The 114992-nt window shown below is 39.4% G+C and carries 110 protein-coding genes, 1 tRNA gene and 1 other RNA gene (2 of these 112 only partly in view); 45 read left to right on the top strand and 67 right to left on the bottom strand.

Annotated features, from left to right (window positions below; genetic code table 11):
• The 3 genes from BMZ55_RS02270 to rsmG form a co-directional block, all read right to left on the bottom strand.
• On the bottom strand, window positions 1-2119 hold the 5' portion of the coding sequence (locus tag BMZ55_RS02270; protein WP_089818278.1) for a PD-(D/E)XK nuclease family protein. Its footprint begins 608 nt before the window's first position; only the first 2119 of its 2727 coding nucleotides appear in the window; its start codon is at window positions 2117-2119; its stop codon lies off the left edge, out of view.
• A 156-nt stretch (window positions 2120-2275) separates the two neighbouring features.
• Entirely contained in the window at window positions 2276-2692 is a 417-nt protein-coding gene (locus tag BMZ55_RS02265) for a hypothetical protein (protein ID WP_089818276.1), read from the bottom strand.
• A 49-nt stretch (window positions 2693-2741) separates the two neighbouring features.
• Window positions 2742-3377: a 16S rRNA (guanine(527)-N(7))-methyltransferase RsmG gene (rsmG, locus tag BMZ55_RS02260; RefSeq protein ID WP_089818274.1), complete on the bottom strand. Its 636-nt coding sequence runs from the start codon at window positions 3375-3377 to the stop codon at window positions 2742-2744.
• A 96-nt stretch (window positions 3378-3473) separates the two neighbouring features.
• Here rsmG and BMZ55_RS02255 point away from each other — a divergent pair, with 96 nt between their 5' ends.
• On the top strand, window positions 3474-4673 hold the full coding sequence (locus BMZ55_RS02255; RefSeq protein WP_089818272.1) for a pyridoxal phosphate-dependent aminotransferase: 1200 nt from the start codon (window positions 3474-3476) through the stop codon (window positions 4671-4673).
• Window positions 4674-4737: 64 nt separating this feature from the next.
• Here the strand turns inward: BMZ55_RS02255 and BMZ55_RS02250 are convergent, their stop codons facing one another.
• Together BMZ55_RS02250 and BMZ55_RS02245 are read right to left on the bottom strand one after the other, a co-directional pair.
• Window positions 4738-5517 (bottom strand): zinc ribbon domain-containing protein, encoded by a 780-nt coding sequence (locus BMZ55_RS02250; RefSeq protein WP_089818270.1) that lies wholly within the window; start codon window positions 5515-5517, stop codon window positions 4738-4740.
• Window positions 5518-5521: 4 nt separating this feature from the next.
• Window positions 5522-6619 carry a Nif3-like dinuclear metal center hexameric protein gene (locus BMZ55_RS02245; RefSeq protein ID WP_089818268.1) on the bottom strand — a complete coding sequence of 366 codons (1098 nt, stop codon included), beginning with the start codon at window positions 6617-6619 and terminating at the stop codon, window positions 5522-5524.
• 56 nt (window positions 6620-6675) lie between these two features.
• Here BMZ55_RS02245 and BMZ55_RS02240 point away from each other — a divergent pair, with 56 nt between their 5' ends.
• Entirely contained in the window at window positions 6676-7521 is an 846-nt protein-coding gene (locus BMZ55_RS02240; protein WP_089818266.1) for an ion transporter, read from the top strand.
• A 119-nt stretch (window positions 7522-7640) separates the two neighbouring features.
• Here the strand turns inward: BMZ55_RS02240 and BMZ55_RS02235 are convergent, their stop codons facing one another.
• From BMZ55_RS02235 to BMZ55_RS02220, 4 genes are all read right to left on the bottom strand, one after another.
• Window positions 7641-8498 carry a hypothetical protein gene (locus BMZ55_RS02235; RefSeq protein ID WP_233701869.1) on the bottom strand — a complete coding sequence of 286 codons (858 nt, stop codon included), beginning with the start codon at window positions 8496-8498 and terminating at the stop codon, window positions 7641-7643.
• A gap of 280 nt (window positions 8499-8778) precedes the next feature.
• Window positions 8779-9825, bottom strand: coding sequence for a peptidylprolyl isomerase (locus BMZ55_RS02230; RefSeq protein WP_089819372.1), 1047 nt, complete (start codon window positions 9823-9825; stop codon window positions 8779-8781).
• 72 nt (window positions 9826-9897) lie between these two features.
• Window positions 9898-10407 (bottom strand): FKBP-type peptidyl-prolyl cis-trans isomerase, encoded by a 510-nt coding sequence (locus BMZ55_RS02225; protein WP_089818264.1) that lies wholly within the window; start codon window positions 10405-10407, stop codon window positions 9898-9900.
• A gap of 100 nt (window positions 10408-10507) precedes the next feature.
• Window positions 10508-11569, bottom strand: a complete 1062-nt coding sequence (locus tag BMZ55_RS02220) for a branched-chain amino acid aminotransferase (protein WP_089818262.1) — start codon at window positions 11567-11569, stop codon at window positions 10508-10510.
• 84 nt (window positions 11570-11653) lie between these two features.
• Between BMZ55_RS02220 and mnmD the strand changes: the two genes are divergently transcribed.
• Both mnmD and BMZ55_RS02210 read left to right on the top strand, forming a co-directional pair.
• Window positions 11654-12340, top strand: coding sequence for a tRNA (5-methylaminomethyl-2-thiouridine)(34)-methyltransferase MnmC2 (mnmD, locus tag BMZ55_RS02215; protein ID WP_089819370.1), 687 nt, complete (start codon window positions 11654-11656; stop codon window positions 12338-12340).
• Window positions 12341-12381: 41 nt separating this feature from the next.
• A complete protein-coding gene (locus BMZ55_RS02210; protein WP_089818260.1) occupies window positions 12382-12795 on the top strand; it encodes an NUDIX hydrolase in 414 nt (137 codons plus the stop codon).
• Here BMZ55_RS02210 and BMZ55_RS02205 read toward each other — a convergent pair.
• Together BMZ55_RS02205 and BMZ55_RS02200 are read right to left on the bottom strand one after the other, a co-directional pair.
• Window positions 12790-13581 (bottom strand): S1/P1 nuclease, encoded by a 792-nt coding sequence (locus BMZ55_RS02205; RefSeq protein WP_089818258.1) that lies wholly within the window; start codon window positions 13579-13581, stop codon window positions 12790-12792. The two genes, BMZ55_RS02210 and BMZ55_RS02205, sit on opposite strands and share 6 nt — an antisense overlap.
• 1 nt (window position 13582) lies before the next feature.
• A complete protein-coding gene (locus tag BMZ55_RS02200) occupies window positions 13583-14284 on the bottom strand; it encodes a DUF4294 domain-containing protein (protein WP_039344656.1) in 702 nt (233 codons plus the stop codon).
• A gap of 54 nt (window positions 14285-14338) precedes the next feature.
• On the opposite strand from BMZ55_RS02200, the gene BMZ55_RS02195 reads away from it, so the two are divergent.
• Together BMZ55_RS02195 and rpe are read left to right on the top strand one after the other, a co-directional pair.
• Window positions 14339-15433: a M42 family metallopeptidase gene (locus tag BMZ55_RS02195; protein WP_089818256.1), complete on the top strand. Its 1095-nt coding sequence runs from the start codon at window positions 14339-14341 to the stop codon at window positions 15431-15433.
• Window positions 15434-15448: 15 nt separating this feature from the next.
• A complete protein-coding gene (gene rpe / locus BMZ55_RS02190) occupies window positions 15449-16099 on the top strand; it encodes a ribulose-phosphate 3-epimerase (protein ID WP_089818254.1) in 651 nt (216 codons plus the stop codon).
• Window positions 16100-16194: 95 nt separating this feature from the next.
• Here rpe and BMZ55_RS02185 read toward each other — a convergent pair whose 3' ends face one another.
• From BMZ55_RS02185 to cphA, 6 genes are all read right to left on the bottom strand, one after another.
• Window positions 16195-16614: a nucleoside-diphosphate kinase gene (locus BMZ55_RS02185; protein ID WP_089818253.1), complete on the bottom strand. Its 420-nt coding sequence runs from the start codon at window positions 16612-16614 to the stop codon at window positions 16195-16197.
• A 173-nt stretch (window positions 16615-16787) separates the two neighbouring features.
• Window positions 16788-17714 carry a ribosome small subunit-dependent GTPase A gene (rsgA, locus tag BMZ55_RS02180; protein ID WP_089818251.1) on the bottom strand — a complete coding sequence of 309 codons (927 nt, stop codon included), beginning with the start codon at window positions 17712-17714 and terminating at the stop codon, window positions 16788-16790.
• A gap of 15 nt (window positions 17715-17729) precedes the next feature.
• Window positions 17730-18797, bottom strand: coding sequence for a chorismate mutase (locus BMZ55_RS02175; RefSeq protein WP_089818248.1), 1068 nt, complete (start codon window positions 18795-18797; stop codon window positions 17730-17732).
• 18 nt (window positions 18798-18815) lie between these two features.
• Window positions 18816-19457 carry a hypothetical protein gene (locus tag BMZ55_RS11425; RefSeq protein ID WP_233701868.1) on the bottom strand — a complete coding sequence of 214 codons (642 nt, stop codon included), beginning with the start codon at window positions 19455-19457 and terminating at the stop codon, window positions 18816-18818.
• Window positions 19409-20494, bottom strand: coding sequence for a DNA polymerase III subunit gamma/tau (gene dnaX, locus BMZ55_RS02165; RefSeq protein WP_089818246.1), 1086 nt, complete (start codon window positions 20492-20494; stop codon window positions 19409-19411). The genes BMZ55_RS11425 and dnaX overlap by 49 nt, the downstream gene beginning before the upstream one ends.
• Before the next feature lie 156 nt (window positions 20495-20650).
• Window positions 20651-23272 carry a cyanophycin synthetase gene (gene cphA, locus BMZ55_RS02160; protein WP_089818244.1) on the bottom strand — a complete coding sequence of 874 codons (2622 nt, stop codon included), beginning with the start codon at window positions 23270-23272 and terminating at the stop codon, window positions 20651-20653.
• Window positions 23273-23470: 198 nt separating this feature from the next.
• Between cphA and BMZ55_RS02155 the strand changes: the two genes are divergently transcribed.
• The 4 genes from BMZ55_RS02155 to BMZ55_RS02140 all read left to right on the top strand — a co-directional run bounded on the left by BMZ55_RS02155 (window position 23471) and on the right by BMZ55_RS02140 (window position 26027).
• Entirely contained in the window at window positions 23471-24358 is an 888-nt protein-coding gene (locus tag BMZ55_RS02155) for a cyanophycinase (RefSeq protein ID WP_089819367.1), read from the top strand.
• 121 nt (window positions 24359-24479) lie between these two features.
• Window positions 24480-24830, top strand: a complete 351-nt coding sequence (locus tag BMZ55_RS02150; protein ID WP_089818243.1) for a hypothetical protein — start codon at window positions 24480-24482, stop codon at window positions 24828-24830.
• Window positions 24831-24900: 70 nt separating this feature from the next.
• Entirely contained in the window at window positions 24901-25743 is an 843-nt protein-coding gene (locus BMZ55_RS02145; protein ID WP_089818241.1) for an isoaspartyl peptidase/L-asparaginase, read from the top strand.
• Between the two features lie 101 nt (window positions 25744-25844).
• Window positions 25845-26027 (top strand): hypothetical protein, encoded by a 183-nt coding sequence (locus BMZ55_RS02140; RefSeq protein ID WP_089818239.1) that lies wholly within the window; start codon window positions 25845-25847, stop codon window positions 26025-26027.
• 263 nt (window positions 26028-26290) lie between these two features.
• Here BMZ55_RS02140 and BMZ55_RS02135 read toward each other — a convergent pair whose 3' ends face one another.
• Entirely contained in the window at window positions 26291-27313 is a 1023-nt protein-coding gene (locus BMZ55_RS02135; protein ID WP_089818237.1) for a 3-oxoacyl-ACP synthase III family protein, read from the bottom strand.
• An 86-nt stretch (window positions 27314-27399) separates the two neighbouring features.
• Here BMZ55_RS02135 and BMZ55_RS02130 point away from each other — a divergent pair, with 86 nt between their 5' ends.
• Window positions 27400-28302 carry a CorA family divalent cation transporter gene (locus BMZ55_RS02130; RefSeq protein ID WP_089818235.1) on the top strand — a complete coding sequence of 301 codons (903 nt, stop codon included), beginning with the start codon at window positions 27400-27402 and terminating at the stop codon, window positions 28300-28302.
• Window positions 28303-28364: 62 nt separating this feature from the next.
• On the opposite strand, the gene BMZ55_RS02125 is transcribed toward BMZ55_RS02130, so the two are convergent.
• From BMZ55_RS02125 to pdhA, 8 genes are all read right to left on the bottom strand, one after another.
• Window positions 28365-31097: a sodium-translocating pyrophosphatase gene (locus BMZ55_RS02125; RefSeq protein WP_089818233.1), complete on the bottom strand. Its 2733-nt coding sequence runs from the start codon at window positions 31095-31097 to the stop codon at window positions 28365-28367.
• A gap of 142 nt (window positions 31098-31239) precedes the next feature.
• Window positions 31240-31851, bottom strand: coding sequence for an inorganic pyrophosphatase (locus BMZ55_RS02120; RefSeq protein WP_089818232.1), 612 nt, complete (start codon window positions 31849-31851; stop codon window positions 31240-31242).
• Between the two features lie 9 nt (window positions 31852-31860).
• The gene (locus BMZ55_RS02115) at window positions 31861-32370 is read right to left on the bottom strand and encodes a DUF7935 family protein (protein WP_039344694.1); all 510 of its coding nucleotides are present in this window, start codon (window positions 32368-32370) and stop codon (window positions 31861-31863) included.
• Window positions 32371-32400: 30 nt separating this feature from the next.
• Window positions 32401-33279 carry a hypothetical protein gene (locus BMZ55_RS02110; RefSeq protein WP_089818230.1) on the bottom strand — a complete coding sequence of 293 codons (879 nt, stop codon included), beginning with the start codon at window positions 33277-33279 and terminating at the stop codon, window positions 32401-32403.
• Window positions 33276-33953 carry a RadC family protein gene (gene radC / locus BMZ55_RS02105; RefSeq protein ID WP_089818227.1) on the bottom strand — a complete coding sequence of 226 codons (678 nt, stop codon included), beginning with the start codon at window positions 33951-33953 and terminating at the stop codon, window positions 33276-33278. Before radC ends, BMZ55_RS02110 begins: the two co-directional genes overlap by 4 nt.
• Before the next feature lie 56 nt (window positions 33954-34009).
• Window positions 34010-34684: an ABC transporter ATP-binding protein gene (locus tag BMZ55_RS02100; protein ID WP_089818225.1), complete on the bottom strand. Its 675-nt coding sequence runs from the start codon at window positions 34682-34684 to the stop codon at window positions 34010-34012.
• A gap of 110 nt (window positions 34685-34794) precedes the next feature.
• Window positions 34795-36441, bottom strand: a complete 1647-nt coding sequence (locus BMZ55_RS02095) for a 2-oxo acid dehydrogenase subunit E2 (protein ID WP_089818223.1) — start codon at window positions 36439-36441, stop codon at window positions 34795-34797.
• Between the two features lie 92 nt (window positions 36442-36533).
• Complete coding sequence (pdhA, locus tag BMZ55_RS02090) at window positions 36534-37538, bottom strand: pyruvate dehydrogenase (acetyl-transferring) E1 component subunit alpha (RefSeq protein ID WP_089818221.1); 1005 nt, start codon at window positions 37536-37538, stop codon at window positions 36534-36536.
• A gap of 164 nt (window positions 37539-37702) precedes the next feature.
• Between pdhA and BMZ55_RS02085 the strand changes: the two genes are divergently transcribed.
• From BMZ55_RS02085 to BMZ55_RS02075, 3 genes are read left to right on the top strand one after another with little or no spacing between them, the layout of a single operon-like run.
• Window positions 37703-38302: a phosphatase PAP2 family protein gene (locus tag BMZ55_RS02085; protein ID WP_089818219.1), complete on the top strand. Its 600-nt coding sequence runs from the start codon at window positions 37703-37705 to the stop codon at window positions 38300-38302.
• Window positions 38303-38309: 7 nt separating this feature from the next.
• A complete protein-coding gene (locus BMZ55_RS02080) occupies window positions 38310-38822 on the top strand; it encodes a BlaI/MecI/CopY family transcriptional regulator (protein ID WP_089818217.1) in 513 nt (170 codons plus the stop codon).
• 25 nt (window positions 38823-38847) lie between these two features.
• Window positions 38848-40647 carry a DUF4153 domain-containing protein gene (locus BMZ55_RS02075; RefSeq protein WP_089818216.1) on the top strand — a complete coding sequence of 600 codons (1800 nt, stop codon included), beginning with the start codon at window positions 38848-38850 and terminating at the stop codon, window positions 40645-40647.
• Window positions 40648-40747: 100 nt separating this feature from the next.
• Here BMZ55_RS02075 and BMZ55_RS02070 read toward each other — a convergent pair whose 3' ends face one another.
• Together BMZ55_RS02070 and BMZ55_RS02065 are read right to left on the bottom strand one after the other, a co-directional pair.
• The gene (locus BMZ55_RS02070) at window positions 40748-41104 is read right to left on the bottom strand and encodes an RNA recognition motif domain-containing protein (RefSeq protein WP_039344707.1); all 357 of its coding nucleotides are present in this window, start codon (window positions 41102-41104) and stop codon (window positions 40748-40750) included.
• 140 nt (window positions 41105-41244) lie between these two features.
• Window positions 41245-42108 carry an aldo/keto reductase gene (locus BMZ55_RS02065; RefSeq protein ID WP_089818214.1) on the bottom strand — a complete coding sequence of 288 codons (864 nt, stop codon included), beginning with the start codon at window positions 42106-42108 and terminating at the stop codon, window positions 41245-41247.
• 456 nt (window positions 42109-42564) lie between these two features.
• Here BMZ55_RS02065 and BMZ55_RS02055 point away from each other — a divergent pair, with 456 nt between their 5' ends.
• Entirely contained in the window at window positions 42565-43431 is an 867-nt protein-coding gene (locus BMZ55_RS02055; protein WP_039344711.1) for a sigma-70 family RNA polymerase sigma factor, read from the top strand.
• A gap of 46 nt (window positions 43432-43477) precedes the next feature.
• On the opposite strand, the gene BMZ55_RS02050 is transcribed toward BMZ55_RS02055, so the two are convergent.
• From BMZ55_RS02050 to BMZ55_RS02040, 3 genes are read right to left on the bottom strand one after another with little or no spacing between them, the layout of a single operon-like run.
• The gene (locus tag BMZ55_RS02050) at window positions 43478-44068 is read right to left on the bottom strand and encodes a Crp/Fnr family transcriptional regulator (RefSeq protein WP_089818210.1); all 591 of its coding nucleotides are present in this window, start codon (window positions 44066-44068) and stop codon (window positions 43478-43480) included.
• A 3-nt stretch (window positions 44069-44071) separates the two neighbouring features.
• Window positions 44072-44446, bottom strand: a complete 375-nt coding sequence (gene ytxJ, locus BMZ55_RS02045) for a bacillithiol system redox-active protein YtxJ (protein ID WP_039344719.1) — start codon at window positions 44444-44446, stop codon at window positions 44072-44074.
• A gap of 37 nt (window positions 44447-44483) precedes the next feature.
• Entirely contained in the window at window positions 44484-45020 is a 537-nt protein-coding gene (locus tag BMZ55_RS02040) for a YfiT family bacillithiol transferase (RefSeq protein ID WP_089818208.1), read from the bottom strand.
• Window positions 45021-45140: 120 nt separating this feature from the next.
• On the opposite strand from BMZ55_RS02040, the gene pncA reads away from it, so the two are divergent.
• Together pncA and BMZ55_RS02030 are read left to right on the top strand one after the other, a co-directional pair.
• On the top strand, window positions 45141-45746 hold the full coding sequence (pncA, locus tag BMZ55_RS02035; protein WP_089818206.1) for a bifunctional nicotinamidase/pyrazinamidase: 606 nt from the start codon (window positions 45141-45143) through the stop codon (window positions 45744-45746).
• A gap of 82 nt (window positions 45747-45828) precedes the next feature.
• On the top strand, window positions 45829-47382 hold the full coding sequence (locus BMZ55_RS02030) for a S41 family peptidase (protein ID WP_089818205.1): 1554 nt from the start codon (window positions 45829-45831) through the stop codon (window positions 47380-47382).
• A gap of 17 nt (window positions 47383-47399) precedes the next feature.
• Here the strand turns inward: BMZ55_RS02030 and BMZ55_RS02025 are convergent, their stop codons facing one another.
• From BMZ55_RS02025 to BMZ55_RS02005, 5 genes are all read right to left on the bottom strand, one after another.
• Window positions 47400-47777 (bottom strand): GreA/GreB family elongation factor, encoded by a 378-nt coding sequence (locus BMZ55_RS02025; protein WP_089818203.1) that lies wholly within the window; start codon window positions 47775-47777, stop codon window positions 47400-47402.
• Window positions 47778-48155: 378 nt separating this feature from the next.
• On the bottom strand, window positions 48156-50540 hold the full coding sequence (locus tag BMZ55_RS02020; protein WP_089818201.1) for a TonB-dependent receptor: 2385 nt from the start codon (window positions 50538-50540) through the stop codon (window positions 48156-48158).
• Between the two features lie 330 nt (window positions 50541-50870).
• Entirely contained in the window at window positions 50871-52856 is a 1986-nt protein-coding gene (locus BMZ55_RS02015; RefSeq protein ID WP_089818200.1) for a urocanate hydratase, read from the bottom strand.
• 119 nt (window positions 52857-52975) lie between these two features.
• Window positions 52976-53269 carry a hypothetical protein gene (locus BMZ55_RS02010; protein WP_089818198.1) on the bottom strand — a complete coding sequence of 98 codons (294 nt, stop codon included), beginning with the start codon at window positions 53267-53269 and terminating at the stop codon, window positions 52976-52978.
• 72 nt (window positions 53270-53341) lie between these two features.
• Window positions 53342-53575 (bottom strand): hypothetical protein, encoded by a 234-nt coding sequence (locus BMZ55_RS02005; protein WP_039344743.1) that lies wholly within the window; start codon window positions 53573-53575, stop codon window positions 53342-53344.
• A 273-nt stretch (window positions 53576-53848) separates the two neighbouring features.
• On the opposite strand from BMZ55_RS02005, the gene BMZ55_RS02000 reads away from it, so the two are divergent.
• From BMZ55_RS02000 to BMZ55_RS01990, 3 genes are all read left to right on the top strand, one after another.
• Window positions 53849-56317 (top strand): FtsK/SpoIIIE family DNA translocase, encoded by a 2469-nt coding sequence (locus BMZ55_RS02000; protein ID WP_089818195.1) that lies wholly within the window; start codon window positions 53849-53851, stop codon window positions 56315-56317.
• Window positions 56318-56383: 66 nt separating this feature from the next.
• On the top strand, window positions 56384-57031 hold the full coding sequence (locus tag BMZ55_RS01995; protein ID WP_089818193.1) for an outer membrane lipoprotein periplasmic chaperone LolA1: 648 nt from the start codon (window positions 56384-56386) through the stop codon (window positions 57029-57031).
• Between the two features lie 71 nt (window positions 57032-57102).
• Window positions 57103-58557, top strand: coding sequence for an LptF/LptG family permease (locus tag BMZ55_RS01990; RefSeq protein ID WP_089818191.1), 1455 nt, complete (start codon window positions 57103-57105; stop codon window positions 58555-58557).
• Between the two features lie 618 nt (window positions 58558-59175).
• On the opposite strand, the gene BMZ55_RS01980 is transcribed toward BMZ55_RS01990, so the two are convergent.
• The 8 genes from BMZ55_RS01980 to BMZ55_RS01945 all read right to left on the bottom strand — a co-directional run bounded on the left by BMZ55_RS01980 (window position 59176) and on the right by BMZ55_RS01945 (window position 66719).
• Window positions 59176-59751: a glutathione peroxidase gene (locus BMZ55_RS01980; protein WP_089819365.1), complete on the bottom strand. Its 576-nt coding sequence runs from the start codon at window positions 59749-59751 to the stop codon at window positions 59176-59178.
• Between the two features lie 4 nt (window positions 59752-59755).
• Window positions 59756-60418: a LolA-like protein gene (locus BMZ55_RS01975; protein ID WP_177179771.1), complete on the bottom strand. Its 663-nt coding sequence runs from the start codon at window positions 60416-60418 to the stop codon at window positions 59756-59758.
• Between the two features lie 111 nt (window positions 60419-60529).
• Window positions 60530-61258 carry a 3-deoxy-manno-octulosonate cytidylyltransferase gene (gene kdsB, locus BMZ55_RS01970; RefSeq protein WP_089818187.1) on the bottom strand — a complete coding sequence of 243 codons (729 nt, stop codon included), beginning with the start codon at window positions 61256-61258 and terminating at the stop codon, window positions 60530-60532.
• Between the two features lie 41 nt (window positions 61259-61299).
• Window positions 61300-62553: a pyridoxal phosphate-dependent aminotransferase gene (locus BMZ55_RS01965; RefSeq protein ID WP_089818185.1), complete on the bottom strand. Its 1254-nt coding sequence runs from the start codon at window positions 62551-62553 to the stop codon at window positions 61300-61302.
• A 67-nt stretch (window positions 62554-62620) separates the two neighbouring features.
• A complete protein-coding gene (locus BMZ55_RS01960; RefSeq protein ID WP_089818184.1) occupies window positions 62621-64366 on the bottom strand; it encodes a phospho-sugar mutase in 1746 nt (581 codons plus the stop codon).
• Window positions 64367-64397: 31 nt separating this feature from the next.
• Window positions 64398-65102, bottom strand: a complete 705-nt coding sequence (locus BMZ55_RS01955; protein WP_089818182.1) for a GIN domain-containing protein — start codon at window positions 65100-65102, stop codon at window positions 64398-64400.
• A gap of 28 nt (window positions 65103-65130) precedes the next feature.
• Window positions 65131-66081, bottom strand: coding sequence for a glycosyltransferase family 2 protein (locus tag BMZ55_RS01950; protein WP_089818180.1), 951 nt, complete (start codon window positions 66079-66081; stop codon window positions 65131-65133).
• Window positions 66082-66140: 59 nt separating this feature from the next.
• Window positions 66141-66719 carry a DUF4199 family protein gene (locus BMZ55_RS01945; protein ID WP_089818178.1) on the bottom strand — a complete coding sequence of 193 codons (579 nt, stop codon included), beginning with the start codon at window positions 66717-66719 and terminating at the stop codon, window positions 66141-66143.
• A gap of 72 nt (window positions 66720-66791) precedes the next feature.
• Here BMZ55_RS01945 and ffs point away from each other — a divergent pair.
• Window positions 66792-66889: signal recognition particle sRNA small type (gene ffs, locus BMZ55_RS01940), an RNA gene on the top strand.
• A gap of 1 nt (window position 66890) precedes the next feature.
• Here the strand turns inward: ffs and BMZ55_RS01935 are convergent.
• The 6 genes from BMZ55_RS01935 to BMZ55_RS01910 form a co-directional block, all read right to left on the bottom strand.
• Window positions 66891-67688 (bottom strand): NUMOD4 domain-containing protein, encoded by a 798-nt coding sequence (locus tag BMZ55_RS01935; RefSeq protein ID WP_089818176.1) that lies wholly within the window; start codon window positions 67686-67688, stop codon window positions 66891-66893.
• 2 nt (window positions 67689-67690) lie between these two features.
• Window positions 67691-68371, bottom strand: a complete 681-nt coding sequence (locus BMZ55_RS01930; protein WP_089819360.1) for a metal-dependent hydrolase — start codon at window positions 68369-68371, stop codon at window positions 67691-67693.
• 26 nt (window positions 68372-68397) lie between these two features.
• A complete protein-coding gene (menA, locus tag BMZ55_RS01925) occupies window positions 68398-69330 on the bottom strand; it encodes a 1,4-dihydroxy-2-naphthoate octaprenyltransferase (RefSeq protein WP_089818174.1) in 933 nt (310 codons plus the stop codon).
• A gap of 213 nt (window positions 69331-69543) precedes the next feature.
• Window positions 69544-70380 carry a 1,4-dihydroxy-2-naphthoyl-CoA synthase gene (locus BMZ55_RS01920; RefSeq protein ID WP_089818172.1) on the bottom strand — a complete coding sequence of 279 codons (837 nt, stop codon included), beginning with the start codon at window positions 70378-70380 and terminating at the stop codon, window positions 69544-69546.
• Window positions 70381-70734: 354 nt separating this feature from the next.
• Entirely contained in the window at window positions 70735-70974 is a 240-nt protein-coding gene (locus BMZ55_RS01915; protein ID WP_039344776.1) for a putative signal transducing protein, read from the bottom strand.
• 208 nt (window positions 70975-71182) lie between these two features.
• Entirely contained in the window at window positions 71183-72613 is a 1431-nt protein-coding gene (locus BMZ55_RS01910; protein ID WP_089818170.1) for an APC family permease, read from the bottom strand.
• A gap of 249 nt (window positions 72614-72862) precedes the next feature.
• On the opposite strand from BMZ55_RS01910, the gene BMZ55_RS01905 reads away from it, so the two are divergent.
• A complete protein-coding gene (locus tag BMZ55_RS01905) occupies window positions 72863-73357 on the top strand; it encodes a DUF4920 domain-containing protein (RefSeq protein WP_089818167.1) in 495 nt (164 codons plus the stop codon).
• 31 nt (window positions 73358-73388) lie between these two features.
• On the opposite strand, the gene BMZ55_RS01900 is transcribed toward BMZ55_RS01905, so the two are convergent.
• Window positions 73389-74495, bottom strand: a complete 1107-nt coding sequence (locus tag BMZ55_RS01900) for a M14 family zinc carboxypeptidase (RefSeq protein WP_089818165.1) — start codon at window positions 74493-74495, stop codon at window positions 73389-73391.
• 351 nt (window positions 74496-74846) lie between these two features.
• On the opposite strand from BMZ55_RS01900, the gene BMZ55_RS01895 reads away from it, so the two are divergent.
• The 3 genes from BMZ55_RS01895 (at window position 74847) to BMZ55_RS01885 (ending at window position 77988) form a co-directional block, all read left to right on the top strand.
• Window positions 74847-75938 (top strand): TerC family protein, encoded by a 1092-nt coding sequence (locus tag BMZ55_RS01895; RefSeq protein WP_089818163.1) that lies wholly within the window; start codon window positions 74847-74849, stop codon window positions 75936-75938.
• A 133-nt stretch (window positions 75939-76071) separates the two neighbouring features.
• Window positions 76072-76596, top strand: coding sequence for a helix-turn-helix transcriptional regulator (locus tag BMZ55_RS01890; protein WP_089818162.1), 525 nt, complete (start codon window positions 76072-76074; stop codon window positions 76594-76596).
• Window positions 76597-76644: 48 nt separating this feature from the next.
• The gene (locus BMZ55_RS01885; protein ID WP_089818160.1) at window positions 76645-77988 is read left to right on the top strand and encodes an AAA family ATPase; all 1344 of its coding nucleotides are present in this window, start codon (window positions 76645-76647) and stop codon (window positions 77986-77988) included.
• Between the two features lie 32 nt (window positions 77989-78020).
• On the opposite strand, the gene BMZ55_RS01880 is transcribed toward BMZ55_RS01885, so the two are convergent.
• Both BMZ55_RS01880 and BMZ55_RS01875 read right to left on the bottom strand, forming a co-directional pair.
• A complete protein-coding gene (locus BMZ55_RS01880; protein WP_039344795.1) occupies window positions 78021-78206 on the bottom strand; it encodes a DUF6496 domain-containing protein in 186 nt (61 codons plus the stop codon).
• A gap of 11 nt (window positions 78207-78217) precedes the next feature.
• Window positions 78218-78691 carry a hypothetical protein gene (locus BMZ55_RS01875; protein WP_039344798.1) on the bottom strand — a complete coding sequence of 158 codons (474 nt, stop codon included), beginning with the start codon at window positions 78689-78691 and terminating at the stop codon, window positions 78218-78220.
• Window positions 78692-78805: 114 nt separating this feature from the next.
• On the opposite strand from BMZ55_RS01875, the gene BMZ55_RS01870 reads away from it, so the two are divergent.
• The 8 genes from BMZ55_RS01870 (at window position 78806) to BMZ55_RS01830 (ending at window position 91685) form a co-directional block, all read left to right on the top strand.
• Entirely contained in the window at window positions 78806-80932 is a 2127-nt protein-coding gene (locus BMZ55_RS01870) for a S9 family peptidase (protein WP_089818158.1), read from the top strand.
• A 245-nt stretch (window positions 80933-81177) separates the two neighbouring features.
• A complete protein-coding gene (locus tag BMZ55_RS01860) occupies window positions 81178-82857 on the top strand; it encodes a peptide MFS transporter (RefSeq protein WP_089818154.1) in 1680 nt (559 codons plus the stop codon).
• A 133-nt stretch (window positions 82858-82990) separates the two neighbouring features.
• On the top strand, window positions 82991-84496 hold the full coding sequence (locus tag BMZ55_RS01855) for a peptide MFS transporter (protein WP_039344805.1): 1506 nt from the start codon (window positions 82991-82993) through the stop codon (window positions 84494-84496).
• 136 nt (window positions 84497-84632) lie between these two features.
• Complete coding sequence (locus BMZ55_RS01850) at window positions 84633-86144, top strand: peptide MFS transporter (protein WP_089818153.1); 1512 nt, start codon at window positions 84633-84635, stop codon at window positions 86142-86144.
• Between the two features lie 29 nt (window positions 86145-86173).
• A complete protein-coding gene (locus BMZ55_RS01845) occupies window positions 86174-86707 on the top strand; it encodes a thioredoxin family protein (RefSeq protein WP_089818152.1) in 534 nt (177 codons plus the stop codon).
• Between the two features lie 95 nt (window positions 86708-86802).
• Complete coding sequence (gene recG / locus BMZ55_RS01840; protein ID WP_089818149.1) at window positions 86803-88893, top strand: ATP-dependent DNA helicase RecG; 2091 nt, start codon at window positions 86803-86805, stop codon at window positions 88891-88893.
• A 114-nt stretch (window positions 88894-89007) separates the two neighbouring features.
• Complete coding sequence (locus BMZ55_RS01835; RefSeq protein ID WP_089818147.1) at window positions 89008-91446, top strand: DUF5686 family protein; 2439 nt, start codon at window positions 89008-89010, stop codon at window positions 91444-91446.
• Window positions 91447-91448: 2 nt separating this feature from the next.
• Window positions 91449-91685: a BTB/POZ domain-containing protein gene (locus tag BMZ55_RS01830; RefSeq protein ID WP_039344817.1), complete on the top strand. Its 237-nt coding sequence runs from the start codon at window positions 91449-91451 to the stop codon at window positions 91683-91685.
• On the opposite strand, the gene folP is transcribed toward BMZ55_RS01830, so the two are convergent.
• Window positions 91682-92539, bottom strand: a complete 858-nt coding sequence (gene folP, locus BMZ55_RS01825; protein WP_233701867.1) for a dihydropteroate synthase — start codon at window positions 92537-92539, stop codon at window positions 91682-91684. The genes BMZ55_RS01830 and folP overlap by 4 nt on opposite strands.
• Window positions 92540-92620: 81 nt before the next feature.
• Here folP and BMZ55_RS01820 point away from each other — a divergent pair, with 81 nt between their 5' ends.
• The 4 genes from BMZ55_RS01820 to tpiA are packed head-to-tail and all read left to right on the top strand — an operon-like array spanning window position 92621 to window position 95420.
• Window positions 92621-93187: a DUF1599 domain-containing protein gene (locus tag BMZ55_RS01820; RefSeq protein WP_089818145.1), complete on the top strand. Its 567-nt coding sequence runs from the start codon at window positions 92621-92623 to the stop codon at window positions 93185-93187.
• Window position 93188: 1 nt separating this feature from the next.
• On the top strand, window positions 93189-94283 hold the full coding sequence (locus BMZ55_RS01815; RefSeq protein ID WP_089818143.1) for a BT_3928 family protein: 1095 nt from the start codon (window positions 93189-93191) through the stop codon (window positions 94281-94283).
• Between the two features lie 7 nt (window positions 94284-94290).
• Window positions 94291-94647 carry a tellurite resistance TerB family protein gene (locus BMZ55_RS01810; RefSeq protein WP_089818141.1) on the top strand — a complete coding sequence of 119 codons (357 nt, stop codon included), beginning with the start codon at window positions 94291-94293 and terminating at the stop codon, window positions 94645-94647.
• An 11-nt stretch (window positions 94648-94658) separates the two neighbouring features.
• Window positions 94659-95420, top strand: coding sequence for a triose-phosphate isomerase (gene tpiA / locus BMZ55_RS01805; RefSeq protein WP_089818139.1), 762 nt, complete (start codon window positions 94659-94661; stop codon window positions 95418-95420).
• A 69-nt stretch (window positions 95421-95489) separates the two neighbouring features.
• Here the strand turns inward: tpiA and clpP are convergent, their stop codons facing one another.
• Both clpP and dnaG read right to left on the bottom strand, forming a co-directional pair.
• Window positions 95490-96176 (bottom strand): ATP-dependent Clp endopeptidase proteolytic subunit ClpP, encoded by a 687-nt coding sequence (clpP, locus tag BMZ55_RS01800; RefSeq protein WP_039344830.1) that lies wholly within the window; start codon window positions 96174-96176, stop codon window positions 95490-95492.
• Window positions 96177-96200: 24 nt separating this feature from the next.
• Window positions 96201-98174, bottom strand: a complete 1974-nt coding sequence (dnaG, locus tag BMZ55_RS01795) for a DNA primase (RefSeq protein ID WP_089818137.1) — start codon at window positions 98172-98174, stop codon at window positions 96201-96203.
• A gap of 581 nt (window positions 98175-98755) precedes the next feature.
• Between dnaG and BMZ55_RS01785 the strand changes: the two genes are divergently transcribed.
• The 5 genes from BMZ55_RS01785 (at window position 98756) to BMZ55_RS01765 (ending at window position 102674) form a co-directional block, all read left to right on the top strand.
• Window positions 98756-99760, top strand: a complete 1005-nt coding sequence (locus tag BMZ55_RS01785) for an isoaspartyl peptidase/L-asparaginase family protein (protein ID WP_089818133.1) — start codon at window positions 98756-98758, stop codon at window positions 99758-99760.
• Complete coding sequence (tsaE, locus tag BMZ55_RS01780; RefSeq protein WP_089818131.1) at window positions 99761-100168, top strand: tRNA (adenosine(37)-N6)-threonylcarbamoyltransferase complex ATPase subunit type 1 TsaE; 408 nt, start codon at window positions 99761-99763, stop codon at window positions 100166-100168.
• 82 nt (window positions 100169-100250) lie between these two features.
• A complete protein-coding gene (locus BMZ55_RS01775) occupies window positions 100251-101444 on the top strand; it encodes an alanine dehydrogenase (protein WP_089818129.1) in 1194 nt (397 codons plus the stop codon).
• On the top strand, window positions 101445-101816 hold the full coding sequence (locus BMZ55_RS01770; RefSeq protein WP_089818127.1) for a hypothetical protein: 372 nt from the start codon (window positions 101445-101447) through the stop codon (window positions 101814-101816). It begins immediately after the preceding gene.
• Between the two features lie 15 nt (window positions 101817-101831).
• A complete protein-coding gene (locus tag BMZ55_RS01765) occupies window positions 101832-102674 on the top strand; it encodes a prephenate dehydrogenase (RefSeq protein WP_089818125.1) in 843 nt (280 codons plus the stop codon).
• Window positions 102675-103037: 363 nt separating this feature from the next.
• On the opposite strand, the gene BMZ55_RS01755 is transcribed toward BMZ55_RS01765, so the two are convergent.
• The 6 genes from BMZ55_RS01755 to BMZ55_RS01730 all read right to left on the bottom strand — a co-directional run bounded on the left by BMZ55_RS01755 (window position 103038) and on the right by BMZ55_RS01730 (window position 108258).
• The gene (locus BMZ55_RS01755) at window positions 103038-104456 is read right to left on the bottom strand and encodes an L-serine ammonia-lyase (RefSeq protein ID WP_089818121.1); all 1419 of its coding nucleotides are present in this window, start codon (window positions 104454-104456) and stop codon (window positions 103038-103040) included.
• Between the two features lie 150 nt (window positions 104457-104606).
• Window positions 104607-105272, bottom strand: coding sequence for an alpha/beta hydrolase (locus BMZ55_RS01750; protein ID WP_089818119.1), 666 nt, complete (start codon window positions 105270-105272; stop codon window positions 104607-104609).
• A 64-nt stretch (window positions 105273-105336) separates the two neighbouring features.
• Entirely contained in the window at window positions 105337-105903 is a 567-nt protein-coding gene (locus BMZ55_RS01745) for a YceI family protein (protein ID WP_089818117.1), read from the bottom strand.
• Window positions 105904-106036: 133 nt separating this feature from the next.
• Window positions 106037-107086 carry a glucokinase gene (locus BMZ55_RS01740; protein ID WP_089818115.1) on the bottom strand — a complete coding sequence of 350 codons (1050 nt, stop codon included), beginning with the start codon at window positions 107084-107086 and terminating at the stop codon, window positions 106037-106039.
• 99 nt (window positions 107087-107185) lie between these two features.
• A complete protein-coding gene (locus tag BMZ55_RS01735; RefSeq protein ID WP_089818114.1) occupies window positions 107186-107749 on the bottom strand; it encodes a hypothetical protein in 564 nt (187 codons plus the stop codon).
• 221 nt (window positions 107750-107970) lie between these two features.
• The gene (locus BMZ55_RS01730; protein WP_177179770.1) at window positions 107971-108258 is read right to left on the bottom strand and encodes a rhodanese-like domain-containing protein; all 288 of its coding nucleotides are present in this window, start codon (window positions 108256-108258) and stop codon (window positions 107971-107973) included.
• Between the two features lie 69 nt (window positions 108259-108327).
• Here BMZ55_RS01730 and queG point away from each other — a divergent pair, with 69 nt between their 5' ends.
• Both queG and BMZ55_RS01720 read left to right on the top strand, forming a co-directional pair.
• Window positions 108328-109329, top strand: a complete 1002-nt coding sequence (gene queG, locus BMZ55_RS01725; protein ID WP_089818110.1) for a tRNA epoxyqueuosine(34) reductase QueG — start codon at window positions 108328-108330, stop codon at window positions 109327-109329.
• Window positions 109330-109374: 45 nt separating this feature from the next.
• Entirely contained in the window at window positions 109375-110052 is a 678-nt protein-coding gene (locus BMZ55_RS01720) for a TIGR02117 family protein (RefSeq protein ID WP_089818108.1), read from the top strand.
• 90 nt (window positions 110053-110142) lie between these two features.
• Here the strand turns inward: BMZ55_RS01720 and BMZ55_RS01715 are convergent, their stop codons facing one another.
• The 5 genes from BMZ55_RS01715 to BMZ55_RS01695 all read right to left on the bottom strand — a co-directional run bounded on the left by BMZ55_RS01715 (window position 110143) and on the right by BMZ55_RS01695 (window position 113973).
• On the bottom strand, window positions 110143-110646 hold the full coding sequence (locus BMZ55_RS01715) for a YceI family protein (RefSeq protein ID WP_089818106.1): 504 nt from the start codon (window positions 110644-110646) through the stop codon (window positions 110143-110145).
• A 57-nt stretch (window positions 110647-110703) separates the two neighbouring features.
• Window positions 110704-112029: a hypothetical protein gene (locus BMZ55_RS01710; RefSeq protein WP_089818104.1), complete on the bottom strand. Its 1326-nt coding sequence runs from the start codon at window positions 112027-112029 to the stop codon at window positions 110704-110706.
• A gap of 31 nt (window positions 112030-112060) precedes the next feature.
• Window positions 112061-112594: a YceI family protein gene (locus tag BMZ55_RS01705; protein WP_089818102.1), complete on the bottom strand. Its 534-nt coding sequence runs from the start codon at window positions 112592-112594 to the stop codon at window positions 112061-112063.
• A gap of 463 nt (window positions 112595-113057) precedes the next feature.
• A tRNA-Leu gene (locus BMZ55_RS01700) sits at window positions 113058-113142 on the bottom strand.
• A gap of 66 nt (window positions 113143-113208) precedes the next feature.
• Window positions 113209-113973 carry an MBL fold metallo-hydrolase gene (locus BMZ55_RS01695; protein WP_089818100.1) on the bottom strand — a complete coding sequence of 255 codons (765 nt, stop codon included), beginning with the start codon at window positions 113971-113973 and terminating at the stop codon, window positions 113209-113211.
• A gap of 55 nt (window positions 113974-114028) precedes the next feature.
• Between BMZ55_RS01695 and BMZ55_RS01690 the strand changes: the two genes are divergently transcribed.
• Window positions 114029-114992: the 5' portion of a nicotinate-nucleotide adenylyltransferase gene (locus BMZ55_RS01690; RefSeq protein ID WP_089819356.1), read on the top strand. It continues 464 nt past the right edge of the window; 964 of the gene's 1428 nt are visible here — the first part of the coding sequence; the start codon lies at window positions 114029-114031; its stop codon lies off the right edge, out of view.

Raw genomic sequence — 114992 nt, 5'->3', positions numbered from 1 at the left:
TAATCGACGTATTAACGATGTCGCTGATTTGGGAAGCAGAAAATTCCAAATCGCCTGAAACCAGTTGTTTACCAACTAATTTTTCATAAATAATCTGCAGAGAATAATGCACCAGATTCCCGTAACTTCTCTGCGAAAGCTCTTCTTCTATTTCACTGGTTTCGCGCGTTCCCAGGATTTTTGTCAAATAAAAATCAATCGGATTGTAAATGTACGAGGTAAGATGCGAAGCTGAAACGCGGTTTTTCCAATCTTCCAGCTTTTCCAAAACCGAAGGTGTCTTTTCTATTTCTATGGTTTCTTTATTAATCGGTTCCGACGAATTTTCGATGATAATATTTTCAATTTGGTGGTGTTGGTCTTCAATTTCCAGTTGCGTTATAAAGCGACTTTTTTCGCCGGTATTTACACCGGAACTTAAAGCATTGAAAAGCAGGTGAACATTCGGTGAACATTGGATAAGCCGGTAAAAATGGTAGGCATAAATGCTGTCATTTTCTAGGAAAGTATGAAGATTAAATTGGCGCCGAACGTCGAAAGGCAGATACGTATTTTGCGAGTTGCCTAACGGAAGTTTCCCTTCATTAGCTGACAGCAAAATAACATTTTCAAAGCACAGCAAACGCGTTTCCAGCAAACCCATCACCTGTAAACCTTGCAGCGGTTCGCCTTCAAAATCTATGGCTTCGGAATTTACAAGCTGGTTGATGAGCACTTCCAGGGTGTCCATTCCCATCGCAAAAGTGTACGGTGAAAGCTGGTTTTTAATGATTTTAAAACTCTTTTCAAAGTGTGAAATACTTTCGTACAAAATATCGTCTATTTCGCGGAATTTCAGTTCGTAACAGAACGAAATCAGCTGGTTCAAAAACGAAATAATGCCAGAAGGTTTTTCGAATAAATTGAAATAGGAAAGCTCGTTTAACAGTTCTCTAAACTGGTTTTTTCCAATGTAAACGATGTTTCTTTCTTCGATATTTGCTTTAAAATTCAGGATAATCCGTTGGTCAACTTCGCCGTTCGGCAGTTCTTCCAAAACCGAAAGCACATCATTATAATAATACGATGAATCTTTTTTTTCCAGCTGCTTTTGAAGGTAAAAAAGCTGTTTTACCGCGTTGCTGAAATTCAGGTTTTTAAGCGGAAAACCCATTGTAATGTTCAGATAATTTACGCTGCTCAGCGCATCGAGGCAAGTTGGCAATAAATTTTCATCCAGAAGAACTACCGCGGTTTTCGAAAGATTTGGATCGTTGATTTCTTTAAAAATATCGGGCAAAACTTTCGCTTGGGTGATATTGCCGGAAACTTCATAAACTTTGATGTTTTTCGGTTGTGCAAAATCATCATCTATCCAGCGGAATTCGCGGCTGTCATTAAATTCTTTCCAATTTTTAATGTCGCGCAGAAATTTTCCTGCTTCCTGGCGCAAATCGTTCATATAATATTCGTCGGTATGGAAAAAACATTGCGCTTTATCCCATTGCAAAAGGTTCCGCACGAGTTTTTCCTCAACTTTGGTGAAGGCATTAAACCCGCAGAAAACAAATTTATTTGCCGTTGTTTGGGCAAATTTTTCGGTTTTACCTTTCACGGTTTCATGAATCATTCCGGAAGTTGCCCAGTTTTTCTCCGCCAATTTCTGTTTTAAGATCGGTAAAAAATGGTTCATTTTCTGCCAAAAATTCAAATATTTATGCCGCGGCAAATCCGTAGTATCACCAAGGTTTTCAGACCAGTTTTTAATGCGTTCTTCATCGAACATATATTCCAGAACGGCTTTGTCGGAATCCGAAAACTTCAGAATATCATCCCAATCTTTTAAAAGAGTCGGAAACCATTTTAAGAAGCCGGCGAAATCTTCACCGGGATAAATTTCGCGATAAACATCAAAAGCAAAAAGCCATAAGGCAATCCCTTTCACCGGCTGCTTCTCAGAAATCTGCACAATTAAATCTTCAATCGTATAAAAATTGGGCAGCAAACCTGAATATTGTCTTTCCTGCAGAATTCTTTTAATGAAAACAATGGGTCTTTTTCCCGGCAACACAATGGAATATTGTGAAAGATCTGTACTTTGATCCAGCAGTTCGGTTATAATTTTATTTAAAAATTGCATAAAAATTTCGGGGGTATTTGGGCAAAAAATTTCAATTCTGCTTTGCCGCAGAATTGCTTTTCTAAAAACCTAAAAATAAGGATTTTCTCAATAAGTAAGCATTTTTATAAGAAAGAAGTTTTGCAAAAAAAAGCCTTTATAGCAGCCAAAAAATGCTTATAGAACGGTAATTTTCTTCTCAATCCAAATTGCTTTTCCGGAGGAATTTAAACCATTAAAAAATTTAAAGAAATAAGTTCCGCGCTTTTGTGGCCGAAAATTTATCTGAGAAAAATGTACTTTTTTTTCACCGCACGCAGCTTCCGTCGTGAATTTGTATGAAGTTACATCGCGGTTGAATTCATCGGCATAAATATAATCGTAGCCGTAAAATCCTTCGCAGCTGGAATTAAATGTAGAAAAAGTCTGAATTGCCTGAATGCTGAAAAGTGCCATCGTGTCGTGCTCAATTCTCACACTGTCTATCTGCACCGCACCCGAGCTGTTCACATACGCGCGCTCATTACGGTCGTTACAGCGAAGCACGCATAACAGCAACAGAAAAATTGCAACATAGCGTAAAGAATTTTTCATAAGCTGGCATTTTGGAAAGGTCAGTTACAAAACGAACAAAGACAGGAAGTTAGGAAAGAAAATTTTCCTTTGATAAATATACTACTTTTTTAGTTTCAAAAAATTCACTTTCGAAATAATTTTCAAGTGGAAAAATTTCGGTTTTCAGACCGGCAAGTTCTTCGGAAAGGTCGCCACCTTTCAGGTATAAAACGCCGTTGGGTTTTGCATTCAGGTTTTGTTTTTCGAATTTTCCCTTTAACCAGGTTAAAAAAACGGGCATCTGCGTCACCGCGCGGCTTACCACAAAATGAAATTTTTCTTTCAGTTCTTCAGCTCTTGTATGAATTGCAGTCACATTTTGCAAACCTATTCCCTCGGAAACTTCTTTCACCACCGTAATTTTTTTACCGATAGAATCCACCAAAGTAAACTGCACTTCCGGAAAAAGAATCGCGAGCGGAATTCCTGGAAAACCGCCGCCAGTACCAATATCTAAAACTCTTGTACCGGGAACGAATTCCATCACTTTTGCGATGCCTAAAGAATGCAGAATATGTTTTTCGTACAGCGAATCCATATCTTTTCGGGAAATCACGTTAATTTTTTCATTCCATTCCGCATACAATTCTTCGAGCTGCGCGAACTGATTTTTTTGTTTTTCTGAAAGATCTGGAAAATACTTTTCTATTAATTCTACCGGCATTTAGCAATTTTTTACAAAAGTATGAAAGCTTTTTAGAAAAGTTTCTTTTTGCGGCGTCGAAGTAAAAATTTAACTTTGAAATACTTTAAAATAATTATGAATAAATATTCTGACCGACTGCAAAGGCTCAGTTTTTCGCAGACTTTTGTAATGAGCAATAAGGTCCGCGAAATGAAAGCCGCCGGAATTGATGTGATCAGCCTTACTTTGGGCGAACCGGACTTTGACGTTCCGGATGATATTAAAACAGCAGCTTTTGCCGCAATTGACCAAAATTTCAGCCACTACTCGCCGGTTCCCGGTTTTATGGATTTGCGCCAGGCTATTTGCGAAAAATTGCAGCGCGATAATAATTTACAGTATGAACCGTCGCAGATTTGCGTTTCAAATGGTGCAAAACAATCTATATTAAATGTTCTAGCAGCGATAATTAATGATGGTGATGAAGTTATTTTGCCGGCGCCCTTCTGGGTAAGCTACGAAGAAATGGTGAAAATGATGGGCGGCACGGGAATTATCGTGAATACCAGCATAGAAACTGAGTTTAAAATTACGGCACTGCAGCTAGAAAAAGCCATTACACCTCGAACAAAAGCCCTGCTCTACAGTTCGCCTTGTAATCCATCCGGAAGTTATTATACCTACGAAGAGCTTGAAGCGCTCGCAACTGTGATCGCAAAACATCCTCAGATTACAGTGATTTCGGATGAGATTTACGAATACATCAATTACGACGGAAAACATACTTCAATAGCAGAATTTCCGCAGGTTTATGAACAAACTGCAGTAATTAACGGCATGTCAAAAGCTTTTGCGATGACCGGTTGGCGGATTGGATATTCGGCGTGCCCGAAATGGCTGGCGCAGGCTTGTGAAAAAATCCAGGGACAGATGACGAGCGGTGCAAATACAATGGCGCAAAAAGCTTCGATAACCGCGCTTCAAACCGATCCGTCGAACTACGATTATATGATTAAAGAATTCAAAAAAAGACGCGAAATCGTGTATTCTTTAATGAAAGGAATTCCGGGTTTTAAGGTGAATTACCCAAAATCAGCCTTCTACTTCTTTCCGGACATTTCCTTTTATATCGGTAAAACCATTAACGGAAAACTTGTACAAAACGCTGATGATTTCGCGATGATTTTGCTTGAAAACGCTCACGTTGGTGCTGTTGGTGGCGTTTCATTCGGAAATTCGAATTGTATCCGTTTCTCGTATGCGGCGTCCGAAGTTGATTTGATGGAAGCAATGCGGCGCATCAAACATTTTCTGGAAAATGCAGAAATTTTCTGAGCTATTTGCACAAAAAAAACCGGTTTAAAATTTAAGCCGGTTTTTTTATATTTTTTTGAAGAAATTAAAACTTGATAATGTCTTTCATTTTTTCGTTTTCCTCGTTTACCATATCATCGTCAACCAAAATTTTACCGGAATGTTCATCGATAATAATTTTTTTACGTTGTGCGATTTCCATTTGCTTTTGCGGGGGAAGCGTAAAGAACGAACCTTTTGGCGCACCTCTTTCCAAACCTACAACTGCTAAACCGGTTGGCGAGCTGGTTCTGATTCTTTGGTAAGACGCCAACAAACGCTCATCGATATTTTTCGCAAATTCCTGTGATTTTGCAAGTAAAAAATCTTCTTCTTTCTGAGTTTCCGAAACCAAATTTTCAAGCTCCTCTTTTTTGTATTTCAAGTGGTTTTTTAATTCTTCGATTTTGTTGGTCAACTCCTCCAAAGTTTCATTTTTATGGCTGATTTTTGCACCAAATTCACCAATTCTTTTCTCCGCCAACTGAATTTCTAAATCCTGGAATTCAATTTCTTTTTCCAAAGATTCAAATTCTTTATTGTTGCGAACGTTATCTTGCTGCGTCTTGTATTTTTCAATCAAAGATTTTGCATGATTGATCACTTCATTTTTGGCATTGATTTCCTCATTTTGAAGTTTGATCTCGCTTTGAAACTTTTCAGCTCTTTTTTCCAGACCTTCAATTTCAATTTCCAGATCTTCTACTTCAATCGGCAATTCACCGCGTGTACTGCGGATTTCATCCAAACGGGAATCAATAATTTGAAGATCATATAATGCTCTAAGTTTATCTTCAACGGATATTTCTACAGTTTTTTTTGCCATATTTTTATAAAAAATAGTTTACAGGGTTGGTTTTCTCGGTAGATTTTGAGATCGCAAAGGTAGTGAATTTTTGTGATAAAATTTCAACTAAATGCTCAGTTACAAATTGTTCAGATTCAAAATGTCCGATGTCGCACAGCAATATTTTGCTTTCACTGCGAAAAAAATCATGATATTTTAAATCTCCGGTTAAATAGGCATCGCAACCTGCGGAAAGTGCGACTGATAAACCGCTTGCACCACTTCCACCCAAAACTCCGACGCGCTTAATTTTTTTACCGGTAAAATTTGAATGTCGAATGATTTTTAAATTAAAAGTTTTTTTAACGAATTCCAGAAAAGTTTTTTCATCCATTTCCGCATTTAATTCGCCAAATCTGCCTAAACCTAAATACTGGTTTTCATTTTCGATTTTAATAAGCTGATAAGCAACTTCCTCGTACGGATGCGCATTTTTCATGGCTTTAACGATGCTGTTTTTCTTATACTCTTCAAAAACCACCGAAATAACGACCTCATCTGTATGCTCACATTTGTTGATTTCACCTTCATACGGATCGGCACCCGGTTTTGGCTTAAAACTTCCTTTCCCCGGAATGGTAAAGCTGCATTCTTCGTAGAATCCGATATTTCCCGCGCCGGCTTTAAACAAGGCATTCTTCACTTCGCCTGCATTCTCTGGAGGAACATAAACTTCTAAGATCTGAAGTTTATGCGCAGAAGGAATCAAAATTTTCTGGCTTAAAAGACCTAATTTTTCACAAATTTTGTAATTGACACCAAAATAATCATTATCAAAAGCGGTATGAATCGCATAGATTGCAATTTTATTTTCAATCGCTTTCAGCACCGTTTTTTCAACATAATTTTTGCCGGTAATGCTTTTTAACCCTGAAAAAATAATCGGATGAAATGTGACAATTACATTTAAATTCTTTGTAATAGCTTCATCAACAACATTTTCCAAAACATCATGGCAAACCAAAATTCCCGTAACTTCGCGTGAAGGATTACCACAAAGCAGCCCAACATTGTCAAAATCTTCAGCTTGCGCTAAAGGAATGAGGTTTTGCAAGCCTTCAATTACTTCATTAACTGTCATTTTATTATGTTTGTAGCGAATTTAGCGATTAATTTTAAATTCTACCGATACGAGTGATGGAAAGAGAACACGATTTTATTCCCGAAAGAAAAAAGTGGAAGCGCCAGCTTTTCCGTATTATTTTCAAATCGGACACCCGGCTCGGAAAGCTGTTCGACCTATGTTTGCTTGTATTGATTTTCCTCAGCACTTTCATTGTGATGATGGAAAGCGTGGATATTTACGATGCAAAACTCCATAATCTCTTCGTAATTTTAGAAATCATCATCACCGCGTTTTTCACGGTGGAATATATTCTCCGCATTATCACTTTGAAGAACAAAAAAGCCTACATTTTCAGCTTTTTCGGGATTATTGATTTTCTTGCGATTTTACCTTTTTATTTAAGCCTCTTTTTCCCGATCACGAAGTATTTCCTTATCCTTCGGATGTTGCGCATGCTAAGGATTTTCCGCATTCTCAACCTGTTGGATTTTATGAACGATGGTTATTTCATCATTCGTGCCTTGAAGCACAGTTCGCGGAAGATTTATATTTTTCTGCTCTTTTTAATGATTTTTTCTGTAATTATCGGTTCGATGATGTTTATGGTTGAAGGTCACCGTGATGGTTTTGAAAGTATTCCGCAAAGTATTTACTGGGCGGTAGTAACGGTAACTACCGTTGGTTACGGCGATGTTTCGCCCGGAACTCCACTGGGAAAATTTCTTTCGATATTATTAATGTTAGCCGGTTATTCCATTATCGCAGTGCCTACCGGAATTGTCACCGCTGAAATGCGGAACAAGCGCCAAAACCTTGAGAAAGTTTGCCACCGTTGCGGTAATGATGATATTGACGACGACGCACGCTACTGCAAAATCTGCGGCGAAAAAGTCGTGAAAGATATCACTCCGGAATAAAATCTAAAACTTTTTTAGCTGCTTTTCGGGCATTTCTTTCAATTTTTAAAATCCCGGATAATTAAATATAAAAAAGTGCATCGTTTGATGCACTTTCTCATTTGTGTTTTTAGAAATATTTAGTCTTTAAAAAGTGAGACTCTTGTAAAGGAATCAATAGTGACGTTAACGTTAATATCTGCGGACAGTGTCAGCTGATAACCCTGACCGGGCGCCAGACTATCAGGATCGGCGATGGTATAAAAATAAAAGGTAACCACATTTCCCGGTGAAAAATTAGACGCCGCTGGTACCATTCCAATTGAATTTACGATAAAACCTGAAACCGTATTCTGGAATTTCGCATTAATTGACCCAGTTGCACCGCTGCCTGCATTCGCAAATACGACCAGTCGCCAAATATGAACCTGCCCTCCAATTTCATTTTCTCTAAATCGTCCACTAGGCGAATTCAAGTAGATATAAGGTGTTTTATCTGCAACGTCAGGGGTAGTTTCTGGCCAGCTCGTTGTTGGTGAAGGCGCAAAATTTAAAGGTATCTGATAAAGAACCTGTTGTTCAGGGCCATAAGTTCCGTGCGCCGCCTGCAGATTGAGAACAGGTTTAACCTGTCCTGTACCACCAGATAGAATTTTAACTACTCCATCATTGCCAGCTACGGAAGAGGTGGCTACAAAAAACTGTCTCCACAGTGTACCATCCCAGTATTGGAAAGCATTTGAAGTGGTATTAAAAATTAAAGTTCCTTCAGTTAAAGCAGCATTTGCAACACCGGCGGGCGGTACGGTTGCCGGATTGTTGTCGGCGAGGTTGGTGTCTCGCTGAACGTCTGTTAGTTTCGGGATTAAGATCCCTTTTTCGTTGGAATGGATGTCTAAAACCGTAGCGCCATTCGGTGTGGTAGTATTAATGCCGACCTGAGCATAGCTGAAAATGCTCATCGCAGTTAATACTGCAATAGTAAATTTCTTTTTCATCTTTGTGTGTTTTGTTTTACGAAGTTAAGGCCAAGGAACCCCAATGTATTACAGTATAAACACCCAATTATGAAAAATTTTGCCGCTCAAAACACCTTTTTTTTAAAACTTTCGGTGTGCTCCAATTATTATAAGACTTTAAACAAAGCAAACTTTAAAAATTAAAAGCCGGTGAAAATAAATCACCAACGGAAAATATTTTTAAACAAATCACAAATAAAAAAACACTCCAAGTAATTTGAAGTGTTTTTATAAAAATTCGGTTAAATAACCGGTAAAATTATTTTGCTGATTTAATGTCCACCAACTGAACATCGAATATCAACCAGGCATTTGGTGGAATTACACCACCGGCACCGCGTGCTCCGTAACCTAATTCAGATGGAATCAACAAAGTCGCAGATTCTCCTTCTTTCATCAAAAGAATACCTTCGTCCCAACCTTTAATTACCTGACCAACACCAATTGGTATAACGATCGGTTCGTTTCTTTTAAATGAAGAATCGAATTCAGTCCCGTCAATCAGTTTACCGGCGTAATGCACAGCTACTTCATCACCAACATTTGGTTTGGCACCGTCCGTAGATTCTGTAATTTTATAATACAATCCGGATGGTGTAACCTGCATTCCGGCTTTTAAATCATCAACCATTTTCTGCTGATTTGCAGCAAATTCTTCCTCTTTTTTCTTTTTTTCAGCTTCTAATTTTTCAAGAATGGCTTTATTATTTTCTTTGATTTTGCCTTTTCCTTCGCTGAAAATTTTTGCAGGATCATAGTTTTTGTACTCATCACCTTTAGTGAAAACAGAGACTTTTTCTAAAACCACATCGGTTTTTGGTTTATCCTGCGCACCTTTTTCTACGTTCGCGATGGAATCAATAACTTCAATACCATTGATCACTTTTCCGAAAACGGTGTGTTTTCCGTCTAACCAAGGCGTAGCAATTTCAGTAATGAAAAACTGAGAACCGCTCGTGTTCGGACCGGAATTCGCCATTGATAAAATACCTTTTCCGGTATGTTTAAGATCATTTTTTTCGTCATCAAATTTATAACCTGGATCACCCATTCCGGTTCCTTTCGGATCACCTCCCTGAATCATGAAATCCTTGATAACACGGTGAAAAATAGTACCGTCGTAAAACGGGACACCTTTGCCTTTCGCTTTATTATCAATTTTTCCTTCAGCTAATCCTACAAAATTCGCCACTGTAACGGGTGCTTTTTTGTCTTCAAATTGTACGATCATATTTCCTTTAGAAGTTTGGAAATTGGCGTACAGGCCATCTTTTAAGCCTTCGTAAGTTTCTTTGTCTACATTCATTTTTTTATAAATTGGGGTGCAACTTGTGAGTGATATCGCTGCAAAAGCGATGAATAATTTTTTTATCATTTTCTACAAAACTTTAAGTTTTACAATGAGCGGCATATCGTTGGAAATTTTGTCTCCATCGCCAACAGCGCCGTACGCAAGCGCGGACGGAATCAACAGCGTTACTTCTTCACCTTCATTCATATAACGAAGCGCGTCTTCAATAGGTTTTAATTCCTCAAAACGGCCAAAATTTACATTTAAATTTTCAACGGGTTTGTCATAAAGTTTCACCCAGCCGAAATCGTAAATTTCATATTGGTAAGAAATCAGATCACCATTATTTTTTCGCGGCCGGGACTGCAAATTTTCCATATTTACCCAATAGTTCAAGCTGGTGCTGTAATATTTTTCCGGCTGTGATTTTATCCAGTCTTCAATCTGACTTTTTTCCAGGTTATTCAGCACTTTTGTACGGTTTTTAGAAACCTGCATTTCCTGTTCGCTCAGCGATCGGCTCGCAGGCGAATATTCCGGCTGGTGCTGTACGCAGCTTGCTAAAAAAAAGAGGACAAAAAGAGGGAAATACTTCATAAAGCTTTTGCGAAATTACGCATTTCAGCGCAAATGTTAAAATCAAAAGCCGGGAACCTCAATTCCCGGCTTTTATTTTATTTAAAATTTCTGAAAAATCTTAGAATTTAGGCTCTACTTTTACTCTCCAACCGAAAGTATCTTCAGCATTATTGGTTTGGATATCAACCAAATCTTTCTGCAGCTGCAAAGCGAAGCTCTCTTCCAAAGTTAGTTTTGGTAATTCCAGTTTTTCACCTTTATAACCAATTGCTTTGAAAGCAGAAGTTACTACCGCAGTACCAACGCCCCAGATTTCTTTCAAAGTTCCGTTTTTATGAGCTTCAACAACAGTTTTTACAGATACAGGTTCAACTCTTAAATCAATTCCTTTCTTTTCTGCAAGTTTAATGAAACTGTCGCGTGTAATACCGTCCAGGATTTTTTCTGAAGTTGGAGGTGTATAAATAGTGTCGTTAATTCTCACGAAAACATTCATCGTTCCACTTTCTTCGAAATATTCGTGGGTGGAATCATCGGTCCAGATAATTTGCTCATAACCTTCTTCATTCGCCAATTGAGTTGGATAAAAAGCAGCGGCGTAATTACCGGCAGCCTTTGCAAATCCTACTCCACCATTTGCAGCTCTGGAATAATAATCTGAAATTTTCACAGCTACAGGCTCAGAATAATAGCTTTTTGCTGGTGTTGCAACAATTGCAAACATATATTTATTAGCAATTCTTGCTTTCAAAGCTTCTTCAGTAGCGAAAATAAGCGGTCTGATATATAATGAATTTCCTTCACCATACGGAATCCAGTCGCGGTCTACATCTACTAACGCCTTCAAACCTTCCAAAAACATTTCCTCAGTAACTTCCGGCATTGCCAAACGGCTTGCGGATTTATTGATACGCGCAAAATTCTTCTCCGGACGGAAAAGGAAAATGTCGCCATCCTTATCTTTATAAGCCTTCATTCCTTCAAAACATGCCTGACCATAATTTACACCCATCATAGCTGGTGAAAAAGGCAGCGGCCCGTAAGGAACCAATTTCACATCACCCCACTTCCCGTTTTCGTACTCACAGATAATCATGTGATCTATAAATGTATTTCCGAACGAAAAATTATTTGGATCAAAAGAAGAAATCCGTGGATTAGTAGATTTTTGAATTATCATTATTAAAATTATTTTTGATGTTCTACAAATTTAATATAATTTTTTACATTTCAAAATTTTAAATTAATTTTGGAAAAATTTGGCATGAAAAGGGAAATAAAAACCACTTCCGACGGCAGTAATACTTTATATATCAATGATTTAAATGAAAGCTACCACTCACACCACGGCGCGCTCCAGGAAGCCAAACACGTCTTTATTGAAAATGGATTAAAATTGGTAAATAATTGTGAAATAAATATTTTAGAACTTGGTTTCGGAACAGGACTGAATGTTTTAGTCACAATAAATGATTTTTTGCAAAATACGCAAATCCAAAAAATCCACTATTTTACCCTGGAAAAATATCCCGTAAATGCGGAGGAACTAAAACTGCTGGATTACAGCGAATTTTTTGCCGATTTAGCCGTTAAAAAATCTTATGCGAAAATCCACGAAGCGGAGTGGAATGTTGAAACCGAAATTCTGCCGAATTTTTTCCTGACCAAATTCAAAAGCGATTTTTTCGCCCTTCCAGAGCTGAATTTTCCCAAAATAGATTTGGTGTATTTCGACTGTTTCGGTGCCCGTGTACAGCCGGATTTGTGGGAAAAACCACTTTTCGAAATAGTCGCAGATAAAATGGCAGACGGTGCGGTGCTCACCACCTATTCATCGAAAGGAAGCGTGCGCAGAATTTTGCAGGATTTAAATTTTAAAGTTGAAAAAAAAGCCGGTCCGCCCGGAAAAAGAGAGATGATCAATGCGATAAAATTTTCCGAAAACAAATAATTTCTAAATTAGCTAACTTTGTTTAATTCAAAGATGATTTCATGATCGACAAAATAAATGTGCGCGTTTATGTGGCGCTGCTGAAAGATAAAAAAGTACTGGGTTTACACGAAGAATATGTAGGCCAACAGCTGCTGAAATTTCCCGGCGGCGGTTTGGAATTCGGCGAAAGCGTTCTGGAATGTCTGCAGCGCGAGCTTGAAGAAGAGCTGAACATCAAAGCTAAAAACATCACGCATCTTTATACGCAAGAAAATTTCATCGTATCAAAATTCCGGGACAACGAGCAGCTTTTAAGCATCTATTATGAAGCAGAAATCGCGGATGAAAAAGAGCTGCTGATTATGGACCCGTGCATTGAAAAATTAGAATGGATTTCCCTCAGCGAAGAAAATCCATTTTTATTACCTGTCGATAAAGTAGTTTTTGAACTGCTTAAAAAAAAATATCTATAAAATTTCGTTCAGCATTTTCGCAAGACGCAAACCTCCATACAGAAGCTGTCTTTCCAAAAGCGGCTCAAATTTATAATTATAATCGTAAGAATAAGCGGCATCCGGTTTTGTATTGGCATAAATGCGGTTCGCAGCTTTGTGGCTGTCATAAAGCCAGTCTTCCAATGTTCCGTATTGAATTGTTTTTACTTCCTGTTTAGATTTTTTATCTAAAACTTCCGCAAATTCGGTGTAGCTGTAATTTTGGAATTCTACAAGTTTGGTATCCCATAAGGAGTGAAGATTCGTGTTATCGCCAAAAAATTTCAGTTTTACTCTATTTCCGCCTAAATCTTCAGCGCGCCCTACATGCATCGGCTGCGCAGCGTCGCCCATCAAATGGATCAGAAAGCGCAACGCAATTTCTCGGTCCTTCGGAGCTGTTTTTTTGTCTTTTATCTGGTTTGCCAAAGTTTTAATTTGCGTGTACATATTCGGTCCGGTCTGACTTTCCAAGGAATCTTTAAACTGCTTGAGATTAGATTGTGGGCTGATATTTACATAATGCCACACTTCGGTAGGTTTCCAGACGCCTGTTGTATCAGATTTTATCTGATCCGGCCAGTTTGCCCAATACGCCAGTTTTTGGTCCCCGATAATTTTTTTCAGATTACGTTTGGCTTTTGCTGATAAATGATGCTCTGCAATTTCTGCAACAACACGGTGGCCTGTGGTTCCCCAACAATATGCGAGGTTAAAACTTAAAAGTGCTAAAAGAACGAAAGTGCTCTTTATTGATCTGTTCATACTATTTTTTTACTTTAAAACTTAAATACCCGGGATAAGGCTGCAAGTAACCACTATTCCAATTATGTTGCAAGAGCGATTCAATAAATTCGTCACTTCGGTCTTTGTGCGGATCATAAGGTTGTTTAATACTTACATCGGCAATATTACCTTTTACATTCCACCAGAAAGCACTCCAGCCGCCGCGAAGTTCTCTGATGATGTCATAAACAGTTTTGCCGGTAGCGCGGTTCATCAGCTTCGCAAAAACGCGGCCTTCCGTTGTAGTAAGGTCGCGGAGCTGCATTTCATATTCGTCAGCTAATTTTTGTTGGCGCTCATTGACGTATTTTTTTTGTGCATTTTTATCCATTTGGTTTAGTTCCGTCTGGATATCTTCGTATTGTTCTAAAGCTGTTAAAAAAAGTGGATAAACTCTGTTTAATTTTTTATTGAGAAAAAAGTAATAATTCTGGTCAAGCTGATTATTAAATTTCGGCTTATTCAGCAGAATTAATTCGTCCATAACAACTACATTTTCACCGTCAATTTCGTAGATTCTGGCTTTTTGGCTCGCGTCGTAGTAATATTTATTGCCGAACTGGTCGGTTTTCAGAAGTTCTGGAGGATACTCGCTGATGGGTTTTACTCTTTCTATGACCTGTGCGTTTAGACAAAGTCCGAAAAACAGGACAAAGAGTAAGACTATCTTGTTAAAATTCATTATTTTTACCTTCTTTTAAAACAAAATTTAGTCAAACAAAAGTCATTCCTTTCTATGAAATTTGCAAATAAATCTCTAAAGTTTTTAGAAGAATATTTAAACGTCGCATCGCCAACAGGTTACGAGCACAACGGCCAGAAAATCTGGATGGATTATCTTAAACCTTACGTTGATAAAATTGAGGTTGACCATTACGGAACCTGCTACGGAATCATAAATCCAGAAGCGAAATTTAAAGTTGTAATTGAAGCGCACGCGGACGAAATTTCCTGGTATGTGAATTATATTACCGATGAAGGTTTGATATACGTCATCCGGAACGGTGGTTCTGACCAAATGATTGCGCCGTCGAAAGTCGTGAATTTACATGGTGAAAAAGGCATTGTAAAAGGGGTGTTCGGCTGGCCCGCGATTCATACTCGCGGTGTAAATTCCGACGAGCCGGTACCGAAACTCGAAAATATATTTATCGATCTTGGTTGTTCAAATAAAAAAGAAGTGGAAGAATTGGGCGTTTTTGTCGGAACGATGATCACTTACCCAGATGAATTTTTCCAGCTTAATGACAAATATTTCGTTTCCCGCGCGCTTGATAACCGGATCGGAGGTTTTATGATTGCTGAAGTCGCCAGACTTTTAAGCGAAAATAAAAATACGTTGCCTTTCGGTCTTTATATCACCAATTCTGTACAGGAGGAAGTAGGTTTGTACGGTGCGGATATGATTGCGGACACCATAAAACCAAATATCGCGATTATCACCGACGTTACACACGACACTTCAACGCCGATGATCGAAAAAAAGAAAGAAGGCGACCAAAAATGCGGCAGCGGTCCGGTGATTACTTTTGCACCGAGCGTTCACCACAATATTCGTGAACTGATTGTACAGACCGCTAAAGAAAAAAATATTCCGTTCCAAAGAGCCGCTGCAAGCCGTGCAACCGGAACCGATACCGATGCTTTTGCACATTCCAACGGTGGAACGCCGTCCGCACTGATTTCTTTGCCACTGCGCTATATGCACACAACGGTGGAAATGGTTTCAAAAGAAGATGTAGCCCACGTAATCGACCTGATTTATGAATCTTTGCTCAAAATCGAGCCGAAAATGAATCTGAAATATCACCAGTTAGCGGAAACAAATTAAAACAGAAAAAATTGCATGAAAACAAGATTAATTGCTCCTTCCCTGCTTTCCGCAGATTTCGGGAATTTACAGAGAGATATCGATATGCTGAACCGTTCGCAAGCGGACTGGCTGCACGTCGATGTGATGGACGGCCTTTTTGTGCCGAATATTTCCTTTGGTTTTCCGGTGATGAAAACGGTTAAAGAACATTCCACCAAATTTATCGATGTACATTTGATGATCGTAGAACCGGAAAGATACGTGGAGGAATTTATCGACCTCGGAGCTGATCTCGTATCTGTACATTATGAAGCCAGCGTTCACCTGCACCGCACGATTAATTTAATTCAGCAAAAAGGCGCAAAAGCGGGCGTGGTTTTAAATCCTTCAAGTCCTGTTTTGCTTTTGGAAGATATTATTGCAGATGTGGATTTGGTTTTATTAATGAGCGTAAATCCCGGTTTCGGTGGCCAGAAATTTATTGAGAATACCTACAAAAAAATCGCAGAAACCAAAGATTTGATTTTATCGAATAATTCCACCGCGCTGATTGAAGTGGATGGCGGCGTTAATCTGGACAATGCTTCGAAACTTTTTGCGGCCGGCGCCGATGTTCTGGTGGCGGGAAATGCAGTTTTTTCCTCAGACAACCCGGAAAAAATCATCGAGCTGCTTAAGTTTTAATACCAAACAATCTTAAACAAAAAAAAAGCCCTTATTAGGGGCTTTTTTTTATAAATAGCTAAACAGCAAAAATTTGCCGTTAAAAGGCGATATTTTTAGAAAATTTCTTTTCCAGCAAAATGGAAACTTGCTTCGATTAAAGCATTTTCATCGGAATCAGAACCGTGAACAGCGTTTTCACCAATGCTTCTTGCAAACATTTTACGGATTGTACCTTCTGCAGCTTCCGCAGGATTTGTAGCACCAATTAAAGTTCTGAAATCTTCAACAGCGTTATCTTTTTCCAAAACAGCTGCAACGATCGGTCCTGAACTCATGAATTCGACCAATTCTCCGTAAAACGGTCTTTCAGCGTGAACTTCGTAGAATTTTTTCGCATCGGCAACGGTAAGTTGGGTTAATTTTAAAGCTTTGATTTTGAAACCTGCTTCAGCAATTTTCCCTAAAATAGCACCAATGTGACCATCTGCAACCGCATCTGGCTTAATCATGGTGAATGTAATTTTATGTGACATATCTCTTGTTTTAATTGGCTGCGAAAATACAAAAACTTTTAGAATTCTGCGCGGTAAATCTCATCAATACTGGGAAAATCCTTTGGCACGAAACTTGTAAATTTTACCACGATTCTCATGTTTAATTTGAGTTTTCATGGTTATTAGTTTTTACCCAGCTTCGGCTGGGTTTTTTATATCACGTTATTTTCGTCGGCTTCTTCCATAATTTTCACATACGTAAGGTAACGACTCTCCTGAATTTTTTCCTCTTCTACTGCAGATAAAACTGCGCATTTCGGTTCATTCAAATGCATGCAATTGTGGAATTTACACTCTCTGCCAATTGCAAAAATTTCAGGAAAATAATGCTGAATTTCTTCCTTTTCCACATCGATCATCGCAAATTCACGCACGCCCGGCGTATCGATAACACTTCCGCCGAAAGTCCAGAAATGCATCTGCGCAAAAGTCGTGGTGTGTTTTCCTTTTAAATGAGTTTCGGAAATTTCGGATGTTTTCAGATTTAAATCCGGCTGTAAAGCATTCACCAAAGTTGATTTTCCACTTCCGGAATGACCGAAAAAAACCGATACTTTATCTTTAATTGTTTGTTTTAAAACTTCTAAATTCAGTTGCGAATAAGAGGAAATTTCCAGAGAATCGTAACCAATTTCGTTATAAATTTCAGCGATAAAACGTGTTAATTCTTTTTCCTCGTCGGAAAGAACATCCATTTTATTGAACAAAATCAGCGGTGTGATGTTGTACGCTTCACAGCAAACCAAAAAACGGTCGAGAAAACCAAGTGAAGTTTCGGGATGTTTTAAGGTGAAAATAAAGCACGCCAAGTCGATATTTGAAGCAATGATATGCGCTTCTTTCGAAAGGTTTACGGATTTCCGGATGAGGTAATTTTTCCGCGCATCAATTTTAGTTATCCAGGCGACTTCGTCCTGCTCCAAAGAAAATTCCACATGATCACCCACAGCCAAAGGATTGGTCAACCGCGTTTTTATCAGCTTAAATTTCCCACGGATTCGGGCTTCAAAAAATTTCCCCGATTCTGCTTCTAAAACCTGGTACCAGCTTCCGGTGGATTTTGTGATGAGTCCCTTCAATGCGAATTTTTATTTTTAAATACTGTTTTGAACCTCGATGGATTCTTCGTGAATTGCCTTAAAAACCTTTTCAATGAATTCTGCGGACATGCCGGATTCGTCAGCTTTCTGGTTTGCGTATTCAGTAATCACTTTCCATCTTTCTGGCTGGAAAATGGCAATATTATTCTCTTTTTTCAAATTTCCGATTTTTTCGGAAATCTTCATTCTTTGACCCAAAAGTTCAATCAGCTGAAAATCCAAATCTGAAATCAAAGTACGGTGACGGCCCATTTCGCCTTCAAAAGCAGATATATCGGAAGTTCGGAGTTGTAAATTTCCTACCAATTCTGCTAAAACTTCCGGCGTAATCTGCTGCGAAGCGTCGCTCCATGCTTCATCAGGATTGCGGTGCGTTTCAATCATCATTCCTTCATAACCCACATTCAGCGCTTCCTGCGCAACACCAGCTAAACCTGTGCGGTTGCCACAAATATGCGATGGATCAACGATCACTGGAATATTCGGAAATTGGTTTTTAAAGTCTAATGCAATTTGCCAGTTCGGGACGTTACGGTATTTCGTTTTCTGATACGTAGAAAAACCGCGGTGAATTACTCCTAAATTGGTGATATTCTGACCTAATAATCTCTCCAGTGCGCCCACCCACAAAGCTAAATCCGGATTTACGGGATTTTTAACCAAAACCGGTTTGTTGGTACCTTTTAAAGCTTCAGCAATTTCCTGAACTGTGAATGGATTTACTGTGGAACGCGCGCCAATCCAAAGAATATCCACATCAGCTTCCAAAGCCGCAGCAACGTGATGCGCATTCGCAACTTCGGTTGCCGTTTTAAAACCGTATTCCTGCTTTACTTTTTTTAGCCAGTTTAAACCAATTACGCCTACCCCTTCAAAACCGTTTGGTTTCGTACGTGGTTTCCAGATTCCAGCACGAAAAACAGGAACCGGCGCGCCGGATTCTTTAATTCTTTTCGCCGTTTCCAGCATTTGTATTTCGCTTTCGGCACTACACGGGCCAGCTATAATCAAGGGTTTCGGAAATTCATCCACCCAGGTATTTTTTAAATCTTGTAAATTCATTTTTGAAATTGGGGTGCTTTAATTAAAATCCAGTTTAAAAAGATCGTCTAAATCTTTTAAAACCGGGTTAATCTCCGCAAATTTATTGAAAATCTTTCGTTTCGTGATGATTTCTTTTTTCATCGTAACGTCCAACTGATACTCAATTGAAATATTGAAGTGGTTTACTTTCCGCATAAAATGGTTAAAAAACTCCGTACGGATTTTTTCAAACTCGCTTTTTGCAGATTCTGAAGGATACGTAATCAGCACAATATCTTCACTTTTTTTATGAAATGAAAAGGAGTTGATGGCATTAAAAATAATGATGTCGCGCTGTTGTAATTCTTCCAGAAACTTTTGCCATTCGGTTTGCAGATCTGTTTCGCTGAAATGTTGGCTAGGTAAAACTTTTTTCGCTTCGGCGTTAAAAATTTCCGGCTGTTCGTCGGTTTTTTCCAGCGCTGCGCTGATGCTGAATTTCGAAGCTTTTTTTTGAATTCCAGTTGGAGCAGAAGTTTTTTCGAAAGTTTTCGGAACTTCAACTTGACTTTCTGTTGCACTTTTTATCGGATTTTCTGCTATTTCTTGCTCAATTTCTGTTTGAACATATTTAAGAAAAGGTGCTAAAATCAGGAATTTTTTTTTTTGGAATCTTGCTGATTTGCAGTGAGTGAGCATAATTGCATTAAAGCAATTTCTACTGTTAAACGAGGGTTTTTTGAGTTTTTATAATTGATGTCGGCGTGATTACAGATTTCCACCGCATCCACCAACTGTTGCGAAGACCATTTTCTGCTTTGCTCGGTGAACCTCTGTTTGGTTTTTTCGCCAACTTCAATTAAATCCACAGTTTGCGGCTGTTGCGACATCATTAAATCGCGGAAATGATTTCCGAGACCGGCAATAAAAATATGCGGATTAAAACCTTTTTTAATGATTTCATTTAACGCCAGCAAAGATTCCGCAATTTTGTTTTCGTGCGCAAGATCTACAATATTTAAATATTGTTCGTAATCAAGAACATTTAAAACCTCTGCAGCTTTTGCTAAAGTGATATTTTTCTGGGAAAAAGTTGAAAGCCGGTCGAAAATTGAAAGTGCGTCGCGCAGTGCACCGTCAGCTTTTTGCGCAATCAGATACAGCGCGTCGTCTTCGTAATTTATTCCCTCTTCTTCGGCTATTTTTTTTAAATGTAGCTGAATGTCTTCAATGGTAATTCTTTTGAAATCAAAAATCTGACACCGCGATAAAATCGTTGGAATAATTTTATGTTTTTCGGTGGTCGCTAAAATGAAAATGGCGTGCGCCGGCGGTTCTTCTAATGTTTTCAAAAACGCATTGAAAGCGGCTGATGAAAGCATGTGAACCTCATCGATAATATAAATTTTATATTTCCCGACCTGCGGACCGAAACGCACCTGATCGGTAAGTTCGCGGATATTGTCTACCGAGTTGTTGGAAGCCGCGTCTAATTCAAAAATATTGTAAGCAAAACCATCTTCGGAAGTTGAACCGTCGCGCTCATTTATTTTTCTTGCTAAAATTCGTGCGCAGGTGGTTTTTCCAACGCCGCGTGGACCGCAGAAAAGTAAGGCCTGCGCCAAATGGTTCGAAGCGATGGCATGTTCTAAAGTTTCTGTTATATGCACCTGCCCCACAACAGTATCAAACTCTTGCGGACGGTATTTGCGGGCAGAAACTACGAAATTTTCCATGGGGTCAAAAATAGACAAATAAATGAGAAATAAAAAATTGTACTGCTAATTATTAAGCAGCAAAAAGGAGAAAAAACATCAAAATAGCGGCAAATAAATTCCAAGAAAAACTCCCGAAAAAATTCCCGGGAGTTTTGGCATTTTTTTCTGAAATTCCTACCCTTCTTCAAGAAGTTCGCGGTTTTGATATTCCTGAACCAAATCAATCGCATTGGTCACTACATCGCTTAATGCGGTGATGAAAGTTCCTTCTTCCGCCATGCTCATTGCATGTTTCAGTGCTTCTATTTCTTTCGGAATGATTTCATAACTCACATTTTTTCCGGCTTGCTGCATTCCGGTGATGATGAGTTCGTTTATTTCATCTTCAGTGCGGCCGCGCAAATGTTTTTCGTTGCGGATGATGATATAATCGAACATTCTACCGGCAATTTTTCCGCACTGGCGGATGTCTTCGTCTCGTCGATCGCCAACACCGGAAATAATTCCGATTTTTTTCGTGGCTTCTACGTTTTTCAGATATTCTTCAATTGCTTCGTACCCCGCTGGATTGTGCGCGAAATCAATAAGCACCTGGAATTTTTTAAATTTAAATATATTCAGCCTTCCTGGAGTAAGCGCGGGACTTGGTATAAATGTCCGAAGTGAATTCGCGATATCATCGATAGCAAAACCGTGTAGATACGCGGATAAACTGGCGGCAAGCACATTAGCAATCATAAATTTTGCTTTAGCTTCCATCGTAATCGGAACGTGTGTCGCTTTAATAATACGGATTTTCCAGTCGCCTTTTTTAATGGTGATAAAACCTTCTTCATAAACACAGGAAATTTTGCCTTCTTTGGCGTATTTTTTCATGTGCGGATTTTCTTCGTCCAAACTGAAAAGTGCCACTCGGGATTCCAGTTCCGGCATCAAACGCATTGAATATTCGTCGTCGGCATTCATTACGCTCCAACCATCTTTTTTCACGGAATCCATCACCACCTGTTTAACTTTGGTCAAATCTCGCAGATTGTGAATATCATTCATTCCTAAATGATCTTCTTTAATATTGGTCAAAACGCCGATATCACAAGACTTAAAACCCAGACCGGAACGTAAAATTCCGCCTCTAGCAGTTTCTAAAACTGCAAATTCAACGGTTGGATCTTTCAGCACGAATTCTGCAGAAATCGGTCCGGTCGTATCGCCTTTCGTAAGCATCACATTCTGGATATAAATTCCGTCAGATGTCGTGAAGCCAACGCGATAACCATTATTTTTTACAATGTGCGCAATTAATCTGGTGGTCGTTGTTTTTCCGTTGGTTCCGGTAACGGCAATAATTGGGATTTTAGCGGGTTTTCCTGGTGGATAAAGCATGTCAACAACAGGCGCAGCGACATTTCGTGGTAAACCTTCGCTTGGCGCCAAATGCATTCTAAATCCTGGTGCAGCATTCACTTCCAAAATAGCTCCGCCACTTTCTTTCAGCGGTTGCGTAAGATTTTCTGCCATGATATCAATTCCGCAAACATCAAGACCGATTATTCGCGAAACGCGTTCTGCCATGGTGACATTTTCAGGGTGAACCATGTCCGTAACATCTATTGAAGTTCCGCCGGTGGAAAGATTTGCTGTAGATTTCAGATAAACAATTTCACCGTTTTTTGGAACAGATTTCAAAGTATAATGCAGTTTTTCCAGCAGTTCGTTGGTGTCTTTATCGACGGTAATTTCAGTTAAGACTTTTTCGTGACCGTAGCCGCGAAGCGGATTCAGATTTTCCTTGTCGATCAATTCCTGGATGTCGAGTTTTCCATCGCCTATAACATGTGCCGGTACGCGACGCGCCGCAGCAACCATTTTATGGTTGATGACTAAAATACGGAAATCATAACCCGTGATATAACGTTCTACAATTACATTTTGTGAAAAATTCTGCGCATGCTGGAGACCAATTAAAGCAGTTTCGAAGTCATTAACGTTAATTGATGAACCTTTGCCATGGTTTCCATCCAGCGGCTTTAAAACAATCGGATAACCTATTTTTTCAATAACGGTCCGTAAACCTTCTTCGTCGGAAACCAAATCTCCCGACGGAACCGGTATTGCAGCCTGGTCCAGCATTCTTTTCGTCAGTTCTTTATTGCAGGCAATTTCCACCGCAATGGAGCTGGTATTTCCGGTAATTGTAGCTTGAAATCTTTGCTGATTTACGCCATATCCGAGCTGAACAAGAGAATTCCTACCCAAACGAATCCATGGAATTCTTCTGCTCACCGCTTCTTCCACAATACTTCCGGTTGATGGTCCCAAACGGTGTCTTTCACGGATTTCTCTTAAATTCTGGATGCACGCATCAATGTCATAATCAATATTTTCAATAAGACATCTTGCAATTTCTACGGATTGCTCTGCCGCGTACACGCCGGAATTTTCTTCGAGATAACTGAAAACCACATTATAAACGCCCGGCGTTTTTGTTTCTCTGGTTCGCCCAAAACCAGTGTCCATGCCGGCAACGGTCTGAATTTCGAGCGCTATATGTTCAATCACGTGGCCCATCCAGGTTCCCATTTCTACGCGCTGAAAAAATCCACCTTCCACACCTTCGGAACAGCGATGCGTAATTAAGGACGGAATCAAACGTTCCAGTCGTTCACGAAAACCCGGTATTTTATTGGTTGGTAAATGTTCTATTTCTTCTAAATCCAAACGCATCTGAATAAGATTTGGACGCCTGATGCTCCAAATATTCGGACCGCGTAAAACTTGTATTTTTTCAATTTTCATAGAGAATAACTGTCTTTTTTTTAATGCTTTTATGTTTTTTCTACAATCAAAGATAATAGAAAAGCATAATAAATGGTGAAAAATTATTTTCAGCGCTGGTTGAAAACCTTTTTTCGGAGCTAAAAAGGCTCATTTTCAGACGGAACCAACTCCGAAAAATTAACGGCAGAAATGGTATTTTTTTCTACATTTGCAAATATGGAAGCAGTTGGAAAATTAATGATTATCGGTGGCGCAGTAAATAAAGGCAGCTTTTCGGAAACCGATTATGATCAAAATATAGAAAAAAACCTTAATTTCTTCGAACGCGGAATCCTCCGTAAAATCATCAACGAATCGCGGTTGAAAGAAGATTCCGTCATCGAGATTATTACCACCGCTTCACAGATTCCGCAAATCGTGGGACCGGAATACAAAAAAGCTTTTGAATTTCTGGGCGCTAAAAACGTAAATATTTTAGACATTACAACACGTGAGCAGGCAAACAGCGACGTCATTACAGAACGGGCAACTGCAGCGGACGTCGTAATGTTTACCGGTGGAGATCAGCTGCGCCTCACTTCTATTTTAGGTGGCAGCCGTTTTCACGATATTATTTTAATGAAATATCTAAAGGAAGATTTCATTTATGCCGGAACTTCTGCAGGTGCCGCAGCAGCTTCCGAAAATATGATTTATCAGGGCTCCAGCGGTGAAGCTTTGCTAAAAGGTGAAATAAAAACCACGCAAGGTTTGGGTTTTATAGAAAATGTAATTGTCGATACGCATTTTGTTCAGCGCGGCAGAATTGGACGTTTGTTCCAGGCTGTGGTAAACAATCCGCGGACTTTGGGGATTGGTCTCGGTGAAGACACCGGTTTGTACATTTATAAAGACAATATGACCGCGATTGGTTCCGGGCTGGTAATTTTGGTGGATGGCCGTTTTATTAAAGATACTAATTTGACTAACGTTGAGCTTGGCCAACCGATTTCAATAGACAATCTTGTGGTTCACGTTCTCTCACAAAACGATTTTTATGATTTGAAGACCAAAGACCTTACAATCGTTAATTCTCAGTACAACCCGATTCCGCAGGTGAATTAAAGTAGAAGTTATTTTATCATTATTTAAATATTAAACGAAATCTCAGGTTTCGTTTTTTTATTGTTTTTATTCCGAGTTTTTTAAATTAAATGTAACTTTACTTTAACCAAAAACACTCATTATGAAAACTTTAGCTTCAATTCTCGCACTTCTGTTCCTGGTAAATTGCTATTCTTACAAAGCGGTTTCTGATAATACTTCGACCGTTCCGGATATAGATAAAACCTACGAAATCTCACTGAAAAACAATGAAAAAATGCGTGTAACCGACCTGAGGAAAGACGGCGACCAATACACATACACCAACAAAGACGGGCAAACGGCATTGATTTCTACCGATTCCGTTCTGTTGCTTCGCGAAAAGAAATTTTCTTACGGTAAAACCATCGGTTTGGTCGCAGGAGCTGTAGGTGTCGTTGTAATTATTGCTGCAGGCATGGCGGTAGCCGAGTTTGGTGGTGCCATTCAATAAAAATCTGCCTCTTTTTAAAGCAAAAAAATATCTTTTTTGTTTAATTATATTTGGAGAAATAATACACGCTATGAAAATTATAATTCACGGTGGTTTTTTCTCGGAAAGCGACCAAAGTCACGAAGTAAAAGTTGCAAAACAGGATTCACTAAAATCTATAGTCAAAAAAGCTTTTCATTATCTGGAGACACACAGCGCGGCGGAAACTGCGGTTTTTGCCGTTAAACTTCTGGAAGACGACGAACTTTATAACGCCGGAACCGGATCGCAAATTCAGAGCGACGGAAAAATACGGATGAGCGCTTCGCTAATGAATGGCGATACGCAAAAATTTTCAGGTGTCATCAATATTCAAAATGTAAAAAATCCCGTGGAAATAGCCGAATTTTTGATGAAAGAAGACGACCGCGTTTTAGGAGATCAGGGAGCTAAAAACTATGCGACCAAAAACGGTTTTCCCGACTACTCTACCGAAACCGCGCAGCGCCGAAGAGAGTTCGAAGAAAAATCGAAAAACGGCGGCAAAGGAACGGTTGGTTGTGTAGCTTTCGACAAAAGGGGAAAAATTGCTGCTGCAACTTCTACGGGCGGAAAAGGTTTCGAGCTTGAAGGAAGAATTTCAGATTCCGCGACCGTTGCGGGTAATTTTGCAAATAAATTTTGCGGCGTAAGCTGCACTGGAGTTGGTGAAGATATCGTCAGTAATGCCACGGCAGCAAAAATTGTAATCCGCGTGACGGACGGAATGTCGCTTGCTGAAGCTTTCGACAAAACATTTGCCGAGCTGAAAGAAATTGATGGTTTTGCAGGCGCAATTGCGATTGATCATTTAGGAAATATTCAGCACCGGGATTCTCATCCGACCATGGTTTTTGCAAGCTTCGACGGACAGCAATTTGAAGTTTTTGAATAGTTTTCAAAAGAAAAAAATTTGCCGTTTTACCGCCGAAAATTTTTAATTCTTCAAAACTGCATAATGTTTGCTGAACACTTCGGAACATTAAAAATATCATTATGAAAAAGTTGATTTTATTTGCCGTTTTAGGCGGATTATTTTTCGGAAGCTGTGCCCAGAAAGAAGAGCAGCGGGAAGAATACAAAGAAGAGCACAGCGCGGAAGAAAAGCGAAATGCGGGCGTAGATTCTGCGGCTTTCGATGATGAAGATCAGGTGGAAGATTCGCTTGAAGCAAGATAAAAAATGCGTCGGTTGACGCATTTTTTTAGTTAAAAATTTGCCGCTTTAAAGGCGTTTTTTTTCAAATTTGAAAAGAGAAAAATTTGATGTTTTAACGGCAAATTTTTCTGATTTAGAAAACAAAATTCGCTGTTTAAAAAGCAAATTTTTTCTGATTTAGAAAACGAAAAAATTCATCGTTTTAGCGGCGGATTTTTTAAAAATAAAAACAAAAAAATTTGCTGTTTTAGCAGCAAATTTTTATTTCTAAAATATTTTTATTTCTAAAATTCAAATAAGACAGAACCCCAGGTAAAGCCGCTTCCAAAAGCGGAAAGCAAAACCAGATCACCGCGCTTTATTTTTCCTTCCTGAATCGCTTCGCTCAGCGCAATAGGGATTGAAGCCGCCGTGGTATTTCCGAAACGCTGAATGTTGTTATACACTTTTTCGTCCGGCAAACCGAAACGCTGCTGCACGAACTGAGAAATACGCAGATTCGCCTGGTGTGGAATAAACATATCCAAATCTTCAGGAGTTTTTCCGGCTTGCTGCAAAGCTTCGTTCATGGTTTCCGGGAAGCGTGTCACGGCATGTTTAAAGACAAAATTTCCGTTCATTATCGGGTAAATTTCAGCATCGGTAACATTTTCAGGTTCCAGACGCATTCGGTCGCTCCAGCCAAATTTTGAACCCGGGAATTTCGTACACAATTCTTCAGCATGTTTTCCTTCGGAATGCATATTTGTCGCTAAAATATCGCCGCTGTTTTCGTCTTCCGAAGCCGACAAAATTACAGCGCCGGCACCATCGCCAAAAATCACCGAAACTCCGCGGCCTGCATCAGAAAAATCGAGTCCGAAGGAATGGATTTCAGCACCGACGACGAGAATATTTTTATACTGACCTGCTTTAATAAAAGCATTCGCCACGCTCATCGCATAAATAAATCCGGAACACTGATTGCGGACATCCAGCGCGCCGATGGTTTCGCAACCTAACATTTCCTGAAGCAAAACTCCACATCCCGGAAAAAAATAATCCGGCGAAAGTGTCGCGAAAACGATAAAATCCAAATCTTTAGCCTCGAGTCCGGCCATTTTTAAAGCCGCTTCCGAAGCTTTGAAACCGAGAAAAGCAGTAGTTTCTTCGGAGTCATTTCGGTTTTTGCGGTGGTGACGTTCTTTGATGCCGGTTCTTTCGGTAATCCATTCATCATTTGTAGTCATCAGCTTCGACAGATCATCGTTGGTCACTATATTGTCCGGGACGTAATGGCCGATCCCCTTGATGGAACTTTTTATCATAAACTTTAGGTTTTAGCAAAGATAAAATATTTTGCAGGATTGCCGGTTTTTTCCAATAAAATCTAATTTTATCCTACATTTGTGTAATGGCGATAGAAATACTTTTTAAAAATTCGAAATGCGAATGGGTTGATGTTGAGCACCCGACCGACGAAGATTTCGCTTATCTGCAGCAAAGATATCAGATCAACAGCCTGCTTTTGGAAGATACGGTTGACGTGAATCATCTGCCTAAGTTCGAGCAGGACGGAAATGTTGAATTTTTTCTGATGCGCGAAAATACGCAGTCGGAACGCTCGAATTTAAATACCATCAGCGATGTATCAACAAAGCTCGGTGTTTTTCTGCTTGATAAAGTGATTATCACAATTCACCGCATGAACAACCGAAGCATTTACGAATTTAAAAAAGAAGTTCTGCTGCCGGAAAATAAAGATATTTCGCGCGACACGATTGCCTTGAATCTCGCTTTAAAGGTGATGAAATCCTATGATGACGAGTCGAATAATTTGATGGAAATTATGGACCAGCTTGAAAACGAGATATTTTTAAAGAACACGAATCATTCCACACACATTCGTCGTTTGTACCGTTTGAAAAGAAAATCGGGACTGAACGCGAGAATTTTAAATATTTCATCTGTTTGGGTGGAAAAATTTAAAATGCTGGATTTGAAAGATGCTTCAGTTACGGACCTCAAAGATAAATATAAAGATGTCGTCGGAGATTTTGATCATTTGAATGCGCAGGTGACGAACTTAATTTCGATGTTTCTGGCGATGAGCGACCAGAAAGCAAACCAGGTGATGAAAGTGCTTGCGATCTATTCCATGTACTTTTTCCCGATTACTTTTATCGCCGGAATTTACGGAATGAATTTCGATGTGATGCCGGAACTTGAAGCGAAAAACGGTTATTTTATTACGCTCGGCGTGATGGGTGTAATCGCGCTTATAACTTTCGTTTATGTTCGCAAAAAAGGCTGGTAAATGCCACTTTATATAACGGAAAAATCCCCGCTTTTAGCAGGGATTTTTTTTGATTTGAGTTTTTAGAAGTTTAAAACACGAACTGCAATTCTGCGGTTTTGTGCTTTGCATTCATCGGTGTCGTTCGCAGGACAAACCGGGAATTGAGAGCCGTACCCTTCCGCTTCGATTCGGTCTGAAGCGATGCCTAATTCCAGCAATTTCAGTTTCGCAGACTGGGCACGAAGATTAGACAGTTTCATGTTGGTATCTTCATTTCCACTATTATCGGTGTAACCGCCTAATTTAATTTTTGCATTTGGATAAGCGTTTAAAATTTCAGCTAAATTTTGTAGCTGCTGCTCTGCACCTGGCTTTAAATTACTGCTGCCACTTTCGAAAAATAAATTTTCAATCGTGTACCAACGCTCCGGCACCAATAGGGCTTTATCCTGTAATTTCAATCCGCTATTGAGTGCATACAGCTGGCTATTTTCACCAAGCGCGATGGATTTATCACCAAGTTTTACTTCCTGCACATTTCCGGTGTCGTAAACATAATCGCCGTCTTCATTTAAAGTTCCAACCGCAACAGCCGCAGGAACGCCTGCATCCATACCTTCAGCCGCGACAGGCTGAACGGCAGCGCCGGACATTTTTTGAAGTGATTCTAATTTTTCAGCTCTGTTATTATCGATGGTGTCTTTATGTAAAACTGCAAGTGTAGGTGCGATTACCAAAGAAACGATTGACATTAATTTAATTAAAATATTCATGGATGGACCAGAAGTATCTTTAAAGGGATCACCAACAGTATCACCTGTTACAGACGCTTTGTGCGGATCGGAACCTTTGTAATACATTTGTCCGTTGATATCTACGCCTTTTTCGAAAGATTTTTTAGCATTGTCCCAAGCGCCACCGGCGTTATTTTGGAACATACCCATCAACACTCCGGAAACGGTTGCTCCTGCTAAAAATCCACCTAAAACTTCAGGACCGAAAATAAAGCCCATCAATAATGGAGAGACCAAAGCAATTGCGCCTGGCAGCAACATTTTTCTGATTGAAGCATCAGTAGAAATAGCGACACATTTTTCATATTCCGGAACGGCTTTCCCTTCCAAAATTCCCGGAATTTCACGGAACTGGCGGCGAACCTCCTCTACCATCGCCATTGCAGCCTCTCCTACAGCCTTTATCGCCAAAGAAGAGAAAATGAATGGAATCATAGCACCTACAAACAATCCGGCTAAAACATCGGCACGGTAAATATCAATACCATCAATACCGGCAATACCTACGAATGCTGCAAATAACGCAAGTGCTGTTAATGCTGCAGAAGCGATTGCAAAACCTTTTCCGGTTGCAGCAGTTGTATTTCCTACAGCATCTAAAATATCCGTTTTTTCACGAACTTCTTTAGGTAATTCACTCATTTCGGCAATTCCCCCAGCATTATCAGCAATCGGTCCGAAAGCATCAATTGCAAGTTGCATCGCGGTAGTTGCCATCATTCCGGCAGCAGCAATCGCAACTCCGTATAACCCGGCACATAAATAAGATCCGTAAATACCACCGGCAAGAACTAAAATCGGAAGAAAAGTAGATTCCATACCGACAGAAAGTCCGCCGATGATATTTGTTGCGTGACCGGTTGAGGACTGTTTGATAATGCTTTTTACAGGACGTTTACCCATTGCTGTATAATATTCGGTAATGATACTCATCAGCGTACCTACAAGCAAACCAACCATGATTGCACCAAAAACACCCATTTTGGTGAATTCATGACCACGAAGTGACATCGTGTCCGGCATTAAATAATTAACCAAGAAGTAAGATGAAATTGCTGTAAGCACAATACTTCCCCAATTTCCGAGGTTTAAAGCATTCTGCACCGGCGCAGTATCCAATTCGGTATTTTCGCTGATTTTCACGAATAAAGTACCGATCATTGAATAAATAATTCCGGTTCCAGCGATTAACATTGGTAAAAGAATCGGCGCAAAACCACCAAATGCATCATCGGAGAAAGTTTCACGGCCTAAGACCATGGTTGCTAAAACCGTCGCCACGTAGGAACCGAACAAGTCGGCGCCCATACCGGCAACATCACCTACGTTATCACCAACATTGTCTGCAATAGTTGCAGGGTTTCGCGGATCATCTTCCGGAATACCCGCTTCAACTTTTCCTACCAAGTCGGCACCAACGTCGGCAGCTTTTGTATAAATACCACCACCAACACGGGCAAAAAGTGCTATTGATTCAGCACCTAAAGAAAAGCCTGTTAAGATTTCGATGGTTCTTTCCATCTCTACAGAATCCACGCCGGCACCAGGTGCAAAAATTTGTTTCAGGATTAAATATAATCCGCCTAAACCTAAAACCGCTAAACCAGCAACACCCATTCCCATTACAGAACCGCCGGTGAAAGAAACTTTCAGCGCTTTTGAAAGGGAAGTCTTTGCAGCTTCTGCAGTTCTAACATTTGCTTTAGTCGCGATACGCATTCCGATAAAACCTGCTAAAGCGGAAAGAATGGCCCCTAAAATAAATGAGACACCAATTGTCCAGTGCGAATTTTCATTGGAAGCTCCCATTAATGCAAGTAAAACCGCCACAATAACCACGAAATAAAGCATGATTTTGTATTCGGCTTTCAAAAATGCCATCGCACCATCGGCAATGTGACCGCTGATTTCCTTCATACGGTCGTTTCCGGCATTTTGCTTTTGCACCCAGGCACTCTGGACGAAAGTGTAAATTAAGGCGAGAATACCAAAGATTGGTACCAAAATAAATAAATCCATATTTTAATGTTTAATGTTAATTATTTGTTAAATTAAATATAACCCGAAAATACACATTTTTTTGTACAATCCGTGGCGATTGGTAAATTAAAAAAGACAAATGCAAGCATTTGTCTCTTAAATATTCGATTTTCGTAAAAATTTATCCGCCGAATTTATCAGCGTAATCTTTCTGCGAAGCGGCAATCACTTTTTTAGCGTGTTCAGCACCATAAACTTCTTGGATTCTACATTTTGCCGGCTCATCTGGCAAATTTTTGTAAGTCAGGAAATAATGCATCAGTCTTTTTACTTCGGCCTGCGGCAATTCTGTAATATCACGGAAATGACCGAATGCGTGATCGCCTTTCATCACCGCTACAATTTTATCATCAGCTTCACCTTTGTCGATCATCTTAAAACCTCCGATTGGAATAGCTTCCATCAACAAACCGCCCGCGTGAATGTTATGCGAGCTTAAAACGCAGATATCCAGCGGATCCAAATCTCCGGAATCAACATCTGTAGCGCCGCTTTCGATTGCTAATTTCAAAACTTCGTCATGGCAGTACGTTCTTGGAACAAAACCGTACAAAGCCGGAATAATATTCGAAAACTGCTGTGGCCGGTCAACTTTCAGATAACCACTCTGTTTATCAACTTCATATTTTATCGTGTCGCTCGGAACAATTTCCACGAATACATTTACAACATTTGGAGCCTCCTCGCCGACCGGAATCCCGTGCCACGGATGTGCTTTAAAATTAGGTATCATTTATTTATTTTAATTTACAATTAAGTTTTCTTTTCGTAAGTCTTCAATTGAGGCCGAAATATAATCCTGCTCATTCATATAATTCATGAGAAAGACCGTTTTAAAATCCTGCAGCGTACTTTCATTGCTGAGGTTTTCATAAGTTTTGTGAAGCAAATGCAGAATATTATTTTTACAGTTTACGACTTTATTCCAGGAATTTTTTGTTAAATAAAGCTGCTGAGAAGCATTATAATCAAATTCTTCATTAATGGTTTTTTCAAGCAAAAAAAGATATTCGTGCGTCGCCAGAGATTCATCAAACTTCGAAACCAGGTTCGCAGGTTTCAGTCGTTCCAGAAAAAGTGTAATGCGTTCATAGGCGTGGATGCGCTGTTCCGACTGTCCTTTAACGGTCATTAGATTGATCTGCTGTTTTTTTAATTTGATGGAAGTGTACACAAACTGCCGCATATAAATTAAAAAAGGCAGCGCCAAAAGCAAGGCAAAAGCGTACGGAAAATAAGGCGAATCTATCATGTTTTTTGCGAAAGCACAAAATTACGAATTTTAGCCCTTTTTTAGCAGTTTTTTAAGTAAATCTTTAGGAGAATTTTCGATCATTGCGTACTGCTGAAGTTCGGCGCCGAAACTTTTAAAAAACACTTCCAAACCACGGATATTGCCACCCATAAAATCAAAGGATTGTTTTGCGATATTTTCCTGCAAAAGTGAATCAACCAAAAACGAAGCGCCGTTTTCCGCTTTCAAATTTTCGTCATTCACCAAACCTAAAAGCGAAAGTTTTTCTCCTGTAGAAATTAGGATTGCGAGACTTATAATTTGATTTTCTTTGAAGGCTCCGACAATTTTAAGCAAATTAGATTTTTCCAAAAATTTCAGATAATTAATGAATTTCCTTAAATCCCTTTTCTTGGGTAAACCTTTAAAATTATGCTGTACAAATGGCAAATTTTCCTCAAATGGAATTTCTTTTAAAACCAGATTTTTTGCCATTTTAACCGCCGATTTTCTGCCTTTGAAATATTTTTTTCGAAGCTTTTGATAATCGGATTTTGGAATAAAATAATTTTTCTTTTGCGCTAAATCTGAATTAAATTCATTTGAATGATGAAAAGCGTAATAAATAATTTTGTAATTTTTGGTCAAATAAAGGCGGAATTTTTCTTCAATATCCGCGTCAAAACGCGGCCCCGAAATCCCAAGTTGCTGGCAGAAAAGCGGAATGATGACAAATTTAAAACTGTATTTTTTCTTCACCGGAACGGGCATCACAAAGTCGTAATCACCAAAAACCAAAAGATCCCAACTTTCGCAAAGCTGGTTTAGAACAGAAGATTCTGCGTAAAAATTTTGCTGAACGGAATTTTGTAAAGTATTTTGATATTTCTCAAAATCAATTTCCGAATGCTGAAGCTTTTTAATCATAATAAATTTTCATCAGCAAAACTGAGGTAGGAATTCTGCGCAAGAATCAGGTGATCCAGCAGCTGGATATTGAGAATTTTACCGGCTTCAGCGATCTGTTTTGTAATTTTTAAATCTTCCTGACTCGGCTTCAGATTTCCGGACGGATGATTGTGTGCAACAACTAAACCGGTAGCAAAATGCTCCAAAGCAGTTTTAAAAAGTATCCGAATATCAACCACAGATTGGTTAATTCCTCCTGACGACAACCTGCTTTTTGTGATAATTCTGTTATTTTGATTAAGGAAAACTGCCCAGAATTCTTCAGTCTGTAAATCTGACAAAAAAGGCGCTAAAATTTTGTAAGTTTCCTGGCTGTTTGTAATCTGGATTTTTTCCGGAACTTCCTGCGCGGCGCGGCGTCGTCCGATTTCCAGCGCGGCTACAATCGAAATGGCTTTTGCTTCGCCAACACCTTTGAATTTGGTAAGATCTGAAATCTGTAAAAGGGATAAGTTATGCCAGTTATTTCCGACTGAATTGAGTATTTTTCGGGCTAATTCTACTGCTGAATCTTCGCGGTTTCCGCTGCCCATAATGATTGCCAATAACTCCGCGTCAGAAAGCGAATTTTTACCTTTCAGCAAAAATTTTTCGCGCGGTCGGTCGTCTTCAGCCAGTAATTTAATGGACATTTACAGCTCATTTACAAATTGAATTTAAAATTAAGAAAATAAAATTTAATTCAATTTTAAAGACCCTGAATTATCATGCCGTCTTTCATCACCAGTTTTCGGTCGGTTGTATCTGCAAGATGTGTGTTGTGTGTTACGATAACAAAGGTTTGATGATATTTGTCGCGCAAATCGAAAAAAAGTTGGTGCAAATCATCCGCATTTTTGGAGTCGAGATTTCCGGTCGGTTCATCCGCAAAAATAATTTTCGGCGAATTGATGAGCGCGCGCGCCACAGCGGTTCTTTGCGCTTCACCACCCGACATTTCGTTCGGTTTATGGTGAATCCGGTGCGCGATATTTAAATCTTCAAATAAAGAATAGGCTTTTTTCAGCGATTCTTTTTCGTTTTTTCCGGCAATTCTGGTTGGTAAAAGTACGTTTTCCAGCGCTGTAAATTCCGGTAAAAGTTGATGAAACTGGAAGACAAAACCAATGTTCTGGTTTCGGAAGCTCGACAGCTGGCGGTCGTTCATATTGATGAAAGACTGGCCCGCCAAATCGATCTGTGTATCGAATTTTTTTGGTGTGGTCGGTTTATCCAAAGTTCCTAAAATCTGCAAAAGTGTAGATTTTCCGGCACCGGATTCACCAACAATTGAAATAACTTCACCTTCTTCAATGTGCAGGTCTACCCCTTTCAAAACTTCCAAATCGCCGTACGATTTATGAATATTACGCGCTTTAATCATGGTTTCAAAAATACTAAAAAATAAGGTAAAATAGCCGGTAAAAAATGTAGTTGTGCTATAAAAAAAGTCCTTACCATAAGGAAAGGACTTTTATTTATTTTAGAAAATTATTAGAGCAACAACGTTAACGGTTGTTCCAGATAAGTTCTTAAAGTCTGTAAGAATTCGGCACCGGTTGCGCCGTCTACTACTCTGTGGTCGCAGGCTAATGATAATTTCATCACATTTCCGACCACGATCTGACCGTATTTTACTATTGGTTTTTCAACAATTGCACCTACAGAAAGAATTGCAGAATTCGGTTGGTTGATAATCGACGTGAACGTTTCAATACCAAACATTCCAAGATTAGAAATTGAGAAAGTAGAACCTTCCATTTCATTGGCTTTCAAACCTTTAGATTTTGCTCTGCCTGCCATATCTTTCACCGCCGCAGAAATCTGGTTGTAGTTCATCTGGTCCGCGTTTTTCAAAACAGGAACTACCAAGCCATCTGGAATTGCCACCGCAACACCAACATTAATGTTTCCGTGGTGGATGATTTTATCGTCTCTCCAGGTAGAATTTACCTGCGGATGTTTTCTTAAAGCAATCGCTGTTGCTTTAATAATCATATCATTAAATGAAATCTTCGTGTTTGGCAGAGAATTTATTTCTTTGCGTGCAACAATCGCTTTATCCATATTGATTTCCACAATCAGATAATAATGTGGCGCTGTAAATTTGCTTTCTGCAAGTCGTTTCGCGATAATATTCCGAACCTGGGAGTTTGGTGTTTCGGAATCTTCGCCCTGAACAAAATTCATTGGAGCCGGCGCCGCAGCTTCTGAATTTTTCGGTGCTGAAACGGCATTTTTTTCCGATTTAGCTGCCGATGTTTCAGGCTGATAATTTTCAATATCTTTTTTGACAATTCTGCCGTTTTCACCGCTACCTTTTAAAGACTGCACATCAATTCCTTTGTCTTCCGCCATTTTTTTGGCTAAAGGTGAAATCGCAAGTCTTTCAGTGGAAGAATTTTCTGCAGATGGTGTTTCAGTTTTTTCTTGAGAAGTTTCAGCTGTTGCTGAAGTTTCTGTTGCTGCAGGTTTTGATGCAGAATTTTTTGCACCGCCCAAAGTTAGGCCGGAAACATCGGTTCCCGCAGGTCCGATAATTGCTAAAACGGTATCTACCGGACTTGCTTCACCTTCAGCAACGCTAGCGTAAAGCAAAGTTCCTTTCACTTCAGACTCAAAATCCTGAACTGCTTTATCGGTTTCAATTTCAGCTAGAACATCACCTTCTTTTACTTCATCACCTACTTTAAAGTGCCATTTTGCCACTTTACCTTCGGTCATTGTATCAGAAAGTCTTGGCATTGTAATGACTTCCACACCAGCCGGAATTTCTGCTGTTGTTTCTTCAATGCTGCTGGATTCGTTTTCCGTTTTATGTTCTTCGTCTATTTTCTGTTCTTCTTTTTTCTCAGAAACACCTTCATCTAACATTCCACCTTTCAGTTGAGAAATGTCTTCGCCCTGCTCACCAATTATGGCTAAAACAGAATCTACAGGTGAGGAACCGCCTTCTTCGGTTCCCACGTAAAGCAGCGTTCCGTTAAATTCTGATTCAAAATCCTGTACGGCTTTATCGGTTTCAATTTCGGCCAGGATATCTCCTTCTTTGACTGCATCACCTACTTTCTTGTGCCATTTCGCCACCTTACCGTCGGTCATTGTATCAGAAAGACGGGGCATTGTAATTACTTCTGCCATAATTAAAAAATTGTTTTATATTAAAATGAAGACGAGCTTTAAAAGAAAATAACCGGGTTATTTGGCAAAAAAACTCAAATCTTCAAATTGATTTAGTTATTTTCAAGCTTGTTCAGGAACGGATAATCTTCCTGTGCGTAGACATAATCGTAGATTTTAGATTCATCCGGATAAGGTGACTGCTCCATAAATTCTACACATTCTTCCACAAAATCTTTCGATTTTTCATCGAGCGCCGCCAACTCATCTTCGGTCGCCCAGTTTTGTGATAAAATTTTATGTTTTACGATTTCAATTGGATCGTCTTTTTTGTTTTCCGCAACTTCTTCCTTGCTTCTGTAAGGTTCCGCATCAGACATCGAGTGACCTCTGAAACGGTAAGTTCTGGCTTCAATGAAAGTTGGGCCGTCGCCACGTCTTGCTCTTTCAATCGCTTCATAAGCAGCTTCTGCCACTTTTTCAGGATCCATTGCGTCTACTGGTAAACACGGCATTTCGTAACCTAAACCTAATTTATAAATATCTTCGTGGTTCGCGGTTCTTTTAACCGAAGTTCCCATTGCATACTGGTTATTTTCAACCACAAAAACCACAGGTAATTTCCAGTTCATCGCCATATTGAAAGTTTCGTGAAGTGAACCCTGACGCGCCGCACCATCGCCGAAGAAACAGATGTTTACTCCACCTGTTTCAAAATATTTATCTGCGAAAGCAATACCTGCACCTAGTGGAATCTGACCGCCGACAATACCATGACCGCCGTAAAATCTTTTTTCTTTGCTGAAAACGTGCATTGAGCCGCCCATTCCACCTGAAGTTCCCGTTGCTTTACCACAAAGTTCTGCAAGAATTCTTTTCGGGTCTACGCCCATCGCCATCGGGTGAATGTGGCAACGGTACGCCGTGATCATGCTGTCTTTGGACAAATCCATGGCGTGGGTAAAACCGGCTGGAATCGCTTCCTGACCGTTATATAAATGTAAAAAACCTCTGATTTTCTGTTTGAGATAGAGTGACCGGCATTTGTCTTCAAATCTTCTCCACATCGTCATGTCTTCATACCACTGCAGGTAGACTTCTTTCGAAAATTCTTTCATGTGTTGATTTTGCTATTTTAATAGGCACCTCACCTTTCGGCTTGTGTTGGTTATAAATATTCAGCAAAAATAATAAAAAACTTTGTCTTTATAGGTAGCATAGCAGGACAATTGTCAGGTTTTAGTTATTTAAAAATATTACTTTTGGTCACATAAAAATATTTATGACAGAATCTTCCACGAAAACTTCAGAACGCGTTTCCAAATGGCTTTCGAATTTTTTCAATCCGATGAATTCTCTGGTCATTTATTTCGTTTTATTCAGCATTAAAAATTTAGGTTTAAAGGAAGCTTTCCAAAATTTTTTACCGATTTTTTTTCTGATAATTGCCCCAATTTCCGGCTGGATTTTCTGGAAAGTGAAAAGCGGAGAATTTTCAGATACTGATGTTTCCGACCGGCATCAACGCAAGAACTTATATTTCTTTATCGCCTGCGCCATCATCATTTATTTAATGTACGTTTTCTTCCGTTTCGAGCGTGTAGATTGGGTGCTGTTTTTCCTTTTGATTTTGCTGATAATTTTGCAGATCAGCAATTATTTCATAAAAAGCTCCATGCATACCGCTTTAAATGTTTTTGTCGCTGCGCTGATGTTCACTTTAGATCCGTTGCTTGGCGCTGGTTGGATCATCATTACAGCGGCAGTTGCGGTTAGCAGAGTTGTTTTAAAAAGACACACGTGGGCCGAAGTAATTTCGGGCGCGGTAATCGCCACTGCAATTTCTTTTATTTACCTTTATGTCCAGATTCAATTAACCTAAAAAAATCATGAAAATTAGCGAATTAACTGCCGGCGAAGAACAACTGATGAATGTCTTGTGGAAACTACATTCGGCTTATATGCGGGAAATAATTGAATCTTATCCCGAACCGAAACCGCATCCAAACACCATTTCCACCTTTCTGAAAATTTTACTTGAAAAAGAATTTGTTTCCTCAACACGTGAAGGCAGGGTTTTCAGATATTCGGTAGCAGTTCCGTTCGAAGAATACAGGAAATTTAAGCTTCAGATTTTTCTGGCGCATTACTGCGAAAATTCCGCAAAAAACCTGCTGAAAATGATGTTCAAAGAAAACTTAATTGCGCCCACCGATTTTCAGGATTTTTTTGAAGTAAAAACTACGCTTCATTCCACGCACAAAAAAGAAGAAAACGAATCCGAGATCAGCGATTTCATTGCGGAAATTACTGCGCCAAAAGCAAAAAAAACCGACAAAGAAGGCAAGAAAAAAAATAAAGCCGAGAAGAAGAAAAGCAAGAAAAAGAAAAAAGATAACTAAAAAATCTAATTTTTTACAACAAAAAATGCTGAACAAATTGAAGGATATTTTAGGAAAAACCGGTGCTGTATTTCAAAACTATGCTATGGTTTTGGTCATGGCATTCATTGCTGCCATTTCAATGATTTGTTTTGTAGAGTTAAACGCTCCGACGACTGAACCGACTTTTGAATTTCTAAAAGTAGCGCTGGTTTCAGCGTTGGGAATCTCGCTTTTTTTCGGGCTTAAAATGCTTTCGCAAAGAATTGGGCGCGAACTGGTTTTACAGTTAATCGGCATTTTAGTTCTGGTCGTTATTTACTTTATTTTACCTGCTCGAGAAAAAGATTTTACCGAAGTTTACGCGTTTGTGCTGATTCCGGTTTTCCTGCTCTCACATCTTTTGGTGTCTTTCGTAGCGTTCATCGGAAAAAATAAAGAGCTGAATTTTTGGCAGTATAACAAGAATCTTTTCATCAATACTTTTCTGACAGGCATATTTACCGGCGTTCTAACGGGCGGAGTTTTATTGGCAATTTTGGCGGTCGACCAGCTTTTCGATTTCAATTTCGACGACCATTATTACAGTTACATTTTTACTTTTTTTTCCATCTTCGGAAGCTGTTTTATTTTCCTGCTTTTTAATGAAAAAGGCTTGCAATATTTAGAGCGCAATGGTGATTTTCCGGTTGTGCTGAAATTTTTCACGCAGTACATTCTCATCCCGCTCTTAATTATATACGCAATAATCTTATACTTCTATTCCGCGAAAATCCTTATCAACTGGGAATTGCCACGCGGTTGGGTTTCCTATTTAATCCTTGCTTATTCCGTAGTTGGAATTTTTGCAATTCTGCTCGTGCATCCATTAAAAGAAAATTCTGCGAAATCATGGGTAAAAATGTTTTCGAAAATATTTTATTACACGCTGATTCCTTTAATTATATTGCTTTTCACCGCAATTTTTACCAGAATTTTAGAGTACGGCTACACCGAACCAAGATATTTCGTTCTGATTATCGCGCTTTGGCTTACGTCAGTTGTATTTTACTTTATTTTTATTTCGCGCCCGACAGTTAAATTCGTACCGATAAGTTTGTTCGCATTTGGTTTATTTGCTTTAATCTTTCCTTATTTTAATGCTTTTTCAACGGCAAAACGCAGTCAGAAAGCCGAGCTGATTAATGTTTTAGCGAAAAATAAACTGCTGAAAAACGGCACCATCGATTTTAACAAAAAAACTAATAATTCCGTCGCCGCTGACATCGCAGATAAATTCGATTTTCTCGCAAAACGACATGAAGGTGAATTTTTACAGACTTTGGTAAAGGGTGATCTTCAAAGAAACCTTGCAGAATATATCAAAAAAGGCAATTTGTATGAGATCAATGGCCTCGTCAGAGCAGATTTTACAAATATAAGCTACGATGCGTCCAGCGTCACCGTTGAAGCTACACAAAGAAACAGAACGCTTATCTCAAAAAATAATCAGATTGCCATCAGCGGCTACCAATACCTTTTCAAAGCGTATACTTACAGAGAAAATTCCTTTAATTTCGAGGGAAATAAGCTGGAACTAAACTTGAGTAAAAACCAATTTCAATCTGAATTTTTCCTGGTTTTCAACGGGCAGAAAATTGATCTGTTGCCGGAGGTCCGCCAGCTTTTTGCTAAAAATCCCGGAATGGGAGAAGCTCGCATTGCTGATTTAAACATCACCAAAAAAATCGACGGTTACGAATTCAGAATTATTTTTGGTAATTTGGTCCAAATAACCAATAATGAAAATAAAAAAGTGTTCAGCACGAATGCTGAATCTGTTTTAATTTTAGTGAAGAAAAACTAAAAGCTCTGGTTTTCGGATTTCGGTAAAACCGAAAAAAACCTCGGTTTTAGGCCAAAAAAAAGCGACTTTAAAAAGTCGCTTATGTTTATAAAGGTAAATCTTACCAGTTAGAACCGCCACGGCTTGAACCACCGTATCCGCTTCCACCACCACGATTTCCACCTCCGTAACCACCACCGCCAGAACGGTTGTTGTCAAAGCTTCTTCTTGGTTTGTCTTCTCTTGGCTTAGCTTCAGAAATGTTAAGTTCTTTACCATCCAATTCTTTCCCGTTTAGAGCTTCGATAGCGTTTTTGCCATCTTCGTCGCTCATCTCTACGAAACCAAATCCTCTTGATCTCCCAGTTTCTCTGTCCGTAATGATTTTGGCAGACTGTACGTCACCAAATTCTGAAAATAAATCTTGCAACGACTGTTCTTGTGTTGCGTAGTTAATGTTTGAAACAAAAATGTTCATCTTAAAAAAAAATTAATTATTAATACTGTTGAAATTATAGTTGAAAGTCAACAATTGATGAACAAAAATTGATTTCAGGATATAAAAACGGTTGCAAGATACAATATTTTATTACATATGCAATTATTTTTGCGTTTATTTTAATCAACTTCTTTTCCTGTGCTGGCTTCTAAAAGCCAAAACCAGTCTTCGCGGCTCAGCTCCAAATCCAGAGATTCTTTAAGCTCCACGATTTTTTCCGCGCGCGAACTTCCGATTACAGGCAGTATCCGCGCCGGATGTTTCAAAATAAACGCCAGTAAAATTTGGTTTTCTTCAGCATTATATTTTTCACAAAGTTGCGACAGCACTTTTTTAATTCTCAAATTTTGGTCGGTTTTGCCGGTAAAAAAATTTCCCAGGACAGACCACGCCATTGGCTGCAGATTTTTCAGCATCATTTGGTCTAATGTTCCGTCGCAAAATGCTTTTGTTTCGTTTATCGAAATTTCAACCTGGTTTGTAATTAAAGGAAAAGCGTCGTTTATCAAATCAAACTGCGACGGTGAAAAATTGGAAACTCCGAAATGTTTCACTTTTTTTTCTTCGCGCAAAATTGAAAAAGCTTCTGCGATTTCGGTCGGATTCATTAATGGTGACGGCCGGTGTAGCAAAAGAACATCCAGAAAATCGGTTTTCAGATTTTCTAAACTGTTGTCTATTGACTTTAAAATATGTTCTTTTGAATAATTATAAGATTTCAACCTAAAATCGCGGTTTTTGCACGGCATTTCGATTCCGCATTTTGAAATGAACTGCACGGTGTCGCGGTCGATTTTCATTTCTGAAAAAGCCTCGCCGAAAAGTTTTTCGGTCGTATAATCGCCGTAAATATCGGCGTGATCGAAAGTCGTGAGATTTTCTGCGAGCGAAGTTTCGATGAGATTTTGCACGTCGCGCGTGGAATGATTGGCGCCCCAAATTCCCCAGCGCATGGTTCCTATGATAATTGGAGAAAAATTCATGAGTACAATTTAGAAAAATTTGCCGCTTTAAGGCGATTTTTTTTGGTTTTGAATATTGCTGTTTGAAAGCTTTTTTAATTTCTGAAAAAATGCCCGTTTTAAGGCGGTTTATTTTCTTTGAAAAATTTTGTGCTAAATGGCGGTTTTTTTTGCGGTTTTGTTAAAAGTAAAAAATCTAAGGAAATAGCAGGTAATTTTATATAAACTAAAATGTTTCATGCGCGGTGCGACCCGACTTGAGTGGAGCTCTTTTTGGCGCGCGCGCGAAGCGCGCGCCCCAAAAAAGCGGGAACGGAAGGCGGAAAAGTCGCCCAAAAAAAATAAATAATTTGCCATTGAAACACCGAAAAAATTTGTTTTTAAAAGCTTAACGGTAATATAATAAAAACTTTGTAACCTTTCTGCACTTCTCAGCGTATAATCTATTGCAGTCCTAAAGTGGACACTATTTACTACATGAGACAATTAAAAATTACCAAACAGGTTACCAACAGAGAAACCGCTTCGCTTGACAAGTATTTGCAGGAAATTGGAAAAGTTGATTTGATAACGGCCGATGAAGAAGTAGAATTGGCACAAAAAATCCGCGCCGGCGACCGTGTGGCGCTGGAAAAACTGATAAAAGCCAACTTGCGTTTCGTGGTTTCTGTTTCTAAACAATACCAAAATCAGGGTCTTTCCCTACCCGATTTGATTAACGAAGGGAATCTCGGTTTGATGAAAGCCGCGAAAAGATACGATGAAACCAGAGGTTTTAAATTTATTTCCTACGCGGTGTGGTGGATTCGCCAATCGATTTTACAGGCGCTTGCGGAACAGTCCAGAATTGTACGTTTGCCGTTGAATAAAATTGGTTCGATTAACAAAATCAACAAAGCGTATGCGCACCTTGAGCAGGAGAATGAAAGACCGCCGTCACCGGAAGAATTAGCGGAAGTGCTGGACATGAGCGAAGACGACATTAAGGAATCAATGAAAAATTCCGGGCGACATTTATCGATGGACGCGCCGCTTGTGGAAGGTGAAGATTCTAATTTATATGACGTTTTGCGTTCCGGTGAATCACCAAGTCCGGATAAAGATTTGATGTTGGAATCTCTTCAGATTGAAATCGAAAGAGCTTTGCAGACATTAACGCCACGTGAAGCCGATCTTGTCCGACTTTATTTCGGTTTGAATGGAAAACATCCGATGACTTTGGAAGAAATCGGTGAAACTTTCGACCTTACAAGAGAACGCGTTCGCCAGATAAAAGAAAAAGCCATCAAAAGACTGAAACACAATACCAGAAGCAAGATTTTGAAATCTTATTTAGGTAAATAAAATTCTTAGTTAAAATAGAAAAGGAACTCAATTGAGTTCCTTTTTTTTATGAAGTCTGAAAATTTTTCCTTGCCAGTTCCTTTCGGACGCGGCTTAAACTTTCCGGCGTAATTCCCAAATAACTTGCAACCATCCATTGCGGTACGCGCTGCAAAATATCCGGATACATTTTTATGAAAGTCATATAGCGTTCTTCCGCAGTGTCGGCCAGCAAAGAATTTACGCGGTTTTGCAGATTGCGGATGTGTTTTTGCAAAAGCAAATCGTTATTTTCTGCGGTTTGCGGAAATTTCTCCATCATGCGCGTGAAAAAATCATTGTTAAGCAACAAAACCTTTGAATCTTCGGCAGCGTCGATGTAATAATTTGATTTTTCATTAAAGTACAGCGAACTTCGGTCAGAAATCAGCCAGGTTTCCGGCGCAAACTGTATGATGTGTTCCTTACCGTTTCTGTCGATAGAATACATGCGCAGCAAACCTTTTTCCACAAAATACGTTTCGCGGCAAACGTCGCCCGGCTGCAGCAAAACTTCATTTTTAGCCACATTTTTCACCGAATAATGCGCGCTGCAGGGATCCATTAAATCTTTCGGTACTTCTAAAACCTCAGAAAGATAAGTTGTAATATTATTCATCGGTTAAACTAAACTTAAAGAAATATTGCTGTGCGATGCGTTTTTCACCGCTTTCCCATTTTCTAAAACAATAATTTGTGGACTTTGATGCGTAACATCCAGATCGTCAGCAATTTTATTCGAAATCGGACGGTATTTTATTAAATCCAAAAAATAATACGTTGCATCTTTGTCCGAAGCTTTCACTTCCGATTCGAAATTGCTTAAAACTCTTTTACTGATTTGGCACCGTGTGGAATGTTTGAAAATTACCACTTTTTTATCGTTGGATTCTGCAATTGCTTTATCTAAATCTTCTTCGGACTGAATATTTTTCCAAAACGTATCTGAAGAATTTGCGGAACTGTCGCTGCTAAATATTTTATCAAAAAAACTCATAATTCAAAAATTTTAATTCGTAAAAATATGCCGCTATTTACCAGTTTTTTTCTTTTTTTAACTGGTCGATGTGGGCAAAATGATGGTCACAATGCCACGCGCAGAAAGCGAGATTTTCTCTTAAACTGATGCTTTTATTTTGACCCGGATGAAAAAACGTGCTTTCAAATTCTTTGTTGGTTAAGGATTTCAGCTCATAAACCCAACGTTTGTGTACGCCTTTCAGCGTTTGGATCGCAGGTTTAATTTCAATGCTGAAACTGTCCTGAAGTTCCGCCCACTGCTGTTCGTCGTATGGTTTTATGGTCGGATTTTCCTCTGTTAAAGCCAGTTTGAAGCGCATGTAACTGTTCATGCTGCTGTCCGCAAGATGATTAATTACCTGCCGGACTTTCCAGCCGCCTTCGCGGTATTGCGTATCCAGTTGCTCATCCGTCCACGACTCCACCACGTTTTTTAGCTTGTTCGGAAAGTCTTTTAAACTCTTGATATAGCCATCGATCTGCTGGTCAGAAATTTCCGAAGGTTCCGGAAATCTGCCGATTGGATATTTTTTTTGTTCAATATTGTCCATTTTAATTCTTCAGTTAGACTATTTGGCGCAGCCAGAGAATTGGCGGGCGATTTGTGTTTAGTTCTGTAAATTTACTACAAAAAATACGGAATCGCTTCTGATTTACAAAATTTAAGAAATATGAAAAAAGCCCTGATTATAGTTGATGTTCAAAACGATTTTTGCGACGGTGGCGCGCTTGCGGTACCCGGCGCTAATGAAATAATTCCGTACATCAACCTTCTGATGCAGGATAATGAATATGACGAAATTGTCCTCACCCAGGATTGGCATCCCGCAGACCATAAAAGTTTCGCCTCCAACAACGGAAAAAAAGTGGGGGAAACCATTATTTTAAATGGCATTCCGCAATTTATGTGGCCCGACCATTGCGTGCAGGGAACGCACGGCGCGGATTTTCACCCGGATTTAAACCGCGAAAAAGTGACGCATATTGTCCGGAAAGGAACCAATGCTGAATTCGACAGTTACAGCGGTTTCCAGGACAATAATCATTTTGTAAAAACCGGCCTTGATGATTTTCTCAAATATCACGACATCGAGTTGGTAGAAATCGTTGGACTGGCGCTGGATTATTGCGTAAAGTTTACGTGTCTGGACGCGGCGCAATTAGGTTATGTCACGTGTCTTCATTTTAACGGAACGCGCGCGGTGAATGTAAAACCGGATAATGGTAAAGATGCCATTTTCGAAATGCTGCAAAACACGGTGACGGTTTTAGGCTAAAAATTAATTAAAAAATTTCCCCTTCGAAGGGGATTTTTTTTCGTTTTACTGAATTAAATATTATTTTTAGCAAAATTAAAATTTGAAAAATTTCCTCCTTTTTGCCGGTTTTTTTTTGCTGACGTCGTGTGTTTCGGTGAAGAAATTTAATGAAGGATTAGAGAAGCCTGTTTCCGCTGAAAAGCTAAAAGCAGACGTGGATTTTGCGCAGCATCAGCTGGAAAAACTGCATCCGAAACTGTATTGGTACATCAGCAAAGAAGACTTGGATTTTAAATTTGACAGTTTAAAAACAACCATCAATAAACCTTTAAAACCGAACGAATTTTACCAGAAGCTTGCGCCGGTCATCGCTGATATTCGAGAGGGTCATCTCCGTTTATATTCCGCTGAAAAACGCTTGACCAAAAAAGAAATCCGTGATCTGAAAAAGCAAAAAGGTTTGCTTTCGCGCTATAATTTTGTGGTCGATGATAACCGTGTTTTCGTAAAAGACAATCCGGATAAACTTCCAAATATGAAAGTCGGAAGCGAAATTATCAGCATTAAAGATATTCCCGTAAAAAATTTAATTGAAAAATATAAACCTTTTGTAAATAGCGACGGTTTCAACACCACTTTTCAAAAATATTCCATGGCGCGGCGCTGGCCGACATTTTTTACCGAAGAATTCGGGATTTTAGACAGCGTAAAAGTTGAAACATTATTTGAAAATCAAAAAAATACATTTTATCTGCGCCGCGAAAAAATAACCGAAAAAGAGCTGAAAAGCAAGGAAAAGCAGGAGAAAAAACTCACCAAAAGCGATTCGGGAAAAACCAAAGATTATAATATCATCACCAAAAGTTTCAACCGAGATCTGCAGTTTCCGCAGAAAGATTCTGCGGTTGCGTACATGAAAATCAAAACTTTTTCAGGCACCTATTCGCGGAAATTTTACCGCCAGAGTTTTGCTGTTTTAAAAAAATCACCGGCAAAATATTTAATCTTAGACATCCGCGATAATTTGGGCGGCTCGCTGGCAGAAATCAATAACCTTTATTCCTACTTGGTTTCCGAGAATTTTCAGTTTATCAATGATATTGAAGTTACATCGCGCGCTTCGATGTTGCAGGCAGATTATTTCCGCGAATTCCCAACTTTGCTGAAACCGCTTGCGGTTTTAGTTTATCCGTTTTATTTTGTGGGTTCGGCGCTTTCGGTGAAAAAAGAAAACGACGGTTTTTTCCTGAAGAATAACGGATTTTTCTCCATAAGAAAACCAAAAAAAGACCGTTTTACCGGCAAAATTTATATTCTGATCAACGGCAGCAGTTTTTCCGCCTCGTCGATCATCGCTTCGAAATTAAAAAATGATCAACGCGCTTTTTTGGTTGGTGAAGAAACCGGCGGCGCAAATGACGGCACCGTTGCCGGAAGATATTCTACGAAAAAACTGCCGAACAGCAAGCTAAAACTGCCGATTGGATTGATGCTCATTCAGCCGGATATCGATTTTACTTTTACAAAAAAAGGCGTGGTTCCGGATGAAAAAATTCTGCCCACTTTAGAGCAAATTTTTCAGAAAAAAGATATTCAGCTTCAATGGGTTTTTAATGACATCAAGAAAGCAGAAACAAAAAAAACTCCTAAATAAGGAGTTTTTTTTTATTTTTAATTATAGTGTTCAACATTAAGAATTTCGATTTTCTTATCGCCATCTTTAAATGGCCACGTAATTACATCGCCAACTTTATTTCCTACTGTTGCAAGCGCTATCGGCGATAAAATGGAATATTTTCCCTTTTTTACTTTTTCTTTGCTCGTCTGCACAAAAAGGAATTTTTCCTCTTCTTCGGTTTCTATATCTTTCACCGTAATCGCGCGGTTTACCGTTACAACGTCTTCGGGCAACTCGCGGCGGCGCACCTGTTTTGCATATCTCAGCTGGTTTAAAAGAATTTCTTCTTCTTCGATGGTTGTGCCTTTTCTGCGTAAATGTTCTTTAATTAAGTCGTAAATACCTGTGGTTAAAATGATTTGTTCGGACATGTTGATTTCTTTTCTAAATTTAATTCTTGAATACCAAAGCTGATTCAGGCAGAAACAAAATTATTGGTTTGATTTTCTGCGTAAGCATTCAAAATTGATGAATTGAGTATTTAATTTTGGAAGTTCCCTGCCCTGAACCGCGACAGGGAGGATTATATAAACTCTTTAGAATTTTTAAGAAATTTGTCGTCAAGCAGATAGCACAAAAATGACGACTTTACATCGTCTGAAAATTTCTCCAAAAAAAGGTAAACTAACGTCATTTTTGTTTCTACTGAAAAGCAAAGATAGGACTTATATATTAGATTTACAAACAGTTACATTTTACCATTGCTAAATATTTATTTGCCGCTAAAAGCAGTAAATTTTTCATTTTTTCTAAAATTCGAAAATAAAACCGAAATATGGTAACGGTGTAGAACCGTCGTTTTCACCGGTTTGAAGCAAATAATACTGTTCGTTTTGTGACGCTTCCGGATTGGCGATAATTCCGTTGTTATTAGCGTCGCGCTGTAAATTCACGACCGGCAAACGGCTCGGGCTTTTTGATCCATAAGCGTTTACAACATCAATGTACGCTGTAAATTGCCATTTACTGAAAATCCATTTCTTTTCAGCGCGCAAATCCAGCTGATGCGAAAGATTTCCGCGTTGAGAATTTAACTGGTTAAAATCCTGCAACGGACCATTGGAAATATTCCAGATACTCACCAAAGCGCTGCGCTGCAAATCATACGGCGTTTCCGGCAAACCGGATTGCAAACGGAAGCGCGCGCCCAGGTTCCAGTTTCGGTTGAAATATTTTCCGGCGGTAAGCGCCAAAATATGTCGCGAATCCCAGCTCGACGGCAACAGATTTCCTTCACCATTCGAAAACTTCGAGTAACCAAAAGTGTACGCCATGATTCCGTAAAAATTATTAACCGTTCTTTTTTGAACCAAAAATTCCAAACCATAAGTTTCACCAAAACCGCGTGAATCCAGCGGCTCATTTCCAACTACGCCAAAACCTCCGCCGACATTTGCCAAAGAAATTTCGTTACGGAGCGAAAACGGATAATTTTTGTATTTTTTAAAATAACCTTCCACCGTAAAGCGTAGATTATCGTCACCGTTATATTCCACACCACCCACCAAATGGGAGTTTCTGATGTATTTTAAAGTATTTTTATTAATGAATTCACCATTTTCTTCATATCCAAGCGACGTGTACGCCGGAAGCTGGTAGAAAATTCCGGTGTTGAAGTTCAGGGAAACTTTTGGCGTAAGTTTATAACTTAATGAAAAACGTGGGGAAAACTGGTCTAAAGGGTTGTTTGTTTCATCGGAATAATTGCTCGCATCAATCCGAAAACCTCCCGAAAGCTGCAGGCGGTCGCTGAAAAATCTTTTCGAAGTTTGCGCATACAAACCATATTGCACAATATTAAGCTCAGAAAAAATTTCATCAAAATTTACAGCATTTTGCGTCACATTTTTTATGGTTGAATTGTTAAAATATTTCGCAAAATTCACGTTCGTTCCAGCGCTGAATTTATAATCATTCAAAGAAAAATTGCGGTCAAAACGCACTTTATTTTCGCTTTCCTGAGATTTATAATCATAAAGCAAGTTTTCTGGAACTTCAATATTTCGGTAATATTTTAAAGCTTGATTATCGAGCATATTTCGGCTTGCGGTCAAAAGCCAGTTTCCATTTTCGGCAAGGTGACGGTAGCCCGCGCCAAAAGTATAATTCCATTGTGGTGAAACCGGAAGCTGCTCAATCAAAGTTAGATTTGATAAAGTATTTTCCGCATTTTCATTAAATTTAAAGCTGTCTTTTGCGCCTAAACCCAGGAAAAACAATTCATCACCGGATTTGAATTTTTTAGCGACTTTGAAAGTGGCGTCGTAATAACTTGGCAAAAACGGTAAACCGATGGCTTTGAACAAAAGCTGCAAATTGGATTTTCTTACGCTGAAAAGTCCGGTCCAGGATTGATCTTTCGAAAGCGGACCGTCGGCCATCAGTTGCATATCGTCCAAACCGATCACGGCTTTGTAACCCAATTTATCCTTTCGCGCCTGCTTCAAATTGAATTCAAACAGCGACGACAATACGCCGTTTCGTGCAGCCGGAAAAGCACCGCTGTAGAAATCTACATCTTTTACAAAATCGATAGTGATGATGCCACGCGGACCGCCGGAAGCGCCTTGCGTTTGAAAGTGGTTGATTACGGGAACTTCAATACCGTCGATGTAAAATTTATTTTCAGAAGAACTTCCACCGCGGATAAATAAATCATTTCTGAAAGTAGCAGTGCTTCCAACACCGGGAAAACTTAAAATCGCTTTGGAAACATCTCGCGTTGAACCGGCATTTTTCTGCACTTCTTCACTCGTAATATTTCGCAGGGAAAGCGGACTTTCTGCTGTGGTCTTGTATTGTTTTTTGGTGACAACAACTTCGTCGATTTTTTGCGCGACTTTATTTAAACCAATTGAATACGTTAAATTTTGGTTCGGAAGAATATTAATGTCCTTTAAAAAGCCGGTTTCATAATTCGCGGAGCGAATTTCAAAAGTATAATTTCCGGACGGAAGATCGCTCACCGCAATATTTCCCTCACCGGTAAATGTGCGCCCATCGTTTGAAATCGAAACTATAGCTGGAAGTGCTTTTTTGCTGAACTCATCGTATACGTTGATGTTGATGCCTCCGGTTTGCGCCGAAAAAGCGACTGACACGGCGATTAAAAAAAAGGAAAAGAGAAACTTCATAAAATTTTTTTGGTAAAATTACAATAAGCGCCCCGAAAATAGGACGCTTACATTAAAAACTAACTACAAAAACACTATAATGAAACTAAAACTAATTTTTTCAGACCAGTAAAAACGGAAAAATCAAGTCTTTTAAAGGCAAATTTTTCCAATTTTTTTAATGGCATTTTTCTCATAATTTGGTTTTTCAAATATAGTACATTTACTTACTAAATAATACACGTTAGTATAAATTAATACTATTTATATTATCGATGAAAAAAATACCGTTTTCAACAAAAAAAACCTTGCAAGGTCTGCAAGGTTAATTAGTTACTATTTTTTTATAACTTAAAGTAGTTTTTCGTCTACAAAGTTTGGCAGCGTAACTTTCAGATTCGGTTCCATTTCCATCGCACGCTTAATTGCAAAAACAGCTCCGTCATTTCTGGCCCAGCTGCGACGCGCGATTCCGTTGTTGACATCCCAGAAAAGCATGGATTTTAAACGCCGTTCAGCATCTGGGCTCCCGTCCAGCAACATCCCGAAACCACCATTTATAACTTCGCCCCAGCCAACTCCACCGCCGTTATGGATAGAAACCCATGTCGCGCCTCGGAAACTGTCGCCGATTACATTTTGAATCGCCATGTCTGCCGTGTAACGCGAACCATCATAGATATTCGAAGTTTCGCGGTACGGAGAATCGGTACCTGAAACATCGTGGTGATCACGACCTAAAATTATTGGGCCTATTTCTCCTTTTTTTATGGAATTATTAAAAGCTTCCGCGATTTTCATGCGACCTTCAGCATCAGCATAAAGAATTCGCGCCTGCGAACCGACAACCAATTTATTTTGCTGCGCGCCTTTAATCCACGTTATATTATCATGCATTTGCTGCTGAATTTCTGCCGGCGAATTTTTCATAATTTTTTCTAAAACCTCGCAGGCAATCTCATCGGTTTTTGCTAAATCTTCCGGTTTTCCGCTTGCGCAAACCCAACGAAACGGCCCGAAACCATAATCAAAACACATCGGTCCCATAATATCCTGCACATAACTCGGATATTTAAATTCTCGCCCCAGACTCCGGATTTCCGACATCACATCAGCGCCTGCTCTGCTCGCTTCCAACAAAAATGCATTTCCATAATCGAAAAAGTAGGTGCCGTTATCGGTGTGCTTATTTATTGCCGCAGCGTGTCGTCGTAAACTTTCGCGAACTTTTTCCTTAAATATTTCGGGCTTTTCTGCCATCATTTTATTGGCTTCCTGGAATGAAATTCCGACCGGATAATAACCGCCAGCCCACGGATTGTGAAGAGAAGTTTGATCAGAACCGATGTCAATTTTTAGCCCTTCTAAGTCGAATTTTTCCCAAACTTCTACCACATTTCCAAGATAGGCGAGCGAAACCGTTTCCTTATTTTGCTGTGCTTTTCGAACTCTTTCAACCAAATCATCAAGATTTTCATGAATTTCATCAACCCATTTCTGCTCGTGCCGGATTTTGGCAATTTTTGGATTCACCTCGGCACAAACTGTTATACAGCCTGCAATATTTCCGGCTTTTGGCTGTGCGCCGGACATTCCGCCCAAACCGGAAGTCAAAAAGATTCCACCTTTCGGCGATTTTTTTATTTTTCTGAAAGCATTTAAAACTGTAATCGTGGTGCCGTGTACAATTCCCTGCGGACCGATGTACATAAAACTTCCGGCAGTCATCTGGCCATATTGCGAAACACCTAAAGCATTGAATTTTTCCCAATCGTCGGGTTTTGAATAATTTGGAATCACCATTCCGTTGGTGACCACGACGCGCGGCGCATCTTTATTACTCGGAAATAATCCCATCGGATGTCCGGAATACATTGCCAAAGTCTGCTCATCCGACATCTCCGAAAGATATTTCATGGTCAAAAGGTATTGCGCCCAATTTTGAAAAACCGCGCCATTTCCACCATAGGTAATCAGCTCATGCGGATGTTGCGCCACGGCATAATCGAGGTTATTTTGAATCATCAGCATAATGGCTTTTGCCTGCTCAGATTTTCCGGGATAATCGGCGATATTTCGTGCTTTCATTTCATATTCCGGACGAAAACGAAACATATAAATGCGGCCGAAATCTTCCAGCTCCTGACGGAATTCCGACAACAGTTCGGCGTGAAATTTCGGATCAAAATAGCGCAAGGCGTTTTTCAGCGCCAGTATTTTTTCTTCGGAAGTTAAAATATCTTTGCGTTTCGGCGCGTGGTTTATTGCTGGATTATAAGGTTTTGGCTGTGGTAAAAAATCAGGAATTCCCTGCTGGATTTCTTCTTGAAAAGTCATGGTTTTGTTTTTCGAAATTTATGGTTTTTTCTGTTTTTAAAGATATTCAAATTAAGAAATACAAAGCAAATTTCCATCTTTGCATTAAAAAACCTTGCTTTGCAGCAAGGTTTTTAATTTTAGCCTAAAAGGTCTTCGTTGGTTTCTTCGTGATTGTCTTCATTATCGCTGAGGCTGTAAAAATTGTTTTCTTCGTCCTCCGAACCGATTTGTTCCATTGCGTCGTCTGCTGCGCTTCCCGGTACGTCCAAATCGTCGCCTAGGCGCTCTACATCCGGTTGTTCGTTAAGCATTGGATTTCCGTCGCCATCAAGCGGAACATGTTCTTCCTGATTAAAAATATCCTTTTCCGGACTGTAATTCATTTGTTTTAACTTTTCATTTTGTTCTTCGATATTGTCTGAAAGTCCCATAATTTTATAATTTTTTGGTTGATGTTTGATGCTTTTTTTTAAAAATCACTCCTTTTATATAATAGCTCTTAATTAATCATCGTCCAGTTCTCGGTTTTTATTATTTTCCCAGGCGTCATTGTATGCTTTTTGCTGGTTTTCCCAGGAATCCGGCGGAACGGCGTTTTCCGCAACTTTGCGATTTCGGTTATCAACTATGCTTTTTAATTTTCGTTCTTCCTCGGTAAGCAATCTTCGCTCATTTATTGGTAATCCGCTTTCTATAGATTTTTCGGTGTCTTCCGGAAGGTTTTTATTATTTTCCATGACTTCGGTTTTGTAATTAATGAAATACTGAATACGCAATTGAAGTGCAATTATTAAGCCTTGCCGAAAATTTAATTTTATAAAATTTCAAAATTTAATTTTAACCTAGAAACAGTCAAAAGTTTAAAATGAAAAATTTGCCCTTAAAAGCGGCAAAAAACTGAAATTTCTAAACATCATTTTTAAACCAAAATATTCCTGAATTATCGAAATATTATAGGTCACAGCCGAAATTAATTGAAATATATTATTAAATTTGTCGACATTGATATTATGGAAAAAAGCGCTAAAAAAACGCCATCCGCCGCGATGGACCAAAACAAAATCCTTTCTAAACCTCGTATATTTTTCGGTATTTTATTTCTGCTCATCTCCGTGGTGGCGGCACTTTCTTTCGTTTCATACCTCATGAACTGGAAGGCCGACCAAAGCCAGGCCGGAACCATGCTGGACAAAACCATAAAATCATCGAATTTCTTCGGTAAAATCGGCGATTGGCTGGGAAATATTTTTATTTTCGAAAGTATTGGTGTTGCGGCTTTTTTAGTAGCATTTCTGTTTTTTGTATGTGGTTTAATTATTCTTAAAAAAAATTATTTCAAACCCTGGAAAACAATTGGACATTCGCTGTTTTTCATTTGTTGGTTGCCGATTTTTTTCGGCGCGATCACCCAAGGCGAAGGCGTTTTAAGCGGTGTTTACGGTTTTCAAATCATGGATTTCCTGAATTCTGTAATTGGAACTGCCGGTTTGTGGCTTGTAATTCTGGTAAGTATTGCGCTGTATTTTATTTTAGAATTTAATTTAAATCCGAATAATATCAAATCAAAACTGACGGATTTGAACGACAACACCGTCGGCCGCGTGAAAGGAATGCTGCCGAAATCTGCTGAAAGTTTTGAAGCGGATGAAGAACTTGAACATTTTTCGGAGGTTGAATCTCCTTTAATTACCGTAACCGAAAGTGCCGGAATCCAGAAAGAAAATCTTTCAGCGCCGGTAAAAAATAGTGCGCCGGAGCCGGAATTTGAAACCATAAAAACACCGAACCAAACTTCATATGATGGTGAAACTGCTGCAAATTCAATCAATTTAAATTTGGCTAGTACACCGCCAATTTTGGAAAATATGCCTGTAGAGGAAGAAATAAATTTTAAAGTTGAAGTTGCGAAACCAGTAGATGTGTTGGACGAATCTGATTTAAAATCACAGGAATTGGTAGATAAGCACGGTTACTACGACCATAAACTTGATTTGGCAAAATTCCAGATGCCGACCATCGATCTGCTTCGTGATTACGGAAACGAGGAAATCTCTATAAATAAGGACGAATTAGAGGAAAATAAAAATAAGATCGTTGGACTTCTTAAAAATTTTAATGTTGGGATTGCGGAAATTAAAGCGACAATCGGACCGACTGTTACGTTGTATGAAATCGTTCCCGAAGCCGGAATTCGAGTAGCTTCAATTAAAAAACTACAGGATGACATCGCGCTGAATCTTTCTGCGTTGGGAATCCGGATTATCGCGCCGATGCCCGGAAAAGGAACAATCGGTATTGAAGTCCCGCGTAAAAATCCTTCAATGGTTTCGATGCGCAGCGTTATTGCGTCGCAGAAATTTCAAAATACAGACATGGATTTGCCGGTAGTTTTTGGTAAAACCATTTCGAACGAAATTTTCATCGCAGATTTAGCTAAAATGCCTCACCTTTTGATGGCTGGAGCAACCGGACAGGGAAAATCGGTTGGTATTAATGCGATTTTAACTTCATTGCTTTATAAAAAGCATCCAAGCGAACTGAAATTCGTAATGGTTGATCCTAAAAAAGTGGAACTTTCACTTTACTCAAAAATTGAACGACATTATTTAGCAAAACTTCCGGATGGCGAAGACGCAATTATCACCGATACGCACAAAGTAATTAACACGCTGAATTCCCTTTGTATCGAAATGGATCAGCGCTACGACTTGCTGAAAAATGCATTTTGTAAAAATCTCAAGGAATACAACAAGAAATTTTCCGAACGCAAACTGAACCCGGAAAACGGTCACCGCTATTTGCCTTACATCGTTTTGGTGGTGGACGAATTCGCAGATTTAATTATGACTGCGGGAAAAGAAGTTGAATTGCCAATTGCCCGTTTAGCACAGCTGGCGCGCGCCGTGGGAATTCACCTGATTGTGGCGACGCAAAGACCCTCGGTAAACGTAATTACCGGTATGATTAAAGCCAACTTCCCTGCCCGAGCGGCTTTCCGTGTAATTTCAAGTGTAGATTCCCGTACGATTCTGGATTCACCGGGCGCGGACCAACTTATCGGTAAAGGTGATATGCTTTATTTTAACGGCAATGAGATCATGCGTTTGCAATGTGCATTCGTTGATACTCCTGAAGTTGAAAAAATTGCTGAATTTATCGGGGAACAAAAAGGCTACGCCAGTGCTTTTATGCTTCCGGAATATTCAAGCGAGGAAAGTACTTCCACAGTTGCAGCTTTTGACCCAAATGAAAAAGATGTACTTTTCGAAGATGCTGCCAGAATCATAGTTTCCACGCAGCAAGGTTCAACTTCAATGTTACAGCGCCAGCTGAAATTGGGTTATAACCGTGCCGGACGAATTATGGACCAGCTTGAAGCCAGCGGCGTTGTAGGAGGTTTTAACGGCGCAAAGGCGCGTGAAGTGCTGATTTCAGACCTCAATTCTTTGGAACAGTTTTTGGAAGGTTTGCGCAAATAAAGCTTGATTTTAAACATAAGTTTAACTTCGCTTTAAAATTTTAATCAAAAACGCAAATCACAAATAATGCAAACACTTTTTAGAAAAATATCATTAGGAATTTTAGTTGTCGCAACCACAGCAAGTTTTTCAGCACAGAAAATAGATGCCAAAGCAAAAAGCATTTTAGATGCTGTTGCGAACAATTATAAAAGCAAAAAAAACGTCTACTTCAAATTTGTTTACGGAACTGGAACAGGACAGAAAGTTACCAAAACAGAACCCGGAATTTTTTACTCTGCAGATGATCAGTACAAACTGAAAATTATGGGTACGGAGCAGATTTTTGACGGAAATAAAATCTATAATATTTCCGCAGAAGATCAGGAAGTTACCGTAGCAAAGCCAACCGGCAGCGAACAAATGTTTTCCCCTTTGAATTACATTGAAGAATATAAAAAAGGATACAACGTAAAATATATTGGAAAACTGAATGTAAATGGCGTAAATGCTGATTACATTAAGTTGACGCCCACAAAAACCAACGGCATTAAAGAAGTCAGAATTTTCGTCAACGGTCCGAAAAAACAACTCGTAAAAATCGAGCAATTTACCTCAGATAACAATGTTTCGGTAATCGCCATTCAGGATTATCGCGAAAACCAAAACCTAAGCAGCAGCATGTTTAGCTTTAATAAAGATAATTACAAGAATTATTTAATTACTGAGCTGTAAAAACCAGCTACAATCATATTAATAAGTCACAAAGCCAAATACTTTGTGACTTTTTTTGGTAAATTTGACGCATGATAAAAAAACTTGACGGCTACGTCATCAAAACTTTTTTCGGCCCGTTCGTTTTCATTTTCAGCGTGCTGTTTTTCATTTTCGTGGTTAATATTATCTGGATCCGCCTGGCGCAATTCACCGGAAAAGGTTTGAGTTACTGGGAAATCCTGAAACTCCTCTCCTACCTTTCTGCTATTGTGGTGCAATTGGTTTTGCCGCTTACCATTTTGCTCTCATCTATTATGACTTTCGGTGATTTCGGTGAGCGTTACGAGCTTGCGGCGATGAAAGCCGCAGGAATTTCGCTGACGCGAATTATGTTGCCGCTGTTTTTTACCACGCTATTTTTTTCCCTTCTTTTATTCGTTTTTTCCAATAATGTCGTCCCCGATTTCCAGCGGAAAGCCAAAAATATGCTCTATAATATCGCGGCTTCAAAACCTGCCCTAAATTTCACACCCGGACAGTTTATTCAGCAAATTCCGGGTTACAGTGTAAAATTTGACAAAATATCCGGCGATAGCGGCGAAAATTTAACCGGCGTTTTCATTCACAGAATGGCAAACTCCTTTGAAGACCAGCAATCTATCGTAGCTGAAAAAGGAAAATTTGTTCCGGCCGCAAACCCAAATTTTCTGAAGTTGGTTCTGTTTAACGGTCATGTTTATGAAGATCAACTAAGCGGCGCCGACTATAATCAACGTTTAAAACAGCCCGACCAGGCGATAAAATTCGATACACTGGTGTCGCATTTTAACATTTCGGAGATCATTAATAAAGCCATTGAAGCTGAAAAAATCACTGATGACTACTCTTTCCAGAATATCTTGGAGTTGAACAGCACCATCAAAGAAACCAAAAAAAGCAACGAAAATATCCTGAACAACATGACTTACGAATTGGTGAGTCAGGCGAACAGCTATGTGACGTACATTGATAATACAAAAGCACAGACGAAAATTACCGCGCCACCGAACGTTGATTCTTTGAAGCAAAAAGAAAAAAACGAAATGCTGTTTTCAGCGTACAATAAAATTGAAAATGTAAAGCTTACGACCTTAGGTAAAGATTCGCAGATTAAAGATATGCACGGCTATTTTTCGCGCGTAATTATGCATCAGCAAAGGATTGTTTCATATTCCGTGACGTGTATTATTTTCTTTTTAATCGGCAGCAGTTTAGGTTCAATTATCCGGAAAGGCGGTCTGGGACTTCCGGTAGTTATTGCGATTGTGGTATTTATCCTGTTTTATTTACTGAATTTATCGGCAGAAAACTTCGCGTGGGCGGGCGAGATGGATCCGTACTTAGCGGCGTGGCTCCCGAATATGGTGCTTTTTCCGTTCGGAATTTGGCTCACTTATAAAGCATTGACAGATTCTCAACTTTTCGATATTGAAAAATATAAAGCGCTTTTCAAACCGATTATTGCAAAATTTTCGAAAAACAAAGAACACCAGCGTTATCGGTAGTTAAAATAAAATAGGATTAATATTATTGATCCTTTTTATTTGCCGTACAACGTGCACTTTTTTGTATTTTATTTAGAAGTTTTTTCCGGCTTTTCGCTGTATCTTTTTCTGCGCTGCGCTTCGCAAAAGGATGCCGCTTCAATCCGGGCTAGTGACAATTCGGTGGATATTGACGCTCGCTTCGCTCGCGCTAAAATTTTCAAAACCAAAAAATTTGCATGAAAAGCAACTAAAATTTAATAAACCACAAAAACGTTGAAAGTATTGGCAGTCGCTTCTTGCTCAACATCAGACTTTTACAAATTCGAAAAATTTGCCTAAAATGCAGATAAAATTTAGTAAACCACAAAAGCATTGAAAATATGGCGCTCGCTTCGCTCGCGCCGTTTCTGTTTTCTAAAAATTTGCCTTTTTAGCGGCATATTTTTTTTTTAAAAAAACATTGACAAGGTTCGCGACGAATTATTTCTCTAGAACTTTGTGGAAATTGACGCTCGCTTCGCTCGCGCCACAAAGCATTCAACCATATTTTCCGCGCTAAACAACTGTTTTTTTCCAAAAAAAAGTTTACGGAAAAATTCCGTAAACCAACCTTAAAAACAGTAAAAAGACCAATTTTTACTTCAAATATTTTGTAATCGCGTCGCTGTCCGGTTTTGTGGTGCTGATATATGAATCGATTAACTTTCCGTTTTCATCCACCAGAAATTTGGTAAAATTCCAAAGAATAGCGGTGTTTTTTACTCCGTTCAAATCTTTTTCAGTCAGATATTTAAATATCGGTGCGATGTCGTCACCCTTCACCGAAACTTTAGCAGCCATCGGGAAAGTTACGCCGAAATTTTTCTCGCAAAAAGCTCCGATTTCTTCATTTGTTCCGGGTTCCTGCCCACCGAAATTATTTGCCGGAAAACCTACAACTACAAGTTTGTCCGCATAATCTTTTGAAAGTTTTTCAAGATCAGCATATTGAGGCGTAAAACCACATTCCGAAGCGGTGTTTACGATCAGCACTTTTTTGCCCTTAAAATCGGCAAAATTTATCTCTTTACCGTCCAGACTTTCTACTTTGTAATCGAACAGAGATTTGTTCGCTGTTTCGTTTGTGCTCATGTTTGCGGTATTTTTGTTAATGTTTTTGCAGCTTTGGAGCAACGCGCCGCCTGCTAAAAACAAAATAAATAATTTTTTCATCATATTAAAATTTAAAAGTATTCGCCGGGAAAACTTTGTTGGTTTCTATTTTATTTAAAATCATCACGTAATCGCTGTCCTTTTTCGGCGATGTAGATTCTATCCGGAAAGGCATCATCAAATTTCCGACCGCACGGTAGTCATCATACGTTAAAGTTTCATCTTTCTGCACTTCCTTTATTAGCATGTACGTTTTAGCATTGAAAAAATACAGGGTTTTATTGACGTTTTTTGTCAGTTCAACTTTCAGGCAAACCACATCACCCACTTTTTCTTTACCTACAAATTCAGCTTCAAAACCTTTGTTTTCCCAATCGATAAAATCATTGTCGAAACTTTCGGGTGAATAATTCGGGTATTCCTGGATTTTGTTGGTGGCGTAGTTCATCGCGTAACCTTTCGTACCGTCATAACCTTCCACCGCAGATTCTTTTTTACCAATCATAATGGTGGTTTTGGTAAGATTTGGTCTTTGCTGATAAATTTTTATCGGATAGTCATCATTAATTCCCAAAGTTACTTTTCCCTGCAGCAAAACGGAATTCAGAAGTTTCCAATTGGTAAGTCCGCCCGAAACTTCGATGTTTTTATCGATAATTTCCTTTGCGGTTTGTGCTGAAATAATGGTGCTGAAAGCGAGTAGAAAAACTAAAAAAATCTTTTTCATTATAATCATTGGCAATATAAAAATTGCGTTTTTAAAAAATTACGTGCTTTAAGGGCTAAAAAATTTAATCCGAAAAAGCGACCAAATATATACTTTTTTAATTGAAAGAAATTATAATCGCAAAAGTCTGCGCGCTTCCTCCAAATCCGCAGGAACGTCTATTCCCACGCCAACAAAGTCCGTTTCGATCATTTTTATTTTCATGCCGTATTCCAGAAAGCGCAGGCATTCTATTTTTTCCGCGATTTCCAGCGGTTTCATCGGCAGTTGCGTGAACTGCTTCAAAGCTTCTTTTCTGAAAGCATAAACGCCGATATGTTTAAAATATTCTGTATCCTCCATATTACCGCGCGTGTATGGAATCACCGAGCGACTGAAATACAGCGCGAAACCGTCGCCGTCGGTAATAACTTTCACATTATTGGCATTTTCGATTTCGCTTTTCCTGTTTAATTTTATTTTTAATGAAGCCAGCGAAATTTCCTTGTTGAAATCAGAATTGAAAACTGAAATCAATTTTTTCAGCGGTTCGGTTTTCAGGAAAGGCTCGTCACCCTGAACATTTACCACAATATCGCAGTCGATTTTTTCCACCGCTTCGGCAATGCGGTCACTGCCCGTTTCGTGCGTTCCGGTCATCACGGCTTTTCCACCGAGGGACAAAATTTCTTCAAAAATTATTTCGGAATCTGTTGCGACGAAAACTTCATCAAAAAGCTGCGTTTCTACTACGTTTTGGTAAGTTGTAGAAATCACCGTTTTATCGCCCAATTTTTGCATTAACTTTCCGGGAAAACGCGTAGCTTCGTAGCGGGCCGGAATTACAGCGATAATTTTCATATTTTTATTGTGATTTTAAATGATAAAAAAAAGCCTCTTTTTTAGGCTAATTTTTCTAAAGCAGCTTCTAATCTCGGCAACATTTTTTTTATTTCATCAGCTGATAAACCACCCGCTGATGCCCTAAACCAAGGCATATTCCGTGAATTTCCGAACGCCGAAAATGGTACCAGCGCCACACCAGCTTCGTTGATCAGATAAAATACAAGGTCAGACGAATCCGCAATCTGCGAACCATCGGGTTTTGTTTTGCCTAAATAATCAAGCTCGATGGTGAGATACAGTGCACCCATCGGTTTAATACTGTCGACCTGCAACCCACGGGATTTCATTTCCTGAATTCCTGTATGCAGAATCTTTAAACTGTCAGCGATTTTTCCCTTAAAGTCATTCACAAAAAAGTCTAAATGTTCCGTCTCACCCAAAAATACCGAAACGGCTTGCTGCTCAGGTTTTGGCGCCCAGGCCCCGATGTGGCCGAGTAATGCTTTCATTTTGTCAATAATTTCCGTAGGACCAAAACTCCAGCCTACTCTGACTCCCGTTGCCGCAAAACATTTTGAAGTTCCGTCGATAAAAACGGTGTATTTCTTCATTTCCGGGAAAAGAGAAACCGGATTGAAATGCTCTTCATCAAAAGTAAGCATCGCGTAAATCTGATCATACATCAGATAAAGCGGTTTTTCATTCTCATCGCGTTTTTTATTCTCTTCCAGAACAAGTTCACAAATTTCGGTGAGCTGATCTTTAGTAAACATTGTTCCGGTCGGATTCAGCGGAGAACATAAAGCCAGCAGAACTGCACCTTCCAAATGAGGTTTCAATTCTTCTGCAGTCGGCAAAAAGTTATTGGACTGAGCCGTTTCAACTTCAATTTTTTCAGCGTGAGTCAAATAGGCATAATGGTTGTTGTTCCACGAAGGAATTGGATAAACCACTTTATCACCTTCATCAACAATCGTTTTGAAAGTAGCATAAATTAAAGGTCTGGAGCCGCCTGCCACTAAGATTTCATCTGCAGAATATTTAAGATTCCAGCGATTTTTTAGATCTTCGGAAACAGCTTTTCTCAGAGACAAAAGGCCGTTTGCCGGCGGATAATTGGTCAGGTTATTTTGGTAAGCTTTCTGAATTTCTTCTTTCAGCCTTGCGGGAATCGGGTAAATATTGGCATCCAAATCACCGATGGTAAGATTGGCGATCTCGGCGCCTTGCGTTTTCAGATCATTTACCTGATTACCAATTTTGATGATTTCCGAACCAATTAAATTTTCGGCGAGCTTTGATACTTTCATTTTCTTAGTTTTAATTAAAATTTTTCCGGAATCCGCTAAAAAATATCCGGCTAAAACAGGCTTTTTTTTACAATTGCAAATCGCTTTTTACCTGATCAATTTTACTGCTTAAATGCGCAATTTTTTCTTTAAATTCTTCTTTGGACTGAATTTCGTCTTTAACGGAAACATAAAATTTAATTTTAGGTTCCGTGCCGGAAGGGCGCACGCAGACTTTTGTTCCGTCTTCGGTGTAATAAATCAGCACGTTGGATTTTGGAATGTCGTCCATCGTGGATTTTTCGTTGTTCAAAAGATTTAATGATGTTTGTTCCTGGAAATCTTTCACCGTTGCCACTTTGGAACCTGCGATCATTTCTGGCGGATTTTCACGGAAATCTTTCATCATTTGCTGAATTTCTTCTGCACCAGTTCTGCCTTTTCGCACCACATTTACCAAGCCTTCGTAATATAAACCAAGGTCTTTGTAAATATCAATCATATATTCGAACATCGTACTACCATTGGCTTTGCACCATGCCGCGATCTCACAGGCCAATAAAATAGAACCGCAGGAATCTTTATCGCGCACGAAATCTCCGGTCATAAAACCGAAACTTTCTTCGCCACCACAGATGAATTTTTCTACACCTTCAAAATCGCGAATCATTTTTCCGATCCATTTAAAACCAGTTAAACCAACTTTGCAGTCCACACCGAATTTCTCAGCAATGTCATAGAAAATATCAGAAGTCACAATGGTTGATCCAATAAATTCTTTACCCGTAATTTTCCCGGCTTTTTTCCACTGATCGAGGATATAATAGGTTAAAATCGTGTTGGTTTGATTTCCGTTCAGAAGCTGCATTTCACCATCCAAATTTCGCACTGCAATTCCCAAACGGTCGCCGTCCGGATCCGTTCCGATAACAATATCACCATTGGTAATTCTGGCTAAATCCAGCGCCATTTCCAGCGCGGCCGGTTCTTCCGGATTTGGTGAAGCTACGGTCGGGAAATTACCGCTGGGAATCATTTGCTCGCGCACCAGATCAACTTTTTTAAAGCCTGCTTTTTCCAGCGCCTTTGGAACTGTAGTGTAAGTCGTGCCGTGAATGGAGGTGAAAACGATATTTAAATTATCGCGACCTACATTTTGGTACAGCGAATTTTCCATACATGCATCAATGTAAACATCGTCTTGTTCTTCACCGACCCATTCAATTAAATCGTCATTTCCCTGAAATTTAATTTCCTCAAATTTTACCGAATAAACCTCTTTAATTATCGCTTCATCGTCTGGCGGAACGATTTGCGCGCCGTCATTCCAATATACTTTATAGCCGTTGTATTCCGGCGGATTATGTGACGCTGTTAAGACAATCCCGGCGTTGCAGTTTTTGTCACGAACAGTAAACGAAAGCTCCGGAGTTGGGCGGTGCTCTTTGAAAAGCAAAACTTTGATGCCATTTGCCGTTAAAACATCGGCGCACATTTTACCAAATTCTTTCGAATTGTGTCGAACGTCATAAGCAATAGCCACTTTTATTTGACTCTTCTCCGAATTCGCCGAACCTTCGCTTTCCTGATTTGGAAACTGCTGGTGAAGGTAGTTTGCAAGTCCCTGTGTTGCCTGACCTAACGTATATTTGTTTAAACGGTTAGTACCAACGCCCATTATTCCGCGCATTCCGCCAGTGCCGAATTCCAGTTCTCGGTAGAAAGAATCTTCCATTTCATCGGAATCAGCCTCGATCCACTGACGGATTACATTTTGGGTTTCTGCATCGAAAGTATCTGTGAGCCAAAGATTTGCTTTTTCTAAAGTGGTCATAATTTTTTAATTTCTAGTATTCGGAAGTAAATTATAAATCTAATTTTTCGTGCTGAACATTTGCTGTTTTTTCAATTTTTAAAGCCTGAATAGGATCGCCGTAATACGCGAGTTTTGCGGTTTTTTCAACGGAGCCTTTTAAAGAATCGGTTACATTTATTTCGGTGTAGCTGCCGTTTTTTGCCGAAATTTTTGCGCTTTCTATCATCCAGTACGGCGCGATGATACTTGCGGTATCAGAAATCTTCAGCACTGCTTCAGTGGTTTTTCCTAAAAAATTAGCACGGCTTTTCTGGTTCATTTCAACTTCCGCGCGGCGCGTATTTACTGATCCAATAAATTTAGCATTATTTTTTAAATTCAGCCGGAAATTATCGGTCTTGATTTCGCTGGAAATATTCAGTTCAACCGATTTAGCAACTGCAACTTTTTCTAAATTATATTTGGAATAAATGGTGACATTATAGAAATCCACGCCTTCTGTTTCGCGGCTTTCGGTGATATTTAAAGTTTTGTTTTTTACCTTTAGTTTCAGGTTTTTGCTCACGTTTTTATACGTTTCAATATTCACGTAACTGCTGTCACTTTTGACATAAAACGCGCGGAATTTTCCATCTAAATTCAGGTTTACAAAATCTTCCACTTTAACATCGGTGCTGGAAATATCGCCTTTCGGGCGCACTTTTCCGCAGGAAAGAATCAAAAATGAAAGCAAAAGCAAAAACAGATTTTTCATAAAAAAAGGGTCAAATAGCAGGTAATTTTTAAATCACTTCTTCCACATGATAATTTTCGTGCGGGCGATTGGTACGGATCAGCATTTCACCTAAAAAGCCGGCGATAAATAAAAGTGTTCCCAAAATCATCATGGTTAAAGAGATAAAAAACCACGCATTATCCGTTAATAAATGTCCGTAAATTCCTTTCGAAACGTCGATTAATTTTGAGATTCCAAGCCAAAGAGCCGAAAGAAAACCAACAATAAACATTACGGTACCAACTGCGCCGAAAAAATGCATCGGCCGGCCACCGAAACGGCTTACGAACCAAAGTGTTATTAAATCTAAAAAGCCGCGCACGAAACGCTCGGTACCAAATTTTGAAGTTCCGTACGGTCTGGCCTGATGTTGCACCGGTTTTTCGGTAATCTTCCGGAAGCCTGCATTAGCCGCTAAAACAGGAATATATCGGTGCATATCGCCATACACGTCAATTGATTTTACGACCTGCTTTCTGTACGCCTTCAAACCGCAGTTGAAATCGTGAAGTGAAACTCCGGATATTCCTCGCGCCGCAGCATTAAAGACTTTTGACGGAATATTTTTCGTCATCACATTGTCGAAACGCTTTTTTTTCCAGCCCGAGACAATATCGTAACCTTCTGTTTTGACCATGTCATAAAGCTCCGGAATTTCTTCGGGAAAATCCTGTAAATCGGCATCCATGGTGATGATAACATCGCCCTGCGCTTTTTCAAAAGCCGCATGAAGCGCCTGCGATTTACCATAATTGCGCGAAAATTTAATTCCGTGAATTTGTGGATTCTGCACGCGTAAATTCTCGATAATGCTCCAGGACAAATCAGTGCTGCCATCGTCTACAAACCAGATTTCGTAGGACAAACCTTCGGAATTGCACACTTTATCAATGCGGGAAAAAAGTTCTTCTAAAGATTCTTCTTCATTAAGTAGCGGAATGATAATCGATAAATTCATTGATAAAATTAGATTTGACACAAAATTAAGGCATTATTTCTTTGCAGCATCCATTTGAATTAAAGTTCGGTTCTGCTTCTGAAAAAACTGGCGAAAAAGGTGGAAAGAATTATATAAAAAACCAAGACTGCGGCGAAATAATACGCAAACTGGCGGAAACTAAACATGTCCTTTCCTTCAATCATTTTTGGTGCAAAACTTTCCTTTCTTTCCTGATATTTTTTATCGAGTTCCGCTTTTTCTTCGGGCGTTTTTACAAACTGGCTGGCTTTGGCGTATTCCGCTTCAAGCTCGGTTTTTTGCCGCTCGATGTATTGAAAATTAAGTAAATCTTTTGCGATAGGATCAGCAAAATTCAAGAATAAAAACATCGTGATGATCGAAAGAAGTCCGCCGATGAACATTGGTTTAAAAGCACGGCCGAAAGCATCACGGAAACCCATTTTTATACCGGCTTTTCGGACAGAATTTACCGAAACATAAGCGCCGCCGAGATAAATTACGGGAAGTATAAAAGCGTTGATGAGAAGCGAATTGTTAAAATAATCGGTATTCATGCCGAAAAAATACAGTCCCAGAAAAATTGCCATGGTAATTAGAAAGAGCACAAAACCAATGGTGTAAATGTTTTTAGTCATATTTATTTTAATAAAATTTGCCTTTTTAAGGCGTAGAATTTTGAATTTTGAATTAAAGGCGTATCTTTGCAACGGCAAGTCCTAAACAACCAGCTCCTGAAACTCCTCCAGGGTGGGAACGCAGCAAAGGTAATCGGTTGTAGCGGTGTGATTTAGGTAGCTTGCCATTTTTTATTTCTTCTCGTTTTGAGTTTTTATTTCACTTAAAGTCTTTACGTTTTTCCAATTTTCTCCCCTTTTGATGCGGTGAATTTGCATATCAGAAACTTTAAACTGTTGCGCGAGTTCGCGAAGAGTTTTTCCCTGAGCTAGTTTTTCTTTGATATAAAGCACATTTTCTACGGAAAGTTTTTCGTTGGTGGATTTTTTTCTTTCCTGCCCGAAAGTGTTTTCCGCGTATTTTTTCGTTTTGTAATACGGATTATCGGCATAACGCGCGAAAGCTTCTTCTTTTGTCGCCCATTGCAGATTACTTGCGAGGTTATTTTCTTTATTAAAATCTTTATGTATCACCACTTCAGCATCAGCAGGTTTTTCGAGGAAAAGTTCTGCCACCGCGCGATGAATTAGGAAATGAGAAAAAACCTGACGCTTACGGTCGGTTTTTAAAATATATTTTTTCCGCTTTGCAATTACAGAAAGCCTTTGGTTTTTCAACTCTTCTATTTCCGCAATTTCTTCCGGTGTTTTAAGGCTTTTTTTAACCAATGTTCTTCTTCTGTCTTCCAGAAAAGCTATAAGTTCATTCAGCGCTTCAATTTTTTCGGCGACATCTAAAGGTCTTTCTTTAAATAATGTAAACCGAACAATGGGATAGCCACCTTGCAGTGAACCTTTAATTAAACCTCCATCCGGACGGTTTTTGTTATAGGTTTTCACACGGCCGTAGTTAGAAACTTCAACGCGGTACGGCGAATCAATTTCCAGATTCAGAGGATATTCTTTCCATATTTCGGTCGGATACAGCATTTTTAGATTTCAAATTCTTCACCTAATTTTGGCAAGGTAAAATCAATGTTTTTTTCTTTAAAATGTTGTTCAGCTTCGTCGTGATTGATGGTAATCGGGGGAAAAGTATCGAAATGACAGCCAATAACGCGTGGCGTTTTCAGTAATTCCAAAGCAGCAAAACTCGCTTTTTTGGCGCACATGGTGTAATGTGAGCCCACGGGAAGTATCGCTAAATCAATAAAACCAAAAAGTTTCGGAAAAATTTCCATATCAGCCATAACGCCGGTATCGCCGGAAAAGTAAATATTCTTGCCCGGAAGGCGGAAAAAATATCCTGCAGGTTCGCCACCATAAGTTCCGTCGGGAAAAGAACTGGTGTGACTTGCCGGAACCATTGAAACTTTCAGATCATCGATTTTTGCAGAACCACCGAAATTAATATCAATTGAATTTTTATGCCCAAAATAGCCGCAAATTTCCGGCTGACCGATAACCTGAGCTTCCGGGTGGTTTTCCAGAACTTCTTTCACATCGGCAATGTGATCGCCGTGCGCGTGTGTAATTAAAACATAATCGATTTTCTGCGCAGCGATATCAAACCCTGATTTTTCTTTCTGGTAATTGTAAAAAGGATCAGACAGGATATTTTTGCCGTTATAAGTGAACAAAAAACAGTTTTGTCCCAAAAATTTAAATTTAATTTTAGCATCCATCATCTGTGTGTTTTTTAATTAAAATAATTAAGTCCAAATGCGACTAAAACCGCCATCGTTAAAGCGATAATTCCAACCTGTTTTAAAAACGGATCCAGTTCTCTTGGCGTGGTGACCTGCATAATTTTGCGTCGCAAACCGGTCAGCGGTAACATCAGGATAAAAAAGATAAAAGCATAATATTTTCCCTGGTTGTGCAAGCCGTTCATCATCATAAATACCAAAACGAAAAGCAACGGCAGCTGCAAAAGAATGATTTCATAAACCATTGCTCTTTTGAAACCAAGGCGCAACGCCAATGTTTTTTTACCGCTTAATTCGTCACTTTCTATATCGCGCATATTGTTCAGATTCAAAACAGCAGCGCTTAGCAAACCAATTGCCGATGCGGGCAATAACGTGTCCCAATGAAATTCTTTGGTGAAAAGAAAATAGCTGCCACACACCGAGACCAAACCGAAAAATATAAATACAAAAATATCTCCCAAACCCATGTATCCATATGGTTTTTTACCGACGGTATAGCCAATCGCTGCTAAAATACAGGCGATTCCAAGACCAACAAAAGTGTAAAATTCCGTGATAAAACCATCCTTAAAAAACGCAAAATATAAAAGCGCAACTGTGGCTGCTGATGATAATATAGAAAACAATATTACCGCATTTCGCATTTGGTTTGCGGTAATTTTTCCTGAAGCTACAGCACGCTGTTCGGCTTCATTTACACGCAATTCATCGGTGCCACGAATGCCATCGCCGTAATCATTTGCAAAATTCGAAAGCACCTGATACAGCAAAGTCACCAAAAGCGCCAACGCAAAAATTCGCCAATCCCAGTCTCCGCCGGCTTCCACAACACGCCAACGCGCGATAAAGGAGCCGAGAATAATGCCGCTTACCGAAAGTGGCAAAGTCCGCAGCCGCGCTGCTTTTATCCAGTCTATCATATATTCAGTTGTCAGTTGTCAGATTTGAGATTAAGGTTTGTAGTTTGAGGTTAGAAATAATTGATTTTAGAGTAATGATTTTAAAAAAGTAAAGTACGCTGAAGCAATAACTTTTTAGCTCTATAAACCAGAGACTTCAAACCGCCACTAAAACTGTATAATTACACTTCATATTCCTTCCTCATCTTCAACCCTTCATACTCCATCCTCCAATTACGAAATCCAGTTATTGTCGCCGAAATCAGGTTTTCTTTTTTCCAGGAAAGCGTTGCGTCCCTCCTTGGCTTCTTCGGTCATATATGCCAAACGCGTGGCTTCGCCTGCAAAAACCTGCTGGCCTACCATTCCGTCGTCAGTTAAATTCATTGCGAATTTCAACATGCGGATGGACATTGGCGATTTTCCTAAAATTTCCTGCGCCCATTCGTACGCAGTATTTTCAAGTTCCGCGTGCGGAATCACCGCGTTGACCATTCCCATATCTGCTGCTTCCTGCGCGGAATAATCTCTGCCCAAAAAGAAAATTTCACGTGCTTTTTTCTGTCCGACCATTTTTGCGAGATAAGCCGAGCCGTAGCCGCCATCAAAACTGGTAACATCAGCATCGGTTTGCTTGAAAATCGCGTGCTCTTCGCTGGCTAAGGTTAAGTCACAGACAACGTGCAGAGAATGTCCACCGCCGACAGCCCAACCATTCACAACCGCAATGACCACTTTCGGCATAAAACGGATCAAGCGCTGAACTTCTAAAATATTTAAACGATGTCTGCCGTCTTCACCTACGTAACCCTGTTCGCCACGCGCTTTCTGGTCGCCTCCGCTGCAAAAAGCGTGGCCGCCGTCTTTCGGGCTCGGACCTTCACCCGTGAGCAACACTACACCTACGGAAGAATCTTCTGAAACGTGGTAAAAAGCATCATACAATTCCGAGGTGGTTTTTGGGCGGAAAGCGTTACGAACTTCCGGACGGTTTATCGCGATTCGGGCCACGCCACCACTTTTTTGGTACGTGATATCATCGTACTCTTTTACGGTTTTCCAATCTGTCATTTTACGTAAAAATTTTGCGTAAAGATAAGGAATTTAAAGAGGGAGCACAAAGAGAAATATGGTTGTGTGGTTTAAAAATTATAATTAATGGAGTGGAAATTTGATTAAAGAAAATTGAAAAAATTTGCCAAAAAAGCAACTAAAATTTTGTAGAGCTAATGCGGTAAAAAGCAGAATTTTTCAAAAATGAAAAATTTGCCGCTAAAACAGGTAAAATTTTGGAAAATGATGTAGAATAATTTGAAACGCAAATTGAAAAAATTTGCCCAAATAGCAGGTAAAAAATTAGAAATCTTTCAGCAGTTAATTCAAAAAAAAATGCCGTTTTAGCGGCAAATTTTTACGTTTTGAAATTTATAGTTCCTTGAAATCTTCGTCGGTGATTTCGTCGTTTTCCTGCAGAATTTTTTCAGCAGCTTCGAAATCACGCTCGCTGACCATGAGAAAATAATTTTGTGACATTGGAAAAACCGCGATGTTGTTTACGAATTCATTTTTTATATAACTCGGAATTTCGCGCGAAGCCAACTTGGTTTTCGCCAACTCGATTTCATATAAATAAGAGGATTGAAAAATTGGGACCAACTCTGACATATTTTCTTTTTCCGAAAGTTAGCGATTTTTTGCTGAAGTATTTTGCGCGAAAAACCGTGAAAGAAGGAAGAAAAAAACTTCTAGCCCCGGTTGGAGCAATTGTTTGAGCTCTTTTTTGGTTGCGGCGGCGGCTTCGCCGCCGCAACCAAAAAAAGCGAGTGCGGAAAACGGGTTGCAGTCTTCGAGCACATGAAAAATCTCGTTGCTCCTAAAGCATTTTCTGGCTGTTATTCGGCTCTTTTTTCCGGTTTATGAACCAATAAACGGGCACGCCGAGCAAAATGAGGATGAAGCCTGGCCAGGTGTAATTCGGTTTGAACCAGATGAGCAGCACGCAAAATGCGGTTCCGATGAGCAAATAAAGCAGTGGCGTTACCGGATAAAGCCAGGTTTTATAAGGTCTGTCGAGGTTTGGTTTTTTGATGCGAAGGTAAATGACGCCGAAAACGGTGATCATGTAGAACAGTACGATGACAAATGAAATCATGTCCAGCAAATCGCCGTACTGGCCGCTGAGCGCCAGAATACATGCCCAGATTCCCTGCATCCAAAGGGATTTTTCCGGAACGCCGTTTTTGTTGGTTTCGGTGGCTGATTTGAAAAACAAACCGTCTTTTGCCATGGTTTGAAAAACGCGCGCGCCGGCGAGAACCAAACCGTTAATGCAACCAAACGTGGAAATCATGACCAAAATCGCCATAATTACGGTGCCGAGATTACCGAAAATAACTTCGGAAGCGGCAACAGCAGGTCGGTTTTTATCAGCAAATGCGATGGCGTCTCGGTCTAAAGCATTCAGATAAACAAAATTGACGAGCATGTATAAAACCATCACGATCGTGGTGCCCAAAACCATTGATTTTACGACGTTTTTTCGCGGATTTTCTATTTCGCCCGACACGAAAGTTACGTTTTCCCAAGCGACGGAACTGAAAACCGAACCGACCATTGCCGCAGCAATTCCACCCAAAAGGGTGATGCTTCCGATGGATTTCCAGCCAGTTGGAACCAAATCATTGCCGACTTCTTTACCGAAATCCTGAAAACTGTTCCAGCCAAAACTCATATTCGACGCCCACTGCGAATCTTTTACCAACAGAAAACCGAAAACGATGATTCCGAGCAGCGCAATTATTTTGGAAGTCGTAAATAAATTCTGCAATATTTTGCCGTTTTTTACACCTTTGGTATTGATAAATGTGAGAAATAAAATGACCACGATTGCTAAAATCTGCACCCACGTTATGCGGAAAGTTCCGCTTTGGAAAATGGGATCGGAATTATTAAGCGCGGGAATGAGATACGCTGTAAACTTTCCGAAAGCCATTGCCACCGCGGCAATTGTTCCGGTCTGAATTACCGTAAACAAACCCCAGCCGTATAAAAATCCGGTCATTTTGCCAAAAATTTCGGTGATGTAGGTGTACTGCCCGCCCGCTTTTGGGAACATTGAAGAAAGTTCGCCGTAGGAAATTGCTGCCGCTACGGTCATGATTCCGGTGAGGAGCCAAACGGTGAGGAGCCAGTAACCAGAACCTAAATTCCGCATCATATCTGAACTCACGATAAAAATTCCGCTACCGATCATGGAGCCCATGACGAGCATTGTGGCGTCCCAAAGGGAAAGTTTTTTATTCATAAAATAGTGTAAAAATATTTTTGTAATGTTTTGATAATCAAGTTCAAAAAAATTCTCCGCTAAAACGGCATTTTTTTAAAGTTTTCCCGCCGCGGTAAAAAGGTAAAAAACTAAACTTTTTCGCTTTGAAAGCGGTAAATATATAAATTTTCTGCACCTAACCGCGCATTTTATTTGGAATTATGAAAAGCATCGAAAAATTTTAATTGCTGAATATTTAAAAAGTGTATTTTTGTTCAAATATCAATTATGAAAAAGTTTGCAATTGTTTTATCGGTGATGTTCGCTACAACTATTTTGGCTCAGGAAACGCCCGCTCCACCGGCGGGAAAAGCTTTGGTTGGTGATTTTTACGGTGCTCAAGTTTCAGCAAAAGCAGAAAAAATGGCCATTTCACCAGCAGAATTAGATCAGAAACTCTCAAGTTCAGCAAAGCTTGAAAATATTGCTGTGAAAGGGAAAGTGGTAGAAGTCTGTGAAAATAAAGGCTGTTGGATCACCATTAAAACGGATAATAACGAAAGGTTTTTCGTTAAAATGAAAGATTACGCTTTCTTCGTTCCAACGTCGCTGGTTGGAAAAAATATCATTTTAGAGGGAAATGCGGAAACGAAAACCATTTCGGTAGAAGAGCAGCGCCATTACGCGGAAGACGCGAAAAAACCGACCGCGGAAATCGAAGCGATTACAAAACCTAAAGAAGAAATCCGGTTTCTGGCAAGCGGAATCCGGGTGGTGAAATAAATTAAAAAGCGAAGCGTTTGTCTTCGTTTTTTTATTCGATGGTAAAATCTACTTTCTCATTCAGTTTCGGAAAGCGGTGTTCGGAAACAAAAGTTTTCCCAGTACACTCAATTTCCTGCCAGCCTTTTTTTCTGCCGACATCACCAACTTCAACCACAATCGGCTCAAAGGATATTTCAGAATTTCCGGGATCAATGATTTCCTTAAACTGTACGGCAATATCTAAAACGCAGAGATATTCGGTGTTTAATTTTACATTCCGGTAAATAATATCGAAATGCGTTTCTTTATTCTGAGGTATTTCCTTATAATTTTCCCAACCTTCGGTGCTTCCATTTAATTCTCCCATTGCGTGCAAAGCTTCGTAGAGCGCAATTGTATAAAATTTGCGCGTTTCTTTCCGCAGATAGTCGTTTTGAAAATGTCCGCCTTCAAATAAAACATTGGGAATCCCTTTTCTCATCAGATTATCACCTAACGATGTCGGGTAAAATTCGTCGGTATAGCGAGCGATTTGGTTTGGCAAAAGCGGATTTAATTTTTCAAATATCCTGCTGATAACTGCCATTGATTTTTGACGGCCGACAGTTAAAGTTCGCTCGAAATCCTGCGACGGCGCTAAAAATGACAGAGTCGCGGGATGAACACCATCGGTGCTGAAAATAGTTCGCTGCTCGTGCAAATTCAGTGCGTAATCATACTTTTTTTTTGTGTAAAGTTCTTTCAGTACTAAAATCTCCTTGCTCGATTCCTTTAAAAAATCACGGTTGATATCAATATCAAGTGCATTTCTGCGCGTCCATTTTTCAGAGCCGTCTGGATTTAACATTAAAACAAAATCGAGCGACATTTTCGAAAATAATTCTTCCTTTAATTCAGCATGATTTCTGAAGATTTCAAGCAAGTCGAGGATTGCATGTGTAGCATTTGATTCGTTCCCGTGCATTTGTGACCACGCCAAGATATTTACATCACCATTTCCCAAGCTTAACATATAAATCGGTTTGTTCAAATCCGATGTGCCAACCTGTTGAATAAAGTCGCTGTAGTTCTGCTGTAGGAAAAAAAATAATTTTTCCGGGGAAATATAGCGCTTTGGAAAGTTTGGGTTTTCGATATAATATTTAGAAATCGACATGTGCTTAAAATTTACATTATCAAATTTAAAACTTTTATAGCAAACTAAGACAATTAACTTTTGTAAATTCATTAAACATGACTAAATGTCAGTTTGTCTGTTGATTAATTTGTGGATTGCATTAATTTTAATTTAAATTTTTAATATCACTTAAAATCAGTTACTTAAAGAGAATAATTAAAGTAAAATATTAATTGTACTTTAAGAGCAATATTGCCGGTAAAAGCCTGTTTGACGGTAATTATCATAAACATTGACCGGTAATAAATATTGTATCTGTTGCATGTTTTTACAATTGTAACATGTATTAATTTTGGTCAAATTCAGTATATTTGCTTTTTAACATATAATATGGCAAACGAGACTATTTTCCTACTGGGTTTCCTGGTATTCATTATTATTATTTTGGCACTGGATCTGGGTTTACTCAACAAAAAATCCGATACGGTATCAATGAAACAGGCAGGGCTGATGAGCTTTTTCGTCGTTGCGCTTTCCATGGTTTTTTATTTTGTACTCACCCATTACGGTCACCTACTCCACGGCATCGACAGTATTGAAAAACTTCAGGAAGTGGTTTCGCGCCATCACCATCCCGTGAAAATTATTCCGGGAAACCTGGAAGACAGTATCTATTTATATAACCAGAATTTGGGTCTTGAATATCTCACCGGTTATGTGGTGGAATATGCGTTGTCTGTGGATAATATATTTGTAATGGTTCTGGTCTTTACCGCTTTTGGTGTAGCGCCGAAAAACTATCATCGTGTGCTGTTCTGGGGCATTCTGGGCGCTATTGTAATGCGTTTCATCTTCATCTTCGTTGGCGCGGCCTTAATTCAGAAGTTTGAATGGATTATGTATGTCTTCGGTGCTTTTCTGGTATTTACCGGGGTGAAGATGTTTCTGGAAAAAGACCATGAAGATAAAATAGATCCGCAAAATCACCCTGTAGTTAAGTTTGCCAACAAGCATTTTAAAGTTCATAACCAGTTTGTGGGAAATAAGTTTTTTGTAACTATCGACGGTGTGAGAAAAATGACGCCGTTATTTTTGGTTTTAGTCATCATCGAGTTCACCGATTTAATATTTGCGGTGGACAGCATCCCGGCGATATTTTCAGTAACAAAAGATCCGTATGTGGTGTTCTTTTCCAACATCTTTGCGATCATCGGACTTCGTTCCATGTTTTTCCTTTTAGCCGGTATTATTGACAAATTCAGATATCTAAAAGTAGGTCTGGCTTTACTCTTAACATTCATCGGTTTGAAAATGTTATTCCACCATTACCTGGATGATATTGGTTTTTCAACCACCGATTCACTCTTTATAATTGTAGGAATTTTAGGTGGAAGTATATTCCTATCCTTGGTTTTACCAGAAAGAAAAAAGGTAAGAAAACTTAAATATGACCCGGAAAAAGACAACCATTTACGAAAGTAATCACATTTACAAATAACATAAATAATAGGATATCAATTAGTTGATATCCTATTTTACTTTTGTAACCTTAAGAACTTGAAGCTTGTTTACATTTGTATTATACACTTGTAAAAATAAATATTACATTTGTAATATGGATTTAAAGGAAAGAATTTCACAGGTTATCGCATATTCGCACTTTTCGCTTTCAGAATTTGCAGACGAAATCGAAGTGCAGCGTTCCAGCATTTCGCATATTACATCCGGAAGAAATAAACCGTCGCTGGATTTTTTGATGAAAATTAAAAGCCGTTTTCCGGAACTGGAATGGGAATGGCTCATCGAAGACAAAGGTGAAATGCTAAAAAATGCCGAAACAGCGGCAAATAATTCGGAAATTGAACTGAAACGGAAAACTACTTCCCTGCCCGATTTATTTTCTTTAATCAACGACGAATCTTTCGGCGTAACCGAATCTGAAGATAAAATTGTGGCGCAGCCTTCCCCAGAATCGCGTGAAACTAACAGTGAGCCGGAAAAAAAAGAAATAATCGATTCTCAGCGATTAGAATCTGCATCGATTTCAGAACCCAAAACTGCACCGGCGAGTCCTCAATCTAATGTGAAAAGAATTGTGCTGTTTTATGAAAATGGCAAGTTTGAAACTTTTGAGCCGTAAAGCAAAAAAAATTATGTTGTACATTTGAGTATCATTCAAATTTGTTATATGAAACTCGCCGAACTCGCTAAAGAATTAAAAATATCCATTCAAAGTTTTCTTAAATTCATTCAGGACTTCGACCTGGAACTCGCCGATTGTCTTACCACCACTTTTGAAGTAAAACCGGAATTCATCAAGTTTGCACGCGAAAACAAAGATTTTCTGAGAAAATATGCTGAAGATTTAACCAAAACCAAATCAGTACAGCAAATTGCTGCTAACATTAAGCAGCCAACCGAAAAAGTTGCACAGGTTATTAAGGACGAAAAGCCGCAAATTTTCGAAAATGGAATGTACCGTTCATCGGTTTCAAGCTTTGGTATCGATAATAAACTGGGCGGAAATTACCAGTTTGTTTACAACTATTTCGGTAAAAACACCAAACTCACCAAACGCAGTTTTATCGGGTACCGCGACCTTTTTTTCTTCATTTCTGAAGCTTTGGAACCTTATCTAAGCAATGTTTCTGTGGAAAACTGGGGAATTCACAAGCCTGCGGGAATTATTCTGTACGGTCCTCCAGGAAGTGGAAAAATTTTCTGGGCGAATAAAATTGCTGAGATAACTGGTTATGATTTTAAAGAAATTAAAAAGCATTTTCTCGGAACTACGCTCGTAGATAATGAGAAAACCGACTTTAATGATTTTCTGGTAACGATGATGCAGGAAGAAAATGTGATTTTGTTCCTGGAAAATTTTGATCAGTTGATGGCTGTGAGAAATGAAGAAACTTCCGTAAATGGCTGCGATGAGGAAACCAAGGAAATTATTCTGCATTACATTGGTCACTTTGAGGAAGAAAAAATCCTGATGATTGGTGCGGCGGATTCTTTATTTAAAATTGACCGCGAATTGTTGGCGCCAGGAAGATTTGATGTTGCAATACCGATCTTTCCGCCGAATGCAAAAGAGCGCTCAGAAATGCTACTGTATCACATGACTAAAGAATTGGCGTCGGACGCGCTTTTGCTGAAAATTTTGGAATTTAACAAAGCAAATTTGCTCCCTTTCTGGCAGGAAATTGCTGAAAAAATGAAAGCTTATTCCAACACCATGTTGGTAGATTTTACCCAAAGTTTTAAAAAGCGTGTCAGAAATCTTTATTTAAACCAAAATTCTACCGAAATAAAACTGGATAAAAAGCTGCTTGATGCCTCATTTAAAGACGCGGCGACGAAATTGACCGACCAATATTTAAACCAGGTTGAACAGTTTTTAAAAGAAGTTTCGCGAAATAATTATGATGAGTTTCAGCAGAGAATTAAGGCTTTATCAAAAGAATTGGAATATTACCGTGTGGTGGAAAAACCGCGAAAATCCATCGGATTTAAATCTGGCACAGAGGACTAAAAAAATTACCGCTTAAATGCGGTAATTTTTTATTATTTCTTTTTCTGTTTTGGCACTTTCAATCCGTCTTCTTTTGCTTCGGAAATGCCAATTGCCACCGCCTGTTTGCGGTTGGTTACTTTGTCGCCTGAAGAAGATTTCAGCTCTCCTTCTTTGAACTCATGCATCACTTTTTCAATTTTGTCCTGCGCTTTTTTTGAATATTTTTTTTCTGCCATTTTGCTGTATTTTAATGGTTAGAATTCCGTAAAACACCTATTTCATAAACATTTGCATGTTTTAAATATTTTGATCTTTCGCGCGATGTGATGGATTCAAACTGGTCATTTTTCAAAACGATAATCGGATCTTCCGTCATTTGCGGTTCTGCATCGGTGATGTATATTTCCTCCGGGCTTTTTTCGCGCAAATCCGACTGGATTTCCTGCAGATGATCCGCATAATCTTTAAAATCCGGATCGGACGAGTGAATGAAACGATATTCCGGCCCAGCCTGAACATTAAAATGTAGTTTCCGGTTCACCAAACCTACTTCATTGGTCACCCGCGGATTATCATTTCCATCGGTAAAAGCAACTTCCACCAGTTCACCTAAATTTTGCGCTGCATATTCTTCAGCCGCCTGAAATGTGGGAAAACCAACATAAAGTTTTTGGTCATCGATCTCATATTTTACCAGTTTATCACTGTCAAAAGTTTCCATAATTTCGTTTTTTTAATGTGCTTCGATACATCAATAATTTTGCCAAGATAATGATAGCAGAAGTTCGCCGCGTTTTGGTTATTTTATTATCTTTGAAAATTATCCTATTTAATTATGAAAAAAATCCTCATTTCGCTGGCTATTTTTAGCTCGGTTTCCTTTTTCTCGCAGACGATAACTTTAGACAAAATTTACTCTGGTTATTACCGCGGCAAAGGAATTTCTGGAATTTCTTCGCTAAAAAACGGCGAAAATTATGTCGTTATCGAACCTGATGGAATCGCAAAATATTCCTATAAAACCACCAAAAAAGACGGAAATATCGTGGAAGGCAACTTCCAGTCGTATATTTTTAATGATGATGAATCCAAGATTTTATTATTAAAGGAGAGTCAGCCAATTTACCGTCATTCATTTTTAGGAAAGTTTGACGTCCGCGATTTGAAAACCGGAAAAATAGTGAATTTAAACGGCGGAAATTTCGTTCAGGAACCCACTTTTTCACCAGACGGCACCAAAGTAGCTTTCGTGGCAGATAATAATCTTTTTTATCAGGATTTAAACTCTGGAAATATTGTAAAAATCACCACCGACGGCAAGAAAAATTCAATTCTGAACGGACTTGCAGATTGGGTTTATGAAGAAGAATTCGGGCACGCGAGATTGTATGAATGGACAAAAAATTCTGACGCTATTGTTTTTGTAAAATCTGATGAATCACAAGTTCCGGAAATGTACATCCCGATTTACGAAAAGCAGCTCTACCCGTCGGAAATGCGTTTTAAATATCCGAAAGCGGGTGAAAAAAACTCGGTTGTTTCAGCACAACTTTTCCGTTTGGATAATGCTAAAACCATTGCTTTAAACCTTTCCAACTTCAAAAATTATTACATTCCAAATGTATATCACACGGCAAAAGCTGATGAAATTATTTTAATCACTTCAGAAAGACTGCAAAATGCTTCCGATGTTTTAAAGGTGAATACCAAAACCGGAAATGTGACCAAACTCTTCACAGAATCCGACAAAAGATGGATTGATACCGACAATGTGACCTTGGAATTTTTAGATGACAATTCTTTTATTTGGGGCGCTGAGCGCGACGGTAACCGACATCTTTACTGGTACGATCAAAATGGAAAGTTGAAAAAGCAAATCACCAACGGAAACTGGGAAGTAACCAATTACTACGGCTACAGCCCGAAAACAAACGAGGTTTTCATCCAGACAACTCAGTTGGGAAGCATTAATAAAGTGGTTTCGAAAGTAAATATCAATACCGGAAAATCCACCGTAATTTCAAATAATTCCGGCACAAACAGTGCAAATTTCAGCCAGAATTTTAATTATTTCATTGAAACCTCATCTTCAGCACAAAAACCTTACACGTATGTTTTGAAAGACGGAAACGGAAAAGTGCTGAAAGAACTTCAGAATAATCAGGAACAACTGAAAAAATTGGAAGCTGACAATATGGTGACTAAAGAATTTTTCACCATTCCAAATGAAGCCGGCGACCAAATGAACGCCTGGATTATGAAACCGAAAGATTTCGATCCGGCGAAAAAATATCCGCTGTTTATGTTCCAATATTCCGGGCCGGGCTCGCAGCAAGTGACTAATTCCTGGGATACAGGAAATGGTTTATGGTTTAATCACCTCGTTCAGCAAGGTTATATCGTGGCGTGTGTTGATGGTCGCGGAACTGGCTACAAAGGAACCGATTATAAAAAAGTTACTTATTTAAACCTCGGAAAATATGAAATTGAAGACCAAATTGCTGCTGCAAAATGGTTCGGAAAACAACCGTACATCAACAAAGACCGTATCGGGATTTTCGGCTGGAGTTACGGTGGTTATATGGCGTCTTTAGCGTTGACAAAAGGTGCTGATGTTTTCAAAACCGGAATCGCCGTGGCGCCAGTAACCAACTGGAGATATTACGATACGGTGTACACCGAAAGATTCATGAGAACGCCGCAGGAAAATCCGAAAGGTTACGATGACAACTCACCAACGAGTTATGCCCAGCTTTTGAAAGGAAAATTTTTGCTTATTCACGGTACGGCCGATGATAACGTACATTTCCAGAATTCAATGGAGTTTTCGGAAGCATTGATTCAGAACAAAAAACAGTTTGAATTTATGGCGTATCCGGATAAAAACCACGGTATTTTCGGTGGACAGACGAGACCACAACTTTACCAGAAGATGACGAATTTCATTTTGGAAAATCTTTAATCTCGTTTAAATTAAACTTAAAGCCGCTCAAATCTGAGCGGCTTTTTTTTGCCGGTAAAACCAGTATTTTTTTGAAATTTCCATAAGCAAAAAATTGGTCGGAATATGGCCGAAAAAATTCAGTTTCACTTTTTTAATATTCAGCAAATTAGAAAAAAATGCCTTTTTAACGGCGAATTTTTTAAAGTTCACCGTGGTTTTGGTATTCAATAAAAAATCCTATTTTTGAGAAAATTAAAAACTTTATGGAAAAATCGACCAGAAAACATCCGAAAGGATTGCCGTATTTATTTTTTACGGAAATGTGGGAGCGTTTCGGATACTATCTGATCCTCGGAATCTTTGTTCTGTACATGATCGACAGTGAAAAAGGCGGCCTTGCCTTCAGTGATAAAAGCGCCGATGATATCTTCGGGACTTTCATCGCTTTGACCTATTTAACGCCTTTCCTCGGCGGATTTTTAGCGGACAAAGTTTTAGGTTATATCAAGGCAATTTATATTGGTGGAATATTAATGGGACTCGGATATTTGGGCGTGGGCTTGTTCAAAGAATTACCACTTTTTTACGCTTCGTTAGGTTTGGTTATTTTAGGAAACGGTTTCTTTAAACCAAGTATTTCCACGCTTTTAGGAAATCTTTATAACGAAGAACCTTACAAAGAAAATAAAGATGCAGGCTATAATATTTTTTATATGGGGATTAATATCGGTGCCTTTATCTGTAATATTATTGCCGCTTTTATGCGGAATAAATATGGTTGGGGACCAGCTTTTATGACGGCTGGTGCAGGAATGTTCATCGGTTTGATTGTTTTCACCATGGGAAGAAGACATATTTTAGAAGCTAATATTTTGAAACCTTCGCAGGAAGGTGACACCAAAATTTCCGACATTTTAATTAAGGTATTTTTACCTGCAATTGTCGCTGGTTTTATCGGTTGGATGATCCCGAATAATATTTTCGGCAGCGATTCTACCGACGCCTTTATTTTTGCCTGTATTCCGGTGATTTATTTCTACGTAATGCTGTATGTAAAAGCAAATTCAGAAGACAAAAGACCGATCGGCGCATTGCTTGCCATTTTTGCGGTCAGCGTGATGTTTTGGGCGGTTTTCAAGCAAAATGGAACAGCATTAACCCGCTGGGCGAAAAACTATACCGACCGTTCTATTCCGGCGCCTTTTGTTGAACCGCTGCGTGCAATTAATTTAATTGACGGTAAAGACGGCGTACAGGGAAAAACCTACGAAATGAAGGAAGTTTCGGTTTACGATGACCAGTACAGAGCCGAAAAAGATGCAAATGGCGAACCGAAGAAAGAAGTAGCACCAGACATCTATTTCCGCAATATTTCTGAAGAGCAGAAAGCGCATTTAGCTGAAAATCCGCAAAAGGAAATTGCGCTCTATAACACCGAACTATTCCAGTCGATAAATCCGGCGTGGGTAATTTTGCTCACGCCTGTAGTTGTTGGCTTTTTCATGTATCTGCGCAGAAAAGGTAAAGAACCAACAACGCCTGGTAAAATTGTTTTAGGGCTTTTCATTTCAGCACTTTCGTGTCTCGTGATGGTTGGCGCAGTGTATGCCGGAGATAATGGTTTGGTAAAGGTTTCCGCGATTTGGCTTATCGCTTCTTATGGTGTAATTACACTAGGCGAACTGTGTCTTTCACCGATGGGACTTTCACTGGTTTCAAAACTTTCACCACCGCGAATTACGGCTTTGATGATGGGCGGATTTTTCCTTTCAACCTCCATCGGTAATAAGCTTTCGGGTGTACTTGCAAGTTTCTGGTATGAATATGACAACAAAGCCAATTTCTTCATCGTAAACTTTGGCTTGCTGTTGCTCGCCACTTTGCTGGGCTTATCAATCCTGAAAAGATTGAACAAGATTATGAAAGAAAAAGGGGTGAATTAAGGCTAATTTTCTTTAACGCTAAAACCGCAGAACAATTCTGCGGTTTTTTTGTTTAATATTGTGAAATATGTTTGTAAAAACCCAAAAAAAACTATATTTGCTAATCTTAACAAATAATTAACACTGAAAAATTATGGATAACACAGTACAGAAAGGCCACCCGAAGGGATTGTACCTTTTGTTCATGACCGAAATGTGGGAGCGTTTCAGCTACTACGGAATGCGAGCGATCTTCGTTCTGTATATGACCAAAATGCTTTTAATGGGCGATGCCGAAGCCTCCGAGATTTATGGAAGTTATACCGGCTTGGTTTATTTAACACCGCTTTTGGGAGGTTATCTATCTGACCGCTTTTTAGGAAACCGCCGAAGTATTGAAATTGGTGGTATTTTGATGGCTTTGGGTCAGTTTTTCATGTTCTTTTCAGCTTCTACTTCCGGCGCGAGCGCAATCACGCTAATGTGGGTCGGACTTACACTTTTGATTATTGGTAATGGATTTTTCAAACCAAATATTTCCACCATGGTGGGCCAGTTGTATCCAAAAGGCGACCGAAGAGTAGATTCAGCCTTCACTATTTTCTACATGGGAATTAACTTGGGAGCGTTCTTCGCACCTCTGGTTGCAGGTACATTAGCAGAAAAAGTTGATTTTAAATGGGGCTTTTTAGCTGCAGGAATTGGGATGATAATCGGTTTAATCACCTTCATGCTCCAAAAAAACAAATTATTGGTTGATGAAAACAAAGAACCTATCGGTTTGCCAACTAACAAATTTGGGATCGCCCAGTTCGGAATGGTTGCCGGCGCAATTGCCATGATTTTCTTCTTCATGAACTTTAAAACCATGTTCAAGAGCGATTTAGATATCATTGGATATCTAATTTATGGCGCAATGATTTTAATGCCGTTAATCGTATTAACCGATAAAGGACTTTCAAAAGAAGAGCGTGACCGAATTATGGTCATCTTTATCCTCGCTTTCTTTGTAATCTTCTTCTGGGGTGCATTTGAGCAGGCAGGAGCCTCATTGACAATTTTCGCAGACAGACAGACGGACCGGACCATTTTTGGTTGGGAAATGCCTGCCAGCTATTTCCAGTCTGTAAATCCACTGGCGATTATCTTATTGGCACCACTATTCTCTTCACTTTGGTTAAATCTTGGAAACAGAAACCGCGAACCTTCTTCACCGAAAAAAATGGCATTAGGTTTAGCTCTTGTAGCTTTAGGATACGTTGTTATCGCCTTTGCAGTGTACGGAATGGGCGCAATGGACAAAGTTTCTATGTTCTGGTTAATCGCCTTGTACGTAATCCACACCATGGGTGAACTTTGCTTATCACCGATTGGACTATCAATGGTTTCCAAACTGTCACCACTTCGTTTTTCATCTTTATTAATGGGAACCTGGTTCTTAGCCAATGCGGCAGCGAATAAATTTGCGGGAACGCTTTCAGCTTTGATTCCGGGAACTGGCGAAGAAGGTTCTGGAGCAAAAGTGACTTCATTCCTTGGTTTCCAGATTGAAAACCTTTTCGATTTCTTCCTGGTATTCATCGTAATGTGTGGTATTGCAGCTGCAGTACTTTTCGCAATGAGCCGTTGGTTAGAAAAGAAAATGCACGGTGTGAACTAAAATTCACGTTTTAAATTAATACAAAAAACCATCGATTATTCGGTGGTTTTTTCTATTTTCGTGTGTTCCATATTTAGGAAAAAGCTTGGACCAACTATTTATTACCGCCTAAAACGACTATTTTTTATAAAATAATATGAATTTAACACTAGAACAAATACAGGATTTTAAGGGGAAATATCCGAAACAAATCTGGTCACTTTTCTTCTCGGAAATGTGGGAAAGGTTCTGCTTCTACGGAATGCGCGGAATGCTTGTCTTTTTCATGATTTCGCAACTGAAGTTCGGTGATGAGCAGGCGAATTTGCAGTACGGTGCTACGCAGGCTTTTGTGTACGCATTTACCTTCGTTGGTGGGCTTTTCGCTGATAAGATTTTAGGTTTCAGGAAATCGCTGTTTTGGGGCGGCTTATTAATGATTGTCGGAAGTTTAATTTTAGCCACTAATCCGCATGATTTTTTCTTTTTGGGAATTTCATTTACCGTTGTCGGCACAGGTTTTTTTAAACCAAATATTTCCACCATGGTGGGCAAACTTTATAGAAATGGCGACACGCGTACAGATGCAGGTTTTTCCCTCTTTTATGCCGGAATAAATCTTGGCGCGCTGCTCGGCGGGTACCTTTGTATAGCAATTGGTAAAGGCGAAATGCTTTCAAGCCTGATTCCGGAAGACAAACGCTGGAATGTTGCTTTTGGTTTAGCTGCAATTGTAATGGTCATCAGCTTAATAAATTTTGTTTTTACACAAAGAAGTCTCGGGCCGATTGGTTTAATGCCGCAGAAAACACTTGCCGACGGAACTTCTGTTCCGATGGAAAAATGGAAAGTTTACGGCGTTTATGCGCTGACTTTGGTTTTCGTTCCGCTGATTATGACCATGGTTTCTGTGCCGCAATACACCGATTATTTTATGTGGACCGTAGGTCCTTTAACCCTGATTTACCTCTTTTATGAAATGTCCAAAGTAACAGCTTCCGAAAGAAAAAAACTTTGGGCGGCGCTTGTCTTCATCATGTTTTCCATTATTTTCTGGGGAATTTACGAGCAATCAGGCGGTTCACTAAGCATTTTCGCTGCAAACAATTTAAATAAAGATTTACTCGGACTTGATCCAAACGGCGTGAACAATTCCGGCGGAGCATTTTTCATTATTTTCCTAGCGCCAGTTCTGGGTTTATTCTGGATTTGGCTTAGCAAAAAAAGGCTGGAGCCGAATACTTTAATTAAATTCGGTCTGGGCTTTATTTTCCTCGGGTTAGGTTATTATGTGCTCTTCGCGACAAGGTTTTTTGCTGATTTGCAAGGTGTAACTTCATTGAACATTTTCACCATCGCTTTGTTGGTCATCACTTTTGGTGAACTGTGCTTATCTCCTATCGGCCTGTCGATTATGACCAAACTTTCCACCGAAAAACTACAGGGAATGATGATGGGAATGTGGTTTTTGGCTTCAGCATACGGCCAGTATGTCGCCGGTATTATCGGTGCAAGCATGGCGACCGCAAAAGAAGGCTCAACAAATATGGACGCGCTTTTGGCATATACCGAAGGTTACAAGCAGCTTGGCTTATATGCTGTAATTGCTGGTGTTGTTTTAATAATAATTTCCCCTTTGGTTAAGAAATTGATGCAGGATGTTCGGTAAGCTGAAAAACTGGCTTAATCCTAAAGCAAATGAAAAAAATTTCCCTCTTTTTAGCCCTTTTTTTTCTGATTTTTACGTCCGGTCAGATTAAGTGGATGACGTTGGAAGAAGCTGTGGAAGCGCAACGAACTGTTCCGAAAAAAATTCTGATTGAATTTTATACAGACATTTGTGTGACCTGCAAAAAGATGGAAACCGAAACTTTTAACCATCCGCAGATTGCGGAAAATTTGCAGAAAAATTATTACCTCGTAAAATTTGATGCCGAAAGCAAAAAAAATATTACGCTGTTTGGCCGAAAATTTTCGAATTTAGGAACATCGAAAAGTAAAAATGGAGGTTCTCTTCACGAATTCACCAAGTTTATGAGCGTAAATGCGGTTCCAACAACGGTTTTTTTAGATGAACAAAGCATGCCGATAACTTTGCTGCAAGGCGCTATCACCGCAAAAGAACTGGAGCCGTACGTGACTTTTATTTCTACGGATGATTATAAGAAAATAAGTTCGCGCGATCAGTGGGAATCTTACCAGAAAAAATTCAAATCGAAAATTAAAGATTAACTTCGGTTTTACTTCATAAAAAGACTTTCAAATAATTTTTTTGGAAGTCTTTTCTATTTTGTCGAAATTCGCTACCGTTTAGAAAATTAAGCAATTTGACCTTAGAAACGCCCATAGAATTTTTAAAAGGAATCGGTCCCGACAGAGCTAAATTCATTAAAAATGTCTTGGGTTTCACCACCGTTTACGATTTTCTCACCTTCTACCCTTTGCGTTATATCGACAAAAGCAAGGTGTACGCAATTAAAGATTTAAAAGCGGATTTCGAAAATGAAATTCAGCTTAAAGGAAAAATCACCGATTTACAAGAAGTCGCGTACGGAAGCGGAAAAAAGCGGCTTTCCGGGAAATTTCGGGATTCTACCGGTTCTATTGAAATCGTATGGTTTCGATATTCGAAATGGATGAAAGAGCAAATTCCGCTGAACCACGAAATCTTTATTTTCGGAAAAATTACCGAGTTTAACGGCATATTTTCTATGGCACATCCCGAAATTGAAATCGATGAGAAAAAAGCCATTTCAGGAAGTTTATTGCCGATTTATCCCGGTAGCGAAAAGCTGGCAAAACGCGGCCTGAACAATAAATTCTTTCAAACAGTTTTAAAGGAAATTCTGAAAAATTTGCCCAATTTAACAGCAGAAAATCTTCCGGAAAATTTGCTGAAAAAACTGAAACTCATCGGTCGGCTTCCAGCGCTTTACAATATTCATTTTCCGAAAGATATCAATCATTACAAACACGCTGAAAAACGTTTAAAATTTGAAGAAGCGTTCTTTTTTCAGCTTGGTTTTGGTTTGAAAAAACAGCACCACAAAACCTCCGTGGTCGGTAATCCTTTTCCAAAAATTGGCGATAATTTCAATGATTTTTACAATAATCAAATTCCGTTTGAATTAACCAACGCACAAAAAAGAGTGCTGAAAGAAATCCGCACCGACATGAAAAAGCCGATTCAAATGAACCGATTGCTTCAGGGCGACGTCGGTTCCGGCAAAACGATGGTCGCGCTGTTATCGATGCTGATTGCGCTTGATAATGGTTTTCAGAGCTGTTTTATGGCACCTACCGAAATCCTGGCGCAGCAGCATTATAATTCGTTGCAGGAACTTTTGGTGAATACCAATATTAAAATTCGCCTGCTCACCGGTTCCACCAAAACTTCGGAACGGAAAATTATTCATCAGGAATTGCTCAGCGGAGAACTCGCAATATTGGTCGGCACACACGCGGTTTTGGAAGATATTGTGCAGTTCAAAAACCTTGGGCTTGCAATCATCGATGAACAGCACCGTTTTGGTGTGGCACAGCGCGCGCGATTGTGGGCTAAAAATAGAATTCCGCCACATATTTTGGTCATGACAGCGACACCAATTCCGCGCACTTTAGCAATGAGTTTTTACAGCGATCTTGACGTGTCGGTTATCGATGAACTTCCGGTTGGCCGGAAAGCAATTATTACCGCGCACCGCCGGGAAAAAGACCGCTTGACGATTTTTCGGTTCGCAAAAGAAGAAATTGAAAAAGGCAGACAAATTTATTTCGTGTATCCGCTCATCGAAGAATCCGAAACACTGGATTATAAAAATTTAATGGAGAATTTTGATCATATTCTGGAGTTTTACAAAGGTTATAATGTAACCATGCTGCACGGCCGCATGAAGCCTGCGGAAAAGGAAGCTGCGATGAAATATTTCGCTTCCGGAAATGCTCATATTATGGTTGCGACAACGGTTATTGAAGTGGGCGTAAACGTTCCGAATGCCTCGGTAATGATCATTGAAAGTGCCGAAAGGTTCGGGCTTTCCCAACTTCATCAGCTGCGCGGCCGTGTCGGTCGCGGCGCGGAACAGAGCTATTGCATTCTGGTGACTTCTGACAAATTAACCAGCGACAGCCGCACCCGTATGAAAACCATGGTAGAAACCAATGACGGTTTTAAAATTTCCGAAGTTGACATGAAACTACGCGGTCCCGGCGATATTCTCGGCACTCAGCAAAGCGGCGTTGTAGATTTCAAAAAACTGGATTTAATTACCGACAGCAACATCATTAAAGCTGCTAAAGCCGCGGTAGAAGAACTTCTGGAAGCAGATCCGCGATTAGAAAACTCCGAAAATTTCGCATTGCGGACGTATTATGCAAAGCAATATAAAGGCAAAAACAAATGGAGCCGGATTTCTTAGGTTTATAAAACTTTAAAAAATTAGGTGTTTTAACAGCTAATTTTCACCAACTACCATCTTTGTTGCTAAAAATTTGCTGTTTTTATTCTATTTTTTTGAATACTTTTGCTTGGTATGAAAAAATCTTTATTCTCGCTCTTTTTCTTTATTTCCCTTGCCGCTTTCGGGCAGTCCAAAATTACTGTTTTCAGCACTGGTGACCGCGTTCCTTTGGCGAATGCCGAGATTTTCTGCAAAGAAAAATTAGCCGGTAAAACAGATAAAAATGGCGTTTTATCTTTTAAAACAAAATGCAAGCAGGTTTCGGTAAAAGCTGCCGGTTATTATGAAGACGACGTTGTCGTGGATAAAGTGATGGAAATTGCACTGTCTAAAACAGATCCCAAAACCCAGTCTATTCAGGCTGTAATTATCGCTGATAAAAGCGATCCGCGTGCTTTGGCGATTTTAAAAAAAGTGAATGATAATTATAAAGAAAATTCACCGAAAAGCCTGGATTCTTATTCTTATAAATCCTACGAAAAAATCTCCTACGATTTAGATCAGGACAGCATTCAGCAGTATAATCAATCGCTGGATAATATGATTGATTCACTGAAAACGCTTCCCAAGACCACGCAAACCACAGATCAGAAAAAGGATTCGCTGGAAACTGAAAATGTAATGAAACTACTCGGCCGCAACAAAATGTTTTTGTGGGAACGCGCCACTGAATTCCTGTTTTCAAAAAAATATGGTGAAAAAGTAAATATTCTGGATAACCGCATTTCGGGTTTGCAGGAACCTGTTTATGAACTGCTCGCGCTGCGCTCCAACAGAAACCAGATTCCACGCGAAATCCGCGAAGAAAACCGCGCGCTTTACCGCTTTTTCCTCACCGACAGCATCATGATCGACGGGCGAAAAAATTACGTCATCCGCTTTCGTCAGGCAGATTATAAAAAACCGGTCCAACGAAGGAAATTCAACGGCTATCTTTACATCGATGCTGAAAATTATGCTTTGAAAAAAATCGAAAGCAACAGCAAAGTTAAAAGCAACGGCACGATAACCAGCATTTGGACGCCGATTGACAATAAATGGTTTCTGCTGCAGGAAAATTTAAAGCTGAAAATGGGCAGCACCAATTTCGATGCTGAACAACCAGAAGATAAAAACGAAAAAAAACAGCAAAAAGCCGGCAAAAAATTCGGGAGCTATGTTTACATACGTTCGGATTATTTTGATTTTAGAATTAATCCGGATCTGGAACCGAAAAAGTTCTCTGGTTACTCGCTATCGGTAAAAAATTCTGACGGAAATTCGCTGGATTTATACCGAACGGAACCATTAACAGCGCGTGAACAAATGACTTACACCGCGATTGACAGCGTTGGGCAAAAGTATAAACTCGATCAAAAACTGAATATTTTGAGTGGCTTGTTAGACGGAAAACTGCGCGTTGGTAAAGTAGATTTTGACGCACTTCAGCTCTTCAAATATAATCTTTACGAAGGAGTTCGTCTTGGTGCCGGCGTGAAAACCAATGAAAAATTCAACAAATATTTTTCACCCGACGCTTATTTTGGTTACGGTTTTAAAGATCACACCTGGAAATACGGCGCCGGAATCGACATTAAGACAACTTTAGAAAAAACCTCGTTTTTCCGGGCAGAATATTACAACGACGTTGAAGCTGCCGGACGCTTCAATGAAGATTTGTGGAACTTCAAAATGAAAGTAATGAACGGTGGAATTGACGCCAGCAACGACCGTTTCTACGGTTTTGAAGGTTATAAGCTCTCGTACGAAAATGATTTGACAAACACTTTAACGCTGAAAATTTCCGCAAAAAAGGAGCGCGAAGCAGCAAAATTTAATTATAATTTTAATGATCTTGGTGTTGAGTTTGAAAATTTTGCCACACAGCTGACTTTGAAATACACGCCGCGCTCGAAAAGCATGATGACGCCGTCTGGCAAAGTGACTTATGACCAGAAATATCCTGAATTTTACTTTAATTATGAACAGGCTTTGAAAACTTTAGGTGGCGATTTTAATTTCAGCCGTTTTGATTTTTTAGCGCAGCATCAGTTTAAAACAAAAGCCGGACTTACCGGACTACGCGCTTATACGGGTTTAACGACGGGCGAAGCGCCGATCTGGCATCAATTTGCGATCAACGGGCTTGGAACTGCCAGCTCTTCTTTCAATTTTAATTTTACGTCGTATCTCGGTTTTGCGACCATGGAAGGCGGAAAATATTACAACGACAAATTCATCGGTTATTACTTCACGCACCGTTTGCCGTTTTATTTCCGTACGGTTGGAAAAACGACTTCAAGCTTCAATTTGCTGTATAAAGGAATTACCGGCGACATGAAAAACCCGGAATTTCACCAGTTTAAATTTGAAAAACTGGATCATCTTTACCAGGAAATCGGTTTTGAAACCAACCATATTTTAGGAACACCGTTCGATTTAGGACTTTTCTACCGCGTTGGTCATTACGCGACCGATTCGTTCAAAGATAATTTTGCGGTTCAATTGAAATTGAGCCTTTTAGGATTTTAGAAATGAAAAATATACAGATTAAAGCAAGTTCTTTTTTTGAACTTTTAAAAGCGAAAGACACGTCGATGTGGGAAATTTTCACACAAATGATCGATGGTAATGAAAAAGAAATTATTTTTCTTGATGACGAAGACAAAATTCTTTTCACCTACATATTGCCCGAAAATTTAGAAAAACTTGAAAGTGACCGGAAGCAATTTGCCGCAGAATACGCCGAAAAACTCTCGGGTTTAAACTAATTTTCGAGGAAAATATCCAGTATTTTTTTTGTTTCCGCAACATCGTGCACGCGTAAGATTTTAGCGCCGTTTTTCAGTGCTTTAAGGTGCAATTTTTGCGTTTCTTCTAAGATATCCAAAGCTCCTTTTCCTAAAGGCTTGTAAATAAAAGATTTCCGTGAAATACCGATCAACAGCGGAAAAGTGCCGAAAGAAATATGTTGCAATTCGTCGAGAAGTTGATGTTGTTGCGCCACATTTTTCCCAAAACCAAAACCCGGATCCAGAATAATATCTTTCACTCCGAGTTTTCGAAGCTGTTCCACTTTTTCGGAAAAATAATAGTTTAACGCCAGAATAATATCGTCCGGAACGACTTTTACGTGCATGTCTTTATAACCTGGATTTACGTGCATTAAGATGTATGGAAGTTGCGTTTCAGCCGCGATTTCGAACATTTTGTCATCGTACATTCCGCCGGAGATATCATTAATGATATCAATTCCTTCATCAAAACCAAATTTTACCGTTTCCGAATAGAAAGTATCCAGCGAAATTAAAGTGTCGGGAAACTGTTTTTTAATTTGAGAAATTATGCCTTTTAAGCGGGAAATTTCTTCTTTTGCAGTCAGCAGTTCGGCTTTCGGACGCGTAGATTGTGGACCGATATCAATAATTTCTGCACCTTCTGAAATCATTTTTTCTGCCTGCAAAACGGCACTTTTTTCTGAATTAAATTTTCCGCCGTCCGAAAAGGAATCCGGAGTTAAATTTAAAATTCCCATAATTTTCGGTTTCGACAAATCGATCAGACGGCCACGACAATTTATGGTGCGGAAAATGGGGAAAACCGGAGGTGAAACTGCACTTTTCATCAGACAAAAATACAATTTTAGCGCGTTCCGCCGCCAAAACTCTCAGCCGAAATTCTTATCTTTGAAAAGTTTAGAATTTTTATGCAAAAAACAGCTCAACAGTTTGACCAGGTAATTGCCGAATGCCGCGAACTTTTCAGTCATAAGCTTACAGATTATGGCGCATCTTTCCGGGTTTTGCGCACACCGTCTTTAACCGACCAGCTTTTTATCAAGGTTAAAAGTCTCAGAAATTTTCAGACCATCGGTGTTTCTAAAGTTGGTGAATCCGAAGAAGAAAACTTCATTGCGATCGTGAACTACTCTATTATCGGTCTCATTCAGCTGGAAAAAGGTATTGCCGACGATTTTAAACAAGACAAAGCTGAAATACTGAGCTTGTACGACCGCTTTGCACAGGAAGCAAAAGATTTGATGCTGAAAAAAAATCATGATTACGGCGAAGCCTGGCGCGAAATGAGAATTTCATCCATCACCGATCTCATTTACCAAAAAGTCCTCAGAACCAAGCAGATTGAAGATAATGCCGGCGAAACTTTGGTTTCAGAAGGAATTGATGCGAATTACTTCGACATGCTGAATTACGCCGTTTTCTGCCTTATTAAATTTTCCGAGGAAAAAACGACTTTTAAACCAGATTTTATTTGATATGTTTAAAAATATTCTGCGTATTGTAATTGCGCTTATTTTTTTGGTTTCCGGTTTTGTAAAAGCAGTTGATGTTGTTGGTTTTTCCTTTAAACTTGAAGAATATTTTTCGCCCGCGGTTTTCAATATGCCGTTTTTAGAAAAGCAGGCGCTGATTATCGCAATAATCGTGGTTATTCTGGAGCTTGTTCTTGGCTTTTTTCTTTTACTGAAAAACTATTTGAAATTCACACTTTCCGCACTTTTGGCGCTGTGCGTTTTTTTCGCTTTTTTAACCTTTTATTCAGCCTATTTTAATGTTGTTACCGATTGCGGCTGCTTTGGCGATGCTTTGAAACTTACGCCGTGGCAAAGTTTCTGGAAAGACATTATTTTGCTGATTGGTTTGGCGGTGCTTTATTTTCTTTACCGAAATGAATTTGAGGAACCGGAAGAAAAAACACAATTTAAAAAATACCTTTCGGCATTCGCTTTCATGACGATGGTTTTTGTTATCAACTGGGGAATTACGCATGAGCCGGTGATTGATTTCCGCGATTATAAAATCGGGACGGACATGAAGCTGGAAAGAAAAAAACTCGATAAAAACCCGTCAATTTTTAAAACTTTTTATGTTTTGAAAAATGAAAAAACAGGTGAAACTTTGGAGGTAAATCAGGACGAATATGTGAACGACAAAAAATATTGGGAAACCGGTTCGCCGTGGAAAATAGATGAATCGAAGACCACTACGAAAATGACCAAACAAGGTTACGAATCTGAAATTGGTAAATTTAAACCTGAAACCGCGGATGGAAAAGATTTAACCGATGAAATTTTAAATGCGCCAAAAGCCATTTTGATTTTCGCGTATAAACCAAAGGAAGCAAACATCAATGTTTTAGCACAAGCTGAAGCCATTATAAATCAGGAAAAAAGTGCTTTTGTGCACGGAATTTCTACCGAACCGGACACTTTTAAAACACTTCCAAATGCAACGATGGACGGCACCGCGATTAAAACAATCGCGAGAAGTAATCCGTTTGTGCTTACGCTGGAAAACGGAAAAATAGTAGACAAACGTTCTGCTGAAGACTATATTAAACAAAAAAAATAAAACAAAAATGTATTCAAAAAAATCTAATAAATCTATTGCCGGATATCATTTGCTGATGATTCTGTCAGCAATTGACGGCGAATTTGCGCCTGAAGAAGGCATGTATATCCAAAAGTATCTTGCGGATGAATTTCCATTTAAAATGGATTTAGATGATGAATTAGACACCATTGCAACGCTGAAACAGCAAGACTGGAAAAAACATTTTGAATTTCATGCGCAATGTTTTCTGGACGATTCCACAGAGGAAGAAAGAATTTCTTTCGCGAAATTTGCCAAAACTTTAATTAAAGCAGATGAGCAGGTTTCCGAGCCGGAACACGATTTTTATAAAATGATGAAAAATATCTGGAAACTGGATTAAAACCCTTTGAAATGAGAAAAAATATTGTTGCAGGAAACTGGAAAATGAACAAAAATGTAATTGAAGCTCAGCAATTGATGTTGCAGCTGTTAAATTATACCAAAGAAAATGCTTCCAACTGCGAAATCTGGATTGCACCACCGGCGCTGTATCTTTTGATGGCGAAAGATTTATTTGCTTTAAATGAAGTCGGAATTTTTTCGCAGGATATGAGCGAATACGAAAGCGGCGCTTATACAGGTGAAATTTCTGCTGAAATGCTGGAATCCATTGGCGCGACCGGTTCAATTATCGGCCACTCTGAGAGACGTCAGTATCACGGCGAAACCGATTCGCACTGCAATGCTAAAATTAAACTGGCTTTAGAAAAAGGTTTAACACCAATTTACTGCAACGGCGAAACTTTGGAGCAAAGAAAATCCGGGAAACACCTTGAAGTGGTGAAAAACCAAACTGAAGTTGCTTTATTTACATTAAGCGCCGAAGAGATTAAAAAAGTGGTCATCGCTTATGAACCGGTTTGGGCAATCGGAACCGGGGAAACAGCTTCACCGGAACAGGCACAGGAAATTCACGCGCATATCAGAAGCTTAATTGCTGAGAAATACGGAAAAGAAGTTGCTGATGAAATTTCTATTTTATACGGCGGTTCGGTTAAACCGGACAATGCAAAGGAAATTTTTTCAAAACCAGACATCGACGGTGGATTGATCGGCGGTGCTGCATTAAAAATCGGAGATTTTTCTAAAATTATTGAGGCTTTTAACGCCTAATTTTTCGAATTTCTAAAATAAAAAAATGCGCTTCAATTGAGGCGCATTTCTATTTTAATTCAAAGAAGATTATTTGTTTTCTACTTTTCTTTGGAGAACTTCATCCACCATTCCATAATCTTTTGCTTCGCTGGAAGTCATCCAATAATCTCTGTCAGACGCTTTTTCTACCCATTCGTAAGTCTGACCAGAATGTTCAGAAATAATATCGTAGAGTTCTTTTTTCAGTTTCAACATTTCACGCAGGTTAATTTCCATATCAGAAGCTACACCTTGTGCACCACCACTTGGCTGGTGAATCATCACACGCGAATGTTTCAGCGCAGAACGTTTGCCCTTTTCACCCGCAACCAAAAGAACAGCACCCATTGAAGCTGCAATTCCGGTGCAGATTGTAGCTACATCAGGCTTAATGATTTGCATAGTGTCATAAATTCCCAAACCTGCGTAAACGCTGCCGCCCGGCGAATTGATGTAAATCTGAATGTCCTTAGAAGCATCTGAACTTTCCAGGAAAAGAAGCTGAGCAGTTACAATATTTGCAACCTGGTCGTCAATTCCGGTTCCCAAAAAGATAATTCGGTCCATCATTAAACGCGAAAAAACATCCATTTGAGCGACGTTTAATCTACGTTCTTCCATAATATAAGGCGTAAGGTTATTAGGACCGTACATTCCCATATATTGATCAGTAGCCAAACCGCTGTTTCCTAAGTGTTTTACAGAAAAATCTCTGAAATCTTTTTTAATATCCATTTTATATTTTTTACGCAGATTGTTTTACAATTTTTGTTCCTTAAAATAATTATGCCCTTTTGTCAGTTGCCGGTTCAGTTTTTTGTTAATTTCATTCAGCAAGGATTTCAATATCATAATTTTTTTCAGATTCTCGACGTATTCATTTTCATCGCCTTCAGCTGAAGAATCCAGCTTTTTTACGATGTCATAAATCAGTTTTTCGATGAAATGACTTTTGTGAATCAGGATATCATCTTCAATTTCCGCATCAAGTTTTTCGCCGGGTTTTGGCGGAAAAATATTGCTTTTTTCCCAGTTGCTCAGTTCATCAGCTTCCAGAATTGCGGAGGAAACCTTCTGAACCAGACTTTCGTCCATTAAAGTTAAGAAAAAATCGCTCGTAATTATTTCGTTGTTTTGGAGTCCGTGCTTTAGTTCCGAAATAATTTTCGCATTAATTGGCGACTGAATTTCATAATCATCTTCTTCAAAATGACTGATGATTTCCTCGATCACTGTGATTTTAAAAGGTTTGTTTTCCGCATCGCTTTTTTCGAGCAAGCGGTCACCGAAATTCAGCATATGCTTTACGAGTTTTTCTTCCAGTTCCAGCAGTGGATTTACCGAAACTATTTCCGGCGCCACCACTTCCATTTTGGTTTTCTGTTGTGGCTCCGATTTTTGCTGCGGCGAATTTTGCTGCTGAATTTGTTTCTGAACATTCAGCTCATTAAAAAGCGACTGTTCCGAAAGTCCGAATTTCGTCGCGACTTCCTTTAAATAAACTTCACGCTTCAGCGCATTTTTTACAAAAGCGACAGATTTTACAATATCACGGATGGCCTCCGCTTTTTTTATGGGATCATCACCAGCTTCTTTCAGTAAAATTTCGGCTTTAAAATCGATAAAATCTTTCGCTTCTTTGGCGATGAAATTTTCCACATATTCGCGCGGATGTTTTCGGGCAAAAGAATCCGGGTCGTCACCATCCGGAAAAAGCAGGATTCTGATGTTCATTTCCTCAGCGAGGAGCAAATCAATGCTTCGAAAGCTGGCTTTAATTCCGGCCGGATCGCCATCAAAAAGAATGGTAACATTTTCCGTGAGGCGTTTGATGAGCTTAATTTGATCCACCGTTAAAGCGGTGCCAGAACTCGCCACCACATTTTCAATTCCTGCCTGGTGCAGCGCTACCACGTCCATATAACCTTCCACCAAAAGACAAAGATTATTTTTCGAAATTGCCTGTTTGCCTTGGTTTAAACCGTAAAGAACGCTGGATTTATGGTAAATTTCCGTTTCCGGAGAATTTAAATATTTCGCGGTTTTTACATTATTTTTTAAAATTCTGGCACCAAAACCTAAAATGCGACCGGAGAAACTATGAATCGGAAAAACCACACGTTCCCGAAAACGGTCAATACCATTTGGTGCATTTTCGGGGAAAATAGAAAGTCCGGATTTTTCCAAAATTTCTTTGCCGTAACCTTTATTTAAAGCAAATTCGGTAAAAGCATTGCGCTGTTCCGGCGAATATCCAAGGTGAAATTTTTTAATAATATCATCACGAAGTTCGCGCTCTTTGAAATATGAATAGCCAATGGTTCGGCCTTCTTCCGTTTCAGAAAGCTGATTTTGATAAAATTCACTTGCGATTTCATGAATTTTATAAAGCAATTCTTTATCGGTTTGCGCCTGCTTTTGCTCATCGGAAAGTTCGGTTTTGTCCTCTTCAATTTCAATTCCGTATTTTTTCGCGGCGTGACGCAACGCTTCTGGATAGGTGAAATTTTCAATATCCATCAAAAACGAAATCGCTGTTCCGCCTTTTCCGGAGGAAAAATCTTTCCAGATCTGTTTGCTTGGCGAAACCACAAAACTCGGAGTTTTTTCGTCATGAAAAGGGCTGAGACCCTTGAAATTTGAACCGGTACGCTTCAGCTGCACATATTCGCCAATGATTTCTTCCACGCGGACGGCTGAAAATATTTTGTCGATAGTTTGCTTAGAAATCATTTGGTAAAAATAGGAAATAAGTTTTTGTTTTTGCAGAAAATTTGGGCGTATCCCTCGCCCGCGCTTAATTTGGGAGCGCACAGATTTCCCGCCGCTCGGGTCTGGCTCTTCATTACAAGTCCTCATTTACCGCGCTGCGCCTGCGGCGCAGCGCGGCGCATTCCGGGCTTTCCATTTCGATCCCTTACGCGGAAAGTGCAAATTGAAAAATTACCGGCTAAAAGGGCTGATTTTTCATTTGTACAATTTTGCTAAAAAATTTCCTTCAAAACGCTAAAAAATTGCCCGCCAAAACACCCAATTTTTCCAGAACATTCATCAGAGAAATCCGCGCGAGAAATGTCAGATTAGATTTCACAAATCTGTGCGAACTGCCAATAAATATGTAAGAAAAAAGCCACGAATGCACGAAAATAAAAAAAATTCGCCGCTAAATAAGCAATATTTCACATTTTATATTTACTTTAAATCTGAAAAATTCCCTGCTAAAACGCTACAAAATCTCTTTTTGGTAGCGCGCTCCGCCTGCGGCGGAGCGCGCTACCAAAAAATTCTATAAATTTGACTCACAATTTCCTGTTATGAAAAAAATCTTTTTATCCGCATTTGTAGCGACATCCCTGCTGCTTTCAGCACAGAAAAAATACGTAATGGTCATTCATGGCGGCGCCGGCACCATTCTGAAATCCAATATGACGCCGGAAAAAGAAAAAGCATACGCAGCGAAGCTTACCGAAGCTTTAAAAGCCGGTTATGCTGAAATTCAGAACGGAAAAACATCGGTGAACGCCGTGGCTGCGGCAATTGTGGTGATGGAAGATTCACCGCTATTTAACGCCGGAAAAGGCGCGGTTTTCACCGCCGACGGTACAAACGAGCTCGATGCTGCGGTTATGTACGGAAAGGACAAATCGGCGGGCGCAATTGCGGGCGTTCATACCATTAAAAACCCGATCAGAACGGCAATTGCAGTGATGCAGAAATCGGAGCACGTCATGCTTTCTGGTGCCGGCGCAGAGCAGTTTGCAAAAGAGCAAAATTTGGAAATTGTAGATCCGAAATATTTCTGGACAAAAGACCGTTGGGACGGTTTGCAGAAACTTAAAGAAAAAGAAAAAACCGCTAAAAAGCAGCCAATTTCTCAAAATACTTTGCCGGCAGCTTACGAAATCGATCAAAAGTTCGGTACAGTTGGTGCGGTGGCTTTAGACAAAATGGGAAATCTCGCGGCGGGAACTTCTACCGGTGGAATGACCAATAAAAAATACGGTAGAATTGGTGATGCGCCAATAATCGGTGCAGGAACTTACGCGAATTCTCAGGTCGGCATTTCTGCCACCGGCTGGGGCGAATTTTTCATCCGTTCCACGGCTGCGCGCACCATAGCGGCGAAAATAGAATATCAAAATAAAGACATTAAAACTGCATCACAGGAAACCATTGATGAAATTGAAAAAATGGGCGGCGACGGCGGTTTAATTGCGTTGGACAAAGACGGAAACATTGCAATGCCGTTCAACACTTCCGGCATGTATCGAGGAGCGATAACCCAGGATGGTGAAATTTTGGTTGAAATTTATAAGTAAATGAAATTTAAAATAGATAAAATTGAAGACTGGCAAAAAGTAATCGATGAAATTTTGCCCGAAATCAAGCACAATATTCTTTTGCTTAAAGGAAATTTAGGCGCCGGAAAGACCACTTTTACTCAGTTCCTGGTAAAAAACCTCGGCAGTTCCGCAGAAGTTTCTTCACCTACTTACGCGATCGTGAATGAATATGACACACCGAAAGGCAATATTTTCCATTTCGATTTATACCGTCTGAAAAATGCGCGCGAGGTGGACGACATAGGCATTGATGAATACCTGGACAACGCTTTTTTATGCGTTATTGAATGGCCGGAAGTCTATGAATACGAACTTTCGCAAAGTCCACATCACGAAATGCGCATCGAAAGTGAAGGCAATTCACGCGTGGTGAACTTCCGCTAAAATTTCTTCATTAATACTTAAATCATTGTATCTTTGCGTCTTAATTTCTACGGAATAGCCGTGGTTATATAAATTTTACACTATGGGGAACACGCATGTTTTCACTCCTTTTACCGAACAGGAATTATTACCGAAGGAGGAAAAACTCGAAATTGTAAAAAAAGGAAAACAGTTCAGCATCGGAATTCCGAAAGAAACCTGCCTGAACGAAAGACGGACATGTATCACTCCGGACGCCGTACAGGTTTTGGTCGCAAACGGACACCAGATTATTGTGGAATCCGGCGCTGGCGACGGTTCTTTTTTCACCGATCTGCAATACTCCAATTCTGGTGCGAAAATTACACAGGATCCGCGCGAAACTTTTGAGCAGGATTTGGTTTTAAAAATCAATCCGCCAACGGTAGAAGAAATAGAACTGCTGAAACCAAACATTTATCTGGTTTCTGCTTTGCAAATTAACCTACGTGATAAAGAATATTTCAAAAAACTCGCGGAGAAAAAAGTAAACGCCATCGCGTTTGAATTCATCGCCGACGAATACAAGCAACTTTCACTCGTAAGATTAATCGGTGAAATTGCCGGAAATATTTCGGTGCTTTATGCCGCCGAATTATTGGCACTTTCCAATGGATTAATGTTGGGTGGAATCACAGGCGTTCGTCCGACCGAAGTCGTGGTAATGGGTGCGGGAATCGTAGGAGAATTCGCGACAAAAGCGGCTTTAGGTTTGGGCGCGAGCGTGAAAGTCTTCGATAATTCGCTTTCAAAACTTCGCCGGTTGCATATGATGGTTGACGGCCGCGTTCCCACTTCAATTATCGACCCGAAAGAACTCGCAAAAAGTTTAAAACGAGCTGATGTAGTAATAGGTGCGCTTTCCAAATTGAGTTTCGTTCCCATCATCACCGAAGAAATGGTCATCGGCATGAAAAAAGGCAGCGTCATCATCGATGTTACCATTGATAACGGTAAAATGATTGAGACTTCGGAGCTTACCGATATGGAAAATCCGTATATCATCAAACACGGCGTCATCCATTGTGGATTACCAAATCTAACCTCGAAAATGCCGCGTACGACTACCAAAGCGATTTCCAATTTCTTCCTCTCCTATCTCCTCAACTACGACGAAGAGGGCGGTTTTGACAATATGCTGGTCCATAAAAACGAAATGAAACAGTCACTCTATATGTACAAGGGCCGACATACCAAAAAAATGATCTGCGATCGTTTCGACCTGACTTACCACGACATCAATCTTTTAATTTTCTAAATGAGAAAACTCAAATTCTTTTTATTAGGCCTTATTCCGGGCCTTGTTATCGTATTTTTTATTCTGAACAAAAAAGGCGCAAGCTGCAGCGGATATTTGCCGAATTCCCGCGTGATCGCCGAAACACTTTCAAAAGAATTTATCTATTCACCAGACTTTCAGGCTGAAATGAAAATTCTGAAAATTGATGAGAAATTTTTAAAAGACAGTATTCTCGCCAAAGGAAATATTGATTTTGAACGAAGTGAAGCCCAAAAAGAACCTTGTCCGGCCTACACTTTAAATTACCCGAAAAATAATCCGCGCTTTGAAATTATTTTTGAAAAATGCGCGGAGCAATCTCATTTTCAAAGTCTGCAAAAAATACGCTAAAATCTCAACCAATTTATGAAAGTAGCAATTGTCGGTGTTGGATTAATTGGCGGCTCAATGGCTTTAAAGCTAAAGGAAAAAGGTCTTGCTAAGTTTGTTTACGGCGTTGATTTCAACGAAAATCATTTGCAGCAGGCAAAAACGCTCGGAATTATTGATGAAATTTCTACGCTGGAAAATGCTGTAGAAAATTCCGATTTGGTGATTCTCGCTATTCCGGTTGATGCAACGCGGAAATTGCTGCCGACAGTTTTGGATTTGGTGAATGAAAATAAAACCGTAATGGACGTTGGCTCCACAAAATTTGGGATTGTAAATGCGGTAAAAAATCACCCGAACAGAAAACGCTTCGTCGCGTTTCACCCGATGTGGGGAACCGAAAATTCCGGACCGCAAGCCGCTAAAATAGACAGTTTTTCAGAACGCGCCGGCGTCATTTGCGATAAGGAAAATTCCGCGGAAGAGGCACTAAAATTGGTGGAAAAAGTAGCAGAAAATCTCGAAATGAATTTGCTCTATATGGACGCAGAAAGCCACGACATTCACACCGCGTACATTTCCCACATTTCGCATATTACGTCATACGCGCTGGCAAACACGGTTCTGGAAAAGGAGCGCGAAGAAGACACCATTTTTCAGCTGGCGAGTTCCGGATTTTCAAGCACGGTGCGTTTGGCGAAATCGCATCCGGAAATGTGGGTTCCGATATTCAAGCAGAATAAAGAAAATGTTCTGGATGTTCTAAATGAACACATTACGCAGCTTCGAAAATTTAAGTCTGCCTTGGAAAAAGATAACTACGAATACCTTGAAGAGCTGATTCGCAATGCGAATAAAATTCGTGGAATTTTACGCTAATTTTTATTTTTTTCCTCCTAAAAAGTCTTTTTTTTCGGTTTTAGAATTATAAAAAATTTGCCGTTTTAATGGCAAATTTTTAGTTTTTTTACCAAAGCTGTTCAAGCTGAAATCTTTTTTTCTTTCCTGGTTCATAAATTTTAGGCGCTAAAAGCACATTTTTTTCGTTTTTGAATTAAAGAAAAATTGCCGCAAATAGCGGCAAATTTTTTATTTTGAAATTTTTTGAGCTCGTGCTAAAACCGACTTGTAGACCTGATGGAAACGGCATCCTTTTTATTTTTGCAAAAAAATAAAAAGATACAGTGGACAGCCGGAACCCGTCTTCTAAGAAGCGAAAATCGTGTTGCTCCTCAGAAAAATCTAACATTCTGCTACGTTAACCGCGATGGCGAGGCCGCCTTCCGACGTTTCCTTGAAACGATCACTCATGCTTTGCGCGGTTTCCCACATCGATTGGATGACTTCGTCCAAGGTGACGCGGGCTTTTGCAGGATCGGATTCCAGCGCGATATTTGCGGCTGTAATTGCTTTTATAGCACCCATGGAATTGCGTTCAATGCACGGAATCTGCACCAAACCGGCGATCGGATCGCAGGTGAGACCGAGATGATGTTCCATGGCGATTTCTGCAGCCATCAAAACCTGTCCCGGCGTGCCGCCCATAATTTCTGTCAAACCCGCTGCTGCCATTGCGGATGAAACGCCGATTTCTGCCTGGCAGCCGCCCATTGCTGCAGAAATGGTAGCATTTTTTTTAAAAAGTGTGCCGATTTCACCTGCCACCAAAAGGAAACGCACGACATTATCGTCGCTTTTAAACTCGGTGAACACCTGCGAATACATGAGAACAGCGGGAATTACGCCACTGGCGCCGTTTGTTGGCGCGGTAATAATGCGGCCGAAACTGGCATTTTCCTCGTTTACCGCGAGCGCGAAACAGGAAACCCATTTGTTAATATTGGTAAAACTTACGTCAGAATCAACTAGTAATTGATACCATTCCGGAAGGTTTTTATAGATTTTGTCGCCGAGTAATTTCCGGTTGATATTTGCGGCACGTCGGGTGACTTTTAAGCCGCCCGGAAGAACGCCTTCTTTATTAACTCCTTTGTAGACGCACTGTTTGATCTGTTCCCAGATGTATAGTGCTTCTTTTTCGGTTTCTTCACGCGTGCGCCAGGATTCTTCGTTTAAAAAGACCAAATCTGAAATTTTGTCGAGTGAAAGTTTTGCCATATTCCGCTCGATATCTTTACCGTTGTGACACGGATAAAGCGTACGGACACATTGCAAATCGTAGGAATTGTTTTCTTTAGTGGCAATAAAGCCGCCGCCGACAGAATAATAATCCTGCTCGATTTCGTCACCATTTTCAAAAACAGCTTTGAAAATCATTCCGTTCGGGTGAAATTCCAGCGATTTTTGTTTGTTTAAAATAAGGTGATGGCCGTAAACGAATGGAATTTCTTTTTCGCCGCCGAGTTTTAAAGTGTTTGAGCTTTTAATCTGCTCAATTTTCTCATTTATTTTGGTGGTATCGATGAGCTTGAAATTTTCACCGGAAAGTCCGAGCATTCCCGCGATGTCTGTACCGTGGCCGATGCCGGTTTTTGCTAAAGAGCCGAAAAATTCCACGAAAACTTCCGTTACATTTTCGAGCTGATGCGTTTTTTTTATGTTATTGATAAAGCTTTCAGCGGCGTTCCAAGGTCCCATGGTGTGCGAGCTGGACGGGCCGATGCCCACTTTTATAATTTCAAATACACTGATTGATTCCATTATTTTTAAAGCGAAGACTAACTTCGAAATTTTAAGACAAAGATAAGCCTTATTTTATGCATTCTAAAAGTTTAGCGTGGCTGAAATATTTTTGAAAATAATTCCAGCGTTAGATAAAACGAAAAAATTTGCCGTTAACGCAGGTAATTTTTACGATTTAGCTTTTTCTGTTTTAGGCTGGAAAATTTCGGCGAGAATTTTTGAAACCTGGCGTGGTTTGGTGGCGGGGAAAAGGTGTGTTCCGTTTTCTATAACGTAATCTGGTTTGGAATATTTCAGCGGAAAAACAATGTCTTTGCTGCCCAAGATCTGAATTACTTTCGGGTTTTCCTCAAACTTCCAGTCGGAAACTTTCTGGATTCCCCATTTCAGGTAATACGGATCGGTGACCTGAAGATAATCCATGATTTTCGGATTTTTCGGATCCACGAGCTGTCGCGCAAAAGAATAAACCGTGGCCGATTTTACATTGAACAATTTTTGGGGCAAAAAACGCGGAATTTTTGAGATTTCACCAAATTTTATCAAGCGCGATTTTTGTTTGTCGGATTTAATGCTGCCGAGAATTACGACTTTTTCAGCAGGTTTTATTTTGTCGATCTCCTGAACTATCAGGCCGCCGAAGGAATAACCTAAAAGTGCGAACGGTTCGCTGTCGTCTACTTTTTCAGCCATCCGTTCAACATAATGGTGAAAATCTTCATTTAAAGTTGGAATGAGCCATTCGATAAAAGCAACTTCCACATTGGGTGGAAATTTTATTTTCTCCAGGACTTTGAAAGCAGCACCGAGCCCGCTTACGACATAAAGTTTCATGGTATAAAATTAAAAAAAAGAGCAGACAAAGCTGCTCTTTTTTCGTTTTAATATGCGCGAAAAATTATTTCGCTGTTACGTTGATCAGCATATCGATTTCGTCTTTTACGATTACATCTTTCGCTGCAGATTGGTAAGCAATATCAAATTTCTGACGGTCGAAGCTGAATTTATCAGAAACAATATTCAACACGCCTTTGTTCAAAGAAATTTTAGCTGGGAAAGCAACTGGATTTGTTTTTCCTTTAGCAGTTAAATTTCCGTAAACCATGAAAGGAAACGCTTTGTCAGCATTTTTTTTCACAGAAGTAATTTTGTAAGTCGCAGTCGGAAATTTTTCTGTTTCGAAAAAATCGCCTGATTTCAGGTGATTGTTTAATTTGGTTTGGTATTCACCGGTTAAATCTTTGGCATTAAGGCTGTTCATATCCAACACGAAAGTTCCGCCTACGATTTGGTTATTTTTCAGCGTTACATCACCTGATTTTACATTGATTAAACCGTTGTGTGAAGAAGCTTCGGTTTTTGCAATTTTATAACCCCACCACTGAACGTTGGAATCTGTTACTTTTTTGGATTGTCCGAAAGCTAAACCGCTTGCTAAAAAAGCTGCTAAAACTAATTTTTTCATATATTTTTATTAAAATTTTCAAGTGCAAATATAATCAGAAGTTTAAAGAACCCATCTTGATGTAAGATAAGATTGCATCTTTAAACAAAAAAACTTCGCGATGGCGAAGTTTTCTAATTAAAATATAAAAGCTTTAGTTCTTATTAAAAGCTGCGTACAAAGCTGCACCATTAATAATTGTCTTTTCATCTTTCACAAGATAAATCGGGATATCGGAAAGGATATTTTCCATTTTATCGCTGATGATAAAGTTTTTATAGAATTTTTTATTGGTTAAAAACTGCTCCAGCATCACCGGAATTTGTCCTGTAAGATACAGTCCGCCAGTAGCTTTCATTTTTAAAACTAAACTATTGGCTTCGCGGGCTAAATAAGTTAAAAACGTTTCAATCGTCATTTTACAAACGCGGTCTTTATCTTCTATGGCACCTTGAATAATGGCTTCGGTGAAATTGTCGGCTTCAATTTCTTTGGTAAGCCAATCGGGTTGTTTTTGCTGTTTCACATCGCGTAAAAAGCGGTAAACATTGAATAAACCTGCGGTAGAAAGCACAGATTCCCAGCTGACGATGCCGTAAATCTTCTGCAGAAACGAGTAAAATTCAACCTCATCATTGGTTCTGGGTGAAAACTCACAGTGTCCGCCTTCTGTGGCAAAAGGTCTTAAGGCTTGCCCGTCCCAAAATAATGCTGCTTCACCTAAACCTTCGCCCGGTGCTAAGAGCGCGACATTTCCGGGTGTGAAAGTTCCGCAATCGTGAACTTTAACAAAATCGCTTTCGTCAACATTCTGTAAACCGTAAGCGGATGCCTCCAAATCATTAATCAAAAAAACGTGGCCGACCTTCGTCTCGCGCTTTATTTCTTCTTCTTCTAAAATCCACTTCAGTCGCTGCGGTTCACTTTTTCCGGCGATTACAGGTCCCGGAACTGCAACTGAGATTAGATCGATGTTTTCCAACGCAAAATCGCTGATAAACTGGTTGGCAATTTCCGAAAAAGAGCTGAAATCCTTCGTCGCGTAAGATTTTTCCGCGAGCAGATTTACTTTTTGGTTTTTTGCTTTATAGTGGCCAACGACCGTTACTTTTTCCCGAAGGTCTGCAGCAATTAGCGAAACATCGTTATTGCTGTCCGACTGCAGGCCGGGTAAGAAAAGATTAAATTTGTTTTTAGCATCCATTTTTTAGTGTTTAATCCAAAGATAATAATAGTTTTTTAAAAAAAGCGAAATAAAAAAACCTCCTCTTTAAAAGAGAAGGTCAGTTTTTGTGCGGAAAAATTAATTTCCTAAAGGAATATTGTAGCCAAGACCTACACCGATAGCACCGGCATTGTATTTTTGGCTTCCAATTTCACCTTTATCACCGGTGAAAGTTTTTTGGTACTGTAGGGCAACATTCCAGTCACGGTTGTGGTAACCAATTTCTGGTTTAATGTACAAACCACCGTCTGGTCTTGCGGTAGCATTGTTGCTTGCCACTTTGTCATCACCCACGATGAAACCGTAACCTAAGTCAGTTCCAAGGTAAAAGCCGGTTTGTTTTGGATAAACTCTAATTAAGGCTGCTACAGGAACTACACCAAAATCGTTGTTATCAATACTACCGTTTTCTCTACCGAAGAAATGGCTGTAACCAGTAGCGACACCCAAACCGAAACCTGGAGTTACCAAGTTCTGGTAAGAAAGGTCCAAACCTAAATTTCCACCTGCATTTTCAGCCGGAACTGCGATTCCTCCGTTCACCCCAATTTTAATCATATTGTTCATGTCAGCACTCTGAGCACTTACTAATCCTGCGGTAACTATACCTAAAGCAAGGATTGATTTTTTAATTGATTTCATAATTTTAAATTTTAAGTTTTACACGGCAAACCTTGTCAAAATCGTGCCAAATAGCAGGCAATTTTCTTATGCAGGTCGCAGCATCAGGCCTAAAACATTATGGTTCAGAAGAATAAAGTTAATAAAATTTAAACATTCATTTACTTTTTGTCAGAAACCGAAGTTGAAAAATTTCCGGCTAAAATGGCATAAAAAAACCGGCTTTTAACCGGTAATTTTTATTAAATATTTTCAAGGTTCTTGCTTAAATCGCTGTAGCCGCCGCCGTTGTAGACATCTTCCATACCTTTGGATTTGAAAAAGTCCACCGCTTTGCCACTTCTGTTTCCGCTTCGGCAGAAAAATATTTTCGGTCCGTCCAAGCTTTCAATTTCTTCCTGGTGACTTTCAATTTCGCCCAAAGGAATATTTACCGCTTCGTCAATCTGCCCATCCATTTCGAGTTCCATCGGTTCCCGAACGTCGATTAAATGGTAGTTTCCGCTTTTTAAAATTTCTTCTACTGACATATTTTTCATTTTAAATGTTACAATTAATGATTAACAAATTTATAAAATAATGTTAGTTTTGCAACTCTAATGCTGCCACAAAGTGCCGAAATATACGCAACGCTGATAAAATCCAAAGCTGAAAAATTTGGGTTTCAAAGCTGTGGAATTTCGCGGGCGGACTTTTTAGCTGATGATGCAAAGCCGCTAGAAAATTATCTGAAAAATAATTACCACGGCGAAATGTCTTATATGGAAAATTATTTCGATAAAAGGCTGGATCCGCGCTTGCTTGTAGAAGGCTCCAAATCCGTTATTTCACTTTCGTACAACTATTTCCCCGAAGAAGACTTAACTAAATTCGGGCAGCTGAAAATTTCGAAATATGCGTACGGACAGGATTATCACGAAATCATTAAAAATATTCTGCGCGAAATGGTTGCCGAACTTCAGGAAGAAATCGGTGATTTTGAATGCCGGATTTTTACCGATTCCGCGCCGATTTTAGAACGCAGTTGGGCAAGAAAATCCGGAATCGGCTGGGTTGGAAAGAACGCAAACTTAATAACCAAACAAACTGGCTCTTTTTACTTTTTAGCGGAAATCATCTGCGATCTGGAACTTGAAATTGATGCACCCACGACCGACCACTGCGGCAGCTGCCGCAAATGCATCGACGCCTGTCCGACCGACGCCATTGTTTCTGAACGAATAATCGACGGCAGCAAATGTATTTCGTATGCGACTATCGAATTAAAAAATGAAATTCCGGAAAGTTTCAAAGGAAAAATGCAGGACTGGATGTTTGGTTGCGACATTTGCCAGGACGTTTGCCCATGGAACCGCTTTTCAAAACCTCATCACCAGGAATTATTTAAACCAAATCAGCTTTTACACAAATTCGAAAAGTCGGATTGGCAGGAATTGTCGCAGGATTTGTTTTCGGAAATTTTCAAAAAATCACCTGTTAAAAGGACGAAATTTTCCGGTTTGAAAAGGAATATTGATTTTCTCACGAAGCAGCCAGAAACTTTCAATTTTAAAGAAAAAGTAAATCCAGAGAAAATTTCCGCTCCACAAAACATGGATTAAATATTTTACCCAAACTTTCTTCCTCAAATGAATTACATTTGAGAAATGAAGAAAATTATTCTGGTGACTTTAAAAACAATTTGGGCATTTCTTGCTTTAATCGCAGTGTACGTGCTTTTTGTTTTTGCACTTCCCTATTTTGAAACACCCGCGCAAAAAATTTCGGAACCTAAAACGGTGGAAACTTTTATTTTAACCAATGGTGTGCACACCGATATTGTAGTTCCTATAGAATCGAAGCAGATAAACTGGAGCGATGACATTCTTTTTAAAAATACAACTTCTAAAAGCACAGATTATAAATATCTATCCATTGGTTGGGGCGACAAGGGATTTTACCTCGACACGCCCACTTGGGCAGATTTGAAATTTTCTACTGCTTTTGAGGCTACATTTTGGCTTAGTGAATCTGCGATGCATTGCACTTTTTACAAAGAAATGAAGGAATCGGAAAATTGCAAACGAATTATGCTGAGTGAAAAACAATACGCAGCACTCATCAATTTCATTCAGAAAAAATTTGATCGAGATAAAAATGGCAAACCAATTTTAATTAAAACTGATGCAGTTTATGGTAAAGATGACGCCTTTTATGACGCAAAAGGAAGTTACAGCTTTTTGAATACCTGCAACACCTGGACAAATAATGCGCTAAAAATTGCCGGACAAAAAGCTGCACTTTGGACCGCGACCGATTTCGGAATTTTTCAGCACTATAAATAGGTTTTTTTTAAATTCTTCTGGTTCGGACTCTCAAAAAAAAAAGCTTCCCCGAAAGGAAGCCCACATTAAACTGATACTATGAAAAACTATTTAATCGTTCGTTTTTAAACTGAACACCAAATCTAATTCATCTTTCACGTAAACCATTCCACCCATTTTTTTCGGTGGCACGATTTGGAAATCGGAGAATTTCAACCTTTTGTTTCCCATTAAACTGTTTTGAAAATAAGTGAATTCAATCGGATATTTTCGGGAAACGGTCATCATTTTCACGTCTACAACTGCCTGAAAGGTGTTAGATGATGTTTTTTTAAACTGTAAAAATTTAATTGTTAATTCCGGAAATTTGTCAGCTTTCAAAGTTTTTTGAAAATCGCCGGTCATCATTTTGTTTCCGCAATCGAAATTGGTGATTTTAAAAGCAATATTCGGCAGTTGCACGCCTGTAAAAGAATACACGTTTGCAGAACCTTTGAATTGATTTTCAACACATTTGAAAGTATTAATATTTGTCCATCCGTTGATTTCCAATATGTTTTTCTGTGCGGAAAAAAGTGCGGAGATAAAGAGAAGGATAAAGATTTGCGTTTTCATGACCGGAAATTTAGAAAAAAGGGCTGAAAAACAACCCTTTTTTCTGAAAAATTAAAATTAGAAACCAATGGTCGCTTCGAACATTACGCCATTAAATTTACCACCTTGCAGTGCACTGGTTGCACCCCATACTGAACTGTTGTTGTATTCTTGGTTAACATACTCCACTTTTGCAAGTATATTTTTGGTCATAAACCAACCACCACCAAGGTTGTATCTGTCAATTTTTCTTTCAGCAGCAGCCTCGTTATCTTTTCCACTAATTGTGTTATATCGGCCACCGAAATAAAACTGCTCTCTTCCACCAAATCTGTATAGCAATTCTGCTGCAAGTTGGGTGTAATTTCCTCTGCTTGGCGCTGTAGCACCTTTAATACCTGTTACATGTTCATAAATTCCGAAGAATTCTAAACCTTGATATTTGATGAACGGGTTGATTTGGATCGCTTTATTTTTCTTGAAACCAGGATTGAATCTACCTGTTGCATAGCTGTCTTGACCAACTAAATCATTCTCGGTTAGGAGCGTGTAATAGTATCTAGAACCTGCTCTGTCCGAACCGTATAAATATCCACCAGTAGACATACCGTTCGTTTGCAATACAGATCCTGTTAATCTTACTCTAAGCTCAGGGCTGATCTGTTTGTCATAACCGATTTTCGCATAAATTGAAGGTGCGTTATCGTTGGTACCTTTTACTGCTGTCTGGTTCAGTTTACCGTTAGAAAGACCGGCCATAGCGATGAAATTGTTGTAGAACACGTACGCTTCACCAAAAGCTTCGGTTGTAAAGCTGTCCATAATATAGTTTCCTACAAATGGGTTGTTGATGGTTTCAGCATTATCACTTCTTCTGAAATGCGCGTCACCGTAGTTAATCTCGTCCATACCAACTTTTACGCGGGCATGTTGCATAATTCCTGAGGCAAAACCTTCCTGGATGAAATCTAAGTTATCAACCTGAATGTAACCACCTTTCACCCAAGCTTCGTTGTGGTGACGTGCTGAAAGATAAGTTCTCAAGTGCATTTTCACACCTTTCGCAAGGTAAGCGTTAACATCTAAGTTAGCAGTTGGCAAGTTGAAATCGGAACCCATTACTCTTAAAGTATTTGGGGTTGTGGTTCCGGTTTTCAAACCTAATGACGCTGCTTCAGTAGAATGATCTAGTGCCTGGAACTGTAATGCAAAATCGCCACCTACAGAAACCTGTACTCCATTATAAGTAGGAGCTTCTACTTTTGGATCTTCGAAAACATTTCTAGTTGATTTTTCCGGTGCAAGATAATCCCGCATTGAAGTGGTTGTATCCTGTGCGCTTACAAAGCTGATTCCGGAAACTAATACTGCGAGCATTGAAGCTCTGATGACCATGGTTTTCATATTCTAAATTTTAATTTTTTTAATAGTTTATTTATTTTGCCACCGCATTAACGGTAATTTTTACCTCGTTGCCGGTTTTCACGGTGTTCATCATAAATGCAGGCGGAGTAACTCCGTAATCTGTCATTTTAATAGAAGCTGTTCCCCAGATGGTGTAAGTATCGCCGGATTTGGTTACATTTACCGGTACAGTTACGGTTTTGGTTACGTTGGTTACTGTGAGTTTACCAGTCATTGTACCTTTACCTAAATTCACTGAAGACGCGCTGAATGTGATGTTTGGATATTTATCTGCTAGAAGGGCTTTGTAAGCGTTGGCATCCATTGGTCCTTTGCCACTTTTCAGTGTTTTGCTGCCCATTGCGTAACGTACATCCTGGATGCTGTTACCTGAAACATTTCCAGAAAAATTTCCGCCGGTAGAAGTCATGCTCCACTCATGTAAAGTAGATGTACCGGAAACTACTGTTTTAACAGAGTTGCTGCTGATTTTTTGTGCTGCAACGATGCCAGAAAAAAGTGTGGCTGCTAAAACGAGGGATCGGAGGTTTACTAAATTTTTCATAATATCTGATTTTTAAATTTTCGTGTTATCTATACCTTGATTTTCTTATACAAAGATACTTCAAGCAATTATCAAATCGTTATAATTGGCCCTAAATCTTTTATGATATAAATCTTTATTTTAAATAATATTATACTTTTATTTGATAAAGAGACAAATTTCTACATTTTACATAATTAAACATCAATTTAAATTTCTATTAAGTAAAAAAAATGGAAAAACGTTAATTATAGTTAAAGAAGACCTGAATATCCGCTATTTAGAAAAATGACGGATATCATTAAAGCAAAATGACTTTTATCGAAAAAGTATCTTATTTTGAGAATAGTGGAGAAATAAATCCTCTTTTTCTTTGTATAAATCAAAAAAAACCGCTTTACAGCAGGAAATTTTTTAATCAGCAGCAAATGCTGAAAAGTTTGAAAAATAAAAACCTCTGCGAATCAAAGATTGCAGAGGTTTTTGGTACCCGGTGCCGGAATCGAACCGGCACATCTTGCGATACTAGAGTTTGAGTCTAGCGCGTCTACCAATTCCGCCAACCGGGCTTTTTAAATTGGTGTGCAAATATAGAATTAATTTTTATTTCAAAAAAATAAATGTGCATATTCTGCTTAAAAATCCAACACAAGACCGTCATACGCTAAATGGATGCCGGCCGGAAGCTCTTTTTCCATTTTTTTATATACATCCATATGGTGGGAAATGTGCGTTAAAAACATTTTTTTCGGCTTCAACTCCTTATATAAGGAGATCACATCAGGTAAAATAAAATGCGCGGGATGCGACACCTCTTTTCTGATGCAGTTTACAATCAAATAATCCAGATTCTGCAGCTGTTCTTTTTCATAATCCGAAATAAAACTGGCATCGGTAAGATACGCCAGCTTTTTAAACCTGAAACCATCGATAGAGATTGAACCGTGCATTACCTCGATTGGAAAAATTTCGGTGCTGAAGAGGCTAAAATTTCCTGTCATATCGTGCAGGTTGAAAGATGGCGCGCCTGGGTATTTCACCTCAGCAAATGCGTAAGGAAAACGGTTTCTCACTTCATCTCCTACTCTTTTTCGGGCATAAATGTCTATATTTTTCCGATTTTTAAAAATCAGCGGACGCAGATCATCAAGGCCGATAATATGGTCGTTATGTTCGTGTGTGAGCAAAACCGCGTCAATTTGCTCTTCTTTATTGTCCAGCATCTGCAGTCGGAAATCGGGGCCACAATCAACCAATATTTTCTTTGCGGAATCAGTGGTAATTAAAACCGAAGAACGAAAACGCCGATCTTTAGGATCAGCGGACGTGCAAACTTCACAGTGGCAACCAATTACAGGAACACCTTGCGAAGTTCCGGTACCTAAAAATTTCAACTGCATTTTTTTGAGGTTGGTTTAATTTTGGTAAATTTACAAAAAATTAGATTTGCCCGTGATTCACCAGAAATTAACTCCTAAACAGAAAGCTTTAGCGATAAATTTAGACCCTCTCATCTACGGAACTTTTGCAGAAATCGGCGCGGGTCAGGAAACTGTTCGTCATTTTTTCCGCGCGGGCGGCGCTTCACAAACCATTGCGAAAGCAATGTCAGCTTACGATAAAGACTTCAGTGATGCCATATATGGTAAAGAAGTCAAAAACCGATACGTTACCCAAAACCGACTGCGGAAAATGCTGCGCTATGAGGTTGCCTTGATAGAGGAAAGACTTTCGCGTGATACTTTTCCGGGCCGCAAATTCTTTTCTTACGCAAACACGGTTACGACGATAAATTTCGATAAAACCATGAAAGGCCACGGCTGGGTGGGTCTACGTTTTCAGCTGGACGAAAAAGAAGATTACAACGAAATTGTGCTGCATGTAAAGTTTAATGAAAATGATGCGACTTTACAGCAGGAAACGCTTGGCGGATTGGGCGTAAACCTCATTTACGGCGCTTTCAATTACAGTGACAATCCCCGGAAAATGATTAATTCCCTTTTTGATGATATTAATAAGGACAATCTCGAAATTGATATGATCGATTTCAGCGGACCGGCGTTTAGCTATGTTGATAACCGTTTGATGAGCCTTCAGCTGGTAAAAAATGGCATGACTGATGCCGTCATCTTCAATTCCGAAGGAAACAACATGCTTCCGGCGGATATTCTTTACCGGAAAAATATTTTTGCCGTTCGCGGAAGTTTCCGTCCTGTAACTTTGGTTAATATTGATATGTTTCTAAAAGGTTTGGAAATGTTTAACCAAGACTGGCAATGCAGCACAGATGAAACCGAAGTTCTTTTTGAAATTACGATTGCGAATTTGCGTGCCGCCGGCGACATCGATGAGCGCGATTTCCTGGACCGTGTAGATGTTCTTGGAAAGTTGGGTTACACGGTAATCATCTCAAATTTCT

The sequence above is a fragment of the Kaistella treverensis genome (genome assembly GCF_900114045.1).
GTDB lineage: Bacteria > Bacteroidota > Bacteroidia > Flavobacteriales > Weeksellaceae > Kaistella > Kaistella treverensis.
The sequence above is the reverse complement of the archived record's forward strand: the minus strand, read 5'-3'. Positions and strand labels throughout refer to the sequence as shown.

What these genes read in the sequence shown, in the direction of transcription:
- BMZ55_RS02265 (WP_089818276.1), bottom strand. Translation starts at nt 2,692, where the DNA reads ATGAAAAATTCTTTACGCTATGTTGCAATTTTTCTGTTGCTGTTATGC.
- rsmG (WP_089818274.1), bottom strand. Translation starts at nt 3,377, where the DNA reads ATGCCGGTAGAATTAATAGAAAAGTATTTTCCAGATCTTTCAGAAAAA.
- BMZ55_RS02255 (WP_089818272.1), top strand. Translation starts at nt 3,474, where the DNA reads ATGAATAAATATTCTGACCGACTGCAAAGGCTCAGTTTTTCGCAGACT.
- BMZ55_RS02250 (WP_089818270.1), bottom strand. Translation starts at nt 5,517, where the DNA reads ATGGCAAAAAAAACTGTAGAAATATCCGTTGAAGATAAACTTAGAGCA.
- BMZ55_RS02245 (WP_089818268.1), bottom strand. Translation starts at nt 6,619, where the DNA reads ATGACAGTTAATGAAGTAATTGAAGGCTTGCAAAACCTCATTCCTTTA.
- BMZ55_RS02240 (WP_089818266.1), top strand. Translation starts at nt 6,676, where the DNA reads ATGGAAAGAGAACACGATTTTATTCCCGAAAGAAAAAAGTGGAAGCGC.
- BMZ55_RS02235 (WP_233701869.1), bottom strand. Translation starts at nt 8,498, where the DNA reads ATGAAAAAGAAATTTACTATTGCAGTATTAACTGCGATGAGCATTTTC.
- BMZ55_RS02230 (WP_089819372.1), bottom strand. Translation starts at nt 9,825, where the DNA reads ATGAATGTAGACAAAGAAACTTACGAAGGCTTAAAAGATGGCCTGTAC.
- BMZ55_RS02225 (WP_089818264.1), bottom strand. Translation starts at nt 10,407, where the DNA reads ATGAAGTATTTCCCTCTTTTTGTCCTCTTTTTTTTAGCAAGCTGCGTA.
- BMZ55_RS02220 (WP_089818262.1), bottom strand. Translation starts at nt 11,569, where the DNA reads ATGATAATTCAAAAATCTACTAATCCACGGATTTCTTCTTTTGATCCA.
- mnmD (WP_089819370.1), top strand. Translation starts at nt 11,654, where the DNA reads ATGAAAAGGGAAATAAAAACCACTTCCGACGGCAGTAATACTTTATAT.
- BMZ55_RS02210 (WP_089818260.1), top strand. Translation starts at nt 12,382, where the DNA reads ATGATCGACAAAATAAATGTGCGCGTTTATGTGGCGCTGCTGAAAGAT.
- BMZ55_RS02205 (WP_089818258.1), bottom strand. Translation starts at nt 13,581, where the DNA reads ATGAACAGATCAATAAAGAGCACTTTCGTTCTTTTAGCACTTTTAAGT.
- BMZ55_RS02200 (WP_039344656.1), bottom strand. Translation starts at nt 14,284, where the DNA reads ATGAATTTTAACAAGATAGTCTTACTCTTTGTCCTGTTTTTCGGACTT.
- BMZ55_RS02195 (WP_089818256.1), top strand. Translation starts at nt 14,339, where the DNA reads ATGAAATTTGCAAATAAATCTCTAAAGTTTTTAGAAGAATATTTAAAC.
- rpe (WP_089818254.1), top strand. Translation starts at nt 15,449, where the DNA reads ATGAAAACAAGATTAATTGCTCCTTCCCTGCTTTCCGCAGATTTCGGG.
- BMZ55_RS02185 (WP_089818253.1), bottom strand. Translation starts at nt 16,614, where the DNA reads ATGTCACATAAAATTACATTCACCATGATTAAGCCAGATGCGGTTGCA.
- BMZ55_RS02175 (WP_089818248.1), bottom strand. Translation starts at nt 18,797, where the DNA reads ATGAATTTACAAGATTTAAAAAATACCTGGGTGGATGAATTTCCGAAA.
- BMZ55_RS11425 (WP_233701868.1), bottom strand. Translation starts at nt 19,457, where the DNA reads ATGCTCACTCACTGCAAATCAGCAAGATTCCAAAAAAAAAAATTCCTG.
- dnaX (WP_089818246.1), bottom strand. Translation starts at nt 20,494, where the DNA reads ATGGAAAATTTCGTAGTTTCTGCCCGCAAATACCGTCCGCAAGAGTTT.
- cphA (WP_089818244.1), bottom strand. Translation starts at nt 23,272, where the DNA reads ATGAAAATTGAAAAAATACAAGTTTTACGCGGTCCGAATATTTGGAGC.
- BMZ55_RS02155 (WP_089819367.1), top strand. Translation starts at nt 23,471, where the DNA reads ATGGAAGCAGTTGGAAAATTAATGATTATCGGTGGCGCAGTAAATAAA.
- BMZ55_RS02150 (WP_089818243.1), top strand. Translation starts at nt 24,480, where the DNA reads ATGAAAACTTTAGCTTCAATTCTCGCACTTCTGTTCCTGGTAAATTGC.
- BMZ55_RS02145 (WP_089818241.1), top strand. Translation starts at nt 24,901, where the DNA reads ATGAAAATTATAATTCACGGTGGTTTTTTCTCGGAAAGCGACCAAAGT.
- BMZ55_RS02140 (WP_089818239.1), top strand. Translation starts at nt 25,845, where the DNA reads ATGAAAAAGTTGATTTTATTTGCCGTTTTAGGCGGATTATTTTTCGGA.
- BMZ55_RS02135 (WP_089818237.1), bottom strand. Translation starts at nt 27,313, where the DNA reads ATGATAAAAAGTTCCATCAAGGGGATCGGCCATTACGTCCCGGACAAT.
- BMZ55_RS02130 (WP_089818235.1), top strand. Translation starts at nt 27,400, where the DNA reads ATGGCGATAGAAATACTTTTTAAAAATTCGAAATGCGAATGGGTTGAT.
- BMZ55_RS02125 (WP_089818233.1), bottom strand. Translation starts at nt 31,097, where the DNA reads ATGGATTTATTTATTTTGGTACCAATCTTTGGTATTCTCGCCTTAATT.
- BMZ55_RS02120 (WP_089818232.1), bottom strand. Translation starts at nt 31,851, where the DNA reads ATGATACCTAATTTTAAAGCACATCCGTGGCACGGGATTCCGGTCGGC.
- BMZ55_RS02115 (WP_039344694.1), bottom strand. Translation starts at nt 32,370, where the DNA reads ATGATAGATTCGCCTTATTTTCCGTACGCTTTTGCCTTGCTTTTGGCG.
- BMZ55_RS02110 (WP_089818230.1), bottom strand. Translation starts at nt 33,279, where the DNA reads ATGATTAAAAAGCTTCAGCATTCGGAAATTGATTTTGAGAAATATCAA.
- radC (WP_089818227.1), bottom strand. Translation starts at nt 33,953, where the DNA reads ATGTCCATTAAATTACTGGCTGAAGACGACCGACCGCGCGAAAAATTT.
- BMZ55_RS02100 (WP_089818225.1), bottom strand. Translation starts at nt 34,684, where the DNA reads ATGATTAAAGCGCGTAATATTCATAAATCGTACGGCGATTTGGAAGTT.
- BMZ55_RS02095 (WP_089818223.1), bottom strand. Translation starts at nt 36,441, where the DNA reads ATGGCAGAAGTAATTACAATGCCCCGTCTTTCTGATACAATGACCGAC.
- pdhA (WP_089818221.1), bottom strand. Translation starts at nt 37,538, where the DNA reads ATGAAAGAATTTTCGAAAGAAGTCTACCTGCAGTGGTATGAAGACATG.
- BMZ55_RS02085 (WP_089818219.1), top strand. Translation starts at nt 37,703, where the DNA reads ATGACAGAATCTTCCACGAAAACTTCAGAACGCGTTTCCAAATGGCTT.
- BMZ55_RS02080 (WP_089818217.1), top strand. Translation starts at nt 38,310, where the DNA reads ATGAAAATTAGCGAATTAACTGCCGGCGAAGAACAACTGATGAATGTC.
- BMZ55_RS02075 (WP_089818216.1), top strand. Translation starts at nt 38,848, where the DNA reads ATGCTGAACAAATTGAAGGATATTTTAGGAAAAACCGGTGCTGTATTT.
- BMZ55_RS02070 (WP_039344707.1), bottom strand. Translation starts at nt 41,104, where the DNA reads ATGAACATTTTTGTTTCAAACATTAACTACGCAACACAAGAACAGTCG.
- BMZ55_RS02065 (WP_089818214.1), bottom strand. Translation starts at nt 42,108, where the DNA reads ATGAATTTTTCTCCAATTATCATAGGAACCATGCGCTGGGGAATTTGG.
- BMZ55_RS02055 (WP_039344711.1), top strand. Translation starts at nt 42,565, where the DNA reads ATGAGACAATTAAAAATTACCAAACAGGTTACCAACAGAGAAACCGCT.
- BMZ55_RS02050 (WP_089818210.1), bottom strand. Translation starts at nt 44,068, where the DNA reads ATGAATAATATTACAACTTATCTTTCTGAGGTTTTAGAAGTACCGAAA.
- ytxJ (WP_039344719.1), bottom strand. Translation starts at nt 44,446, where the DNA reads ATGAGTTTTTTTGATAAAATATTTAGCAGCGACAGTTCCGCAAATTCT.
- BMZ55_RS02040 (WP_089818208.1), bottom strand. Translation starts at nt 45,020, where the DNA reads ATGGACAATATTGAACAAAAAAAATATCCAATCGGCAGATTTCCGGAA.
- pncA (WP_089818206.1), top strand. Translation starts at nt 45,141, where the DNA reads ATGAAAAAAGCCCTGATTATAGTTGATGTTCAAAACGATTTTTGCGAC.
- BMZ55_RS02025 (WP_089818203.1), bottom strand. Translation starts at nt 47,777, where the DNA reads ATGTCCGAACAAATCATTTTAACCACAGGTATTTACGACTTAATTAAA.
- BMZ55_RS02020 (WP_089818201.1), bottom strand. Translation starts at nt 50,540, where the DNA reads ATGAAGTTTCTCTTTTCCTTTTTTTTAATCGCCGTGTCAGTCGCTTTT.
- BMZ55_RS02015 (WP_089818200.1), bottom strand. Translation starts at nt 52,856, where the DNA reads ATGACTTTTCAAGAAGAAATCCAGCAGGGAATTCCTGATTTTTTACCA.
- BMZ55_RS02010 (WP_089818198.1), bottom strand. Translation starts at nt 53,269, where the DNA reads ATGGGACTTTCAGACAATATCGAAGAACAAAATGAAAAGTTAAAACAA.
- BMZ55_RS02005 (WP_039344743.1), bottom strand. Translation starts at nt 53,575, where the DNA reads ATGGAAAATAATAAAAACCTTCCGGAAGACACCGAAAAATCTATAGAA.
- BMZ55_RS02000 (WP_089818195.1), top strand. Translation starts at nt 53,849, where the DNA reads ATGGAAAAAAGCGCTAAAAAAACGCCATCCGCCGCGATGGACCAAAAC.
- BMZ55_RS01995 (WP_089818193.1), top strand. Translation starts at nt 56,384, where the DNA reads ATGCAAACACTTTTTAGAAAAATATCATTAGGAATTTTAGTTGTCGCA.
- BMZ55_RS01990 (WP_089818191.1), top strand. Translation starts at nt 57,103, where the DNA reads ATGATAAAAAAACTTGACGGCTACGTCATCAAAACTTTTTTCGGCCCG.
- BMZ55_RS01980 (WP_089819365.1), bottom strand. Translation starts at nt 59,751, where the DNA reads ATGAAAAAATTATTTATTTTGTTTTTAGCAGGCGGCGCGTTGCTCCAA.
- BMZ55_RS01975 (WP_177179771.1), bottom strand. Translation starts at nt 60,418, where the DNA reads ATGAAAAAGATTTTTTTAGTTTTTCTACTCGCTTTCAGCACCATTATT.
- kdsB (WP_089818187.1), bottom strand. Translation starts at nt 61,258, where the DNA reads ATGAAAATTATCGCTGTAATTCCGGCCCGCTACGAAGCTACGCGTTTT.
- BMZ55_RS01965 (WP_089818185.1), bottom strand. Translation starts at nt 62,553, where the DNA reads ATGAAAGTATCAAAGCTCGCCGAAAATTTAATTGGTTCGGAAATCATC.
- BMZ55_RS01960 (WP_089818184.1), bottom strand. Translation starts at nt 64,366, where the DNA reads ATGACCACTTTAGAAAAAGCAAATCTTTGGCTCACAGATACTTTCGAT.
- BMZ55_RS01955 (WP_089818182.1), bottom strand. Translation starts at nt 65,102, where the DNA reads ATGAAAAATCTGTTTTTGCTTTTGCTTTCATTTTTGATTCTTTCCTGC.
- BMZ55_RS01950 (WP_089818180.1), bottom strand. Translation starts at nt 66,081, where the DNA reads ATGAATTTATCGATTATCATTCCGCTACTTAATGAAGAAGAATCTTTA.
- BMZ55_RS01945 (WP_089818178.1), bottom strand. Translation starts at nt 66,719, where the DNA reads ATGACTAAAAACATTTACACCATTGGTTTTGTGCTCTTTCTAATTACC.
- BMZ55_RS01935 (WP_089818176.1), bottom strand. Translation starts at nt 67,688, where the DNA reads ATGCTGTATCCGACCGAAATATGGAAAGAATATCCTCTGAATCTGGAA.
- menA (WP_089818174.1), bottom strand. Translation starts at nt 69,330, where the DNA reads ATGATAGACTGGATAAAAGCAGCGCGGCTGCGGACTTTGCCACTTTCG.
- BMZ55_RS01920 (WP_089818172.1), bottom strand. Translation starts at nt 70,380, where the DNA reads ATGACAGATTGGAAAACCGTAAAAGAGTACGATGATATCACGTACCAA.
- BMZ55_RS01915 (WP_039344776.1), bottom strand. Translation starts at nt 70,974, where the DNA reads ATGTCAGAGTTGGTCCCAATTTTTCAATCCTCTTATTTATATGAAATC.
- BMZ55_RS01910 (WP_089818170.1), bottom strand. Translation starts at nt 72,613, where the DNA reads ATGAATAAAAAACTTTCCCTTTGGGACGCCACAATGCTCGTCATGGGC.
- BMZ55_RS01905 (WP_089818167.1), top strand. Translation starts at nt 72,863, where the DNA reads ATGAAAAAGTTTGCAATTGTTTTATCGGTGATGTTCGCTACAACTATT.
- BMZ55_RS01900 (WP_089818165.1), bottom strand. Translation starts at nt 74,495, where the DNA reads ATGTCGATTTCTAAATATTATATCGAAAACCCAAACTTTCCAAAGCGC.
- BMZ55_RS01895 (WP_089818163.1), top strand. Translation starts at nt 74,847, where the DNA reads ATGGCAAACGAGACTATTTTCCTACTGGGTTTCCTGGTATTCATTATT.
- BMZ55_RS01890 (WP_089818162.1), top strand. Translation starts at nt 76,072, where the DNA reads ATGGATTTAAAGGAAAGAATTTCACAGGTTATCGCATATTCGCACTTT.
- BMZ55_RS01885 (WP_089818160.1), top strand. Translation starts at nt 76,645, where the DNA reads ATGAAACTCGCCGAACTCGCTAAAGAATTAAAAATATCCATTCAAAGT.
- BMZ55_RS01880 (WP_039344795.1), bottom strand. Translation starts at nt 78,206, where the DNA reads ATGGCAGAAAAAAAATATTCAAAAAAAGCGCAGGACAAAATTGAAAAA.
- BMZ55_RS01875 (WP_039344798.1), bottom strand. Translation starts at nt 78,691, where the DNA reads ATGGAAACTTTTGACAGTGATAAACTGGTAAAATATGAGATCGATGAC.
- BMZ55_RS01870 (WP_089818158.1), top strand. Translation starts at nt 78,806, where the DNA reads ATGAAAAAAATCCTCATTTCGCTGGCTATTTTTAGCTCGGTTTCCTTT.
- BMZ55_RS01860 (WP_089818154.1), top strand. Translation starts at nt 81,178, where the DNA reads ATGGAAAAATCGACCAGAAAACATCCGAAAGGATTGCCGTATTTATTT.
- BMZ55_RS01855 (WP_039344805.1), top strand. Translation starts at nt 82,991, where the DNA reads ATGGATAACACAGTACAGAAAGGCCACCCGAAGGGATTGTACCTTTTG.
- BMZ55_RS01850 (WP_089818153.1), top strand. Translation starts at nt 84,633, where the DNA reads ATGAATTTAACACTAGAACAAATACAGGATTTTAAGGGGAAATATCCG.
- BMZ55_RS01845 (WP_089818152.1), top strand. Translation starts at nt 86,174, where the DNA reads ATGAAAAAAATTTCCCTCTTTTTAGCCCTTTTTTTTCTGATTTTTACG.
- BMZ55_RS01835 (WP_089818147.1), top strand. Translation starts at nt 89,008, where the DNA reads ATGAAAAAATCTTTATTCTCGCTCTTTTTCTTTATTTCCCTTGCCGCT.
- BMZ55_RS01830 (WP_039344817.1), top strand. Translation starts at nt 91,449, where the DNA reads ATGAAAAATATACAGATTAAAGCAAGTTCTTTTTTTGAACTTTTAAAA.
- folP (WP_233701867.1), bottom strand. Translation starts at nt 92,539, where the DNA reads ATGAAAAGTGCAGTTTCACCTCCGGTTTTCCCCATTTTCCGCACCATA.
- BMZ55_RS01820 (WP_089818145.1), top strand. Translation starts at nt 92,621, where the DNA reads ATGCAAAAAACAGCTCAACAGTTTGACCAGGTAATTGCCGAATGCCGC.
- BMZ55_RS01815 (WP_089818143.1), top strand. Translation starts at nt 93,189, where the DNA reads ATGTTTAAAAATATTCTGCGTATTGTAATTGCGCTTATTTTTTTGGTT.
- BMZ55_RS01810 (WP_089818141.1), top strand. Translation starts at nt 94,291, where the DNA reads ATGTATTCAAAAAAATCTAATAAATCTATTGCCGGATATCATTTGCTG.
- tpiA (WP_089818139.1), top strand. Translation starts at nt 94,659, where the DNA reads ATGAGAAAAAATATTGTTGCAGGAAACTGGAAAATGAACAAAAATGTA.
- clpP (WP_039344830.1), bottom strand. Translation starts at nt 96,176, where the DNA reads ATGGATATTAAAAAAGATTTCAGAGATTTTTCTGTAAAACACTTAGGA.
- dnaG (WP_089818137.1), bottom strand. Translation starts at nt 98,174, where the DNA reads ATGATTTCTAAGCAAACTATCGACAAAATATTTTCAGCCGTCCGCGTG.
- BMZ55_RS01785 (WP_089818133.1), top strand. Translation starts at nt 98,756, where the DNA reads ATGAAAAAAATCTTTTTATCCGCATTTGTAGCGACATCCCTGCTGCTT.
- tsaE (WP_089818131.1), top strand. Translation starts at nt 99,761, where the DNA reads ATGAAATTTAAAATAGATAAAATTGAAGACTGGCAAAAAGTAATCGAT.
- BMZ55_RS01775 (WP_089818129.1), top strand. Translation starts at nt 100,251, where the DNA reads ATGGGGAACACGCATGTTTTCACTCCTTTTACCGAACAGGAATTATTA.
- BMZ55_RS01770 (WP_089818127.1), top strand. Translation starts at nt 101,445, where the DNA reads ATGAGAAAACTCAAATTCTTTTTATTAGGCCTTATTCCGGGCCTTGTT.
- BMZ55_RS01765 (WP_089818125.1), top strand. Translation starts at nt 101,832, where the DNA reads ATGAAAGTAGCAATTGTCGGTGTTGGATTAATTGGCGGCTCAATGGCT.
- BMZ55_RS01755 (WP_089818121.1), bottom strand. Translation starts at nt 104,456, where the DNA reads ATGGAATCAATCAGTGTATTTGAAATTATAAAAGTGGGCATCGGCCCG.
- BMZ55_RS01750 (WP_089818119.1), bottom strand. Translation starts at nt 105,272, where the DNA reads ATGAAACTTTATGTCGTAAGCGGGCTCGGTGCTGCTTTCAAAGTCCTG.
- BMZ55_RS01745 (WP_089818117.1), bottom strand. Translation starts at nt 105,903, where the DNA reads ATGAAAAAATTAGTTTTAGCAGCTTTTTTAGCAAGCGGTTTAGCTTTC.
- BMZ55_RS01740 (WP_089818115.1), bottom strand. Translation starts at nt 107,086, where the DNA reads ATGGATGCTAAAAACAAATTTAATCTTTTCTTACCCGGCCTGCAGTCG.
- BMZ55_RS01735 (WP_089818114.1), bottom strand. Translation starts at nt 107,749, where the DNA reads ATGAAATCAATTAAAAAATCAATCCTTGCTTTAGGTATAGTTACCGCA.
- BMZ55_RS01730 (WP_177179770.1), bottom strand. Translation starts at nt 108,258, where the DNA reads ATGTCAGTAGAAGAAATTTTAAAAAGCGGAAACTACCATTTAATCGAC.
- queG (WP_089818110.1), top strand. Translation starts at nt 108,328, where the DNA reads ATGCTGCCACAAAGTGCCGAAATATACGCAACGCTGATAAAATCCAAA.
- BMZ55_RS01720 (WP_089818108.1), top strand. Translation starts at nt 109,375, where the DNA reads ATGAAGAAAATTATTCTGGTGACTTTAAAAACAATTTGGGCATTTCTT.
- BMZ55_RS01715 (WP_089818106.1), bottom strand. Translation starts at nt 110,646, where the DNA reads ATGAAAACGCAAATCTTTATCCTTCTCTTTATCTCCGCACTTTTTTCC.
- BMZ55_RS01710 (WP_089818104.1), bottom strand. Translation starts at nt 112,029, where the DNA reads ATGAAAACCATGGTCATCAGAGCTTCAATGCTCGCAGTATTAGTTTCC.
- BMZ55_RS01705 (WP_089818102.1), bottom strand. Translation starts at nt 112,594, where the DNA reads ATGAAAAATTTAGTAAACCTCCGATCCCTCGTTTTAGCAGCCACACTT.
- BMZ55_RS01695 (WP_089818100.1), bottom strand. Translation starts at nt 113,973, where the DNA reads ATGCAGTTGAAATTTTTAGGTACCGGAACTTCGCAAGGTGTTCCTGTA.